This window comes from Streptomyces yongxingensis, assembly GCF_055597465.1.
The window spans coordinates 7816800-7930046 of sequence record NZ_CM145717.1 but is presented as its reverse complement, the minus strand read 5'-3'; the positions used below and the strand labels follow the sequence as shown (position 1 = coordinate 7930046).

Below are 113247 nucleotides of genomic sequence, written 5' to 3'. Positions count from 1 at the left end.
TCCTTACGTGCCCTACTTCGACGCGGCCTCATCCGCTCCCCTGCACCCCGTCGCCCGGCAGGCGCTCCTCGCCGCACTCGACGAGGGGTGGGCCGACCCCTCACGCCTGTACCGGGAGGGGCGGCGGGCCCGGCTGCTGCTGGACGCCGCGCGGGAGGCGGCCGCCGAGGCCGTGGGGTGCCGCCCGGACGAGCTCGTCTTCACCCCTTCGGGGACCCGCGCGGTGCACGACGGCGTCGCGGGGGCACTCTCGGGGCGGCGGCGCGCCGGTCGCCGTGTGATCGTCTCCGCCGTGGAGCACTCCTCGGTGCTGCACGCGGCGGCCGCGCACGAGGCGGGCGGCGGCACGGTCACCGAGGTCCCGGTGGACCGTACGGGACGGGTCGCGCCGGGCGCGTACGCGGCGGCCCTGCGGGAGGCCCCGGACGGGGTCGCGCTGGCCTGTCTGCAGTCCGCCAACCACGAGGTCGGCACCCGGCAGCCGGTGGCCGAGGCCGCCGAGGAGTGCGCGGCGGCGGACGTACCGCTGCTGGTGGACGCGGCGCAGTCGCTCGGCTGGGGCCCCACGGAAGGCAATTGGTCGCTTCTGACCGCAAGTGCCCATAAATGGGGCGGTCCTGCGGGAGTGGGGCTGCTCGCGGTGCGCAAGGGGGTGCGCTTCCGTACCGTTCAGCCCGCCGACGAGCGGGAGTCGGGCCGCTCCCCCGGGTTCGAGAACCTCCCCGCCATCGTCGCCGCGGCGGCCTCGCTGCGGGCCGTCCGGGCGGAGGCCGCCGCCGAGGCGGAGCGGCTGCGGGGGCTGGTGGAGCGGATCCGGGCGCGGGTGCCGGAGCTGGTGCCGGACGTCGAGGTGGTCGGCGATCCGGAGCGGCGGCTGCCGCATCTGGTGACCTTCTCCTGTCTCTATGTCGACGGAGAGGCGCTCCTCCATGAGCTGGACCGCGCGGAGTTCTCGGTCTCGTCCGGCTCCTCCTGCACCTCCTCCACGCTGACCCCGAGCCATGTGCTGCGGGCCATGGGGGTGCTGTCCGAGGGCAATGTCCGGGTCTCGCTCCCGCGCGGTACGGCCGAGGCGGAGGTGGACCGGTTCCTGGAGGCGCTGCCGGGGGTCGTGGCGGGCGTACGGGAGCGCCTGGGCGCCCCGAGAGCGGCCGAAGCCGCGGACCCGACCCCCGAGCCCGAGCCCGAGCTGGTCGTCGACTCGCTCGGCAAGCGATGCCCGATCCCGGTGATCGAGCTGGCCAAGGTGATCGGCGAGGTGCCGGTGGGCGGTGTGGTGACGGTCCTGGCCGACGACGAGGCGGCCCGGCTGGACATTCCGGCCTGGTGCGAGATGCGCGGCCAGACCTACGAGGGCGAGCGCCCGGCCGACCGGGGCGTGGCCTATCGAGTGCGCCGCCGCGCCTAGTGTCCGGCGGTACGCGTACGCCTGCGGCGGGCCACGCGGCGGAGCCGCATATCGATGCTTCCCCCTCCCCGCCCCTTCCCGGCACCTAACGATGTGCGGCTCCGCCGCGTGGGGGGGCTCCGCCCCAGACCCCGCTCCTCAATCTCCCCCAGCTACCGCTGGGAGGTGCCCCCTGGAGGGGCTGGAAGGCGGGGCTGCCGACGGGGCCCAAGGGGCGAGGGCCCCCGGGCCCTCGCCCCTTGGGCGCCTCACGGGTTCAGGGCAGGTGGGCCGCGATCTCGCCCGCCGCGTCATGGCCGTACGCCTTGGCGAAGCGCTCCATGAAGTGGCCGCGGCGCAGCTCGTACTCCTGCGTGCCGACCGTCTCGATGACCAGCGTCGCCAGCATGCAGCCCACCTGGGCGGCCCGCTCCAGCGAGAGGTTCCAGGACAGACCGGAGAGGAAGCCCGCGCGGAAGGCGTCGCCGACGCCGGTCGGGTCGGCCTTCTGCTCCTCCTCCGGGCAGCCGACGACGACGGGCTCCTCGCCCTCGCGGTCGATCCGCACGCCCTGCGCGCCCAGCGTGGTGACGCGGGTGCCGACCTTGGCGAGGATCTGGTCCGCGGTCCAGCCGGTCTTGGTCTCGATCAGCGCGGCCTCGTACTCGTTGGTGAAGAGGTACTCCGCGCCGCCGATCAGCACCCGGATGTCCTCGCCGTCCATGCGGGCGAGCTGCTGGGAGGGGTCGGCGGCGAAGGCGATGCCGCGCGAGCGGCACTCCTCGGTGTGGCGGACCATGGCCTCCGGGTCGTCCGCGCTGATCAGCACCAGGTCGAGGCCGCCGACGCGCTCCGCGACGGGCTGGAGCTCGATCTGGCGGGCCTCGCTCATGGCACCGGTGTAGAAGGACGCGATCTGGTTGTGGTCGGCGTCGGTGGTGCACACGAAGCGCGCGGTGTGCTGGACCTCGGAGATCCGCACGGACGCGGTGTCCACACCGTGCCGGTCCAGCCAGGCGCGGTAGTCGGCGAAGTCCTCGCCGGCCGCGCCGACCAGGATCGGGCGCAGACCCAACACTCCCATGCCGAAACAGATGTTGGGGCCGACTCCGCCACGGCGGACGTCGAGGGTGTCGACCAGGAAGGAGAGGGAGACCGTATGCAGCTGATCGGCGACCAGCTGATCGGCGAAACGGCCGGGGAAGGACATCAGATGGTCGGTGGCGATGGAGCCGGTTACGGCGATACGCACTGAGTCGCTCCTGCGGGGCGGGCGGAGAGATCGGACGCTTCACGCTATCTGCTCGGCCCGGTCCATACGAACGGAAGAAACTACCCAATAGTAGGTCTTTTTTCCCCGACACCCGCTGAATACGGTGCGTGGACACGGGGGACGCGTCGGCGACCCCTATGGACCGGGAGGCATCATGCCCCAGCACCTCACCCCCGCTTTCCCCGCCACCGGGGCCATCGAGCCCGAATATCTGGAGGAGCTGCGCGGCGACGGTGCACGGATGGCGCCGCACTGGGCGGTCACCGTATCGGCCGCTCCCACCAGGCCCGTTTCCCCGGTCGCCGCCTCCCGCATCCGGGGGATCACGGTGCCCGCCGCATCGGCCGATCTGCTGGCCGGCATGTCCGATTACGGCGATTGAAGGAACCGGCCGCGCCCCGGCTCCGTCTCATCGGCATCTCCTCGCGAGGGATGGGACCGTAGAACGTGAGCGGAGCCGAAGGAGCAAAACGGTGAGCACCGAGGACACCGACACCCCGCAGACCCCCGACGACGACACTTCCCGTCCGCGCCGGCGCTCGCCGCTGGCCGTCGTCTCGGTGGCGGCCGCGGTGCTGGTCGCCGGTGGTGGCGGCGCCTACTGGGCCTCCACCGCGGCGGACGGCGGCACCCGGGGTCCGGGCGCGTCGGGCGAGGACGGAGCGCCGAAACCCCTCGCACTGGACGCCTACGCCGCCCCGGGCGGAGAGCGGGGCGGGAACGAGGGCATCGCGCCCGGTGAGCCCGACCCGCACGGCGGCCGCTATGTGGTGACGGGCAAACTGCCGGGCGGCCCCGATGAGGCCCCGGTGTATCTGACCGACCCGAAGGTCACCAAGGCCGATGTGGCGCGGCTGGCGAAGGCCCTGGACGTCTCCGGCAGCCCCCGCGCCGACCACGGGTACTGGAAGGTGGGCGGCGCCCCGGACGCGAGCGGCCCGACGCTGCGGGTGAGCCGGACCGGGCCGGGCAGCTGGTCGTACTCGCGCTACGGGGCGCCGGGCGACACGTCCTGCGTCCACCCGGACGGGAAGAAAGCGCCCCGGACCGACAAGGGCGACGCGGCGGACAAGGCCGACAAGACCTGCCCCACCTACCGCGACGGCGACAAGCGCGGTGACAACGGCGCCGCCGAGGGCCGCGACAAGGCCGTGTCCGAGGAGAAGGCGCAGAGCGCCGCCGAGCCGGTGCTCAAGGCGCTCGGACTGTCGGACGCGAAGCTGGACGCGAGCGGCCTCTACGGCGCCGTGCGGATGGTGAACGCGGATCCCGAGGTGGGCGAGCTGCCCACCTACGGCTGGGGCACCAATCTGCAGGTCGGCGCCGACGGCCAGCTGGTCGGCGGCAGCGGAACGCTGTCGAAGCCCAAGGAGGACGACACCTATCCGGTGCTCAGCGCGGGGCAGGCGCTCCAGCGGCTGAACTCGACGGCGGGCAGGAGCGACGGCCCCTCGGGGAAGGTGAGCGTGCGCAAGGTGACGTTCGGCCTCGCCTCGCACATGGTGGACGGCCGGCGGGCGCTGGTGCCGTCGTGGATCTTCGAGACCAAGCCGACCGGGACCAACCGGGTGGCGGTCACCCTCCCCTACCCCGCGGTGAAGCCGGAGTTCATCAAGAAGGCGAAGGAACCCGGCCACTCCCCCTCGCCGGGCAAGGGGGACAGCACCTCCAAGCCGGATCACCTCACCTCGTACAGCGTGGACGGCAAGACCCTGACGCTGCGCTTCTGGGGCGGGGTCTGCAACACCTACTCGGTCTCAGCGAAGGAGACCTCCGACAAGGTGACGCTGGACCTCAAGAGCAAGCCGAAGCATCCGGGGCGGGCCTGCATCCTCATCGCCAAGCAACTGGAGCGGAAGGTGACGCTGAAGGAGCCGCTGGACGGCCGGAAGGTCGTGGACGGGTCCACCGGTAAGACGGTGCCGCTGCGGAAGTGAGCGGAGCGCCCAGGACATGGCAGGCGGAAGGGGCGGGCCCGATGGGCCCGCCCCTTCCGTCGCGCTGTTTACTCCGCCGCGCCCGGGGGCTCAGCTGAAGGAGTCGCCGCAGGCGCAGGAGCCCGTGGCGTTCGGGTTGTCGATGGTGAAGCCCTGCTTCTCGATGGTGTCGACGAAGTCGATCGAGGCACCGCCCAGGTACGGGGCGCTCATGCGGTCGGTCACGACCTTCACGCCGCCGAAGTCCTTGACGACGTCGCCGTCGAGCGAGCGCTCGTCGAAGAAGAGCTGGTAGCGCAGGCCGGAGCAGCCGCCGGGCTGGACGGCGACGCGCAGCGCGAGGTCGTCGCGGCCCTCCTGCTCCAGCAGGCTCTTGACCTTCGACGCGGCGGCGTCGGACAGGATGATGCCCTCGCTCGCGGTGGTCTCGTCCTGAACGGTCATCTGCTTCTCTCCCGGGTCGTACGGACTGCTTGCCGTTGGCACAAACCAACGGCGTCCCGGATTCATTCCGGGCCCAAGCGCCTATCTCCTGTTGCCCTTCATGCTCGCATACGGGCGGACACACCGGAATGCGTCACATCGACACAATGTCTCTCGTCAACGTGACGTGAAGGAGCTATGATAGATAGCGTCATTCTGACGATTAGGGTCCCCAGTGAAGTCCCATCGAAGAAAGAAGGGTGCGTGACGTGACCACCGCCCAGCCCCTCGACGTGCAGCCGACCCCGCTCGCTCTGCTGCTTCTCGGCCGGGAGGCCGACCCCCGGAGCGAGCGCGGCGTGGAGTGCCCGGGAGACCTCCCGGCGCCCTCCGACCCGGATCTGGTGGCACGCGCCCGCGCGGCCAAGGAGAAGCTCGGGGACAAGGTCTTCGTGCTCGGCCACCACTACCAGCGCGACGAGGTCATCGAGTTCGCCGATGTCACCGGAGACTCCTTCAAGCTCGCCCGGGACGCGGCCGCGCGGCCGGAGGCCGAGTACATCGTCTTCTGCGGTGTGCACTTCATGGCCGAGTCCGCCGACATCCTCACGGGCGACGCCCAGCAGGTCGTCCTCCCCGATCTGGCGGCCGGCTGCTCGATGGCCGACATGGCCACGGCCGAGCAGGTCGCCGAGTGCTGGGAGGTGCTCACCGAGGCCGGTGTGGCGGATGTGACGGTGCCCGTCTCGTACATGAACTCCTCCGCCGACATCAAGGCGTTCACCGGTCGCCACGGCGGCACGATCTGCACCTCCTCCAATGCCCAGCGGGCGCTGGAATGGGCGTTCCAGCAGGGCCAGAAGGTGCTGTTCCTGCCCGATCAGCACCTGGGGCGCAATACGGCGGTCCGCGACATGGGCATGTCGCTGGAGGACTGCGTCGTCTACAACCCGCACAAGCCGAACGGCGGGCTCACCCCCGAGGAACTGCGCGCCGCCACGATGATCCTGTGGCGCGGCCACTGCTCGGTGCACGGCCGCTTCTCACTGGACTCGGTCAACGATGTGCGCGAGCGCATACCGGGTGTGAACGTGCTGGTGCACCCCGAGTGCAAGCACGAGGTCGTGGCGGCGGCCGACTACGTGGGCTCGACCGAGTACATCATCAAGGCCCTGGAGGCCGCCCCCGCCGGTTCGAAGTGGGCGATCGGCACCGAGCTGAACCTCGTACGGCGCCTGGCCAATCGATTCGCCGACCAGGGGAAGGAGATCGTCTTCCTCGACAAGACGGTCTGCTTCTGCTCGACCATGAACCGGATCGACCTGCCGCATCTGGTGTGGGCGCTGGAGTCGCTGGTGGCCGGCAAGGTGGTCAACCGCATCCAGGTCGACAAGGAGACCGAGCACTTCGCCAAGCTGGCGCTGGAGCGGATGCTCACGCTGCCGTAGGCAGCGTCCGGCGATGGGGGGGCGGGGCGCGGTTCGCCTGCGGCGGGCTGCTCCCCTCCCCGCCCCTTCCCACAACTGGGGCTCCGCCCCAGTCCCCGGGGGCCAGGGGCGAGGCCCCTGGCCCTGACCTGCCGTCGATCATCTGCGGCACCATCGTGGCTGGCCGCGCCCACGCGGCGGAGCCGCACATCGACACAGCCCCGCGCCCCTTCGGGGGCTGGGGCGGAGCCCCAGTTTCGGGAAGGGGCGGGGAGGGGAAAGGCCCGGCGGGTAGCGCTACGCGCCCGCGCGGACCAGCCCCGTCTCGTAGGCGATCACCACCAGCTGGGCACGGTCGCGGGCGCTCAGCTTGGCCATCGCGCGGTTGACATGCGTCTTGACCGTGAGCGGGCTCACCTCCAGCCGGGCGGCGATCTCGTCGTTGGACAGCCCGCCGCCCACCTGGACCAAGACCTCGCGCTCGCGCACGGTCAGGGCGTCCAGCCGTGAGGAGTCATAGGCGCCCTCACCGCCGCTCCCGTCGCCCTGGGCCAGGAAGCGGGCGATCAGCCCCTTGGTGGCGGCCGGGGACAGCAGGGCCTCGCCCGCCGCCGCGATGCGGATCGCCGCGAGCAGCTCATCGGGTTCGGCGCCCTTGCCGAGGAAGCCGCTGGCCCCCGCCCGCAGCGAGTCCACCACGTACTCGTCCACCTCGAAGGTCGTCAGCATGACCACCCGTACGTCCTTGAGCCGCGGGTCTTCGGTGATCATGCGGGTGGCGGCCAGCCCGTCCGTACCGGGCATCCGGATGTCCATCAGGACGACGTCGGCGCCCCGGGCGCGGGCGATCTCCACCGCCTCCGCGCCGTCGGACGCCTCGCCCACCACCTCCATGTCCGGTTCGGAGTCCACCAGGACGCGGAACGCGCTGCGCAGCAGCGCCTGATCGTCGGCCAGCAGCACCTTGATCGTCATGAGTCCCCTCCCCTACGCGGCTGCAGAGGAAGTCTCACCCGCACCCGGAAACCACCCTCGGGCAGGGGCCCCGCCTCGCAGCGGCCGCGCAGCGCGGTCACCCGCTCGCGCATCCCCAGCAGGCCGTGTCCGCCGCCGCCGGTCGCCGTACCGTCCGCCCGGGTCTCCCCGGACGCGTCCGCGCCGTCCGGCGCCTCCTCGGGGCCCTCGGTCCGCGTCCCCGCCCCGTCGTCCTCGACCGAGACCTCCAGGGCGTCCGCGACCCGGGCGATGCGGATCTCGGCCGTGGCCCCGGGCCCGGCGTGCTTGTGCACATTGGTCAGCGCCTCCTGGACCACGCGGTAGGCCGTGAGGTCCACCGAGCCCGGCAGCGCACCCAGCTTCTCCGGTGGCTCCGCCCGGACCCGGACCCGCATCCCGGCCCGTACGAAGCCGTCCACGAGCTGGTCCAGGACGGCGATGCCGGGGGCCGGTTCGGTGGGGGCGGCGGGGTCGCCGTACTGCCGCAGCAGGCCGACCGTGGCACGCAGCTCCTCCAGCGCCGAGCGGCTCGCCTGCCGTACGTGTGCGAGCGCCTCCTTGGCCTGGTCCGGGCGGTTGTCCATGACGTGGGAGGCGACCCCGGCCTGGACGTTGACCAGCGCGATGTGATGCGCCACGACATCGTGCAGCTCACGGGCGATCCGCAGCCGCTCCTCGGCGACCCGGCGGCGCGCCTCCTCCTCGCGGGTGCGCTCGGCGCGGACCGCCCGCTCCTCGATGGCGGCGATATAGGCGCGCCGGCTGCGCACCGCGTCACCGGCGGCCGCGGCCAGCCCGGTCCACGCGAACAGACCCCAGTTCTCCTGTGAGTACCAGGGGTTGAGCGCGAAGAGCATCCCGGCGCCGGTGAGCAGTACGGCCGTGGCGGCGCCGAGCCGCCAGGTGGTGGGGCGGTCGGTGCGGGCCGCCACGGTGTAGAGCGCCACCACGACCCCGAACACGATCGAGGTGCGCGGCGGGCCCACGTCATTGGTGACGAGCTCGGTGAGGGTGAGGGCCACGTTGAAGGCGAGCACCCCGCGGGGCAGATCGCGGCGGAGCACCAGCGAGGCGGCGGCGAGCACGGCCAGCAGCACGAAGAGGGCGCCCAGCGACTGGTGGCGCATGCGCGGGCCGGCCACCGCGCCGATCAGGATCAGCGCGAGGACCCCCAGCGCCACCAGGGTGTCCAGGGCACGGGGATGGGCGCACAGCCAGCGGTGCGGACGGGCCAGGCCCGGCCCGACGGCGAGGGGAGTCACGGAATCCAACAGTAAGGGCCGCGGGGGACCACCCGGCTTCGTGGGCGGCCCGTACCCGGCCGGTGCGGGGAGGTACGACCTGTGCTGGAGTGTGGATCCGGGAGCGCGCCGCACTAGCCCGGAATGAGGCCGTCGTCCTTGAGCATCGCCTTGACTTCCTCGAGGGTCGCGTCGGCGGCGGGGAGGATCAGCTCGGACGGCTGGAGCGCGTCATCGGGCAGGGGCTCACCGGCCGAGCGCACCGCGCCCAGCAGCGCGCCCAGGGTCCTCCGGAAGCCCTCGTGATCGCCGCCCTCGATCTCCGCGAGCAGCTCGTCGTCCAGCCTGTTCAGTCCGGGCAGATGGCTCTCGGCCACCCGCACCTGGCCCTCCCCCATGATCCGTACGATCATGACGACCTCCTTGGAGACCTCGCCCAGGCGGGGGCGCGGGCTACTGCTTGTCGAACTTGTGCTGGGTCCGGGACTGCTGGGACTCGTCCGTCGTGCCGCCCTCGATCGCCTGCTGTGGGCTGCCGCCGGCCAGCTCGGCCTTCATCCGCTGAAGCTCGAGCTCCACGTCCGTACCGCCGGAGATCCGGTCCAGCTCGGCCGCGATGTCGTCCTTGGTGGCCATACCGGACTGGTCGTCCAGGGCGCCGGAGGCCAGCAGCTCGTCGATCGCGCCCGCGCGCGCCTGGAGCTGCGCCGTCTTGTCCTCGGCGCGCTGGATCGCCATGCCGACGTCGCCCATCTCCTCGGAGATGCCGGAGAACGCCTCGCCGATGCGGGTCTGGGCCTGGGCCGCGGTGTAGGTGGCCTTGATGGTCTCCTTGCGCGTGCGGAAGGCGTCGACCTTGGCCTGGAGCCGCTGGGCGGCCAGGGTCAGCTTCTCCTCCTCGCCCTGCAGCGTCTGGTGCTGGGTCTCCAGGTCGGTGACCTGCTGCTGCAGCGCGGCGCGGCGGGAGAGCGCCTCACGGGCCAGGTCCTCCCGGCCGAGCGCGAGTGCCTTGCGGCCCTGGTCCTCCAGCTTGGCGGACTGGCCCTGCAACTGGTTGAGCTGAAGCTCCAGGCGCTTGCGCGAGGTCGCCACGTCGGCGACGCCGCGGCGGACCTTCTGGAGCAGCTCCAGCTGTTTCTGGTACGAGTAGTCAAGGGTTTCGCGCGGGTCCTCGGCCCGGTCCAGGGCCTTGTTGGCCTTCGCGCGGAAGATCATCCCCATACGCTTCATGACACCGCTCATGGGCCTCGCGCGCCCCCTTCTGACGGACGTGTGACTCCGGCACTCCAACAGACCCAGCCTACGGGCCCTGCTTCCATTACCGCACTGTTCGAGCCCGCTCGCGCTCCTCCTGCAGGACGATCAGACGGTGGGAGCCTCCGGCGCAAGGAGGAGTGCGCCCCCCTGTGTCCCGATTACGGCGGGACTCCGTTGCCTGATCGTTCCCCCTGAGGCTGGGGCGCACACCCCGCAACCCGTACCCTTGGGCTTTGTGTTCCGAAGCCGTTCCAAGGATGAGCAGGCCGCTACCACCAAGGTGACCGCGGACCAGCCGCAGCAGACCCGTGACCCGCAGGCGCCCAAGGGCCGCCCCACTCCCAAGCGGAGTGAGGCCCAGTCGCAGCGCCGCAGCCTGGCGAAGACGCCGGCCAACCGTAAGGACGCCACGAAGCGTGCGCGCGAGGCCCGCCGCGCCGATCTGGCCAAGCAGCGCCAGGCGCTGGCCGGGGGTGACGAGCGGTATCTGCCGGCCCGCGACAAGGGTCCGGTGCGGCGGTTCGCCCGCGACTTCGTGGACTCGCGGTTCTCCGTCGCCGAGTACTTCCTGCCGCTCGCGGTGGTCATCCTGGTCCTGAGCATGATCCGGGCCGGGGCCATGCAGAGCTATGTGCTGCTGGTGTGGATGGTGGTCATCGTCCTCATCGTGATCAACTCCCTCGTCCTCGGCGTCCAGCTCAAGCGGCAGCTGCGCAAGCGCTTCCCCGACGAGAATCTGCGCGGCGCGGTGGCGTACGCCCTGATGCGCACCCTCCAGATGCGCCGGCTGCGGCTACCCAAGCCGCAGGTCAAGCGCGGAGAGCGGCCCTGAGCGGCCAACCCTCCGGCTTCACCGGCGGGGCGGCCGGCTGGCTGAGCCACCTCGGGGGCCTGCGGAACACCGTCCGGCAGGCACTGGTCGCCCACCAGCTCGATGAGCAGATCACCGCACGCTTCCCGGTGGGACAGCGGCTGCGGGTGCTCGACGTGGGCCTCGGCCAGGGCACCCAGGCCCTGCGGCTGGCCCGCGCGGGCCATGAGGTGACCGGTCTCGAGTCCGACACCACCATGCTGGAGGCGGCCCGCACCGCACTCGCCGACGAGCCCGAGGGCATCCGAAGACGCGTGCGGCTGATCGAGGGCGACGGCCGGGAGACCGGGGCACACTTCCTGCCGGGCACCTTCGACGTGGTGCTGTGCCACGGCGTGCTGATGTACGTGCCCGAACCGGATCCGCTGCTCGCCGGGCTGGCCCGGGTGCTGGCCCCCGGCGGTCTGCTCTCGCTGCTGGTGCGCAACGGTGACGCGCTGGCGATGCGGCCGGGTCTTGCCGGGGACTTCGACACCGCGCTGGCCGCCTTCGACTCCCCCTCGTACACCAACCGGATCGGGCTGCCGGTGCGCGCCGACCGGCGCGAGGAGCTGACCGAGACCCTCACCGCGATCGGCGCGCCGCTGCGCGCCTGGTACGGCGTGCGGGTCTTCACCGACCTCGCCCCGGACGACGCGGAGCCGCCGGGCTCCCCGGAGTGGGAGCGGCTGCTGACGGCCGAGGAGCGGGCCGGCCGCACGGATCCCTACCGGGCGGTGGCGGCGCTGCTGCATCTGTGCGGGGTGCGCGGCTGATCCGGGCCGCGGGGTGGGGTGGCGGTGAGGACCGCCACCCGCCACCCCGCGCTTGTGTTCATTCGGCTTTGTTCATTCGGCTTTGTTCCGCTTTGTTCATTCGGCGCGCAGGCTCATCGGGCCGTAGATCTTCTTACCGTCCTCGAAGAGGGTCACCTGCTCCGCGCCTCCCTCGAGGAGCTCCCGCCACTCCTCGCCGATCCACGACTCCGCGTCCCCCTGGGTCGGGAACTCCTCCGGCTGCACCGCGGGCTTCGTCTCCGCCCCGTCGGACTTCTCGAACCGCCATGTCCACGCCATTCCAGCCTCCTCCATCCCGCCGGCCCACAGGTGATACCCGCCGGCCCACAGCTGATGTCTGCCCGCAGCCTAGGTGACTGATCACTCCGTACGGGGTGGCCCCGCGCGACCCGTGGGAAGGGACGCGAGACGATCGGGGCGTGGAACTCACTCTTCTGGGCACCGGGGCCCCCGACGGGCTGCCGCGCCACGGCTGTCCCTGCGCCGCCTGTGCCGCCGCCGTCGGCGAGGAGGCACGGGCCGCCACCTCGCTGCTGATCGACGGCGCGCTGCTGATCGACCTCACCCCGGGGGCCGCCTTCGCCGCCGCGCGGGCCGGGTACTCGCTGGTGGGCGTCCGCCAGGTGCTGCTCTCCCATCCGCACGCGGGCCCGGCCGTCGAGTTCCCGGCCGGGATGCCGGCGCCGGGGCGGGTGCCGGACGGCCGCACGCTGTCCCTGATCAGCGGCCACCGGGTGCGGGCGGTCGCGCTGGACTCCCCCGGCACCGGCTACGAGGTCACCGGGCCCGACGGCACCCGGCTGCTGTACCTCCCGCCGGGCACGGCCGCCGCCGGGCTCCCGGACCCGGCCGAGCCGTACGACATGGTGCTGCTCGACGTGCTGGGCCGCCCCGACGCGCTGGCCGCCCTCCGCGCCGCGGGCGCCGTGGGCGCCACCACCGACGTGCTGGCCGTCCATCTCGACCACACCACCCCGCCCGGCCGGGAGCTGCACCGCCGCCTCGCCACGGCGGGCGCGCGGGCGGTGCCGGACGGGCGGACGCTGATCGTCGGTGAGTACCACGCGGTGCCGGACCTGCCGCGCCGCACGCTGGTGCTGGGCGGCGCCCGGTCCGGCAAGTCCCTCGAGGCGGAACGGCGGCTGGCCGCGTTCCCCGACGTCCTGTACGTCGCCACGGGCGGCACCCGCGAGGGCGACCCCGAGTGGGCCGCCCGCGTCGCCGCCCACCGCGACCGCCGCCCCGGCTCCTGGCGCACCACCGAGACCTGCGACCTGCCCCCGCTGCTCGCCGAGGACGGCCCGCCGCTGCTCATCGACTGCCTGGCACTGTGGCTCACCGACGCGATGGACTCCGTGAGCGCCTGGGACGACGAGAAGTGGGCACACGGCGGCGAACGCGCCCTCCGCGAACGCGTCTCCGCCCTCGTCGCGGCGGTCCGCGCCACGACCCGTACGGTCGTCGCGGTGAGCAACGAGGTCGGCTCGGGCATCGTCCCCGCGACCGTCTCCGGCCGCCGCTTCCGCGACGAACTGGGCCGCCTCAACGCGGCATTCGCCGAGGAGTGCGAACAGGTGCTGTTGGTCGTGGCCGGTCAGCCCTTGCCGCTGCGCGGCTGATCTTGGATCGGGGGCCGGCTGACCCGAGCCGGAGCCGGGTCGCGCGGGGCTCCTCGGCTCGGTCGGGTGCGGCTTTTCTCGCGCGCCTTCGGCGCGCCTGAGCGGCGCCGAAGCCGCGGGACGGCGGCGCCAGCGACCGGGCGGAGCAAGGCCGACGCGGGTGCCGGCCGGTGCCCGGGTGGAGGCCGCGACGGGCTCAACGGCCGGACGCCGTACCGGTTCCCGGGGCGCCCGGTAGGGTTCGCCAGGTGAGTGCTCTCAATCTCGATGACTTCGTCGACCTGATCGAGCGCCCCGACGGGGGCATCCGGCGTGACGCCGAGGAGCGCCGCGAGCGGCTCGCGTTGCCGCCGGGTGCGCTCGGGCGGCTGGACGAACTGGGCGAGTGGCTGGCCGCCGCGCAGCAGCGGGTGCCGGTCAAGCCCATCGAACAGCCCCGCGTCATCCTCTTCGCGGGCGACCACGGCGTCTCCGACCTCGGCGTCTCCGCCCGCCCCGCCAGGAGCACCCACCGTCTGGTCCGCGCCGTGCTCGACGGCGAGAGCCCGGCCGCCATCCTCGCCGCCCGTCTCGGCACGCCCGTCCGCGTCATCGACATGGCGCTGGACTGCGACCCCGAGGACCTCCCCGAAGAGGTCACCCGCCACCGCGTACGCCGCGCGTCCGGCCGGCTCGACGTCGAGGACGCGCTCACCCTGGACGAGGCCGAGCGGGCCTTCCGCGCCGGGATGGCCATCGCCGACGAGGAGGCGGACTCCGGCACGGACCTCCTCGTCCTCGGCGACCTCAGCGTCGGCGGCACCACCGCCGCGGCCACGCTGATCGCCGCGCTGTGCGGTACGGACGCGTCCGTGGTCACCGGCCGCGGTGGCGCCGCCATCGACGACCTCGCCTGGATGCGCAAGTGCGCCGCCATCCGCGACGGGCTGCGCCGCGCCCGCCCCGTGCTCGGCGATCAGCTCCAGTTGCTGGCCACCGTCGGCGGTGCCGACCTCGCCGCGATCACCGGCTTCCTGCTCCAGAGCGCCGTACGCCGCACCCCCGTGATCCTCGACGGCGTCGTCTCGGCGGCCTGCGCGCTGGTCGCCCAGCGGGTGGCGTTCCGCGCCCCGGACTGGTGGCTGGCCGGTCAGACCAGCGGCGAACCGGGCCAGGAGAAGGCCCTCGACCGCATCGCCCTCACCCCGCTGCTCGACCAGGGCGTCACGGTCGGCGAGGGCACGGGCGCACTGCTCGCCCTGCCGCTGGTGCAGGCGGCCGCGGCCCTGCACGCGGAGCTCCCGGAGCGCGACGGCTAAGCGCTCCGCGGGAAGTGGCGCCATGCGTCGTTGGCCGACTGCGGCGCCGTCGTGGCTGGTCCCACGCGGCGGAGCCGCACATCGACACAGCCCCGCGCCCCTTCGGGGCGCTGCCCGAACCGTAGCGGACTTCCTCCGACCTGCTCAGGGCGTGTCCGGCGGTACGCGTACGCCTGCGGCGGGCTGCTCCCCTCCCCGCCCCTTCCCTCAACTGGGGCTCCGCCCCAGACCCCGGGGACCAAGGGACAGAGCCCCACCCCGGACCCCGGGGACCAAGGGCGCAGCCCCCGCTGCTCCCCTCCCGCACCTCCCTGCGGCATCGCCACGTGACGGGCTCCGCCCCAGACCCCCGGGGTCCAAACCCCCGCCGCTCCCCTCCCGCACCTCCCTGCGGCATCGCCACGTGACAGGCTCCGCCCCAGACCCCCGGGGTCCAAACCCCCGCCGCCCCCCTCCCCGCACCTCCCTACGGCATCGCCACGTGACAGGCTCCGCCCCAGACCCCCGGGGTCCAGGGGCGGAGCCCCTTGTATCGGGAAGGGGCGGGGAGGGGACAGATCCGCCGGACACGCCAAAGGGGCCGGGCCGCAGCCGAAGGGGGCCCTCAGCCGAGGGGGCAGGCAGCCGCGAGGCAGCGGTGGGCCCCAAGCCGAAGCGGGGGCCCGAGCCGAAACCGGAGGCCCGAGCCGAAAGGGCAGCCCTCAGCCGAAGGGTGGGGCTCAGCCGAAGGTCAGGACCACCAGGGCGGTTGTGGCGGCCGTTTCCGCCAGCGCGCCGAAGACGTCGCCGGTCACCCCGCCGAGACGGCGGTGGCAGTGGTGCAGGAGGAGTTCGGCGGCCGCCAGGGCGGCCAAGGCCGCGAAGGCGTTGAGGACGACGGCGTACGGGCCGAACGGGACGGCCACCACCGCGCAGCCCACCACCGTCACCGCCGCCACGACACCGGCGGAACGCCACGGCACGCTGCCCGCGACCGCCGCGCCCAGCCCCTCCGGCCGCGCCGCCGGAACCCCCACGCGAGCCGCGAGCGTCAAGGCGCAGCGCGCGGCGACACCGGCCACGGTCGCCCCGACCGCGCCGTGCGCCCAGTCCTGCCCGTACAGCTCGGCCAGGGCCGCCACCTGCCCGAGCAGGACGAACAGCAGCGTCATCACGCCGAACGGCCCGATGTCCGACCGCTTCATGATGCGCAGCGCGTCCTCGGCGGGCTTGCCGCTGCCGAGCCCGTCCGCGGTGTCGGCGAGCCCGTCGAGGTGGAGGCCGCGGGTCAGTACGGCGGGTATCGCGGCGGTGGCCACGGCCGCGAGCAGCGCCCCACCGCCCAGGAACAGCAACACCCCACCCACCGCGGCCGCGCACAGCCCCACGGCCAGCCCGGCCAGCGGAGCGCACAGCATCCCCGCGTGCGCCGCCTCCCGGTCCCAGCGCGTGCCCCTTACGGGCAACACCGTGAGGGTGCCGAACGCGAAGCGGACCCCGTCGCCCCAGGGGGCACGCGGAGCGTGCGCGGGCGGCGGGTCGTCATCGGGCCGCGGCGGATGCTCCGGCCGGTCAGGCTGCTGCTGCTCCGCACCCTCGGCGGTCTCGGAGGGCGCGGAGGGCGCGGAGGGCGGGGAGCTCTCCGGCCGCTCGGGCTCGGGCTCGGCCTCCGGCGGGCGTGCGGACGGCTGCGGTTGCGGCTGCGGCGGCTCCGGCGTGGTGTCCATCGCGCGGAAGGCTATCCCGGCCACCCGTAGCGGGTAAGCCCCAGGGCGCGGCCCTGTGGAGCCCTGAGTGCCAAGGCACGCCGGGTGCTTGGTTCTTCCGGCGGGAGCGCCTCCCAGCGGTAGCCGGGGGAGAACCGAGCCCCAAATGGGGCCTGGGCATACGATGCGGAGGGGCGCGGCCTACCCATCCATGACGGCCGACGAACTACCGGAAGAGGGACCCGACCACTGTGACTGCTCTGACTCTCAGCACCTCGTCCGCCACGGCACTGCGCGCGGACGCCGTCGTCGTCGGTGTGGCGAAGGGGGCCAAGGGCCCCGTCGTCGCTGCCGGCGCCGAGGCCGTGGACAAGGCGTTCGGCGGGAAGCTGGCCGCCGTTCTGGAGACGCTCGGCGCGACCGGCGCCGAGGGCGAGGTGACCAAGCTGCCCGCCGCGTCCGGCCTCAAGGCCCCGGTCGTGCTGGCGGTCGGGCTGGGCGAGGTCCCGGCCAAGGGCGACGGCTATGACGCCGAGACGCTGCGCCGTGCCGCGGGCGTGGCCGCCCGCGCGCTGTCCGGTTCGAAGAAGGGCGCGTTCGCGCTGCCGATCGAGGACCCGGCCGGCGCCACCGCCGTGGCCGAGGGCGCGCTGCTCGGCGCGTACACGTACGACAAGAGCAACGGCAACGGCAACGGCGGCAACGCCAAGAACAAGGACAAGAAGAACAACGGGCCGCTCGCCGAGGTCGCCCTCGTCGGCGGCAAGCCGCGCGACAAGGCGTACAAGGCGGCCGTCGAGCGCGCCACGGCCCTCGTCGCGGAGGTCAACCGCGCCCGCGACCTGATCAACACCCCGTCCAACCTCCTCAACCCGGCCGCCTTCGCGGCCGAGGCGGTCGCGGCCGCCAAGGAGCACGGCCTCAAGACCGAGGTGCTGGACGAGAAGGCCCTCAAGAAGGGCGGGTACGGCGGCATCCTCGGCGTCGGCCAGGGCTCGGAGGCCCCGCCGCGGCTGGTCCGGATCGCCTACACCCACCCCAAGGCCGAGAAGACGCTCGCCCTGGTGGGCAAGGGGATCACCTACGACTCGGGCGGCATCTCCCTCAAGCCGGCCGGTCACAACGAGACGATGAAGTGCGACATGAGCGGTGCCGCCGCCGTGTTCGCCACGGTGGTCACCGCCGCGAAGCTGGGCCTGCGGGTCAATCTGACGGGCTGGCTGGCGCTCGCCGAGAACATGCCGTCGGGTTCGGCCACCCGCCCCGGCGATGTGCTGTCGATGTACGGCGGCAAGACCGTCGAGGTGCTGAACACCGACGCCGAGGGCCGGCTGGTGCTCGCCGACGCGATCACCCGCGCCGGTGAGGAGAAGCCGGACGCGATCGTGGACGTGGCGACGCTGACCGGTGCGATGGTCCTCGCGCTGGGCAACCGCACGTTCGGGATCATGGCGAACGACGAGGCGTTCCGCACCACGCTCCACGAGGTCGCGGGCGAGGTCGGTGAGCAGTCGTGGCCGATGCCGCTGCCCGACCACCTCCGCAAGGGCATCGACTCGCCGGTCGCCGATCTGGCGAACATGGGCGAGCGCATGGGTGGCGGTCTGGTGGCCGGCATCTTCCTGAAGGAGTTCGTGGCGGACGGGATCACCTGGGGCCACCTGGACATCGCGGGTCCGGCCTTCAACGAGTCCGGTCCGTTCGGCTACACCCCCAAGGGCGGCACGGGTGCCGCGGTCCGCACCCTGGTGCGGCTTGCCGAGCGCACCGCCGACGGCGACCTCGGCTGAGCCGAGGCCCCGTTCCCCGGCGGTATCGATACGCGGCTCCGCCGCGCGGTACGCCGGACACTTCGTGGGCCCCGCGACACAGCGACATGTCACCGCGACGCATCGCGACCGTATGAGACGGCCGCCGCCATAGGCCGAAAGTCCCGTCGATTTCGCCCTCAACGAAATCGACGGGGCTTCGCGTTCCGGATACGCAGCAGTAACCCCTGAACTGGGGTCTGGAGATTTCTCACACAGCGGCCCCGCGTCCCGCCTCCTCCCAACAAGTGCGAAGATGTTGTCCCGGCAGGACAGGGCCCCCGACACCAGGGCCGACGCAAGAAGCGGCCGAACACACGCCGCCGCCCGGCCGACCAACGGCCGGCCCCGGCGCACCATGCATGGAGGACGTGACGTGGCGAACGACGCCAGCACCGTTTTCGACCTAGTGATCCTCGGAGGCGGTAGCGGCGGTTACGCCGCTGCCCTGCGCGCGGCGCAGCTGGGTCTGGACGTCGCCCTGATCGAGAAGGACAAGCTGGGCGGCACCTGTCTGCACCGTGGCTGCATCCCCACCAAGGCGCTGCTGCACGCCGGTGAGCTCGCCGACCAGGCCCGCGAGGGCTCGGAATTCGGTGTGAAGACCACCTTCGAGGGCATCGACATCGAGGGTGTGCACAAGTACAAGGACGGCGTGGTCTCGGGCCTGTACAAGGGTCTCCAGGGCCTCATCGCCTCCCGCAAGGTCACCTATGTGACGGGTGAGGGCCGGCTGTCCTCCCCGACCTCCGTCGATGTGAACGGCCAGCGCTACACCGGCCGCCACATCCTGCTGGCCACCGGTTCGGTGCCGAAGTCCCTGCCGGGCCTGGAGATCGACGGCAACCGCGTCATCTCCTCCGACCACGCGCTGGTGCTCGACCGCGTGCCGAAGTCCGCGGTCGTGCTGGGCGGCGGTGTCATCGGCGTCGAGTTCGCCTCCGCGTGGAAGTCCTTCGGGGCCGACATCACCATCGTCGAGGCGCTTCCCCACCTCGTCCCGGTCGAGGACGAGAGCAGCTCCAAGCTGCTGGAGCGCGCCTTCCGCAAGCGCGGCATCAACTTCTCCCTCGGCTCCCGCTTCTCGGGCGTGGAGTACACCGCCGACGGCGTCAAGGTCTCGCTGGAGAACGGCAAGACCTTCGAGGCCGAGCTGCTGCTGGTGGCCGTCGGCCGCGGCCCGGTCTCGCAGGGGCTCGGCTACGAGGAGGCCGGGGTCGCCATGGACCGCGGCTATGTCCTCGTCGACGAGTACATGCGGACCAACGTGCCGACCATCTCCGCCGTCGGCGACCTGGTCCCCACCCTCCAGCTCGCCCACGTCGGCTTCGCCGAGGGCATGCTGGTGGCGGAGCGGCTGGCCGGTCTGAACCCGGTGCCGGTCGACTACGACGGCGTGCCGCGGGTGACCTACTGCCACCCCGAGGTCGCCTCCGTCGGCATCACCGAGGCCAAGGCCAAGGAGCTGTACGGTGCGGACAAGGTCGTCGCCCTGAAGTACAACCTCGCGGGCAACGGCAAGAGCAAGATCCTCAAGACCGCGGGCGAGATCAAGCTCGTGCAGGTACGGGACGGTGCCGTCGTCGGCGTCCACATGGTCGGTGACCGGATGGGCGAGCAGGTCGGCGAAGCTCAGCTGATCTACAACTGGGAGGCGCTGCCGGCCGAGGTCGCGCAGCTCGTCCACGCCCACCCGACCCAGAACGAGGCGCTCGGCGAGGCCCACCTGGCCCTGGCCGGCAAGCCGCTGCACTCCCACGACTGATCATCCCGAGCGCGAACCATCCAAAGATCGTTAAGGAGCAACCGAACACCATGGCGGTTTCCGTAACCCTGCCGGCGCTCGGCGAGAGCGTGACCGAGGGCACCGTCACCCGCTGGCTCAAGGCCGAAGGTGAGCGCGTCGAGGCCGACGAGCCCCTGCTCGAGGTGTCGACCGACAAGGTCGACACCGAGATCCCGGCCCCCTCGGCCGGTGTGCTGACGTCCATCAAGGTGGCCGAGGACGAGACGGTCGAGGTCGGCGCCGAGCTGGCCGTCATCGACGACGGCGGCGCGGCCCCGGCCGAGGCCCCCGCCCCCGCGGCCGAGCCCGCTCCGGCGGCTCAGCCCGAGCCCGCCCCGGCGCCCGCCGCCGAGGCCCCCGCCCCTGCCCCCGCTGCCGCCGCCGCTCCGGCCGGTGGCGCCGAGGGCACCGATGTGGTCCTTCCCGCGCTCGGCGAGAGCGTGACCGAGGGCACCGTGACCCGCTGGCTCAAGGAGGTCGGCGAGTCCGTCGAGGCCGACGAGCCGCTGCTCGAGGTCTCCACCGACAAGGTCGACACCGAGATCCCGGCCCCGACCGCGGGCACCCTGCTGGAGATCCTGGTCGGCGAGGACGAGACCGCCGAGGTCGGCGCCAAGCTGGCCGTGATCGGCGCCGCCGGTGCCGCTCCGGCCGCCGCGCCCGCCGAGGCCCCGGCCGCCCCGGCCCCGGCTCCCGAGCCGGTTCAGGAGGCCCCGGCGCCCGCCCCGGCCCCGCAGGCCCCGAGCGCCCCGGCGCCGCAGGCCGTCACCCCGGAGCCGGTCGCCCCCGAGCCGGCCCCGGCCGCTCCGGCGCCCGCCCCGGCTCCGGCCGCGGCAGCCCCGTCGATCCCCGCTCCCGCGGCCCCCGAGGCCGAGGGCGCCTACGTCACCCCGCTGGTGCGCAAGCTCGCCGCCGAGAACAACGTGGACCTGTCCACGGTCAAGGGCACCGGCGTCGGCGGCCGCATCCGCAAGCAGGACGTCATCGCCGCCGCGGAGGCCGCCAAGGCCGCCCAGGCCCAGGCGCCGGCCGCCGCCGCGCCGAAGGCCGCCCCGCAGGAGGTGTCCCCGCTGCGCGGCCAGACCATCAAGATGCCGCGGATGCGCAAGGTCATCGGCGACAACATGATGAAGGCCCTGCACACCCAGGCCCAGCTCACCAGCGTGGTCGAGGTGGACGTCACCAAGGTCATGCGGCTGCGCGCCCGGGCCAAGGAGGCGTTCGCCCAGCGCGAGGGCGTCAAGCTCTCGCCGATGCCGTTCTTCGTGAAGGCGGCCGTCCAGGCGCTGAAGGCCCACCCGGCCATCAACGCCCGGATCAACGAGGACGACAACACCATCACGTACTTCGACGTGGAGAACGTCGGTATCGCGGTGGACGCCGAAAAGGGCCTGATGACCCCGGTCATCAAGAACGCGGGCGACCTCAACATCGCGGGCATCGCCAAGAAGACGGCGGAGCTGGCGGGCAAGGTCCGCTCCAACAAGATCACCCCGGACGACATGTCCGGTGCCACCTTCACGATCAGCAACACCGGCTCGCGCGGTGCGCTGTTCGACACGATCATCGTGCCGCCGAACCAGGTCGCCATCCTGGGCATCGGCGCGACCGTCAAGCGCCCGGTGGTCATCAACCACCCGGAGCTGGGCGAGACCATCGCGGTGCGCGACATGACGTACGTGGCGCTCTCCTACGACCACCGCCTGGTGGACGGTGCCGACGCGGCCCGCTACCTGACGGCCGTGAAGGAGATCCTGGAGGCCGGCGAGTTCGAGGTGGACCTCGGGCTCTGATCCTCACCTCGGTTTCCCTGCCGCGCCCCGCACGGGCTTCCCGTGCGGGGCGCGGTTTCATTACCGCACTGCCGGGATAATGGCAGCTGTTCACCGCTGGTTCTAAGGAGCTCCCCATGGTCGCGCCCGTCGTCCACTCGCTGCGCGAGCAGATCCGCGAGCACATCGTGGAGGGCATCGTCAGCGGCCGCTGGAAGCCGGGCGAGCGGATCGTGGAGCGCCGGATCGCCACCGAGCTGGAGGTCAGCCAGACGCCCGTACGGGAGGCGCTGCGGGAGCTGGAGTCGCTGCGGCTGATCGAGTCGGCGCCGAACAAGGGCGTGCGGGTGCGGAATCTGACCGCCGCCGACCTGGAGGAGATCTATCCGGTGCGGGCCGGGCTCGAACAGATGGCGGCGGAGCTGGCCGCGCCCGTGCTGGCCGAGGACACCTCCGCGCTGGAGCCCGAGGTGCGGGCGCTGTACGAGGCGGACCGCGCGGCCGACGGGGAGGCGCAGGTCCGGCACACCGTGGCGTTCCACCGGGAGCTGGTGCGGGCGTCGGGCAACAGCGTGCTGCTGCACACCTGGGAGTCGCTGGGCATCGAGATCTGGACGACGCTGTCGATCCGCTGGCTGGGCACCGTCCAGCAGTCGTACGCGGAGGAGCACCAGGCCGTGGTGGACGCGTTCAAGCGGCGGGATCCGCGGGTCGGTGAACTGGTCAAGGAACACGTCCTGGGCTGTGCACCGCGTGCCTAGTTTCGCGGCACGGAATGCCAATTTCGGCTTACGGAGCACTTTTTCCTTGGCAGAGCTTTGATCGATCATCGATCAGTCTTACGGTTATTTCATGACCGATCTCGCACGCACGCAGCCGAGTGCGCTCGACCAGCTTCCCGACCGTGACCCCGAGGAGACCGCCGAATGGGGCGCCTCCCTGGACGCCGTCACCCGGGCAGCCGGGTCGCACCGCGCCTCGTACCTCATGCGCCGCACCCTGGAGCGCGCCGAGAGCGCCGGGCTCGCGCTGCCGCCCCTGCTGGAGTCGGACTACCTCAACACCATTCCGACCGCCGCCGAGCCCGCGTTCCCGGGCGACGAGGCCATGGAGCGCCGCATCACCGCCTGGAACCGGTGGAACGCGGCCGCGATGGTCACCCGCGGCAGCCGTGACGGCCTCGGCGGTCACATCGCCACCTTCGCCTCCGCCGCCTGGCTCTACGAGACGGGCTTCCAGCACTTCTTCCGCGGCAAGGAGGCGGACGGGTCCGGCGACCAGCTCTACATCCAGGGCCACGCCTCCCCCGGCATCTACGCCCGCGCCTTCCTCGACGGGCGGCTGACCGAGCACCACCTGGACCACTTCCGCCGCGAGGCGGGCGGCGACGGCCTGCCGTCCTATCCGCATCCGCGCCGGCTGCCCTGGCTGTGGGAGTTCCCCACCGTCTCGATGGGGCTCGGCCCGATCTCCGCGATCTACCAGGCCCGCTTCAACCGCTATCTGGCGGCGCGCGGCATCAAGGACACCGCGAACTCCCACGTATGGGCCTTCCTCGGCGACGGCGAGATGGACGAGCCGGAGTCGACGGCCGCGCTCGCCCTGGCCGGGCGCGAGGGCCTGGACAACCTCACCTTCGTCATCAACTGCAACCTCCAGCGCCTCGACGGCCCGGTGCGGGCCAACTTCAAGATCGTGCAGGAGCTGGAGGCCCAGTTCCGTGCGGCGGGCTGGAACGTGATCAAGTCGCTGTGGGGCTCCGCCTGGGACGAGCTGTTCGCGCTGGACACCTCGGGCGCGCTGGTCCGCCGGCTGCGCGAGGTCCCGGACGGCCAGTTCCAGACGTACGCGACCCGCGACGCGGCCTACATCCGCGAGCACTTCTTCGGCGCCGACCCGGCCCTCGCACAGCTGGCGAAGACGCTGACCGACGCCAAGCTCACCGAGTGTTTCCACACCTCGCGCGCGGGCCACGAGCCCCGCAAGGTGTACGCGGCCTACCGCGCGGCCGTGGAGCACAAGGGCGCCCCGACCGTCGTGCTCGCGCAGACCGTCAAGGGCTGGACGCTGGGCCCCGGCTTCGAGTCCCGCAACGCCAACCACCAGATGAAGAAGCTGACGGGCAAGGAGTTCCGCGCCATGCGGGACCTCCTCGAACTCCCCATCCCGGACAGCAAGCTGGACGACGCCCTCGTGCCGTACGTCCACCCCGGCCCCGACTCCCCCGAGGTCCGCTACCTCCAGGAGCGCCGCGCGGCCCTCGGCGGCCCGGCCCCGGCCCGCCGGGTCCACCCGGTCGCCCTGCCCGAGCCGTCCGCGAAGCCGTTCGAGACGCTCGCCAAGGGCTCCGGCAGTCAGGAGATCGCCACCACCATGGCCTTCGTCCGGCTGGTCAAGGACCTGATGCGGGAGAAGGAGACCGGGAAGCGCTGGGTGCCGATCGTGCCGGACGAGGCGCGGACCTTCGGCATGGAGTCCCTCTTCCCCACCGCCGGGATCTACTCCCCGCTCGGCCAGACCTACGACCCGGTCGACCGCGATCAGCTCCTGTACTACAAGGAGGCCGCGAACGGTCAGATCCTCAACGAGGGGATCACCGAGGCCGGTTCGATGGCCGACTTCACCGCCGCCGCGACGTCGTACGCGACGCACGGCGAGCCGATGATCCCCTTCTACATCTTCTACTCCATGTTCGGCTGGCAGCGCACCGCCGACCAGATGTGGGCGCTCGCCGACCAGCTCGGCCGTGGCTTCCTCATCGGCGCCACGGCGGGCCGTACGACGATGACCGGCGAGGGCCTCCAGCACGCCGACGGCCACTCCCCGCTGATCGCCTCCACCAACCCGGCGGCGCTCGCCTACGACCCGGCGTTCGCCTACGAGGTGGGCGCGATCGTGCGGGACGGTCTGCGACGGATGTACGGCCCCGAGGCCGAGGACGTCTTCTACTACCTGACGGTCTACAACGAGCCCAAGGCGCAGCCGGCGATGCCTTCGGGCGAAGGCGTCGAGGAGGGCATCCTCAAGGGCCTGTACCGCTACCAGGAGGCCACGGCCCCGGCCGAGGACTCCCCCCGTATCCAGCTCCTCGCCTCCGGCACCGCCGTCCACTGGGCGCTGGAGGCCCAGAAACTCCTCGCCGACGACTGGGGCGTGGCCGCCGACGTGTGGTCCGCCACCTCCTGGAGCGAGCTGCGCCGCGACGCCCTGTCCTGTGACGCGGCGCAGCTCAAGGGCGAAGACCGGGTCCCGTACGTCACCCGTGCCCTGGCAGGCGCACCGGGCCCGGTCCTCGCCGTCAGCGACTGGATGCGTGCCGTCCCCGACCAGATCAGCCAGTGGGTCGAGCAGGACTGGTACTCGCTGGGCACGGACGGTTTCGGCCTCTCCGACACCCGCGAGGCCGCCCGCCGCCACTTCGGCGTGGACGCCCCGGCCATCGTGGTGGCCGCCCTGTCCCGTCTGGCCCGCCAGGCCGCGGTCCGCGCCACGGCCCCCAAGGAGGCCGCGGAGCGGTACGGCATCTGACGCCGCGGTTGCCGGGGATCGCCTGCGGCGGGCTGTTCCCCTACCCGCCCCTTCCCACAACTGGGGCTCCGCCCCAGACCCCGCTCCTCAAGCGCCGGAGGGGCTGAAATCAGCCCGTCAGGGGGCACCTCCCAGCGGTAGCTGGGGGAGCTTGAGGACACGCCCGAAGGGCGTCCGGGGTCCAGGGGGCGGAGCCCCATGGTTCGGGAAGGGGCGGGTAGGGGAAAGAGCCGCCGGGCCGGGCGTAAGGCCGGGGCCCCGCCCCCTGCGCGGCCGGGCGCGCTACGGCCGCGAACCCGCCACGGTCCGCCGCTCGCCCGAGAGCACGGCATCATGGGCCCGTGCGTGCTGCCCGCCTCATCAAGATGGTGCTTCTGCTCCAGGCTCGCCCCTCGATCACAGGGGCCGAGCTGGCGCGGGAGCTGGAGGTCTCCGAGCGCACCGTAACGCGGGACGCCGCCGCGCTGTCCGAGGCGGGGATCCCGGTCTACGCGGACCGGGGCCGGGCCGGGGGCTACCGGCTCATCGGCGGCTACCGCACCCGGCTGACCGGCCTCGGGCGGACCGAGGCCGAGGCGCTGTTCCTGTCCGGCGTGCCCTCGGCGCTGCGCGAGATGGGCCTCGCCGACGCCGCCTCGGCCGCCCGGCTGAAGGTGTCCGCCGCGCTGCTCCCGGAGCTGCGGGACGCCTCCCACACGGTGGCCCAGCGGTTCCACCTCGACGCCCCGGGCTGGTGGCGCGAGCCGGAGGCGCCGGAGCTGCTGCCGAGCATCGCGGACGCGGTCTGGGACGATCTGCGGATCGCCGTCCGCTACCGGCGCCGGGACGCGGAGGTCCGGCGGGAGCTCGAACCGTACGGGCTCGTACTCAAGGCGGGCGTCTGGTATCTCGCGGCCCGTGCGGAGGGCGGCTTCCGGGTGTACCGGGTGGACCGTTTCGCCGCCGTCGAACCGACCGGCGTCCGCTTCACCCGGGACGAGGAGTTCGACCTGCCCGCCTTCTGGGAGGAGCGGGCCGAGCAGTTCGCCCGCTCGATCCTGCGGGAGCGGGCCGTCGTACGGCTGACCCCGGCCGGGGCCCGGCAACTGCCCCATGTCACGGACCGGGTGGCGGCCGAGGAGGCCGTACGCGAGGCCGGGGAGCCCGACGGGCAGGGCCGGCTCACCGTCACCCTGCCCGTCGAGTCGTACGAGGTCGCCCTGGCCCAGCTGCTCGGGCTCGGCCCGGAGGCGGAGGTGCTGGGTCCGCCGGAGCTGCGGGCGCTCTTCGCGGAGGCGGCGCGCCGTACGGCGGAGCTGTACCGGTAGGCCACCCTGCGACTCAGAGGACCTTGAGCAGGCGTTCCGCCAGGTGGGCTGCCGATGCGGGGTTCTGTCCGGTGTACAGGTTGCGGTCGACCACCGTATAAGGCTTCCACATCTCGCCCTTGGTGAAGTCGACGCCGAGTTCGATGAGCTCGGTCTCCAGCGTCCAGCGGGCCCTCTTGGCGAGGCCGACCGCCTCCTCTTCCTCGTTGGTGAAGCCGGTGACCCGGTAGCCGGCGAAGGGCGATTTCCCGTGGATCCGGGTCGCCAGCATCGCCGCCGGGGCGTGGCAGACGATGGCGAGGGGTTTGCCGGAGGACAGGGCCGCCGTCAGCAGGCGGCCGGCGTCGGCGTCGACGCTCAGGTCTTCCATGGGCCCGTGGCCGCCGGGGAAGTAGACGGCGTCGTAGTCGTCCAGTCGGGCGTCCGCGAGGTGGATCGGGCGCCGCATCACCTCCGCGGAGCGGATGATCGCCTCCAGGTCGAGCGCGATCTGCGCACTGCCCGCCATATCGGGTCGCAGGCTCATCATGTCCACCGTCGGAACGGCCCCGCCGGGGGTGGCGACGGTGATCTCGTGGCCCGCCTCGGTGAGGGCCTTGTAGGGGGCGGCGAACTCTTCGGCCCAGTAGCCGGTCGCGTACCGGGTGCCGTCCTTGAGCGTCCAGTACGGCGTACCGGTCATCACGAAAAGTACCTTGGCCATCGCGCAACCGCCTTCCTGTCGGTATTCAGTACGGTTAGCGCATAATTTCCCTCAAAGCATGGTATGAGCAGATGGACTGCCCCGTCGCGTCAGCCGCGGGTCTGGACGCGTGCGTCAGGTGGCGGCAAAGTGCCGTCGGCCCGGTCGGACGCGGCCAGGTTGCCGATGGCCCGTCGGATATTAGCGTCGGGCCCATGGACTCACCGACGCGATTCGCGCTGACCGAGCACTCGCCCGCTCACTGGCGCGTGACGTTCGACAACCCTCCCGTCAATCTCGTGGACTCGACGATGACGAGTGAGCTGGACGCCGTCTTCACACGCGCCGAGCACAGCGGTGTCGCGGTCATCGTCTTCGACAGTGCCGACCCCGAGTTCTTCATCGCCCACTACGACCTCTCCGCCAAGGACGAGCTGGAGCACGTCCTGGCCCACCCGGAGGAGGTCCACCCCTTCACGGCGCTCCTCACCCGTCTGAGCAAACTCCCCATGGCGACCATCGCCTCCGTCAGGGGCATCGCACGCGGCGCGGGCAGCGAGTTCCTGCTCGCCACCGACATGCGCTTCGGCAGCCGCGAGAAGTCCGTCATCGGCCAGTTCGAGATCGGCATGAGCGCGATCCCCGGTGGCGGACCCGCCACGCGCCTGCCCGCCCTGGTCGGACGGGGCCGGACCTTCGAGATCCTCTTCGGCGGCCTCGACCTCGACGGAGACCTCGCCGAACGGTACGGGTACCTGAACCGTGCCTTCCCCGACGACGAGCTCGACGGCTTCGTCGACGAGCTGGCGTCCCGCATCGCCTCCTTCGACCTGCAGACGATCAAGGACATCAAGCACTTCGTCAACGTCGCGACCCTGCGGCCGGACGGTGAGTTCAAGGACCAGATGGACGCCTTCTGGGCCGCCGTGAACCGTCCGGCGCAGCAGCACGTCGCACGGCACCTCTTCGAGGCGGGACTCCAGCAGCGCGGCGACCTGGAGCGCGACCTCCCGCACTGGGTCACGCGGTTCCAGTACCGCGCCGGCGCCGACGCCTAGACATCCGCCGAGCCCGGGCGGGCACCGGCGGGAGGCCGTCCCCGCGTGCCCAGTCCCCTAGGGAGCCCTGATGGCTGTTGAGATTCCGCCCCTGGTGAGCCCCTCGCGCTTCCGGCGCCGAGGAGGACTGCTCGGGGAGTGCCTCGCGGAGTTCCTGGGGATGTTCGTCCTCATCTCCTTCGGGTGCGGTGTGGCGGCCATGGCGGTCGCGGCGCTGCCCGGTTCGGGCCGCACCGCGGGAGCCACCACGAGCTTCGTCGGCGCCGGCGACTGGGTCATGCCGGTGCTCGGCTGGGGCCTGGCCGTGACCTTCGGCATCTACGTCGCCGGCGGCGTCAGCGGGGCGCATCTGAATCCAGCGGTCACGCTCGCCTTCGCAGTGCGCCGCCGGTTCCGGTGGGCCAAGGTCGTCCCGTACGTGGCCGCGCAGCTGGTGGGCGCGTTCGCCGGGGCCGTGCTGGTGTACGCGGTCTACCACGACGCGATCAGCGCCCTGGACCAGGCGATGAAGGGGCCGAAGACGGACGGCCACACCCTCGCCACCTTCTCGATCTTCGGCACGGTCCCCGCGCAGTACTTCCACGGCAGCGTGTGGGGCCCGCTCGTGGACCAGATCGTCGGTGCCGCGTTCATGCTCATCTTCATCATGGCCGTCATCGACCTGCGCAACCCCGCCGTGCGGGTCTCCCTGGCGCCGGTCGTCATCGGCCTCGCGGTCGCCGCCATCGGCCTGTCCTACGGCGCGAACGCCGGCTACGCCATCAACCCCGCCCGCGACTTCGGCCCGCGTCTGTTCGCCTGGACCATGGGCTGGGGGGAACTCGCCCTGCCGGGCACGACGCCCAGCGGCTTCAGCGCCTACTTCTGGATCCCCGTCGTCGGCCCCCTCGTCGGCGGCGTGATCGGGGTCCTGGTCTACGACCTCTTCATCGGCGACGTCCTGCACCTCCGCACCCGCATGGCCAAGGTCCCGGAAGTCGGCTGCACCCGGCCGGTGACCACCACGCCCGAGGTGAGCACCCTCGCACCACGCGGGTGATGGGGTGGAGGGCGTCCGGGCCCGTTCCGCGTGCGGGGGTGCGCGGGAGGGCCGATCCTGGTCCCGTGATGATGGACGAGACGGAGTTCTGGGGGCTGGTCGACGGCGCTCGGGAGGCCGCGGACGGCGACCCCGAGGACCAGTCCGACCTGCTCGTCGAGCAGCTGTCACAGCTCGACCCCGACGCGGTGCTGGACTTCGCCCGGCACTTCGAGGCCCGCTCCCACCGGGCGTACCGCTGGGATGTGTGGGGCGCCGCCTGGGTGCTGCTCGGCGGGGTCAGCGACGACGCCTTCGAGGCGTTCCGCTACTGGCTGATCGGCCAGGGCCGGGAGATCTTCGAGGGCGCGCTGCACGATCCGGACGCGCTCGCCGATCTGCTCGAGGACTTCGACGAGCGGGTGGACGGCGACTGCGAGGACCTGGGGTACGCGGCGGACGAGGCGTACGAGCGGTTGACCGGTGCGCCCCTGCCGGAGCTGGGGCTCCCGCCCATGCCCCGGGAACCCATCGGGGAGCCCCTCGACTTCGAGAGCGAGGCGGTGCTGGCGGAGCGGTACCCCCGGTTGTGGGAGCGCTTCAGGGCCTGACTGCCTGACGTGCCCGGTTGCCCCGGTTGCCCGGTTGCCCGGCGCTCGGCAGCGCCTCAGCGGTCCAGCGGGCGCCCCATCAGCACATCGTCCACGTACTCCCCTCCAGCAGGAACTCCCCCGGCAGCACGCCTTCCACCGCGAATCCCTCCGGCGCGTACAGCCGCCGTGCGGGCGTGTTGTGGCCCAGCACCCGCAGGGTCATGCGGGTCGCGCCCTGCCGCCGCGCCTCCTGGTACGCGGCGCCGAGCAGCGCCCGTCACCAACGTCCCCGGACAGCACACCTAGGGCTGGGGCATGCGGATCACTGTGCCACGCCCGCCCGTTGTCCGACATCCCTCCCGTGATCGGGGGCAGGATGGGGCCATGCGTATCGCGGTCACCGGTTCCTCCGGGCTCATCGGCACGGCACTCGTCCGCTCGCTGCGCGAGGACGGCCACCAGGTGGTGCGTCTGGTGCGGCGTCCGCCGCGTGCGGAGGACGAGGTGGAGTGGGACCCGCGGCGGCAGTGGGTGGACACCTCCGGGCTGATGGGCTGTGCGGCCGTGGTCCATCTCGCGGGCGCGGGCGTCGGCGACCGGCGCTGGACCGACGCGTACAAGAAGGAGATCCGGGACAGCCGGGTGCTGGGCACCGCCGCCATCGCCGAGGCGGTCGCCTCGCTGGACACCCCGCCGCGGGTGCTGGTGAGCGGGAGCGCGGTCGGGTTCTACGGTGACACCGGGGAGCGCGCGGTCGATGAGAGTGCGCCCCCTGGCCACGGTTTCCTTCCGGACCTCTGCCAGGACTGGGAGGAGGCGGCGACCGCGGCGCAGGAGGCGGGCGTCCGTACGGTCTTCGCCCGGACCGGTCTGGTGGTCTCCGCCGAGGGCGGGGCGTGGGGGAAGCTCTTCCCCTTGTTCAAGCTGGGGCTCGGCGGGCGGATGGGCAGCGGCCGGCAGTACTGGAGCTTCATCGCGCTGCGGGACCACATCGCCGCGCTGCGCCACATCCTCGATACGCCCGAGCTCACCGGGCCGGTCAACCTCACCGCCCCGACGCCGGTGACCAACCGCGAGATCACGGCCGCCATGGGCCGGGTGCTGGGCCGCCCCACGCTCTTCTCGGTGCCCGCGCCCGCGCTCCGGGTCGCCCTGGGCGAGATGTCCGGGGACGTCCTCGGCAGCGTCCGGGCCGTCCCCCGCCGCCTCCTGGACTCCGGCTTCACGTTCACCTGCCCGCATGTGGACGAGGCGATCAAGGCAGCGCTCACGTAGGGGAGTTGGGCGCTTCTCGCCCCCCTTCCGCTCTCCCTTCACCCGGTCGCGGGCCGTTCGATGGCGGTGTGCGACTGGTGTGCGACCGGTGTGCGCCCGTGCCCGGTCGATGCGCGTCTGGCAACGACCGTTTTTGTCCGTACTGTCAAGACCGTCTCGCCGAGCCGACTCGCGGGACCCACGCATCCGGACCGCCGGTCGGGGCAGCAGCCCCCGTGACGGACGCACCGACCTCGGGGAGGACACGTGCTCAAGCGCGCGCACCGCACGGACGTCGTCATCGTCGGCGCCGGGCTCGCGGGGCTGGCCGCGGCCCATCGGCTGACCGGCGCGGGAGTCGCGGTCACGGTGCTCGAGGCCGCGCCCCACGTGGGCGGACGGATGACCACCGAGACCGTGGACGGCTTCCGGCTGGATCGCACCGGCCATCTGATGAACACCTCGTTCCCGGAGTTGCGGCGCACTCCGGGGCTCGGCGCCCTCGCCCTGCGCCCCTTCGCCCAGGGGGTGCTGGTCCACAGCGAGGGCCGTACGCACCGGGTGGACACCCCCCGGAGCATGAGGGGCGCATTCACCACGGCACGCGCCCTCGCGAACGCCGCCCGCGCGCCGCTCGGCAGCGGGCTCGATCAGGCCCGACTCGGTGCCGCGCTCGGCAGGCTCGCCGCCCTGCCCGCGGACCGCCTGCTCGCCCGCCCCGACCGGCCGGTCTCCGAGACCCTGGGGGGGCGGGGCCTACCTGCTCGTACGGTCGAGGGGGTGCTGCGTCCGCTGCTCGTGTCGCTGCTCAGCGACCCGGACCTCACCACTTCCAGCCGCTGCGCCGACCTCGCGCTGCGCGGCTACGCACGCGGCCGCCTCTGCCTCCCGGCGGGCGGCGCGTCCACCGTTCCCGAACTGCTGGCGGCCGCGCTGCCGCCGGGGACGGTCCGTACGGGCGTCCGGGCCGTATCGGCCTCCACCACCGCCGTGGCCACCGCCGAACACGGCGAGTTCGGCTGCCGTGCGGTGCTGGTGGCCACCGGGGCGCACGACGCGGCCGGGCTGCTGCCCGGACTGCGGGTGCCGGCCTTCCACCCGGTCACGGTGGTGCACCACACCGCCGACCGGCCGCCGCTGCGCGAGCCCGCGCTGATACTCGCCGCGGGCGGCGCGGGCCCGGTGGCCCACACCATGGTGGCCAGCGAGGTGGACCCCTCGCGCACCCCGCCCGGCCGGGTGCTGATCACCTCCACGGTGCTGGGCAGCTCCGCCGCGCTGCCGACCGCCGAGCTCGACCGGGCCGTCCGGGCCCAACTGGCGGCGGTGTACGGGACGTCGACGGCGGCCTGGGACCTGCTGGCCGCCCACCACGACCCGTACGCCGTCCCGGCCATGCCCGCACCCCACGACCCACGCCGCCCGGTGCGGCTGCTGTCCGGGCTGTACGTCTGCGGCGACCACCGAGACTCCAGCACGGTCCAGGGCGCCCTGGCCTCCGGACGCCGAGCCGCCCGAGCGGTCCTCAGCGACTTCGGCGCCCCTCCCGGATCGGGGTCCGACACGACCACCGGCACCGGCCCCGGCTCCCTACCCGCCGCGGCGGCCTGAGCCGCCACCCCGTGTTCGCGGCGTCCGGCCGGCGCGCTGCGGGGGCGTGGTGAGCCGGCTCTCCAGCAGATGGGCCGCCTGCAGCAGCGCCTCGAGACGGTCCTCCGGACCGTCCCGGAAGCGCTCCTCCGCCCCGCCGAGGCTGAGGCTTCCGTACGGTTCGCGGCCGGGGAGGAAGGCGTAGTACGACGTGGAGGTGGCGCCGGCGTGCGCCGGATACAGCTCCCCGACCAGCGGGTAGTAGCGCAGCGGCCCCGACCGGCCCTCCACCGCCGCGATGCAGCGCATATGGAAGTTGTCCGGCACGCACAGCAGGGCGTGGTCCCCCGTGCTGCGGCACAGCTCGTCCAGCACCGGCCGGGCCAGCAGTTCCAGCGTCCCGGAGCGGTCCCACAGCCGTCCGAGCCGCAGCGCCGCGGGGCCGATGTGATAGCGACGTCGGAAGCCATCGGTCTTCTCGGAAGCCATCTAGGGAACGTCCCGGGAGTCCATGGAATGTCTCACCATACGGACGTCCGTTGCGGATATCGGGAAACCATTGCGCTGAACGGTACCTGAAGCGGACCCTGCTGGAACTTACGGCGCCGGCCGCTCTGGACTTCCACGACGAGGTGGAGTTCGCCACCCTCATCGCAACCGCTACGGAGTCCCGATGGCATCCGCCTCGTCCCCTCCCCGGAAGAGTTTCGGCAGTGACGACCACTCCCTCTCCCGGGTCCCCCGCGACCAGCGCCTCGGCTTCTGGACCATGCTGCTCCAGTGGCTCGGGCAGTCGGGTTCGCTCTCCCAGTTCACCCTCGGCGCCACCATCGGCGTCGGAATGACGTTCGGCCAGGCGTTCCTCGCCTTCACCCTCGGCGCGGTCATCCTCGAGGTGGTCATCTTCGCGATCGGCCTGGCCGGGATGCGCGAGGGGCTGGCGACCCCGCTGCTCACCCGCTGGATCGGTTTCGGCCGCAATGGCTCCGCGCTGGTCAGCTTTGTGATCGCGCTCAGCCTCGTCGGCTGGTTCGGCGTCCAGAACACGATCTTCGCGACCAATGTCACCGCCCTGGTCGGTGGCTCCCCCGTGCTGTGGTCCGCGGTCGCGGGTCTGGCGATCACCGTTCTGGTGATCTTCGGCTTCCGCTCCATGGCCCTGCTCGCCAAGATCGCCACCCCGCTCTTCTTCGGCCTGGTCGCCTGGTCCATCATCGGCACTCTCAGCGACCATTCGGTGTCCCAGCTGATCAACTCGCCGGCTCCGGGCCCGCACATGCCGCTCGCTGTCGCCGCCACCGCCATCGCGGGCGGCTATATGACCGGCGCGATCGTCGCCCCCGAGATGACCCGCTACAACACCAAGGGCTCGCACGTCTTCATCCAGAGCGCGTCCTCGATGATCCTCTCCGAGTACATCGTCGGCATGACGGGTGTCCTCCTGGGCCACCTGGTCAAGAGCAGCGATGTCTCCCACATCGTGCTCTCCACCTCCGGCGCGGTCGGCGCGGTGGTGGTCATCCTGGCCACCGCGAAGATCAACGACTGGAACCTCTACGGCTCCTCGCTCGGCGTGGTCAACTTCTTCCAGGTCGTCTTCGGCAGGCGGCTGCACCGCGGCGTCGTCACGGTGGCCCTCGGCCTCGCCGGGACGGCCCTGTCCGCGGCCGGCGTCATGGAGCACTTCACCGAGTTCCTGTCGGTACTCGGCATCGCCATCCCACCCATCGGCGGCATCATCGTCGCCGAGTACTGGGTGGTGCGGCGGATGCGCCTCCCGCTGGACGAGACCCGCGCCGCCCAGACACTGCCCGCGACCTCCCCGACCTGGGTGCCGATGTCGCTGGTCATCTGGGTCGCCGCGTTCTGTGTCGGCAAGTACGTGACCGTCGGCATCCCGGCCCTCAACTCGCTGGGCACCGCGTTCGTCCTGTACTGCGGCCTCGGTCTGCTCGGCTGGATCAAGCCGTACGGCACCTCCGCCCGCGAAGACGCGGACCAGGACCTTCCCACCACCCGTCAGGCGACCCCCGCAGGAGCGGCATGACCACCCCAGCCGAAGCCGAGGTCGTGGACCTCTGCGCCGAACTGATCCGCTTCGACACCTCCAACCCGACCAGCGACGAACGGGCCTGTGCCGAATGGGTCCAGGCCAAGCTGGCCGAGGCCGGTATCGACTCGGAGCTGATCGAGAGCGCCCCGGGCCGGGCCAGCGTCATCGCCCGTATCGCCGGTACGGACCCCTCGCGCGGCGCCCTGCTCGTCCACGGCCATCTCGATGTGGTCCCCGCCGATCCGCACGAGTGGCGGGTGCACCCGTTCGCCGGGGAGATCCGCGACGGCTATCTGTGGGGCCGCGGCGCGATCGACATGAAGGACACGGTGGCCGTCATGCTGGCGACCGCCCGCCATTTCGCCCGCACCGGTGTGCGTCCGCCCCGCGACCTGGTCCTGGCGTTCCTCGCCGACGAGGAGGCCGGGGGCCGGTTCGGCGCGCACTGGCTGGTCGAGCACCGGCCCGAGCTGTTCGACGGCGTCACCGAGGCGATCGGCGAGGGCGGCGGCTTCTCCTTCGCACTCGACGACACCCGCCGGCTGTATCCGATCGAGAATGCCCAGCGCGGCATGGCCTGGATGGAGCTGACCGCCACCGGCCGGGCCGGCCACGGCTCCTCGCCGAACGACGAGAACGCGGTCACCGACCTCGCCGAATCCCTCACCCGGATCGGCCGGCACACCTTCCCGGTCCGCCTCATCGAACCGGTCCGCGCGCTGCTCGCCGAGACGGCGCGGCTGTACGGGACCGAGTTCGACGACACGGACCAGGCGAGCATCGAGGCGAGCCTGGACAAGCTGGGCCCGGTCAAGGACTTCATCCAGGTGGTGCTCCGCAACTCGGCCAACCCCACGATGGTCAGTGGCGGCTACCAGACCAATGTGATCCCCGGGCGGGCCACCGCCCGGGTCGACGGCCGGTTCCTGCCCGGCCATGAGCAGGAGTTGCTCGACACGGTCGACGCGCTGCTGCTGCCGTCCGTCACCCGCGCGTGGGTCAACCACGACATCGCCCTGGAGACCCCCTTCGAGGGCCCGCTGGTCGACGCCATGTGCGCGGCGGTGCGCGCCGAGGACCCGGACGGCCACCCCGTGCCGTACTGCAACCCCGGTGGCACCGACGCCAAGGCGTTCACCAAGCTCGGCATCCGCGCCTACGGCTTCAAGGGGCTGCGGCTGCCGCACGACCTCGACTACGGCCGTCTCTTCCACGGCGTCGACGAGCGCGTACCGCTCGAAGGGCTGCGCTTCGGCGTACGCGTCATGACGCGTCTGTGGCGGAGCTGCTGACCGGCGCGGTGCCGGCGGCAGGCCCTGACACCGCCGCCAGCACCGCGCCCCCCACGAAGCATCCGGCCGCGATCACGGCGGACAGCCGCATCCCGGCGTAGAAAGCGGAGTTCGCGGACGCTGCCGCGAGGGTTCCGAACAGGGCCACGCCGATGGCGCTGCCCAGTTGCCGCGCCGCGTTGAACGCGCCCGACGCCGCGCCGCGCACCTCGTGCGGCGCGGCCTCCATCGCGGCGATCGTCGCCGACGGCATGGTGAACGAGGTGCCGAACCCGGTCAGCAGCAGCGGCACGACCAGCAGCGCATACGGCGTGTGCGGCCCCACGGCCGCCCAGCCGAGCAGCCCCACGGCCCCGGTCAGCAGCCCCGCCACGGCCGGGACATGGGTGCCGACACGCGCCGCGACCCGCCCGGACAGCGGCGAGGCGAACGCCACCAGCGCGCCCATCGGCAGCAGTGCCAGACCGGTGGCGAGCGGGTCCCAGCCCCGGTGGCGCTGGAAGTAGAGGGTGGTGAGGAAGAGCAGCCCGTAGAAGCCGAGGTTGAGCAGCCCCCCCACGGCCAGGGCGGCCGGGAACCGGAAACCGGTCAACAGGCGCGGTGGCAGCGCGGGCGCCGCCGCGCGCCGCTCCAGCCACAGGAACAGCGCCCCCGCGAGCGGCGCGGCCGCCAGCGCGCCGAGCACCAGCGGATCGGTCCAGCCGCGCCCTCCCGCCTCGTTCAGCCCGGCCGTCAGGGCGGCCACCGCGAAGACGCCGGTGAGCTGGGCGGCGAGGTCCAGCGGCGGACGCTCCGCGCGCGGGCGCGTGGCGGGCACATGGCGGACGGTGAGCCAGATGGCGAGCGCGCCCAGCGGGATGTTGACGAGGAACACGGTCCGCCAGCCCACGCCCCACACCAGCACCCCGCCGAGTACCGGACCGGCCGCGGCGGCGACCCCCGCGATCCCGCCCCACACCCCGAACGCCCTTGCCCGCGCGCCGGGTTCGGGATGCAGCGCCCCGAGCAGCGCGAGCGAGGCGGGCACCATGGTCGCCGCCCCGGCCCCCTGTGCCAACCGCGCGCCGACCAGAAAGCCCGCGGTCGGCGCGAGCGCGCAGGCGGCGGAGGCCACCGTGAACAGCCCGAGCCCGGCGAGGAACACCCGCCGATGGCCCAGCCGGTCCCCCAGCCCACCGCAGAGCAGCAACAGCCCGGCGAAGACGAGCGTGTACCCGTCCACGATCCACTGCAGCGCCCCCTGCCCGGCCCCCAGCCCGGCCCCGATGCGGGGCACGGCCACGTTGACGACGGTGACGTCGAGGATGACCAGGAAGTAGCCAAGGCATATGGCAAGCAGCGGCCCCTTCCGCACGGCACCCGTCACGGGCGGGTCCGAGGATCGCGGAGGCCGGTGTGTGGAGCTGTACGTCCTCATGCCTCCACCCTCACCCCAGATCCCTTCGGTACCGACCGAACCGTGGTGCGCCCAGGACGCGCGAGAAGAGCGGGCGAGGGCCCGTCGCGCGGCCCTCGTCCCCTGACCCCGGCCCCTGCCCGGCCCGGCCCCGGGCGCGCCAGGGCCCGCAGCCCGCAGCCCGCCCGCGCGCAGCGCAGGGCGCACGGGCCGATGTGCTGTGGCGCGGCCCACGCCGCCGAGATACACGCGGCCGCCCGCCACGCTCCGTGGCGGGCGGCCCGTATGGCGACGCTCCGGCCGAAAGTGCGCATGCCCAGGCACGCAGACAGCGGGGCAGCGGCCCGGCGCCGCACTCGGCCCGCCGAAGCGCGGCGCGCCGGCAGCCCTGAGGCCGCCGCCGGAGACCCGTAGGGCGAGGCCGCCAGGCCCGGAGCGCCCAGCCCGGAGCGCGCAGCTCGGAGTGTGCCGCCCAGGGCACGCAGGCCGGGGCGCGCACGCCGAGGCGCCGCGACCGTGCCGCCGAGAACGCGCGGAGCCCGAGGCGCCCAGCCCGAAGCGTCCAGCCCAAGGCGCGCGCGCCGAGGCGGCGCGGATCGTGCCGTCGAGGATGCGCGGGGCCGCCCGCCACACTTCGTCCGGCGCCGAAGCGACCCCGTCCTACGCTGGAACCATGGCCACCACCACGGATGCCCGTGACGCCGACATCGCTCGCGCGGCCGCGGCGATCGCCGACCCGTCCCGCGCTCGCGTCCTGCGGGCGCTGCTGGAGGGGCGGGCGCTGCCCGCCAGCGTGCTGGCCAGTGAGGCCGGGGTCAGTGCTTCCACGGTGAGTGGGCATCTGGCCAAGTTGCTGGAGGCCGGGGTGGTGCGGGTCGAGCGGCATGGGCGGCATCGGTACTACCGGCTGACCGGTCCCGCCGTCGGCGAGGCGCTCGAGGCGCTGGCCAGGATCGCCCCGCCGCTGCCCATCACCTCGCTGCGGCAGAGCACCCACGCACACGCCCTGCGCCGGGCGCGCACCTGCTACGACCATGTCGCGGGCGCCCTCGGCGTGGCCCTGATGGCGGCGCTGCTGGAGCGCGGGGTCCTGGAGGGCGGCGACGGGCGCTTCCACCCCGAGACGGCGGAGGGCGACCGGCTGTCAGCCCCGGGCAAGGACACCACGTACCGGCTGACGGCCCCGGGGCGCGCGGAGCTGGCGGCGTTCGGCGTGGACGCGGACGGGACCGCCGGGCGCCGCCCGCTGATCCGCTACTGCGTCGACTGGACCGAGCAGCGCCACCACCTCGCCGGGGCCCTGGGAGCCGCCCTGACCGACCGGCTCTTCGCGCTGGACTGGATCCGCCGTGGCAGCCGCCGCCGCGCGATCGACCTGACCGATGCCGGTCGCACCGGCCTGGAGCGCACCTTCGGCGTCGTCCTGGACGCCTGAGCGGCGGCAGCCCCCCTACCCCAGCGCCGCCACCCGCTCCCGGTAGCCCCGTACCGGTGCCGCGTCCCGGTACGGCTCCAGGCGGCGCTCGAAGTCCCGTACGTACTCCGCCGCCCGCACCGACCGCATCTCCGACGCCTGCTGCGCCGCCTCCGCGCCCAGCTGGCACGCCTGCTCCAGCTCGCCGAGGCCCAGCCGCGCCGTCGCCAGCACCACCCGGCAGAACAGCCGGCTGCGCGCGAAACCGGCGCCGTGGAGCTGGAGGGAGCGCTCCGCGTGCTGGGCGGCGGCGCGGTACTGCTGAAGATCGCGGTGGCAGTGGCCGAATTCGTCGGCCAACTGAGCCTCGTCGAACAGCCGCGCCCAGTACGGCACCTCGTCCCCCGGCCGGGCCGCCTCCAGCGACCGCTCGGCGCGGGCGAGCGAGGCGGTGCACGCGCGCACCTCGCCCAGGACGCCGTGGCCGCGCGCCTCGATCGCGTGCAGCAGCGACTGCAGCACCGGCGGGGCGCCGCCGCCGACCCCCTGCTGAGCCACCCGGGCCAGTTGCACGGCCTCCCGCCCATGGCCGAGATAGACGGCCTGGCGGCTCATCGTGACCAGCACATAGCTGCCGTACGTGCGGTCCCCGGCCGCCTGCGCCAGCCGCAGCGCCTGCACGAAGTAGCGCTGCGCCAGGCCGTGGGCGGCGATGTCGAACGAGGTCCATCCGGCCAGCCGGGTCAGATCGGCGATCGCGCCGAACAACCGCCGCCCGGTCGCCTCGTTGTACGAGCCGCGCAGCATCGGCTCGCCCTCGTGCTCGAGGTAGCGCACCAGGGCCTGCCGGGCGTGGCCGCCGCCGTACGTCTGGTCCAGCGCCGCGAACAGCTCGCCGACCGAGCGCAGGGCCGCGATATCGCCGGAGGTCACCCGGTAGCCCGGCCCGCGCCGGTCGCGGTCGTGGCGCCGCTGGCGGGGCAGCGGCGCCCGGCCCTGAGGGCCATGAGCGCCGTGAGTGCCATGAGTGCCATGAGTGCCGTGGGCTCCGTGAGGCCCCTGGGCGCCGTGAGCGCCATGGGCGCCCTGACCGACCGCGCGCCCCGCTGCCGCCCCCGCAGGGCCGCCCACCGGGCCACCTGCCCGGCCGCCCTGCGCGGGCAGCCGCCCGGCCCCGGACCCGGCCGCCCCGGCGACCCCGGCCCCCGGCCCGGTCCCGGCTCCCACCGCCGCCCCCGCCGGAGCGGCCCCCGCCGGTGGCTCACCGCGCGCCACCCGGTCGTCGGGCCGCCCGATCAGCCAGTCACGGCTGGGGACGACGAGACCCGCCGGGGTGAACGCGATCTTCCGCAGCTCCGCATGGCTTCCGGAGTCCTTGCGCCACAGCCCGCTGACGATGTCCACCGCCTCCTGCGGGGTGGCGGCGAACTCCAGCCCCGCGTAGACGGGCGCACACGCGTCCAGGCCCAGGTCCTGGGCGGTCAGCCGGCGTCCCAGCCGCCGGGTGAACACCTCGGCGATCAGCGCCGGGGTGGTCCCGCGCGGCTGCTGTCCGCGCAGCCACCGTGTCACCGATGTCTTGTCGTACCGCAGGTCCAGGCCGTGCTCCAGTCCGAGCTGGTCCACTCGCCGGGCGAGCCCAGCGTTGGAGAAGCCCGCCTCGGCGATGAGCGCGGCGAGCTGACGATTGGGAATGCGCTGTGGGGGTCGTTCCGTCATCAGCCTGCCGGTCTCCCTGATCGCTCTGTGGAACGGCGCGAATGTAACCGCCGCTCGAGGGCTGATCGCGGCCGTCCGGCGGCATTCATCCGATCGTGTGAGAACGAGCCGGGTGCGGACGTAAGGGGACACGGTCGTACAGTGGCGGGGGCGCCGCCGCGAGGCTCCGCCACCCCCATCCGACGCGGGTCGAGAAGGAGCTTGCCGTGACCGCCGTGACCACGTCTTCCCCGGGGTCGGCCCCCGGTTCATCGGCGCTGGCTTACGTCCACCTGGGCTTCGGCGCGGACGCCGTGGACTACGAGGAGGCGTGGCAGGAGCAGCGCCGGGTGCACGCCGCCCGCTTCGCGGACGAGATCCCCGACACCTGCCTGCTGCTGGAGCACCCCCCGGTGTACACGGCGGGGCGGCGCACGGCCGACAGCGAGCGTCCCCTGGACGGCACCCCGGTGGTGGACGTGGACCGCGGCGGCAAGATCACCTGGCATGGCCCGGGCCAGTTGGTCGGCTATCCGATCCTCAAGCTGCCGCGCCCGGTGGACGTCATCGCGCACGTCCGCCGCCTGGAGGAGGCGCTGCTGCGCACCTGTGCGGAGTTCGGTCTGGAGACCACCCGGGTGGAGGGCCGCAGCGGGGTGTGGGTGCTGGGCGACCCGGTGGACCAGCGCCCCGCGCTCGGCGGGCTGAAGTTGGACTTCGACCCGCGGCTGGAGGACGAGGAGTTCGACGCACGGCTGAACGGGCCGGAGTACGCCCCCTCCAACGCCGGGCAGCGCCGCGAGGACCGCAAGCTGGCCGCCATCGGGGTGCGGATCGCCAAGGGCGTGACGATGCACGGCTTCTCGCTCAACTGCAATCCGGACAACACCTGGTTCGACCGGATCGTGCCGTGCGGCATCCGGGACGCGGGGGTGACCTCGCTCTCGGAGGAGCTGGGCCGGGATGTGCCGATCGCCGAGGTGCTGCCGGTGGTCGAGCGGCATCTGCGGGAGGTCCTGGAGTCCTCCGTCCCGCTGCCGCGCGCGGTCTGACCCTCCCGGGTCTTCCCGCCCGTCGCGGGAATGCGTCCTCGCGGCGTTCGGTTGCCCTGGACGTAAATCCGTACGAACCACGGGCGTACCCTGGTGACCGCCGACGATTGACAAGCCCGCCGGCAAACTCGCCACGCCGAGCCGCCAAGCACAGTCAAGCAAAGAGGAGTGCCGGACGTGTCCGCAGTCGCACCCGACGGACGCAAGATGCTGCGCCTGGAGGTCCGGAACAGCCAGACCCCCATCGAGCGCAAGCCCGAGTGGATCAAGACCCGGGCGAAGATGGGGCCCGAGTACACCGAGCTGCACGGCCTGGTGAAGCGGGAGGGCCTGCACACCGTGTGCCAGGAGGCGGGCTGTCCGAACATCTATGAGTGCTGGGAGGACCGCGAGGCGACCTTCCTCATCGGCGGCGACCAGTGCACCCGGCGCTGCGACTTCTGCCAGATCGACACCGGCAAGCCGCAGGCGCTGGACCGCGACGAGCCGCGCCGGGTGGCCGAATCCGTACGCACCATGGAGCTGAAGTACGCGACCATCACCGGCGTGGCCCGTGACGATCTGGAGGACGGCGGCGCCTGGCTCTACGCGGAGACCGTGCGCCAGATCCACTCCCTGATGCCGGACACCGGCGTGGAGCTGCTGATCCCGGACTTCAACGCGGTCCCCGAGCAGCTCGCCGAGGTCTTCTCGGCCCGCCCCGAGGTGCTCGCGCACAACGTTGAGACGGTGCCGCGGATCTTCAAGCGCATCCGCCCCGGCTTCCGTTACGAGCGCTCGCTCGAGGTGATCACCAAGGCGCGCGAGGCGGGTCTGGTCACCAAGTCCAACCTGATCCTGGGCATGGGCGAGGAGCGCGAGGAGATCAGCCAGGCGCTCCAGGACCTCCATGACGCGGGCTGCGAGCTGATCACCATCACCCAGTACCTGCGGCCGTCCCCCCGGCACCACCCCGTGGAGCGCTGGGTCAAGCCCCAGGAGTTCGTGGAGCTCAAGGAGGAGGCGGAGGAGATCGGTTACGCGGGCGTCATGTCCGGCCCGCTGGTCCGCTCCTCGTACCGCGCCGGCCGTCTGTACCAGCAGGCCATCGAGCGGCGCAATGTCGCGGTGGCTTCTCAGGCCGTCTGACTCTCCGTCGTCGCCCCGCCGTCACGTTCCGTCGGCGGTCGGCCGTGTGAGCAACACGCTGTGTGATTGCGAGCACACACAGATTCGAGGGCTTCCAGAACGCCGCAGGTCAAGGTCGGAATACGGGCCGCAGCAGGGTTTCATCGGTGTTTGACCGGCCAGTCACGCACTGGTAACACCATTGGGTAACGATTGAGCCACGCACCGCTTATACGTTGTGCGTAGCGATCATCCGCCGCTTCCGAGGGGTACCCATGCCGGCTGCGCCCGTACGCCCGTCCGTCACCGACGCGCTCCTCGTCCTGGAAGGTCTGCTGCTGCGCGGCGGGCAGCGCACCGCCCGCCGCAACGCCTGGACGGCCGTGCTCGAGGACCGGCGCCGGGCCAAGGACCGGGACGAGGCCGAACACGTGCTGGAGGCCGTGTCCACCGAGGCTTCCCAGGCCACGTAAACTTCGCTGTATGGCGAGGAAGGAAACATCCGAGAACCCCGGGCGGCTGAAGCAGATCGCCCTGACCTACAAGATGACCAAGCGGGTCGACCCGAAGGTCACACTTGTCGTCGCCGGCGTGGGGATTGTCACCTTCGGTGTCCTTCTCGCGATCGGCTTCTGGATCGGCCACCCGATCTTCCTGGGCATCCTGGGCTTCGTCCTGGCCTTCCTCGCGATGGCGATCATTTTCGGCCGCCGTGCCGAGCGGGCCGCCTTCGGACAGATGGAGGGTCAGCCGGGCGCGGCCGCCGCGGTGCTGGAGAACGTGGGCCGCGGCTGGTCGGTGACCCCCGCGGTGGCGATGAACCGCAACCAGGACGTCATCCACCGCGCGGTGGGCAAGGCGGGCGTCGTGCTGGTCGCCGAGGGCAACCCGAACCGGCTCAAGGGCATGCTGGCCGCCGAGAAGAAGAAGATGGCGCGCATCGTCGCGGACGTCCCGGTCCACGATGTGATCGTCGGCTCCGGCGAGGGCCAGGTCGAGATCAAGAAGCTCCGCACCACGCTGCTGAAGCTCCCCCGGGTGCTGCCGGGCGCACAGGTCACGGTGGTGAACGACCGGCTGCGCGCGCTGGGCGACCTGATGAGCAACATGCCGATTCCGAAGGGCCCGATGCCCAAGGGGATGCGGATGCCGAAGGGGCGCTGAGCGCTCCCCTCACCGAAACGGATGAGACGGCGGCCCGGACGGAGAGTCCGGGCCGCCGTTTCGTATGTCGGGCCGCCGTTCGTATGTCGGGCCGCCGTTCCGTGGGTAACGCCGTCGCCTGCGCGTAACGCCGTTGTACACAATCTCCGGGCGATACCAGGGGCTCAGACCCTGATCTGCACCGCGCGGGAGAGCCGGTCGTGCAGCCCGCGGGTGTCGCGGTCCCAGACCACCGCCGGGATGACCAGCACCAGCAGCACACTGCGCAGCACGGCCCGCGGCAGGCTCAGCCGCACCCCGCCCTCGCCGATGACCCGCAGCTTCAGCAGCAGCTTGCCCGGGGTGGCGCCGACGGTGCCCACGGTGACCAGGCTCAGCACCAGGAAGACCAGCAGCGCCCAGTTCCCGGCCACCTGGGCGTTACGGCCGGACAGCAGCGCGTAGGAGACGAGCAGGCACAGGCCCCAGTCGATGAAGAGCGCCCCGAAACGGCGTCCCAGCGGCGCGATGGAGCCCGGTCCGCTCTCGGGAAGACCGAGGCCCTGGCCCCGGTAGCCGAAGTCGACGCCCATCTCCTCGGCGGCCGCGCGGGGCCCGGAAAGCCACGATCCGATTGCTTGCCTCTTGTCCACCCGTCTACGTTACTGCGACCGCATACGTTCCCCCGGCCGGACCCCTTCCCAGCGGTTCCCGCGGCCCCGTACGGCGCCTTTTCCGAGGCCACGAGGCCCCCGCGAGCGCCCCCGAGCCGGTTAACCTGGGTGAAACAAATGGGTCATGCCCGGGAAATCCCGTCTGCCTATGGTCGGCGGGAGCGCGCCACCGCACATGGAATCGCGCCACCGGACAGATCCCCGTCCCACCGCGGCCGGGCTAGGAGGAGTTGGATGTTCCAGAACGCCGACGACGCTCGGAAGTTCATTTCGGACGAGGACGTGAAGTTCGTCGATGTCCGTTTCTGTGACCTTCCCGGCGTCATGCAGCACTTCACCGTACCGGCGGAGGCGTTCGACCCGCACGAGGAGCTGGCCTTCGACGGCTCGTCGATCCGCGGCTTCCAGGCGATCCACGAGTCGGACATGGCCCTGCGTGCCGACCTCTCCACGGCGCGTGTCGACCCGTTCCGCCGGGACAAGACCCTCAACATCAACTTCTTCATCCACGACCCGATCACGGGCGAGCAGTACAGCCGTGACCCGCGGAACATCGCCCGGAAGGCCGAGGCGTACCTCGCCTCCACCGGCATCGCGGACACCGCGTACTTCGGCCCGGAGGCGGAGTTCTACGTCTTCGACAGCGTCCGCTTCGAGACCAAGGCGAACGAGGCGTTCTACCACATCGACTCCGAGGCGGGCGCCTGGAACACCGGTGCGCTGCAGGACAACCGCGGCTACAAGGTCCGCTACAAGGGCGGCTACTTCCCGACCCCGCCGGTCGACCACTTCGCCGACCTGCGCGCCGAGATCACCCTCGAGCTGAACAAGGCCGGTCTCCAGGTCGAGCGCCAGCACCACGAGGTGGGCACCGCCGGCCAGGCCGAGATCAACTACAAGTTCAACACGCTGCTGGCGGCGGCCGACGATCTGCAGCTGTTCAAGTACATCGTCAAGAACGTGGCGTGGAAGAACGGCAAGACCGCGACCTTCATGCCGAAGCCGATCTTCGGCGACAACGGCTCGGGCATGCACGTCCACCAGTCGCTGTGGCAGGGCGGCTCCCCGCTCTTCTACGACGAGCAGGGCTACGCGGGCCTGTCGGACACCGCCCGCTACTACATCGGCGGCATCCTCAAGCACGCCCCGTCGCTGCTGGCCTTCACCAACCCGACGGTGAACTCCTACCACCGCCTGGTCCCGGGCTTCGAGGCGCCGGTCAACCTGGTGTACTCGCAGCGTAACCGCTCCGCCGCGATGCGTATCCCGATCACCGGCTCCAACCCGAAGGCCAAGCGCGTCGAGTTCCGCGCCCCGGACTCCTCCGGCAACCCGTACCTGGCCTTCTCCGCCCTGCTCCTCGCGGGTCTGGACGGCATCAAGAACAAGATCGAGCCGGCCGAGCCGATCGACAAGGACCTCTACGAGCTCGCCCCCGAGGAGCACGCGGGCGTCCCGCAGGTCCCGACCTCCCTCCCGGCCGTCCTCGACTCCCTCGAGTCCGACCACGAGTTCCTCCTCCAGGGCGGGGTCTTCACCTCCGACCTGATCGAGACCTGGATCGACTACAAGCGCACCAACGAGATCGCCCCGCTCCAGCTGCGTCCGCACCCGCACGAGTTCGAGCTCTACTTCGACGTGTAAGCCGTGCGCGCTCTGTGAGCCCTGCCGGCTCCGTCCGAGCCCCCGCCACCGCCCCGATGGGCGAGGGCGGGGGCTCGGTGGTGTGGGGGTGGATCACGCCGTCGGGTTGACGGTCTGGGTGTCGGTGCCGGAGGACGGCAGGAAGCTGGTGTCGCCGTTGTAGAGGGCGATCACGGGGTGGGTGCCGGCGCCCAGGGTGTTGAGGGACAGGGTCGCTACGCCCCCCGACAGCGGCTGGACGAAGGCGCCGCCGCCGGAGCCGCCGATGATGAAGGTGACCGTGCCGGTCGGGACGCCCGCGCCGGGGGCGACCGGGGTGACGGTGGCGGTGAACGTCACCGAGTCGCCCTGCGTGGACGGATCCGGCGACGAGGACACCGATGTGGTGGTGGCCGACTGGACGACGAGGATGACGTTGGCGCCGGTGGACGGGGAGAAGTTGGTATCACCGTTGTAGTTGCCGAGGACGGCGTGGGCGCCGACGCTCAGGTTGGGGACGGTGACCGAGGTCGTGCCGCCCGCAAGCGTGCCGTTCAGGGTGGGGCCGCCGGTGATGACGAAGGTGACGGTGCCGGTGGGGGTTCCGGTGCCGAGCGGGATCACGGTGGCGGTGAGCGTGACCGACTGCCCGAAGGTGGCGGGGTTGGGTGAGACCGTGACCAGGGTGATCGTGGGCGTAGCCATGGGTGGCCCTCCAAGTGGTGTGGGGTGGTGGGCCGTTACTCGCCACGCATGCGGGAAAACGCCGCGGCGGCGCATCGGCGGTCAGGGGGTGCGCGCGTACGGCGATCCACGCGGGGGCATCCCGCGTCGCCGTCCCCCGGCAGATGTGGAACCCACCGGTCTGTAGCACCAGTAGGCGCGCGACTCGCCGTCACCCGCCAGGGAGGTGCCGCCGAATTACCCCGGATAGCGGAGCGCTCGGCGGCCTTCCCCGCGCACACCATCCGCCCCGTGCGGCGCGCGTTCCCCGTGGCCAGGGCACCGCGTACGCATCGCGCACAGGGTGGTGCCGGTTGCCTCCGTGCCGTGTGGCGACGCGGGGATCAGCCGTCGCCGAAGCCGCCCCCGAAGCCGCCACCGTCGCCGAAGCCGCCCCCGAAGCCGTCGTCGAAGCCACCGCCGGAGTCCCCACCGTCCCCACCGTCCCCGCCGTCGCCGAAGCCACCGTCGAACGCACCGCTCCCGTAGTCGGGGCCGAGGGACCCGCCCAGCAGCGTGCCGACCAGCAGCCCGGGCAGCAGCATCGAGCCGTAGCCCCCGAAGTAGCCGCCTGCCCAGGGCCCGTAGGCCGGACCGGCGTCCCAGTACGGGCGGCGCCGGTCGCCGCCGACCGGGACGGTGCGGGCGTCCGGGTAGAGGCCGTCGTCGACGCGGGTGGCGTCCGCGGCGCAGGCGGGGACGGAGCGCTGGGTGCCGCCCGGGGGCGCCCACGCGACGTCCCGGACCGAGGGGCCGTGGCGCGGGTCGAAGAAGCACGGGGGCCGCCGCTGCGGCAGCGGACCGCCCTCGCGGCGGGCTTCGAGCACCGCCAGCGCGAAGCGGCCCTCCTCCAGCGCCTCGGTCACCGGCCGTACGTCCTCGGGCCGCCGGGCGGCGGCCGACCTGGCCTTCGCCTCCTCGTAGGCGTCCAGGGCGCGGCCGTAGTCGTCCGCCATCTCCGGGGTGGACGCGGGGTCGGCGGGGTCGAAGCGGGTCCCGCCGAGCTTCTCGCCGTACGCGGTGATGTCCTCCTCGACCGCGCCGCGCACCTGCTCCAGCTCGACCCGTTCACGCTCGCGGCGCTGCTTCCGGGTGCGCCGCAGCATGTACAGGCCGCTTCCGCCGACGGCGGCCAGGACGATCAGCACCGCCACCGCGTCCCCCACCGACAAGGTGGCGCCCCGCGCGCCCTGGTCGCCGCCGGTCCCCTGGCCGGTCCGGTCGTGGATCGCGGTGGCCGTGTCGGTCACGAAGCCGTTCAGGACCGCGGCGAGGTCGTGCGGGTGCTGCCGCAGGTTCCGCTCCGCCAGCGCCTGCGAGGTGCGTCCCGGCAGCACCGAGGTGTCGGAGGCCGCCCCGAAGGAGGAGCCGAGCGCCACCGCGTACACGCCGGGGCGGTCGACGGCGGCGCGCAGCCGTCCGAAGACGCGCTCACCGCCGTACGCGGGGTTGTCCGGCAGAACGGCCACGTAGACCGGCACATCCGCCGTGCGGATGTGTGCCACCAGGGCACGGGCCTGTCCGGCGCTCAGGACGCCGGTGGCTCCGGGATCGACGTACACGGGGCTGCTGCGCAGCGCCTTGCCGATCTTGTTCACATCCGTTTCGGCATGCGCGCCCCCGGCGGTGAGCAGCACCGCCGTCAGGGCGACGAGGACGGCCAGCAGGAGCGTGCCCCATCGCGGCCTCTTGCCGGACACACTTCGCATTTACCCGCATAGGGGGCAGGTATGCGCCGGTGTGCCCTTCGGCGCCGCGTGGCCGGGCCCCGCCACCGCCCCTCTCGGGCAGTGGCGGGGCCCAGTGCTGTGCGATCAGGTCGTGGTCGTGGTCGTGGCCAGAGCGCCGGTGACGATCTGGGTGTATTCGGAGACGCCCGAGGCCCCGAAATTGGCGTCGCCCGAGTAGACCGCGCTGACGTCCCACTCGCCTTCCGGCAGCTCCACATCGGAGAGGAAGGCGAATCCGAAGGCGTCAACGGGCCGCTGGGCGGTAATGGTGACCGGACCATTGACGAGGGTGCAGGTGACCGCGCCCGTCGGGGTGCCGTCGCCGGGCGCGATGGGTGCCACGAAGGCGACGAAGTCGATGAGCGAGCCCGCCTCGGCCGGGTTGGGGTTGGAGCTGAGCGAGGTGATCGACTGCGCCGGGTTCACCACCTGCGTCTGCGTCGCCGACGACGACGCGGCGAAGTTCGGGTCGCCGCCGTAGTCGGCCGTCACGGTGTGCGAACCCGTACCCAGGCCGCTGGCGGTGAACGTCACCGGCTGCCCGAACACGGACGGGTTCACCGAGGACGTCAGCGTCGTGGTCGTGGCCGCGGGCCCGGGGTCACGGTGTGGGTGTCGGTGCCGGTGGACGACAGGAAGTTGGCGTCGCCGCTGTAGATGGCGACCACGGTGTGGGTGCCGACGCCGAGGGTGCTGAGGGTGAGCGTCGCCGTGCCGCCCGACAGCGGCTGGGTGAACGTACCGCCTCCGCTGCCGCTGATGGCGAAGGTGACCGAGCCGGTCGGGGTCCCGATGGCGGGCGCGTTCGGCGTGACCGTGGCGGTGAACGTCACCGACTGCCCGAACGTCGAGGGGTCCGGCGCCGACGTCACCGATGTCGTCGTCGACGCCAGGATCACGACGACGGCCGTGGTGCCGGTGGACGGGGCGAAGTTGGCGTCGCCGTTGTAGGTGGCGGTGACGATGTGGGTACCGACGCCCAGACCGCTCGCGGTGACCGAGGCGGTCCCGCCGGACAGCGTCCCGTTCAGGGTGGGACCGCCGCCGACCACGAAGGTGACGGTGCCCGTGGGCGTTCCGACGCCGACCGGTATCACGGTGGCGGTGAGCGTGACCGACTGCCCGGACACGGCGAGGTTCGGTGTCGCCGTGACCAGGGTGATCGTGGGTGAAGCCATGATGGCCCTCCAAGCGGGGTGGAGTGGTGGGCCGTTGCTCGCCACGCGGGACTGTGACCGCGACGCGTGGCGGTGCGTCAGGGGCTACGGGGTGCGCGCTTACGGCGTCCGACGCGGGATGCCCGTCTCGCCGTCCCCCGGCGGAGGTGAAAACCCACCGGTCTGTACCACCAGTAGGCGCGCGACACGCCACCAACACCATAGATACACACCCGAATTACCCCATACGGCGCAGCGCCCACCCCTCCCCCAGCGCACCTCCCACTCCAGGCACGGCGCGCATGGCCCGCCGTCACCTGCCCGCGCACGCGTGGCGCGCATGGCGAGGTGTCAGAGGAAGTGGCCGCTGGCCAGGTAGGGCGCCGGGGGCGGCATGGCGCGGAGGGCCAGATAGCCCTCCTGGCCGATGTCGAGGCGGGCGGCCAGGCCGACGTCGACCGCCCATTCGTTGGCGGGGGTGATGCAGTTGACGAGGGTGTCGCCGCTGGAGGCGGCCAGGGCCTCCCAGAGCAGGTCCTGGGCGGTGGCCGGGTGAGCGGCGGCGAGGAGGGCGGCGCGGCCCTGGTCGTCGATGTAGACATAGCCCGGTCTGCCGTAGGCGCGGGAGACGACGAGCCGCAGGGTGCGCCGCATATAAGCGTGGTCGGGACCGTGGCCGGCGCCGCGCAGCCGCCGGTCGAGGTGGTTCATCCAGTCGATGTCGTCGTCCCGTCCCTCGCGGACGCCGGTGATGGCGGGGAGGGTGGCGCGGTCGACGGTGCCGACCATGCGCATCTGGGGGTGGAGCGAGAACCCCGCGAGGCGGTAGCGCCGGGTCGCCCCGGGGTGGACGGTGGAGGAGAACATGCCCCGGCGGCCGTCGGCATGGGCCAGGGCCGCGTCCATGAGGCGTCGGCCGATGCCCTTGGCCTGATGGCCGGGCAGCACACCGTAGGTGGCGAGGAACCAGAACGGGCCCCGGTTCTGGGAGATGGCGAAGCCGATGACACCGTCGTCCGCGTCCACGGCGACCCAGCAGCCGCCGGGGTCCTCGGTGAGGAAGTGGCGCATCCGGTCGATCCACTGCCGTGAGGCGGAGGCCGGGCGGGGCCGGGGCTCGGGTTCGCCGACCCTCCTGCTACGGCGGTCGGCCTCGAGGAAGATGATGGCCGAGGCGCGTTCGGCGGAGGGGAGGTCGTCGGGGCGCAGCGGCCTGACCCGGACGGAGTCCATGCGGGGCTAGTCCGCGCGGCCGGTCGCGGCGACGGTGACACCGAGGCCGATCATGGAGAGTCCGCCGACGCCGCCGACCATGGCGAGGCGCCGCGGGGAGCGGGCGAACCAGGTGCGGGCGGTGGCCGCGGCCAGGCCCCAGACGCTGTCGGAGACCACCGCGATGGCGTTGAAGACCAGCCCGAGCAGCAGCATCTGCAGGACGACATGCCCCTGTTCGCGGTCGACGAACTGGGGCAGTACGGCGGCGAAGAACACGATCGTCTTGGGGTTGGCCACACCGACCGCGAACCCCTCCCACAGCGTCCGCAGGCCCCCGTGGGCGGGGCCGTCGCCGGTGAAGGCGGCCTGCAGCGAGCGGCGCTGCCGCACCGCCTTGACCCCCAGATACACCAGATACGCGGCGCCCACCAGCTTCAGCGCGGTGAAGACGAGGACCGATCGCTCGACCACCGACCCGACGCCCAGCGCCACGGCCACGACCAGCGCATACGCCCCGAGCGTATTGCCGACGACCGTGGTCAGCGCGGCGCGGCGGCCCTGGGCCAGTGCCCGGCCGACCACGAAGAGCACGCTCGGACCGGGGATCACGATCAGCAGGAAGGACATGGCCGCGAAGGCGAGCAGCCGGTCGATGGACACCATGAAGCGCATCGAAGCACGCGAACGGCGCGCGGCTCCAGCGCTTTTCCCGGTCGCGTAACGCACGGGACGCGCTCCACGATCGGTGGACCTCGCCGTAAACCCCGGGCGCCCGGGTCCCGGTCTGCGGCAGTCTGAGGCATACCGAAGGGAAAACACACCCTCAGGGGGGATTTGTGTCGTCTCGAACCACGGAGCAGGCGGAACAGCCACCGGAACCACCACCGAAACCTTCGAAGCAACCATCGGACCAGCCGTCGACCCAGCCATCGGCCCAGCCGTCGGAACCGCCGGCCGAGCGGCCCGGCGAGGAGTTACGGTTCCGGCCGCCCACGCTGATGGCCTTGGAAAGGCATCCCGTCACCACCCGGGCCATGGCCCGCAGACTGCCCCAACTGGTGCGCCGCTCCCTGGCGCTGGCCTGGAAGGTGGACCGTACGGCGGTCGTGGCGCTGCTGGTGTGCCAGGCCCTGTCGGGGTTCTTCGAGGCGTTCGGGCTGCTGGCCACCACCGGCACGATCACGGCGCTCATCTCCTCCGGCCACATCACCGACCGGCTCCGGGACGCGTTGCCCTCGATCGTCGTGCTGGCGGGGGCGGCCGGGCTGCGGGCGCTGCTGGGGATCGCGGTCAACAACATCTCCAGCCGGCTCTCCCCGCGGATCTCCCGGGAGGCCGAGACCCAGATGCTGGACGCGGCGATCAACGCCGAGCTGGCGGCGTACGACAACCCCGGGTTCAACGACAAGTGGGACGCGGCGGACCGGGGCGCCGAGGTGGCGCGGGATCTGATCACCGAGTCGCAGCAGCTCATGGCGTGTCTCTCGTCGCTGATCGCGGCGGCGGGCGTGGTCACCGTGCTGCATCCGGCGCTGCTGCCGCTGTTGCTGCTGGCCGCGCTGCCGCAGGGGATCGCGGGGATGAAGGCGGCCCGGGTGCAGTACGAGACCAGTCGTGCGATCAGCGCGGACCGGCGCACGCTCGGGCTGCTGCGCTGGTACATGGTGGACAAGGACATCGCCGATCAGCTCCGGTCCGGCACCATGGCGGAGTTCCTGCTGAAGCGGTACCGGGCCATCGGGGCGCGGGTGGACGCGGCCACCGACAAGGCGGTCCACCGGGGCGCGCGGTACGCGGTGCTGGGGGCGCTGGCCGGAGGGCTGGCCTCCGGGCTGGTCTGGGCGTCGCTGGCGCTGCTGCTGGGCGCGGGGCAGATGTCGGTGGCGTCGGCGGGGACGGCGGTGTTCGCGCTGCGGACGGTCGGCGCCTCGCTGCAGGGGATGGTCGGCTATGGGACGCGGCTGTTCCGTACGGGGCTGTACCTGGACGACTGGGCGGAGTTCATCGAGGAGGCGGGCGGACACCGGATGCGGCGCGGCGCCCTGGTCCCGGTGGCGCCGCGGGTCATCAGGGCCGAGGGGCTGACGTACGCCTATCCGGAGTCCGACGCCCCGGCCCTGGACGATGTCACGCTCGAGGTGCGGCGGGGCGAGGTGCTCGCGCTGGTCGGGGAGAACGGCTCGGGCAAGACCACCCTGAGCAAGCTGCTGACCGGGCTCTATCTGCCCACCAAGGGCATGGTGACCTGGGACGGCGTGGGCGTGGCGGAGCTGGATCCGCAGGCGATGTGGCGGCATACGGCGGTCGTGCCGCAGGACTACGCCCACTGGCCGCTGTCCGCGCGCGACAACATCACCCTGGGCCAGCCGCACGGCGGGGACGAGCGGGTCCGGGAGGCGGCGGTCCACTCCGGGGCGCATGGGGTGGTGGACGGGCTGCGCAGCGGGCTGGACACCCTGCTCGCCCGGCAGTGGTGGGGCGGGGTGGAGCTGTCCGGCGGGCAGTGGCAGCGCATCGCGCTGGCCCGCGCGTTCCACCGGCCCGCGGGGCTGCTGGTGATGGACGAGCCCACCAGCGCGCTGGACGCCCGCGCCGAGCACCGGATCTTCGCGGGGTTGCGGCGGATGGCCGAGGACCGCGCGGTCGTCCTGGTCACGCACCGGCTGGCGAACGTGGCCGTGGCGGACCGGATCGTGGTGCTGGAGCGGGGGCGGGTGATCCAGCAGGGCACGTTCGCGGAGCTGACGGGGTCCCCCGGGCTGTTCCGGGAGCTGTGGGAGCTGCAGAACGACCGCGGGGTGCCGGAGAACGACCGCGGGGTGCCGGCGCCACGCGGGGCGGCACCCTGAACGTCGGCCCTGCTCGTGGGGCCGGCGCCGCCGGTCCCGCTCAGGGGCTCCGGAACGGGCCGGTTTCGGCCGCGCGGGCGCGGGAGGCGGCTATTTCGGCGTAGGCCCGGTCGCGGCCCTCCCAGTGGGAGCCCTCGACGGACTTGCCGGGCTCGAGGTCCTTGTAGACCTCGAAGAAGTGGGTGATCTCCATCCGGTCGAATTCGGGGACGTCATCGATGTCCTGCACGCCGACATAGCGCGGGTCATGGGCCGGGACGCAGAGGATCTTCTCGTCCGGGCCCTGCTCGTCGCGCATGCAGTACATGCCGATGGCCCGGCAGAGGATCACACAGCCGGGGAAGGTCGGCTCGGCGACGGTGACGAGGGCGTCCAGTGGATCGCCGTCCCGGCCGAGGGTGTGGTCGACATAGCCGTAGTCGGCCGGGTACTTCGTCGAGGTGAACAGCATCCGGTCCAGCCGGATCCGGCCGGTCTCATGGTCCATCTCGTATTTGTTGCGGGATCCCTCAGGGATCTCCACGACCACATCGAACTCACCGTGCTCCATCGCGGCCTCCGGTCCCCGTCGCGCTCCGGTGTCCTTCCAGTGTGCGCCGGGGCCGCCGGGCGGGCAGCTCGGCCCGGGGCACCTCAGCCGCCCCGCACCAGGGCGTCGACCTCGGCCTCGAAGAGGACGGAGGGATCGAAGCCCATGCCCGTGAACTGGCCTTGCACATCAAGGCTGATCACGCCGTGGAGCCGGGTCCAGGTGCGCAGCGCACGGCCCTTCAGCTCGCCGCCGGGCTCCTCCCCCGGCCCCCAGGAGCCCGCGCCCTCGAGATGGCGCGCCAGCTCGGCCTCGAGCTCGGTGAGGGGCTGCTCGCGGCTCGCGGTGGCGCCATCGGCATCGCCGACGGTGGAGCAGGCGTCGAAGATGGTCCGCATCAGCCCGGCCGCGATCTCGGTGGTCTCCGGCGGCGCGTGGTAGCCGGGCACCGGGGTGCCGTAGATGAGCAGATAGCGGTCCGGCTGACGCTTCGCCCAGTCGCGCAGGGCGCGGGCCATGGCGCGGAAGCGGTCGGCCGGGGCGGCGTCGGCGACGGCCTGGGCGAGGGTTTCGGCCAGATCGCGGTAGGTGTCGGTGATCAGCTCGGTCAGCAGCTCGTCCCGGCTCGCGAAGTAGCGGTAGAGCGCGGGGCCGGTCATCCCCATCGCCTTCGCGATCGCGTTCACCGAGATGCCCGACGTGCCCGACTCGGCCAGCTGGGCCAGGGCCACGGCCTTGGCCTCCTCCCGGGTCTGTTTGCGGTAGCGCTCTCGCCGTGCTGTCGCCATGGACGCGCCTCTCGTGCGGGTCTTCGAATCCGGACTTGACACCTCGAGAGTAACAGGTTCATTGTTTGGTTAGAAGTTCTCACAACAACGAGAACTCCTCACACCGAAACGAGGTCAGCCGTGATCACCGAAGTCGTTCTGCCGGGCCAGGTGGAGCCCGAAGGGCTCGAGCTCCGCACCCGCCCGCTGCCCGAGCCCGGTCCCGGGCAGGCGCTGGTGGCCGTCGAGGCGTCGGGGGTCTCCTTCGCGGAGCAGCAGATGCGCCGCGGGAAGTACTACGACCAGCCGCCGTTCCCCTTCGTGCCCGGCTATGACCTGGTGGGCACGGTGGTCTCGACCGGCCCCGGGGTGGATCCGGCCCTGCGCGGACGCCGGTTCGCGGCGCTCACGAAGATCGGCGGCTGGGCCAGCCACACCCTCGTCGACGCGGGCGACCTGGTGGAGGTCCCCGAGGGGGTGGACGCGGCAGAGGCCGAGACGGTGGTGGTCAACGGGATCACGGCCTGGCAGATGCTCCACCGCGTGGCCAAGGTGCGCCCCGGTATGACCGTGCTGGTCCACGGGGCCAACGGCGGGGTGGGCACCACCCTGGTCCAGCTCGCCCGCCACTCGGGCATCAAGGTCATCGGCACCGCCTCGCCCCGCCATCATGACGCGGTGCACGACCTCGGCGCCACCCCGCTCGACTACCGCGATCCGGATCTGCCCGCCCGGGTGCGGGCGTTGGCGCCGGGCGGGGTCGACGCGGTCTTCGACCACATCGGCGGCGAGGGCATCGTGGACTCCTTCCGGCTGCTCGCCCGCGGCGGCACGCTGGTCTCCTACGGCACGGCGGCCACCCGGGACACCCCCGGCTCCTCCCGGGCCCCGGTGCTCAAGCTGCTCGCCCGGGTGATCCTGTGGAACCTGCTGCCGAACGGACGGCGGGCGCACTTCTTCAACCTCTGGGCCGGACGGCGGCGCCGGGCCGCCTTCCAGGGGCGGATCCGCGCCGATCTGGGACAGGTGCTGGCGTTGATGGCGAAGGGCGAGTTCACCGCACAGGTGGCGGCGAGGATTCCGCTCAGCGACGCCGCGAAGGCGATGCGGCTGGCCGAGTCCGGCACCGTCGCCGGAAAGGTGGTCCTGGTCGCGGACGCGGACGAGGACGCCCGCCGGAGCGGCGAGGAGGGCGCGCGATGAGCGACCGGTTCCTCGGCGACCCCGCCGGCCCCGCAAAGCCCGGCGAGCCCGCCAGGCCGCCCTATCTCAGCGGCCATTACGCCCCGGTGGCAGTGGAGTCCACCGTCTGGGGCCTCACCGTGCACGGCTCCCTCCCTCCCGAGCTGACCGGCCGCTATCTGCGCAACGGCCACAACCCCCCGCCCGGAGTGATGCCCTCGCACTGGTTCAAGGGCAGCGGCATGGTCCACGGGCTGCGGCTGCGCGAGGGAAGAGCGGAGTGGTACCGCAACCGCTGGGTGCGCACACCGGCCCTCCACGACGCCGAGGCGGCGGCGAGCGGCAAGGGGGCGGCCGCGGGCGGCGGAGGCCCGGCCGCGGGTGGCGGGGGTGCGGACGCGGGTGACGGGGGTGCGGACGATCTCACCGCCAGCGTCGCCGGCACCCATGTGATCGAGCACGCGGGCCGCATCCTGGCCCTCCAGGAGGCCAGCCTCCCCTACGAGTTGACCCCCGAGCTGGCCACCGTCGGCGCCTATGACTTCGGCGGAAAGCTGAACCGGGCCATGACGGCACACCCCAAGGAGGACCAGGTCACCGGGGAGCTGCACTTCTTCTCGTACTCCCCGTTACCGCCCCACCTCGTCCACTACGTGGCGTCCCGCGACGGCCATATCGTCCGCGAGGAGACCATCGAGGGCGCGGGGCCCTCGCTGATGCACGACTTCGGGCTGACCGAGCGCTATGTGGTGTGGCTGGACCTGCCGGTCGTCTTCGACCCCGCCGAGCGGTCCGGGATCCCCTACCGCTGGTCCGACGGCTACCGGCCGCGCATCGGGATCATGCCGCGCACCGGGCCGCCCCGCGTCACCTGGTGCGAGGTGGAGCCCGGCGCCCTGCTGCACATCGCCAACGCCTATGAGGATCGGGCGGGCCGCGTCGTCATCGAGGGGCCGCGCTATGACCGCACCGCCTGGGAGACCTCCTGGAAGTGGTGGACCGGCGCCCCGGGCCACGCCGCCGTCCCGCTGGTGGGCTCCCTGCACCACCGCTGGGTTCTGGACCCCGCCTCGGGCAGCGCCCGGGAGGAGCCGCTGGACGACCTGGTCACCGAGTTCCCCACGATCAACGACAGCGTGCTGGGGCGGCCCAGCCGCTATGCCTACGCCGTCGCCTTCCCCGGGAGCGGACTGGAGGAGTACGCACTGGTCAAGTACGACGCGGCCACCGGGGCCCGGCAGATGGCGCCGACCGGACCGGGCCGGATGCCCGGGGAGGCGGTGTTCGTGCCCGCGGCCGGGGGCGGTGACGGATACGCGGGCGAGGCCCCCGGGGGCCGTGGCGGAAGCGAGGACGACGGCTATCTGCTGACCATCGTCAGCGATCTCCGCCGCGACGTCTCCGAGCTGATGGTCCTGGACGCCCGGGACATCACGGCCGCTCCCGTGGCCACCGTGGAGCTGCCCCACCGCGTCCCCGCGGGCATCCACGGCTCCTGGATACCCGACCTCCCCGACGCCGCCACCGGTCCGTGGTAATTTTCGTATACGAGTTGTATGCGAAGCAGCATGGGGGCCCAGTGCCAGCGCAGTCCGGACGAGAAAAGGCGTACGCGTTCCTCAAGGAGACCGTGCTGACCGATCCCGACATGCAGGGCAGGTTCCTCACCGAGCAGGAGATCGCCGACCGGATCGGCATCTCCCGGACCCCGATCCGTGAGGCCCTGCTCCTGCTGGCGGCCGAGGATCTGGTCCAGTTGGTCCCCAAGCGGGGTGCGCATATCGCCCCGCTCTCCGGCCGGGAGATCACCGAGCTGATGGAGCTGCGCGGAATCGTCGAGCGCCACGCCGCCGAGCGGACCATCGAGGCGGGCACGGTGCCGGTCGGGAAGCTGACGGAGCTGCTGGAGCGGCAGCGCGAGCTGATGGGGCCGGAGCAGGCCAAGGAGTTCATCGCCGTGGACCACCTCTTCCACGCGACCATGGTCGCCGCGGTGGGCAATGAACTCCTCAACCGGCACTACGACGGGCTGCGCAGCCGGCAGATCCGGGCCGGGGTGGTGGCCCTCTACACCCAGACCGGCCGCCAGGAGGAGGTGCTCGGCGAGCACCGGGCGATCCTGGACGCGGTGGCCTCCGGGGACACGGAAGCGGCCCGCGCGGCGATCAGCGCCCATCTGGGGTCGACGCTGAAGGTGCTGCTCGCCGGGTGAGTCACCGCCCGGGGGTGAATCACCGCCCAGGGATGGGTCACCGCCCGGGGGTGAGTCGCCGCCCAGGGATGGGTCACCGTCCGGCCGCCGCCTCCGGATAGGTGATCACCAGCATGGTGACGCCCTCCTCGGAGACCCAGGGGCCATGCGGCATCCCCGGCGGCCGACAGGCGTAGAAGCCGCGCGAGAAGGTCTCCCCCAGCGTCAGATCGCGCATGCTGCCCTCGAGGAGATAGACCTCCTCCCAGCCGTCGTGGCGGACCACCCCGGACGGGGAGGTGTCCGTCCCCGGCTCCCAGCGCACCAGGGCGGTGGTGTGGGTGCCGCTCCCGTCCGCGGCCAGGATCTGTTCGCTGACCCCCGCGGCCGCGCCCGGCGGCCGCCGCCAGGGCGCGGCGGGCAGATGGAACTCGTACTCCGGTTTGGCCCCGGCGGTGCCGCTCATGGCCGTGCGCCCAGCCTCGCTCATGACTGCCCGCCCAGCCTGCGGTTGGCCAGGACGGACACCGTGCGGCGCACCGCGGTGACCTCCTCGGTGTCCACCTCCCCCACCAGCAGCCCCGGCCCCGCGTCCAGCCGCTCCCGTACGGTGCCGTCGGGGCCGATCAGGGCGCTGTGGCCGATACCGGTGGGGGCGGAGGTCGCGGCGGTCACGCCGGACGCCTCCGGATCGGCCTGGCCCACGGCCGCCAGCCATACGGTGGCGTCCAGCGCCCGCGCCCGGGTCAGCAGCTCCCACTGCTCGCGCTTGCCGGGCCCCGCGCCCCAGGAGGCGGGCAGCAGGGAGAGCACCGCGCCCGCGTCGGCGTGGGCCCGGAAGAGCTCGGGGAACCGTACGTCGTAGCAGGTGGCCAGGCCGATCCGGACGCCGTCGAGGTCGAAGGTCACCACCTCGGAGCCCGGGGCCACGGTCTTGGACTCGGCGAAGCCGAAGGCGTCATAGAGATGGATCTTGTCGTAGGAGGTCTCCACCCCCGGGCCGGTGGCCAGCAGGGTGTTGGTCACCCGGCCGTCGGGCGCCGGGGTGAACATCCCGGCCACGACCACCAGCCCGGCGTCCTTCGCGATCTGCCGGACCTCGGTGGCCCAGGGGCCGTCCAGCGGTTCGGCGATGGGGCCGAGCCGGGTGCCGAAGCAGGCCATGGCCGCCTCCGGGAAGGCGACCAGACGCGCCCCGGCAGCCGCCGCCCGCTGGGCCTCCTCGCGCAGCAGGGCGAGGTTCGACGCCGGGTCGGGGCCCGTGGTGATCTGGCTCAGTGCGATGCGGAGGGGCATGGCGGGTGCTGCCTCACTTCCTGGTCGGGAGGGTCGGGAGGGTCGGAAGGGCCGGAGGGCCGGAACGCGGTCGGGGGTCTCGGCGGGGTACGCGGCCCCCTCCCGCCCCTTCCCCGGTACGGCTCGCTTTACAGCTCCGCGCAGCGGTGCGCAGCGCAGCGGGGTGGGGCGGGACGGGACGGGACGGCGGTCAGGACACGGTCGTGGAGGCGGTGGGGCCGACGGGGAGCGGCTCCGGTTCCTCCTCCTCGGCGGAGGACGGGTCCCGGCCCAGCCAGAGGCCCGCCACCGTGACCGCGGCGGTGATCGCGATGTAGACGGCCAGCGGCACCCAGGCGTGATAGGCCCCGAGCAGCGTGGTGAAGAGCAGTGGCGCGATCGCGCCACCGATGAGCCCGGCGAGGGTGTAGGCGAGCGAGGAGCCGGTGTAGCGCAGCCGCGGGGAGAACTGCTCGGCGATGAAGGCCGCCTGCGGCCCGTACATCAGCGAGTGGATCACCAGCGCGCCGACGACGCCGAGGGTGAGCAGCGCCCAACTGCCGTCCGCGACCAGCGGGAAGAACAGGAACGGCCAGACCCCGGCGGCCACGGCGGCGCCCCCGTACAGCAGCCGACGGTTGACCCGGTCCGAGAGCGCCCCGGCCAGCGGGATGAGCACGATCTGCAGCGAGGAGCCGACCAGCACGGCGGTGAGCGCCGAGCCGCGTGACATGTCGAGTTCCTCGGTGGCGTAGGTGAGCACGAAGACGGTGAACATCGCGTACAGCACATCGGGGGCGACCCGGCTCAGGATCGCGGCGGTCAGCGCCCTCGGCTGGGTGGTGAACACCTCGCGCAGCGGCGCCTCCGGGCGGTCCTGCGCGGCCTCCATCGCCTTGAAGACCGGGGTCTCCTCCAGCTTGGCGCGGATCCACAGGCCGAACACCACCAGGGCGCCGGAGAGCAGGAACGCCACCCGCCAGCCCCAGCTGATGAACTGGTCCTCCGTCAGCGCCGCGCCCAGCGCGGCCAGGACGCCGTTGGCCAGCAGATTGCCCGCCGGCGGGCCGACCTGCGCGGCGGAGGCGTAGAAGCCGCGCCGCTTCGGATCGCCGAACTCGCTGGACAGCAGCACCGCGCCGCCCCACTCACCGCCGACGCCGACGCCCTGCGCGAAGCGCAGCAGCACCAGCGCGGCCGGGGCCGCGACGCCGACCGTGGCGTAGGTGGGCAGCAGCCCGATCAGCAGCGTGGCGCCGCCGATGAGCACGAGCGTCGCGATGAGCACCTTCTTGCGGCCGATGACATCGCCGAGCCGGCCGAAGACGAAGCCGCCCAGCGGCCGGGAGACATAGCCGACGGCGTAGGTGGAGAACGCCAGCAGGGTGCCGGTGGTGGGGTCCTTGGAGGGGAAGAAGAGATCGCCGAAGACCAGGGCCGCGGCGGCGGAGTAGACGGCGAAGTCGTACCACTCCAGGGCGGTGCCGGTGAGGCTGGCGACGAAGGCGCGGCGGACCCCGGACCGGTCGGCCCGGGGTGGCGGTGCGCTCGATGCGGTGGGCTGCATATTCCGTCCTCGAGGTGGTGCATGAGGCTTACGGGATGGTACGTGGCGTTTTCGTAATGGTGCGATGGCTGGGGTTGCGCGGATCGACCTTCCGGCATACTTGTTGTATACCAAGCGTATGCGCAACCCCTCCGGAGGAAGTTAACCGCTTCGAAACCGCGAAGAGCGCGGTCACCCGCGGCAGCGGGTCACCGCGCGGCAAGCACGGAAACCGCAGATCGCCCCCACAAGCCCCACCGCGCCCTGGAGAGCACAGCACCCATGACAACGAAGCCGTCGCAGCCCGCAGCACAGTCCGCCCCGTCCTCGCTCACCTTCGAACTCCCCGACGGCTCCCAGCACCACGTGGAGGTCGTCCAGGTGCTCAACGCCGGCTACGCGGGCCGCAGCCAGGAGGATGTGGCCGCCCATGTCGCCGAGCTCGCCGAGCTGGGCGTGCCCGCACCCTCCGTGACGCCCGCCCTCTACCCGGTCTCCCCCTACCTGGCCCAGCAGACCGGCCGCGTCAGCGTCCAGCACGCCCGCACCTCGGGCGAGGCCGAGTGGGCGCTGGTCGTGGCCGCGGACGGGGAGCTGCTGCTGACCGCGGCCTGCGACCACACCGACCGGGAGCTGGAGGTCCACGGCGTGGCCTGGAGCAAGAACGCGGCCCCCGATGTGCTGGCCACCCGCGCCTGGCGGCTGTCCGATGTGGCACCCCGCCTCGACGATCTGACGCTCCGCGCCTGGGTCACTCACGACGGTGAGGAGGCCGAGGTGCAGAGCGGCACCCTGGCCGAGCTGCTGCCGCCCGCGTACTGGGTCGAGGTGCTGCGCGAACGCGGTGACCTGGTGCCCGGCACCGTGCTGATCTCCGGCACCATCCCGATGGCCGAGGGCGTGGACCAGTTCGCCGGGCGCTGGCGGGTGGAGCTGGGCGACCCGGCCACCGGCCGGACCATCGAATGCGCCTACGACGTGGTCCCGCTGCCCGAGCCGATCGGCTGAGACCCGCACAAGAGCCCGCGCCCGGAGCCCGCACCAGAGCACGGGCAACGCGCGGAGGCCGTCCGCCGCACGACCCCGAAGGGCATGCAGTGGACGGCCTCCGCCACTGTTCAGACGGTTGGGTGATTCAGCGTCCGGTCAGGTTTCCCTGCCCTTCCGCATCACCATGCCGGCTGCGATCAGGCCGAACAGGCAGGTGATGGCACCCACGACGACATTGTTCACGATCATCCCGGCATCGGCGCCCCGGGCGACCACCCAGGGAGAGATGATCATCCATACCCCGATCGCGGACATGGCCCAGCACAGGCTGTACATCCTCCTCGGCGCCGTGGTGAGGCCGAGCCCCAGCAGGGCGATGGTGATACCGAGGATGAGGTTGTTGACCATGAGGTTGGGGCTGGTGCCCGAGAAGTGCACCACCCAGGGAGAGATGGCGAAGTACAGACCGGCGAGAAGCACCGGCCCGTCGAGGAAGACAACGTCCCGCGCGTCCATCATGCGCGCGTAGCGCTCCCGCATCTCCGACACGTCGGGGTGGCCCGTTATATCGCCTCTCGCACGTGAGACGTCGGCCATTCGACTCGCCTCCTTCGATCCATGCAAGTCTGACCGCACAGTGCGGTAAAAACACCGCACCACCATTGTGCGCCACGCCTTGGTATATAGGTAGATGCCGGATTTGCTACCGAAGGTGTATTGTGCGCCCTCGGCCGCCGTAAGCCGAAGCCGCAGCCGTGGCCGAAGCCGCAGCCGCGGAGCCACCGCCGTGAAGCCTCCGTCAGGCGGGATGGACCGCCTCGTGCTTCTCGTAGCAGTCCCGGTCCAGATCCCGCACGTCGACGGTGGTCTGCACGGTCAGCCCCGGCACCGGCGACACATGGGCGCGGGCCACCTCCACCACCGCGGCGGACAGCTCCCGCTTGGTCTCCGCGTCGCGCCCGGACAGGATCGACACCTCGATGTGGATCATGGCGAGGTCCTCGGCACCGTCCGCGAGATACGCCTCCTCTATCCGCCGGAACCGGGTCTTGCAGCCCGCCACCGCCGTGTCGACGGTCTTGGCGACCACCGGGTGCAGGGCGGCACCGAAGCCGGGGCGGTCGAACGCGCCGGTCAGGGTGTCGGAGTATTCGACGACGATGTGCGGCATGGGCTTGCGCTCCTCAAGGGGTACGCGGCGGCCCGCGGCGCCTTCCGCGCGGGGCCTCTTACCGGGGCATCGTCGCACCCCTTCCCGGTCAACGGCCGAGCGCCCCGGGCCCGGTATCTGCTTCAATAGGGCCATGGCCAGCCTCCATGACATCGCGACGGGTCGTTACGACCTCGAGCCGTTCTGGCCGTCCCGGCAGGCGCACCACTTCGACCGCGAGTGTTGCCGCGCATCCGATGCGCGGGCCCGCTCGCTCGGCCGCTGACCTCTCCGCCCGGCCGCCCAGCCCGCGCGCACGACGTCCACTGACGCCCTCTCGCGCGAAAGAGCTGACCTCATGACGAACCTCCGTGGCCTGTCGTCCGCCACCGCCTCCGCCTCCGCTCCCGGGGCCCCGTCCGGCCCGTCCGCCCCGCCCGGCCGCCAGCGGCTGCGAGCCGTCGCACCGGACGAGGTGCCACCGGTCGCCGATCTGCTGCACCCCGGCGCCACCTGGCTGCCCGCTCCCCCGCACACCCTGCCCACGCTCCCCGGCCATCCGCCGATGGTCGGCTACCTGGTGCTGGTCCCGGCCGACCGGCAGGGGCCTGCGGCGGCGGAGCCACCCACGGAAGGGGCTCCGGCGGTGACGGGTGACGAGCTGATCCGGATCGACCCCGACCAGCGCACCGCCGAGATCGCCGGGCGGCCGCTGGACCTCACGTACCTCGAGTTCGAGCTGCTGAGCCATCTCGTCGCCCATCCGCACCGGGTGCACACCCGCGATCAGCTGGTGACCACGGTGTGGGGGTACGGCCATGTCGGCGACGGCCGGACCGTCGATGTCCATGTGGCCCGGCTGCGCCGCAAGATGGGCCCCGAGCACCGGGGGACGATCGTGACGGTGCGGCGGGTGGGGTACAAGTACGTACCCACCGCCTGAAAGCGTCCATGAACCCATAACGCCCGCCGTGCCGGGCAGGCCAGGAGCCTGTCCGCCACGGCGGGCGCGTGCGGTGCGGGCCCGGGACCTCAGCGGCCCGCCCCGACCAGCGGCGGCCGCGGCCGCTCCACCGGCTCCTCGCCGTGGCCGAGGCTCGGCAGCCACCGCAGGGCGCGCGGCAGATACCAGTTGCGCTCCCCGAGCAGCGCCATCACCGAGGGCAGCAGCACCATCCGCACCAGCGTGGCGTCCACCAGCACCGCGACCGCGAGCCCGACGCCCATCTGCTGCATGTCCTGCATCCGCAGCAGGGCGAAGACCGCGAACACGGCGACCATGATGGCGGCCGCCCCGGTGACCGAGCCCGCCGTCGTGCGGATGCCCTCACGGATCGCGTCCCGGGTGGCGAGCCCCCGCTCATGGGCCTCCCGGATCCGCGAGACCACGAACACGTGGTAGTCCATCGAAAGACCGAAGAGGATCACGAGGACGAACAGCGGCATCCACCCCTCGATCGCCCCGGCCGGCTCCATCCCCAGCCACTCCGCGCCCCAGCCGTGCTGGAACACGGCGGTCATGGTGCCGTACGCGGCGCCCACCGACAGCAGGTTGAGCAGGATCGAGACGATCGCGATCGGCAGCGACCGGAAGCAGAGCAGCATCAGCACGAAGGTCACGGCGGCGATGAAGAGGAAGACCGGTGCGATGTCCGTCTTCAACTGGTCGGTGAAGTCGCGGCTGGAGGCGAGCTCACCGGTCACGTACACCTGGTCGGAGACCGGCCCGAGGATCCTCGGCACCAGATCCTCCTCGAGCGTGTCCAGGGCGCGCCGGGAGGTGGCGTCCTGCCCGTCCCCGGCCAGCGGCACCTCGATCCGGGCCACCCCCTTCGTACGGTGCGCCTCGACGTCCACCGTCTTCCCGAACCGCCCGGACGCGGCGAGCTCCTTCTTGAAGTCCGCCACGGCCGCGTCGAAGCGGGCGGAGTCGACCTCGTCGGAGCGGAGCACCACCTCGGCCGGTGCGGGGCCGCCGGGGAAGGAGCCGGTGATCTCCTGGTACGCCACGGTGATGGGGGCGTCGGAGCCGAACTGCTTCTCCAGGCCGAGCTGTTCGGTCTTCATCCCGAGGGCGGGGGCGCACAGCACCAGCAGCAGCGCGCCCGATACGGCGGCGAACAGCTTCGGCTTGGCCAGGACCGGCCGCATCAGCCTGCCGGAGACGCCGCCACTGGCGTGCCCGCCCTTCTTCCGGCGGCGGTTCAGCAGCGGCACCCGCCCGGCGTCGACCCGGTCGCCCAGCCAGGACAGCATCGCGGGCAGCACGGTCACCGAGCCGAGCATCGCCATCAGCACGACCAGGATGGTGGCGACCGCGAAGCCGTGGAACAGCAGCAGCCCGGACAGGAACATCCCGGCCATCGCCAGCATGACCGTGACCCCGGAGATCAGCACCGCCCGGCCGCTGGTGGCGGCCGCGATCCGCAGCGCGGTCCCGGCATCCCGGCCCGCGGCCCGCTCATCGCGCTCCCGCCGCAGGTAGAACAGCGAGTAGTCGACGCCGACGGCCAGCCCCACCAGGAACATCACCGAGTTGGTGGAGTCGAACAGGGGCAGCCGGTGGCTGACGAGGGCGAGCAGTCCGAAGGTGCCGACGCAGGCCGTTACCGCGAGCAGCACCGGCAGCAGCGCGGCCACCAGCGCCCCGAAGACCACCAGCAGAATGCCCAGCGCCAGCGGTACGGCGGTCAGTTCGGCCTTCTTGAAGTCGTCGGTCAGCATGTCGTCGAGCCGATGCTGGGCGGTGGCGTCGCCGAACTCGTAGGCCACGACGCCCCGATGGGCCGATTCGGTCTTCTCCACCGCCTCGACGACCGGCCCGACCCGCTTCCCGGCCGTGTCCGGATCGCCCTTCATCTCAAAGCTGATCAGCGCCTCCCGGCCGTTCTCCGAGCGCACCGGGGGCTGGACGCGCACCGTCTCGCCCGTCCGCTCCAGCCGCGCCGAGAGGTCGCGGGCCGCCTCCCGCCAGCCGTCCGGGCGGTCGCTGCGCAGCATCACCATCTCTCCGGCCGGGGTCTGGAGGCCCGCGTCCTCCAGGATCTTCTCGGCGCGCGCGGAGTCCCCCGTACCGTTCTCGGAGTTGGTCATCTGCCGGGATCCCGACATCCCGCCGACCATGGCGACGACCACGACGAACAGCAGCCATCCGATGATCGCGGTCTTGCGGTGGCGGGTGGACCACCCGCCCAGCCGCACGGCCAGGCCCTTCCTCGTTGCGCTCATGGCGTCTCTCCCCGTGAGGTACGGACGGAACAGGTCATGCCACGACGCTAGAAATCCGCAGGTCCACGCCCCAGCCGGGCAGCCACCCTGTTGCCGAGCCATAGGGCGAGGCGGGGAGGTGGTGCCAGGTACACCCCGGGACGGTGTCCGGCCCCCGTGTCCGGGCGGCAGCCCGCTGCCAGACTGAGGAGGCCCGCCGGTGCGGGCACGACGTTCCGACCAGCGAGGGGGAAGCCGGATGAAGGCACGTAGAGCGCTGACGGCCTGCGCACGGGGGTTCGCCGTCTCCTGGCTCGCGCTGGTGTCGATCACCCTGTCCGTGCTGACGATCGTGTCGATCAGCTTCATCCTCCTGGGCATCGGGGTGTTCACCACCCCTCCCCTGATCCGCGCGGTGCGGGCGCACGCCAATCGGCGCCGGCTGCTGGCCGCCACCTGGGCCGATGTGCGGATCCAGCCGCCGTACCGCCCACTGCCGGCCGATCGGCGCCCCGGGGTCACCGGCCAGGTGGAGCTGTGCACCTTCCTGCTGAAGGACCCGGCCACCTGGCGCGATCTGCTGTGGCTCCAGGTCGACATGACGGCCGGGTACGCCATCGCGCTGCTGGCCTTCGCCTTCATGCCGTACGGGCTCGAGGGGTTCGTACTGGCCGCCGGGGTGTGGCAGCCGATCGTGGACGCGGGCGGCACCTACTGGTACGCGTTCCTGCCCATCGACTCGCTGGGCACCGCCCTGCTGGCCGTCCCGGTCGGCGTCGGCTTCATCGCCCTCGGCTCGGTCCTCTCCCCCGTCCTGCTGCGCGGCCACTTCCTGCTGGCGCGCGCCTTCCTGGACCCGACCCCGCACATGGCGCTCGAGCAGCGGGTGCGGCGGCTCACCGAGACCCGGCACGACGCCGTGGACACCTCCGCCGCCGAACTGCGCCGCATCGAGCGCGATCTGCACGACGGCGCCCAGGCCCGGCTCGTGGCGATGGGCATGAGCCTGGGCACCGTGGAGGCCCTGATCGAGAAGGACCCGGCCAAGGCAAAGGAGCTGCTCGCCGCGGCCCGTACCAACTCCGCCGAGGCCCTGGCCGAGCTGCGCGACCTGGTCCGCGGCATCCATCCGCCGGTCCTGGCCGAGCGGGGCCTCGGGGACGCGGTGCGCGCGCTGGCGCTGCGGATGGCGGTGCCGGTGGAGGTGGACGTGGACCTTACCGGCCGCCCCGGCGAACCGGTCGAGTCGGCGGCGTACTTCGCGGTCAGCGAGGTGCTGACCAACGCGGCCAAGCACGCGGGCGCCTCGCGGATGTGGCTGGACATCCACCACCAGGACGGCATGCTGCGCGTCACCGTGACCGACGACGGCCGCGGCGGCGCGTCGATCACTCCGGACGGCGGGCTGAGCGGCGTCGAGCGGCGGCTGGGCACCTTCGACGGGGTCCTCGCGGTCAGCAGCCCGACCGGCGGGCCCACCATGGTGACGATGGAGATCCCCTGCGCCCTCTCGGCGGCCAACGCCACCGGATGACCCAGGGGTTCCGCTCCCCAGCGGGCTGCTCGTAGTGCGCGCGGCGCCACGCAACGCGCTCAGTCAGTGATGTACCAGTCGTCCTTCATGTACTCCAGGGTGCTGGTCCCGATCTCGTTTTCGGAGAAGGTGACGGGGGCCTTGACCGCATCGGCCGGAATGTCGATCTTGGCGGGGCTTCGTACGACGACCTTCCGCGGATCGACCGTCGCGGTCTGCAGAGCCTTCTTCTGCGTAGGCGAGATCATCTGGAACGTGACGAGGAACGTGGACGTGCACGGACCGAACCCCTGGTCCTCCGCCTGCTTCGCCGCGGGCCCGGCCACCTCGCAGACCGTCTTGATGTCCTCCCGGCCCACGGCGTGCAGGTACTCCTCGTACCGCCGGATCGCCCCTTCCTTCGTCCTGGGCGCGGCCTGGTCCGCGGGCTGTTCTGTGGGCTGGTCCGTGGGCTGGTCCGTGGGCTGGTCCTTGGGCGGATCCGTCCGCGGCTTGTCGGCGGGCCCGCAACTGTCGTCGGTGAAGATGCCCGACAGCAGACGCCCCGGGCGCGGGCCCATCGGCCCGTTGAATCCGCTCACATGCTGCTGCGACCCCCACCACCCGGCATACCCCCACCAGGGCTCGCGGTTGACAGGGCGGGCGTGCTCCCAAGTGCGCCACTCGGCGCCGCCCTTCGAGGGCCGATCGAGCGTGCCGTTCACCCACTGGTTCTTATCGGTCGGATAGGAGCCGTGTGAACCACGCGCCGAGTACACCGTCGGATGCCCGTCCTGCGGGTCCAGTTCCGACCACTTCACGCTGCACGTGTCCTTGCCGTGCTTCGCGAACGTCACCGCCTCCGGCTCGCCGTCGCGCAATTGGACCGCGACGCGCTCCCAGTCGCCCTCGTGCCGGTTGCCCGGGGTCAGGTTGTTGTAGGCATAGAAGAACCAGTAGACGTACGCCGCGCGCTTCGGGTCGGTCTTGTGGTTGTGGTACTCCCAGTAGACCGGCGCGTCAGTGCCCTCACCCTTCCGCACCTCCTTCGGCGGGTCGAGATAGAAACCGCCGTCGGCCTCGGTCGAGGTGTGCCACTTGTCCCCGTGTCCCGGGCAGGACACCGGCTTGGACGACGACTTCCCCGGCTGCACCTCCGCGTGCTTGTAGGAATTGTCCTCATTCCCCAACCGCCGCGGGTCGATCGGATCGGCCACCGGCCCCTCGTCACGGCAGAAGCCCTCGTGGTCGAAGCGCAGCGCGGACCGCCCGATGAACCGCGTCGCGTCCATCGGCAACAGCGACTCCCCCTTGGCCAGCCGCACCAACGGCGCGAACCGCGCGGCCTCGGTCGCGGACCCCTTCGAAGGCTCCGCCCCCGTCCACTCCTTCTCCTTCTCCGGCCCGCACGCCACCAGCGCCACCGAAAGCGACACCGCCACGCCCACCATCACCCGCACCCGACCCAGCACCGGCTCCCCCTTCGTTCGCCCGCCACCAGCCAGCAGCAGGTCAAGAGGACATTACGCGGAATCCGGCAGAACGGTTCCCCGCGCGGGGCGCCCAACCCACGGGGCCGCCCCGCGCGGAAGCCTTCCCCTTACGCTCAGCCGTGCCGCTCCTCGGGCTTCGGCGGTGCGAGGGCGAACCACACCGCCTTGCCGGTGACGCCCGCGTCCTTGTCGGTGTAGTCGACGCCCCCCAGTCGTCCGAGCACGTCTCGACCAGCGCCAGTCCTCGGCCGCCCTCGACCGCCCGGCCCGCTGATAACCCCCCGCTCACCGCACAGCGGTACATTCGTCGGATTCGGTCACGTCCCCCACCCCAGGGGCCCGACGAAGTCCTGGAGCCGCCGTGCGCGTTGTCCTCGCCGAAGACCTCTTCCTCCTTCGGGACGGTCTGGTCCGGATGCTGGAGGCGTACGACTTCGAGGTCGTGGCCGCCGTGGAGAGCGGGCCCGAGCTGAGCAAGGCGCTGGCCGAGCTGGAGCCGGATGTGGCGGTGGTGGACGTACGGCTGCCGCCGTCGTTCAGCGACGAGGGGCTGCAGTGCGCGCTGGCGGCGCGGCGGGCGCGGCCGGGGCTGCCGGTGCTGGTGCTGTCGCAGCACGTGGAGCAGTTGTACGCCCGGGAGCTGCTCGCGGACGGCAGCGGCGGCATCGGCTATCTGCTCAAGGACCGGGTCTTCGACGCCGACCAGTTCATCGACGCGGTGCGGCGGGTCGCCGCCGGGGGCACCGCGATGGATCCGCAGGTGATCTCGCAGCTGCTGGACCGGCGCGCCCAGGACCGACCACTGGGGCGACTGACACCACGGGAGCTGGAGGTGATGGAGCTGATGGCGGAGGGGCGGTCCAACACGGCGATCGCGGCACAGCTGTTCGTCACCGAGCGGGCCGTCGCCAAGCACACCTCCAACATCTTCGGCAAGCTCGGCCTGCCGCCGTCGGACGACAACAACCGGCGGGTGCTGGCGGTGCTGGCCTACCTCGACCGGGGCTGAGCCGCCGGAGCCGATCGGCGATGAGGTCGGCTCGGTCCGGGGCCAGGGGCTCCCGTGCGCCCCATTGCTCCCACCCCACAACGCTGGTTAAGTGCCTTGTCCATATGACCCATTGGCCGTTGTCCGTTGGGGGGCGCATGAGCGACCTGAGCAGACGCACGCTGATCGGAACCGCCGGAGCACTGGGGGCCGGGGCCACGCTGGGGAGCCGGTTACCGGCGATGGCCGACGAGCCGCACGACGCACAGGACACCGCCGTGACCGCATTCGACACCGCTCCCGCACACGCCGCGCTGCGGCGGCTGCTACCGGACCACGCCGATCAGTTCCGGCTGGTGGCGCTGGAGAAGCGGGGGGACGAGGAGCGGTTCGAGGTCGGCGGGTCCGCGGGGCGGCCGACGGTCTCCGGGACCAGCCCGGCGGTGCTGCTCACCGGGGTGCACTGGTACCTCAAGTACACCTGCCACGCCCAGATCACCTGGTCCGGCGATCAGCTGAACCTGCCGAAGAAGCTGCCCGCGCCCTCTCAGCGCGTCACCCGCTCGACCGCGCTCCCGCACCGCTTCGCGTTCAACGACACCCATGACGGCTACACCGCGCCGTTCGCCGGGTGGGACCAATGGGAGCACCTGATCGACATCGCGGCCCTGCACGGCTGCAACGAACTGCTGGTCACCGCCGGCCAGGAGGCCGTCTACCACCGGCTGCTCCAGGACTTCGGCTATACGGACGACGAGGCGCGCGCCTGGCTCCCCGCCCCCTCCCACCAGCCGTGGTGGCTGCTGCAGAACATGAGCGGTTACGGCGGCCCGGTGTCCCCCGCGCTCCTGGCCAAGCGCACCGAGCTGGGGCGGCGGATCGCCGACCGGCTGCGGGAGCTGGGCATGCGGCCGGTGTTCCCCGGCTACTTCGGCACCGTCCCGGACGGCTTCGCGGACCGCAACCCGGGGGGCCGTACGGTCCCGCAGGGCGACTGGAACGGGCTCAGGCGGCCCGACTGGCTCGATCCGCGCACCGAGGTGTTCCGGAAGGTGGCCGCCGCCTTCTACCGCCATCAGGACGAACTGTTCGGCGAGGCCGAGCTGTTCAAGATGGATCTGCTGCACGAGGGCGGCGACCCCGGTGACGTCCCCGTGCCGGAGGCCGCCCGCGCCGTGGAGACGTCGCTCCAGACCGCCCGCCCCGGTGCCACCTGGGTGATCCTCGGCTGGCAGGAGAACCCCCGCCGCGATCTGCTGGACGCCGTCGACCACGACCGGATGCTCATCGTGGACGGTCTTTCGGACCTGGACACGGTCACCGACCGGGAGAAGGACTGGGGTGCGGTGCCGTACGCGTTCGGCACCATCCCCAACTTCGGCGGCCGCACCACGATCGGCGCCAAGACCCATATGTGGACCAAACGGTTCACCGTATGGCGCGACAAACCGGGCAGCAAGCTGGTCGGCACGGCCTATATGGCGGAGGCGGCAGAGCGGGACCCGGCCGCGTTCGAGCTGTTCAGCGAGTTGGCGTGGCGGGATGAGGCAGTGGACCGGACCGAGTGGTTCCGCTCCTACGCCGATGTGCGCTACGGCGGGCGGGACACCAAGGCCCGGGAGGCGTTCGCCGCGCTGCGCGACACCGCGTACGAGATCAGCAGCAAGGACGGCCGCCCGCACGACTCGGTCTTCGCCGCCCGGCCCGCCCTGACCGCGCGTTCGGGCACCAACTACGCCACCCACACCCCCGCCTTCGACCCGGCCGGGTTCGACGTGGCCTTCGCGGCGCTGCTGGGCGTGCGCGCCGGGCTGCGCGACAGCGACGCCTACCGCCACGACCTCACCGACATCGCCCGGCAGGCGCTCGCCAACCGCTCCTGGCAACTGATCCCGCAGCTGAGGGACGCCTACGACCGTAAGGACCGCACGGCCTTCACGACGCTGGCCCGGCTATGGCTCAAGCTGATGCGGCTCAGCGACGACATGACCGGCGCCCACCGGCGGTTCCTGCTGGGCCCGTGGCTCGAGGACGCCAAGCGGATGGCGTCGGACGAGGAGGAGTCGGCCCAGCTCGAGCGGGCCGCGCGCACCCTCATCACCACCTGGGCGGACCGCCCCACGGCCGACGGCGGCAAGCTGGCCAACTACGCCAACCGCGACTGGAGCGGCCTCATCGCCGACTTCCACCTCCCCCAGTGGCAGTCCTATCTGGACGAGCTGGAGGACGCGCTGGCGGAGAACCGGGCGCCGCGCTCCTTCGACTGGTTCGCCGTCGAGGAGCCGTGGACGCGCGAGCGCAAGAGCTACCCGGTGCGGCCGACGGCGGACGCCCACCGCACCGCCCAGCGGGTGTACGAGGCGCTGGCCAAGGCCCCGTACCAGGGCACGCTGACCGTCACCGCCGAGCCCGCCACCCTGCCGCCCGGCGGCACCGCGTCCCTCACCGCCGCCCTGCGCAACGTGAGCGGGCTGCGCCCCACCGGCCGCGTCGACTTCGACCTCACCGTGACCGGTCTTGACCCGTCCCCGGACGGGCCGACCCGGCTGCCGAGCGTCCCGGCGGGCGGCACGGGCGAGGTCCACTGGCGGGCCACCGCGCCCGACGAGCCGCTGGAGCACCCGCTCAAGCCGCTGCCGTACGAGCTGGGCGTCACGTACGGGCCGCGCGGCGAGGAGCGGGTGCGGGCCGTGCGCACCGGGACGCTGTGGATCGCCGGACCGCTGGCGGAGGGGTTGAAGACGGTCACCAACAGCGGTGCGGCGTTCGGCCAGTTGGACGAGCGGTTCGCGATCGACGGCGCGGGCCAGGACCTGTGGAAGGGCACCGCCGAATTCGGCTCCGTCTACCGCGATGGCGTCCTTACGGTGGGCACGGCCATGACCGTGAAGGTCGACGCCCAGGCGGCCACCGGGCCCTGGGCGCGGGCCGGGATCATCGTCCGCGACGACCTCGCCACGGCGGGCTCCCCCGGCTTTGTGAACCTGTCCGTCACCCCGGCCAACGGGGTCGTCCTGTCGTACGACTCGGGCGGCGACGGCACGCTGGACACCTACCAGCGGATCACCGGCGTCAAGGCGCCCGTACTACTGCGACTGACCCGCACCGCCGCCACCTCCTACACCGGCGAGCTGTCCACCGACGACGGCGCGAGCTGGCGGAAGGTGGCCACGGTGACGGCCCCGGGCGGGGCGGCCGCGCAGGACGCCGGGATCTTCATGAGCGCGGCGAACGGTGGGACGGGGGCCCGGGGGACGGTCGAGTTCAGCGGCTGGAGGACGAGTACGCCGTAGCGGGTCGGCGTCGGGGGCGGGGCTTAGGGGCTGGCGGTCGTGCCGCCTGCGGCGGGCTGCTCCCCTCCCCGCCCCTTCCCTCAACTGGGGCTCCGCCCCAGACCCCGGCCGGACGGCCCGGAGGTGCGCGGGCACCCGGCCGGTCTGCTGACACGCCGGCGCGCCGACCGCGATCAGCCCGCCGACGCGGGTGTGGCTCGTCGACGCCCGGGTCCAGGGGCGAAGAGCCGCCCGGCAAGGGGCACCGCCCCTGACCCCCCGGGGTCTGGGACGGAGCCCCACCATCCAGCCCCTCCGGCGATTGAGGAGCGGGGTCTGGGGCGGAGCCCCACCACGCGGCGGAGCCGCATATCGGTGCTGCGGGAAGGGGCGGGGAGGGGATAGCAGCCCGCCGCAGGCGTCAAGGCCCGCCGGACGCCCCGTAGGTGACCAACCCGGCCCGCCACTCGTTCACGACACGTGGACCAGCACCAGGCGACAGTCGCCACCGACGACGAAACCACCGGCCTGATCGACGTCGAGCAGGCCGAGGCCGCCATCGTCGAGCACTACCCGCGGCTGGTGCGGCTCGCGTATCTCATCCTGCCGCCGGGCATCGGGCGCACCCGCCGGGTGCTCGCGGCACACGCCCTCGCCCAGCGCGCGCTGCCCCGCAACCGGGGCTACGGCACGGATCCGGATCCGCACCCCGCTGTCGAACTGCCCTGGCAGCGCGGGACGAAGGGCCCGGGGACCGACACGGGCTACGCCTATGTGCGGCTGCGGGTGCTGCGCCTGGCGCTGCGCGCCGCCCGGCAGCGGCCCTGGTGGCAGCGGCCCCCGGCGCTGCCGCAGGTGTTCGGGCTGCGGCTGTTCCCGCGCTCCGGCGGGGCCGATGAACTCGCCCTGGAGAAGGCGCTGTCGGAGCTGTCCGCCCCCGGCCGCGCCGCCTACGTCCTGCTGGAGCTGGAGCAGCTCGACGAGCACGAGACGCGCGGCCTGCTGCGCGCCGCCGGGGTCGCCGACGCGCGGGACGCGGTGGACGAGGCGGAGTCGGTGCCGGAGCCGGCGGGCAGCCGGGACGAATCGCTGCTGGAGTCCGCCGAGTTCGACCCGTGTTCGCTCCAGGCACGGCCCACCGATCTGATGCGCCGCCGCCAGCATCTGCGGGCGGTGCTGGTGGCGGTGGTGGCGCTGGTGGTGTGCGGGACGCTGCTGGGGATGCCGGGGCGGGGCTGGGGGCCGAGCGGTGCCGCCGCGCCCTCGTACGCCCGCAATCCGGCCTCCGAACGGGCCCTGGACCCGGACAGGTTGACCCGCGCCGCGCCCGACGCCTGGCGCACCGCCTCCCGCGCCGACTTCTCCTCCTGGCCCGCGCGCGGCGACCGGGTCCGGGACACCGCGCTGCTGCGCCGCGCGCTGGCCGTCTGGGCGCGGCCGGGTGGTTCGGTGCGGGTGTCGGCCACCATGGGCACGCAGTCCGGGCCGCCGTCGGGGCCGCCGCAGCTGCTGTTCGCGGGCGAGGTGGACCAGGCCACGGTGGTGCTGCTGTACGACGGGCTGCGGGTGGCGCGGTACGCGGAGGCGGGCGAGGGCGGCGCGGTCGCGCTGGACTTCGCCCGGCTGGACGCCGCCGACGCGGGCACCTCGACCGCGCTGGTCCTCAGCCGCACGGACGGCAACGTCCGCTATCTGACCGCCCCTTGGGTGCGCCACGCCTGGGTGCGGGACCTGCTGCACCCGGCCGGGGCGCCGCGCCCGCTGCGCCGCACCGGGGACGGGGTGACCGACCCGGTGCGCACCGTTCCGCGGCTGCGCCCCTGCCGCGGCTGGCCCGCGCTCCAGTTCGGCTCGCGGCTGGTGGCGGACCTCGGCGAACTGGCCCCGGCCCGGCTCACCTACGGCACCCCGGGCGCCGGGGTGCGCGATGTGGCGGGGCGGGCGGCCCGGGCGAGCTGGGCCAGGACCGGGTGCCGGCTGGCGATGATGCGGGCGCGCGGGGTGCGCTCGGTCAACGCCTGGCGGTTCGCCGCCCAGGCCCTGCCGGAGGCGGGCGGCCACGCGGTCTGGCTGTGCACCCGCGCCGACACCTGGCGGGGCACGGGCAGCAAGGTCCTGGCCCAGTTCCAGCCGTGGGACACCCGCCGGGGCAAGACGGGGGCGGTCGCGGCCGGCGCCGACAACTCCCCCGCCTGCGGCCCGCGCGAGCCGCGGGTGCTGGCGGGGGTGCTGTGGAAGGCGCGGTCCGGCCACTGGTATCTGCTGGCCGCCGGAAGCCGCCAGGTGACCGGGATCGTCGCCACCGGCGGCGTCCGGGGCCGCTCCTCCGGCCGCGGGCTGACGCTGCCCGCCAAGGCGGGCGCCCGCGCCGACCTCAAGGCCCGCCTGGCGAACGGCGACCGGCTGGGCCCCCTGCGGTAGGGGGGCGTCCGGTGGCTTTTCCCCTCCCCGCCCCTTCCCGATACCAAGGGCTCCGCCCCTGGACCCAGGGTCTGGGGCAGAGCCCCGGATACCCCCTGGCGCGCTGGCACGCCAGGACGGCGGGGCCTGGCGGTTGGGGCCAGCGGCTGACGCACGCCGGGCCCGGGGCCGGTGGATCTTCCCCCTCCCCGCGGTATCGATGCGCGGCTCCGCCGCGTGGCAGGGGCTCCGCCCCTGGCCCCCAGCTCCGCGGCGGAGCCCCGGACACCCCCCGACACGCAGGCACACCAGAACGGCGAGACCTGGCGACTGGAGTCGGCGGCTGACGGGCGCTGGGGCGGCGGGGCCGCGGACTCCCGTCACCAGGGGCCTGGGGCGGAGCCCCAGTTTCGGGAAGGGGCGGGGAGGGGGCAGCATCGATATGCGGCTCCGCCGCGTGGCCCGCCGCAGGCGGCACGCTCCGCCGGACACCCCCTCAGCGCCCCGCGGCCCCCGCCCTGAACACGGCGACCGTGCGGCCGGGCACCGTGAAGGTGCCGGTCGCGCGCTCGTAGCCGGACGTCCGCACCGCGGCGTCGGCGCCGTGCGCCTGGACCGGGTGGAGGGCGTACGGCGTCCCGGCCAGGGCGGGGACGGTCTGCGACTGCCGGGACGGGGTCGCGTTGAAGACCACGACGAGCCGGCCGAGCCGCATGGTGATGACACCCGGCGTCTCCCCGGTCCCGGACAGCGGGAAGGACAGCGCCTGCCGCACCCCGTCCGCCGTGGTCTGGCTGAACGCCTTCTCGGTGGTGCGGATCCGCAGCAGATCCCGGTAGGCCGCCGAGGCACCCGTGATCTCGGAGCAGCCGGGGCGTACCGCCGGGTTGGTCAACAGGGGCTTGGCGTACGGCCACTTGGACTCGTTGTCCGCCGCCGGGGGCAGCCCCCGGCCGAAGCCGTTGCCGGACGCGCAGTCCCAGTGGGCGGCGTTGAACCAGTCCCCGCTGTCGAAGGAGTTGCGGTCCAGCGACTTCGAGCGCAGCAGATCGGTGCCCGCCTGGCTGAGCGCCGGACCCTGGGAGAGGGTGGCGGTGGCCAGGGCCACCACCTGCGCCCTGGCCCGGTCGGCCGCCGAGGTGGTGGCGGGGAGCTTGTAGGCGAGCGCGTCGTAGAGGGTCTCGTTGTCATGGGCGTCGGCGTAGGCGAGCGCGTCGCCGGGGGCGGCGGCGTAACCGGCCGGGGAGCCGTTGTAGTCGACCTCGGAGCCCTTGACCCGGCGTCCGCCGGTGTCGGTGAAGGTGTAGTCGGCCAGGTTGCCGGAGAGTCCGACCTTGATCAGGTCCTGGGCGTGCAGCAGCCGGGCCCGCTGCTCGTCCCGGCCGCCGTTGGCCGGTGAGCCGTTGGGGTCGGTGAAGAGCCCGGAGGCGAAGCCCTGGACGCGGGGGTCCTCGTCGAACGGCCCGCCGCCGCGCACCGCGTCCCGCGCCCGGTCGCTGAAGGTGGCGATGCCGGTGCCGGCCATGTTGCGCTGGGTGGCCTGGACGAAGCGGGCGTCGTCGGCCGCCTCGCCGAAGTTCCAGCCCTCGCCGTAGAGGATGATCGACTTGCCGTCCACCCCGTCCTTGGCGGGCGTCAGGGCGTCGAGCGCCTTGCGCACGGCCAGGATGTTGGCCTTGGGGTGGTGGCCCATGAGGTCGAAGCGGAAGCCGTCGACCTTGTACTCACGGGCCCAGGTGACGATCGAGTCCACCACCAGCTTGCCCATCATCGCGTGCTCGGGCGCGGTGCCGGGGCAGCAGGTGGAGGTCGCCACGCTGCCGTCGTCCAGCAGCCGCTGGTAGTAGCCGGGCACGATGCGGTCGAGCACCGACTTGTCGTCCTGCCCGGCGGCCACGGTGTGGTTGTAGACCACGTCCATGACGGTGCGCAGCCCGGCGTGGGCCAGGCCCTGCACCATCCGCCGGAACTCGCGGGTGCGGGCCGGGCCGTCCGGGTCGCTCGCGTAAGACCCCTCCGGCACGGTGTAGTGCAGCGGGTCGTAGCCCCAGTTGTAGCCGTCCCTGTCCGCCGTCCCGGCCACGCACTTCTGCTGCTGGTCGGAGTCGGCGGGCAGGGCGGCCAGGTCACAGCCGGGCCGGGCCTGGTCGGACCGCCGCTCCGGGACGGTGCCGAAGTCGAACGCGGGCAGGAGGTGGACGTACGAGGTGCCGGACCGGGCCAGCCGCGTGAGGTGCCGCATCCCGTCCGAGCCGCGGTCGGTGAAGGCGAGGTACTGGCCGGGGTGGGCGCTGGTGCGGTCCGCGATGGAGAAGTCGCGGATCTGCAGCTCCTGGATGCGGGCGTCGCGCAGCGGAACGGCCTTGGGCTTCTTCAGCGACGCCCAGCCGGCGGGGGCGAGCCGGGGATCGGCCAGATCGGTGACCAGACTGCGGGCGGAGTCGGCGGTCAGGGCGGTGGAGTAGGGGTCGGTGACCTCGTTGGTGACGGTCTTCCCGACGCTCGGCGCCCAGACCCGGACCCGGTAGCGGTAGGGCTTGTCCCGCCAGTCGGGGCTCCCGGTCACGCTCCACACCCCGCTGCCGGGGTCCCGCCGCATGGCGACGGTGCGCCCGTCGAGGTCGAGCGACACGTTTTGGGCGGTCGGCGCCCAGACGGAGAGGGTGGGGCGGCCGCCGTGGAAGACCGGGCCGAGGCGGGCCCGGCGCGCCCGGTCCGCGTAGAGGTCGTCCAGGACGCCGGGGATCTGCACCCCGGTGCGGTGCAGCACGTGGTCGCGGTCGTCGGCCGCGCGCTGGACGGCGGTGAGCGGGCCGCGCAGCGCCGTGGCGGCCTTGTCCCGGTCGCGCGGGTCGAGCCGATAGGCGGGCCGGTCGGCCAGATGGGGGTAGGCGGCCTTCTGGGCGTCGGTCAGGGAGGCCGGGGCCAGCCGTAGCGTGCCGCCGTCCGCGGAGCGCAACTCCTCCGCGGTCGCGGCGGTGTGCCCGACCTTCCAGACGACGGTGGCACGGTCGATCCACTGCGCCTCGGCGGTGGCGGCGGTCGCCGCCGTGGCCCGCGCGGTCTGCGAAACGGCGGGCACGGCCGCCGCGCCCAGCGCCAGGGTGGCGAGCGCGGCGGCCGTACGGAACAGGGGGACTCTCGGGGATTTCACGGGGCTGGTGGCTCCTTGAGAGGGTCAGGGACGGAGTGGGCGTCAGCCACAGCTACGGGCGCCCGTGTGCAGGGCCACCGCCGTGTTCGCGCCCAGCGTGGCCGTGAACTGGCCCGAGGAGTCGACCGTGACGGACTTGCCGCTCTGGACGTCGCAGTAGCCGCCCGCCGGGAGCGAGGTCTGGAAGGTCCGGGTGAGGGAGCCGCTCTCGTGGTTGATGGCCACGTACGCCTTGTCGGCACGGCCGAAGGCGATGGCGTTGTTGCCGTTGTCCCACCAGTTGGTCACCGAGGCGCCCCGGGCCGTGTTGCGGAAGGCGACCATGCTCCTGATCTCGGGCCATTTGTGCTGGCACTTCCAGCCGTCCTGGTAACAGCCGCCCACCGCACCGCCGTTCGGCGGGCCCGCGTCGTTGTCGCTGAACTCGTAGCCGGAGTGGACGTCCGGAGAGCCGTAGGGCCAGGCCAGCATGAAGACGTTGGCCAGGGTGTAGTCGGCGCCATTCTTGTAGGTGAGGGTGGAGCCGTTGCGCTCGGTGTCCCAGTTGTCGACGAAGACACCGGACTGGCCGCCGGCCATATAGCCCCAGCCCTCGCCGAAGTTCTTCAGATACGCGAGCTTCTCGCTCTGGAACACCCGCTTGAGGTCCCGGCCGTAGCGGAACTCCTGCACATCGCCGTTGCGCAGATACTCCGTCGGGGAGACCGCCTCGCCCTCGCCGTGGATGACCTCCTGCTTCCAGTAGACGCCGGGGTCGCTCAACTGGCTCTTGATGGCGGCCAGGTCGTCGGCCGGGATGTGCTTGGCGCCGTCGACACGGAAGCCGTCCACGCCGAGCGAGAGCAGGTCGTTGAGGTACCGCGCGAGCCGGGTCCGGACGTACGGCTCACCGGTGTCCAGGTCGGCGAGACCCACCAGCTCGCAGTGCTGCACATTCCAGCGGTCCTGGTAGTTGCTGATCTGCGCGGTGCAGTCGTCCATGTCCTGGGGCTGGTAGATCCCGGGGTAGTCGTACTTGGTGTACGAGGAGCCGCCGGTACCGGTGCCGGATCCGGCGGACATGTGGTTGATGACGGCGTCGGCCACCACCTTCACGCCCGCGGCGTGGCAGGTGTCGACCATGTTCTTGAAGGCGGTGCGGTCGCCGAGCCGTCCGGCGATCTTGTAGCTGACGGGCTGGTAGGAGGTCCACCACTGGCCGCCCTGGATGTGCTCGGTGGCCGGGGACACCTCGACATAGCCGTATCCGGCGGGGCCGAGGGTGCTGGTGCACTCCTTGGCGACGGAGTCGTACTTCCACTCGAAGAGTTCGGCGGTGACGTCCTTGGTGCCGGGCGGAGTCGCCCGCGCGGTCTGGGGCAGGGCGACGAGCGTCACCGCGCTCGCCGCGAGGGCGAGCGCGGTGGCGAGGGGGATGCGGCTGCTGGCCATCGTTCCTCCGTGGGGGGAGTTCGGGGGTGCCGATTGAGCCTCGTACGGCAACGCGCCATGCCCGTAAGGCCATTGAAGGTTCTTGCTGCAAGACGTCAGTGGTGGGGTGGTGACGGGACCGTACTCGCGAGCTTTTGTTGTTGCAAGACCTTTCGCAAGCGATTGCGGCGGTGTTACGTTCAACCACGTTCTCCGGTCCGGCCGGCCGGGGGCCCGGTCAACGGGCCCCACGCGCCCGGCCGGTCGGATCGGTTTTCCCAGGGGGTGCCCGCCGCGCGGCAGGGTGGCATGGGCTCCGCCCCTGGACCCCGGGGCCGACAGCCGACCACCGCCGCCGTTAACACCAGCACCGGCGGGCTGATCAACGGTTCGGCACGCCGACCCAGCGGACGACCGGCCGGACACCCGCACACAACCGGGCCGCCCGGCCCGGGGCCTGGGGCGGAGCCCCAGTTGCGGGAAGGGGCGGGGAGGGGAACGGCCCGCCGCAGGCGGCACGGGCCGTCGGGCACTCCTAGGGCAGCCTGGCCGTGGAGCCGCGCACCACGAGGTCCGGCTGGAAGACGAACTCCGTGTGCTGGACCGGGTTTCCGGCCATCTCCTCCAGCAGCGCCCCCACCGCCGCCGTCGCCATCGACTGCACCGGCTGGCGGACCGTGGTCAGCGGGGGATCGGTGAAGGCGATCAGCGGGGAGTCGTCGAAGCCGACCACCGACACATCGTGCGGCACCCGCAGCCCGCGCCGGGCCGCCTCCCGGATCGCCCCGAGCGCCATCAGATCGCTGCCGCACACGAGGCCCGTACAGCCCTGGTCCAGCAGCGTGGCCGCCGCCACCTGCCCGCCCTCGACGCTGAAGAGCGTATGCCGCACCAACTCCCGTCCCTCGTCCGCCGATCGGCCCAGCAGCTCCGCGCTCGCCGCGAGGAACCCCTCGACCTTGCGCAGCGCGGGGACGTAGCGGGCCGGGCCCACCGCGAGGCCGATGCGGTGGTGGCCGAGCGCGGCGAGATGGCGGACGGCCATCCGCGCCGCCGCCCGGTCGTCGGGCGAGACGAACGTGGCCTGGATGTGCTCGTTGTAGCCGTTGATCAGCACGAACGGCACCTTGCGCCCGGCCAGCCGGGCATAGCGGGCGGGGTCGGCCGTGGTGTCGGCGTGCAGTCCGGACATGAAGACGATGCCCGCCACATCACGTTCCTCCAACTGCTCCACCAGCTCGTCCTCGGTGGCGCCGCCGGGCATCTGGGTGCACAGGATCGGGGTGTAGCCGTGACCGGCCAGCACCTGCTCGATGATCTGGGCGAAGGCGGGGAAGACCGGGTTGGTCAGCTCCGGGATCACCAGGCCGACCAGCCCGGCGCTGCGCCGCCGCAGCCGTACCGGCCGTTCGTAGCCGAGGACGTCGAGGGCGGCGAGCACCCGCTGCCGGGTGGTGGCCGCCACGCCCGCCTTGCCGTTGAGCACCCGGCTGACGGTGGCCTCGCTGACCTGGGCCTGCGCGGCGATATCGGCGAGCCGCGGCGGCGCTCCCGGTGGGCCCGCCGCGGAGGGACCCGCCACGGACGGGCCTGCCGCGGACGGGCCCGCCACGGACGGGCCTGCCACGGATGGACCTGCCACGGGTGGGCCCACCTCCCGTGCGCTCGCCGCCGGCGGATCCGCCGCCGACGGGCCCGCCGCCAACGGACTCGTCACGACTTGGTCGCCCCGGCCGTGAGCCCCGCCACCAGATGGCGCTGGGCCCAGGAGAACACCAGCGCCGCCGGGATGGCGATCATGACGGCCGCGGCCGTCATGGAGCCCCAGTCGGAGGTGTACTGGTTGACGAAGGTCTGGAGCCCAGCGGCGAGCGTGAGGTTCTCCTCCCCCGTCATGAAGGCGGAGGCGTAGGCCACCTCGGCCCACGCGGTGATGAAGGTGTAGAACGCGGTCACCGCGAGCCCCGGCTTGGCCAGCGGGACGACCAGCCGCCAGAAGGTCCCGAAGGGGTTGAGCCCGTCGACCCGGCCCGATTCGTCGATCTCCACCGGGATGGTGTCGAAGAAGCCCTTCATCATCCAGGCGCAGAACGGCACGGCCACGGTGAGGTAGGTGACGATGAGCGAGATCGGCTGGTTGAGCCAGCCCAGCGTCGACATGATGTTGTACAGCGGCACGATGAGGATGGCCACCGGGAACATCTGGGTGATCAGCAGCAGCCACATCAGCGGGCGCATCCCGGGGAACCGGAAGCGGCTGACGGCGTAGCCGGTGGTGGCGGCGACGAAGACGCCGAGGAGCGTGGTGATGACCACGATGAACAGCGAGTTGCCGAACCAGGTCAGGAACTCGGTGTCGCCCAGGACGTGTTGGTAGTTCCGCAGCGTCGGGTCCTTGACCACATCGGTGCTGAACGCCTCGCTCTTGGGCTTGAACGAGGTCACCACCAGCCACAGCGGCGGGAAGACCGCGACCGCGGAGGCGATGACGAGCGTGGTGTGCAGCCCGACGGAGGCGAGCGGGCCGCGTCGTTGGTCGCGCATGGCTACCACACCTCTCCCTGCTTGCGGAGCGAACGGCGGTAGACCACCGCGAAGAGCATGAGGATGAGCAGGATCAGCACACCCCAGGCCGAGGCGCCGGCGAAGTCGCGCGGGCTGTTGACGAAGGAGAGCCGGTAGGCGTACGTCACCAGGATCTCGGTGGAGTCGCCGGGTCCGCCGCGGGTCAGCAGGAAGATCACCGGGAACATGTTGAACGTCCAGATGGTCGACAGCAGGATCACGGTGGAGCTGACCGAGCGCAGCCCGGGCAGGGTGATGTGGCGGAACCGCTGCCAGGGGCTCGCCCCGTCCATCTCGGCGGCCTCGTAGAGCTCACCGGGGATGGACTGGAGCCCGCCGAGCAGCGCGACCAGCATGAACGGCACCCCGAGCCAGATGTTCACGGCGATCACCGAGACCTTGGCCATGGTGGGGTCGTTCAGCCAGGGCACCGCGTCGATCCCGCCGCCGTGCAGCACCTTGTTGAGGATGCCGTTCTTCTCGTTGTAGAGCAGCCGCCAGGCGAAGACGGACACGAAGGCGGGGACGGCCCAGGGCAGGATCAGCAGCGACCGGTAGAGGGTGCGCCCGGCGAACCGCCGGTTGAGCAGCACGGCCAGGCCCAGGCCGATGGCGAAGGTGAGCGCCACACAGCTGACGGTCCAGGTGACGGTCCAGCTCAGCCGGTCCCAGAAGACCTGGTCGTCGAGGATCGCCCGGAAGTTGTCGAGGCCGACCGTCTGGTAGGTGGCGGGGATGTGGTTGATCCCGATGGTGCGCTCGACATTGGCCTCGTTGGCGTCGGTCAGCGACAGATAGACGCCGCGGACCAGCGGATAGCCGATGATCAGCCCGATGACGAGCACGACGGGCGCGACCATGGCCCAGGCGTACCAGTGGCGGGCGAGCGCGTTGCGGATCCGGCGCGGCGGTGGGGGGCCGGCCTTGTGAACCCGGCCGCCCCGGCCGCGGGCGCCCTTCGCGCCCGCGGCCGGGTCCATCGCCGGGCTGGTGTCGACAGCCATCGTCGTCGGCCCTACTTCCAGTCGCCCTTGAGGAGCTTGCGGTACGCGTCACCGACCGACTTGGCGGCCTTCTCGGGCGAGGTCTTGCCGGTGAGGACGCCCGGGAACTGCACCAGGATCGCCTGGAAGAGGCTGTTGCCCTCGGGGATCCAGGGGCGCTCGACGGCCTTGTCGACGGCGGCCTTGAAGAACTTCACATTGGGGTTCGCCGCGACCGTCTTGTTGGAGTAGACGGAGGTGCGGGTGGGCAGCAGGGAGAGCTTCTCGGTGGTCTTGGCCTGCACCTCGGCCGAGCTCATGTACTGCGCGAAGGCGTAGGAGGCGTCCAGGTTCTTCGACCCGGCGTAGACGGTGAGGTTCTGGCCGCCCTGCGGGGCGCCCTGGCCCTTGCTGCCGGCCGGGACCGGGACCACCCCGAGGTTGGACTTGTCCTTGAACGCCTTGCCCGCCAGGGTGTCCTCGATCGCCCACGGCCCGTTGATCGTCATCGCGACGTCGCCGTTCTTGATGGCGTTCTGCATGTTGTCCCAGCCGTCGGTGGCGTCGGTCTCCGCGGCCTTGGAGGTGACCAGGTCGCGGGCGGCCGCGAACGCCTTGATGCCGGGCTCGTCGTCGACGGTGACCTTCTTGGCGCCGGTGTCGAGGAGGTCGCCGCCCTCGCCGTAGATGAAGGGCAGGTACCAGTAGGCGTCGTCGCCGCGCAGATAGAGGCCGGTCTTGCCGGTCTTCTCCTTGATCTTCTTGGCGGCGGCCTTGAGCTCGGTCCAGTTCTTGGGCGGCTGGACCCCGGCGTCCTTCAGCATCTTCTTGTTGTAGAAGAGGCCGAGGGTGTCGATGACCTGCGGTACGGCGTAGGTCTTGCCCTTGAACTTGGCGCCTGCGAGCGCCTTGGGCAGATAGTCGGACTGGTCGGCGAGGGCGGGGGTGCCGTCCAGCGGGGCGAGATAGCCGATGTTGGCGAGGTCCTGGGTCCAGGCCACCTCGGTGCGCAGCACATCGGGCGCGCCGGAGCCGCCGGAGCCCGCGGCGTTCTTGAACTTGGCCAGGGCGTCACCGAAGGGCACATTGACGTAGTTGACCTTGACGTCGGGGTGCTTCTTCTCGAAGCCCAGGGCGAGCTCCTTGTACGTGCCCTTCTCCGCGTCGTTCGACGTGTCCCAGTACGTCACGGTGCCGGAGAGATGGCCGCCGGACTTCTTGTCGCCGCTGCCGCCGTCGTCACCGCCGCACGCCGTCGCCGCGAGCGCCATGGCCGCGACGAGTGCGGTGGCCGCTATGCCACGTCGCATCTGAACTCCTCCAAAGCCGGCCGCTCCGTCGCGGCCCCGGGTTGCGGAGGAACGTAACAGGGCCGCAAGCCACTCGAAAGACCTTGCGGCAAATTTCTGCAAGCCGCTCGGCATCGTTACGTCCACGTGTCCCCGCGGTAGCCGCTCCGCTCCCGTTCCGGCGCTTGACATACGCTCACAGCACGACCGGGGCACCCCCGAGGGGCACCAGCGCGCTCTGCAAGCTCTTCCGCAAGGCATTGCAGAGCTGTTACGTTCGCGCCATGACCCAGGAGCTCACGACCTCCCTTGCCACCGAGCCGGCGCGACCGTCCGAAGGCCACGGCTGGTGGCGCGACGCCGTCATCTACCAGGTGTACGTACGCTCCTTCGCCGACAGCGACGGCGACGGGATCGGCGATCTGCGCGGGGCCCGGGAACGGCTGCCGCACCTCGCCGGGCTGGGTGTGGACGCCGTCTGGCTGACCCCCTTCTACGCCTCCCCGCAGGCCGACGGCGGCTACGACGTGGCGGACTACCGCGCCGTGGACCCGCTCTTCGGCACCCTCGGCGACGCCGACGACCTGGTGCGCACCGCCCATGAGCTGGGGCTGAAGGTGATCGTTGACGTCGTCCCGAACCACAGCTCGGACCAGCACCCGTGGTTCCGCGAGGCGCTGGCCGACCGGCCCGGCGGCGCGGCCCGCGCCCGCTACCACTTCCGCCCCGGCCGCGGCGCGCACGGCGAACTGCCGCCGAACGACTGGGAGTCGGTCTTCGGCGGCCCCGCCTGGACCCGTACCACCGACCCGGACGGCACCCCCGGCGAGTGGTATCTGCACCTCTTCGCCCCGCAGCAGCCCGACCTCAACTGGGACTCCCCCGAGGTCCGCGCGGAGTTCGACTCGGTGCTGCGCTTCTGGCTGGATCTGGGCGTGGACGGCTTCCGTATCGATGTCGCGCACGGCATGGTCAAGGCCGCCGGGCTGCCCGACATCGGCCACACCGAACAGGCCAAGCTGATCGGCTCCCAGGTGCTGCCGTTCTTCGACCAGGACGGGGTGCACGAGATCCACCGCTCCTGGCGGCGGCTGCTGGACTCCTACCCCGGTGACCGGATCGGCGTCGCCGAGGCATGGGCGCCCACCGCCGAGCGGCTGGCCCTCTACGTGCGCCCCGACGAGCTGCACCAGGCGTTCAACTTCCAGTTCCTGAAGTGCCCGTGGGACGCGGCCGCGATGCGCGAGGTGATCGACGAGTCGCTGGCCGCCACCGGCTCCGTCGGCGCCCCCACCACCTGGGTGCTCTCCAACCACGACGTGGTCCGGCACACCACCCGCTACGCCGACGGAGCCGGTGGCGGCCCGGAGCGGGGGCTGGCCCGCGCCCGTGCCGCGGCCCTGCTCATCCTGGCGCTGCCCGGCTCGGCCTATCTCTACCAGGGCGAGGAGCTGGGCCTTCCCGAGGTGACCGAGCTGCCGGACGAGCTGCGCCAGGACCCGGCCTTCTTCCGCACCTCCCCCGACGGGCAGGAGGGCCAGGACGGTCAGGACGGCTTCCGCGACGGCTGTCGGGTGCCCCTGCCCTGGACCCGCTCCGGCGACTCCTACGGCTTCGGCCCCGGCGGTAGCTGGCTGCCCCAGCCGGAGGACTGGGCCGAGCTGTCCGTCGAGGCACAGACCGGCGACCCCGGCTCCACGCTGGAGCTGTACCGGGGCGCGCTCGCGCTGCGCCGTGAGCTGCCGGGCCTCGGGGACGGCTCGATGAGCTGGCTGGACGCCCCGGCGGGGGTGCTCGCGCTGTCCCGGCCGGGCCTGGTGTGCACGCTCAACACGCTCGGGGAGGAGGTCGAACTGCCGGTTCCGGGGCGCGCGCTGCTGTCGTCGGCGCCGCTGGCGTACAAGGCCGGAACCGTGTGCATTCCGCCTGATTCGTGCGCGTGGTGGGCAATCTGACATGCGACCGGTACAGTCCCACTCCATGACCGCACGGCTTGCTGACATCGCAGCCCAGGCGGGGGTCAGCGAAGCCACCGTCAGCCGCGTCCTCAATGGCAGGCCGGGGGTGGCGGCGGCCACCCGCGAGTCCGTCCTCGCCGCTCTGGACGTCCTCGGCTATGAGCGGCCGGTGCGGCTGCGGCAGCGCAGCGCCGGGCTGGTGGGACTGATCACGCCCGAGCTGGAGAACCCGATCTTCCCCGCGCTCGCCCAGGTCATCGGGCAGGCGCTCACCCGGCAGGGCTACACCCCGGTGCTGGCCACCCAGACCCCCGGCGGCTCGACGGAGGACGAGCTGACCGAGATGCTGGTGGACCGGGGGGTGGCCGGGATCATCTTCGTCTCGGGGCTGCACGCGGACACCTCGGCCGATATGCAGCGCTATGACCAGCTACGCGGCCAGGGTGTGCCGTTCGTGCTGGTGGACGGCTTCTCGCCGAGGGTGCGGGCGCCGTTCATCTCCCCCGACGACCGGGCGGCGATGGGGCTGGCGGTCACCCATCTGGTCTCGCTCGGGCACACCCGGATCGGTCTCGCGCTCGGGCCGAAGCGATTCGTTCCCGTACTGCGCAAGATCGAAGGCTTCCAGCAGGCGATGCGGGACCGGCTGGGGCTCTCCCCGGCCGAGTCCGAGGAGCTGATCCAGCATTCGCTGTACACCCTGGAGGGCGGCCAGGCGGCGGCGACCGCGCTGATCGAGCGGGGCTGTACGGCGGTGGTGTGCGCGAGCGACATGATGGCGCTGGGTGCCATCCGGGCGGCCCGGCAGAAGGGTCTGGCGGTCCCTCAGGACATCTCGGTGGTCGGCTTCGACGACTCCCCGCTGATCGCCTTCACCGACCCGCCGCTGACCACGATCCGCAAGCCGGTGCAGTCGATGGGGCAGGCGGCGGTGCGGGCGCTGCTGGAGGAGATCGGCGGCACCCCGGCCCCGCCCAGCGAGTTCGTCTTCCTGCCCGAACTGGTGGTGCGCGGCTCCACGGCGTCGGCCCACGGTGTGGAGGCGCGGAGCCGGGCGGCGGGGGGCGCGGCCTAGGCGGTGGCCGCCGGGGGATCGTGGCGCCTGCGGCGGGCCACGCGGCGGAGCCGCATATCGATGCTTCCCCCTACCCGCCCCTTCCCGAAACTGGGGCTCCGCCCCAGACCCCGACTTGGGGCTCCGCCCCAGCCCCCGGGGTCCAGGGGCGGAGCCCACCTTCCAGCCCCTCCAGCACTTGAGGACCCGGGCCCGGGGCGAAGCCCCACCTTCCAGCCCCTCCAGCGTTTGAGGAGCGGGGTCTGGGGCAGAGCTCCACCTTCCAGCCCCTCCGGCGTTTGAGGACCCGGGCCTGGGGCGGAGCTCCACCTTCCAGCCCCTCCGGCGTTTGAGGAGCGGGGTCTGGGGCAGAGCTCCACCTTCCAGCCCCTCCGGCGTTTGAGGAGCGGGGTCTGGGGCGGAGCCCCAGTTGTGGGAAGGGGCGGGTAGGGGAAAGCCCCCCGTCCCGGGGCCCCGTCCAGTGGCCCGGCACCCAGCGGACGTATAGGGGCATACGCCCCTTGGAGGACCCCCGGGACCAGGACATAAGCAACGAAGACCCGATGCCGTGGATGATCTGCGGGTGGACGTCGTCTGGCAGACTGTTGCCCTATGGGTGGAGCGACGATCAGGACCACGGCAGGCCGAACAGCCACCCCGGCACCCATCGCGGACACCGACGCGGAGCGGGCGCCGGGCCTCACCCTGATGAACCGGTTGCGTACCCCCAGAAGGCCCCGGCTGTGGTTCGAGATCGTCCTCATCGCCGTCAGTTACTGGACTTATTCGCTGATCCGCAACGCCGTCCCGGAGCAGCGCCGGGAGGCGCTGCGCAACGCGAACTGGGTCTGGGAGTGGGAGCACCGGCTCGGAATGGCCTTCGAGCGGGGCGTCAACCATGCGATCGACTCGGTCAGCTGGCTGATCGTGGGCATGAACTACTACTACGCCACGCTCCACTTCATCGTGACGCTCGGCGTGCTGGTGTGGCTCTACCACTGGCATCCGGGCCGTTACGCCGCCACCCGGCTGGCGCTCTTCGCGACCACGGGTGTGGCCCTGCTCGGCTACTACTTCTTCCCGCTGGCCCCGCCCCGGCTGATGAGCGGTGGCCACTTCATCGACACCGTGGTGGTGCACAACACCTGGGGGTCGATGGCCTCGGGAAACCTCGCCGATATGTCGAACCAGTACGCGGCGATGCCCTCGATGCACATCGGCTGGTCACTGTGGTGCGGTCTGACCATAGCGACGCTGGCCCGCCCGGTGTGGGTGAAGGCGCTGGGGCTGCTCTACCCCTCGGTCACGCTGCTGGTGATCGTCGCCACCGCCAACCACTTCTGGATGGACGCGGTCGGCGGGGTCATCTGTCTCGCCTTCGGCTTCGCGCTGTCGTGCGCGTGGTACGGCTCGCTGCCGTACCGGCTGCCGAAGCAGGTGGCCGTGATCTGCACGGTTTGATCGTCCCCGGCGGAGCCGCCATTCTCTGTTCCGCAAGGTCGACATGAGTTCACATGTCGACATGGTTCAGGGGCTCCCTGTGTCGCGCTGATCGACGCGGAATGAGCACGATGAGCGTGACGAAAGGGACCACCGGCCACCGTGCACACCGCCGACGCCGCTGCCGCTGCCGCTTCTTCCGTATCCACTTCCGGATCCGCCCCCGGATCCGCCTCCGGCTCCCCGGGGGCCCGGCCCGCTCCGGGCGCGCTGCTCCCCCGGCCCCGTACCGCCGGGCGGCCCCGCTTCCCGCTGGTGGCCACCGACCTCGACGGTACCCTGCTGCGCGGGGATCTGACGGTCTCGCCGCGCAACCGTGAGGCGCTGGCCCTGGTCCGGGCCGCCGGGGCGCGGCACCTGGTGGTCACCGGGCGCCCGGCCGCGTCCTGCCGGGAGTTCCTGGTGGCGATCGGCTACCGGGGGCTCGCGGTGTGCGGGCAGGGCGCGCAGCTGTACGACGCCTCCGCGGACCGGCTGCTGGTCTCGGCGTCGCTGGACCGGGAGCTGGCCCGGTCGGTGGTGGAGCGCACCGAGGAGGCGCTGGGCGCCGGGCCGCTGGAGCTCGCCGTGGTGACCGCGGCGCCCGAGAACCGCTTCGTCGTCACCGCCCGCTTCACCGACCGGATGCGCCCGGAGTGGGGGCTGGCCGAGCGGGAGGAGCTGTGGGCCGCGCCGATCGAGAAGGTGCTGATGCGCCACCGGACGGTGGCGGACGGGCTGGTCGCGGCGGCCGCGGAGCGGGTGGGCGCGGGCGAGGTGGCGGTGACCCACTCCGAGAAGGGCATGATCGAGGTGCTCCCGGCCGGGACGGACAAGTCGGTGGGGCTCCAACTGGCCGCCGACCGCATGGGGTTCACCCCCGCCGAGACGATCGCGTTCGGCGACATGCCCAATGACATCCCGCTGCTGGGCTGGGCCGGGTACGGCGTCGCGATGGGCAACGCCCACCCGGATCTGAAGGCGATGGCCGACGAGGTGGCGCCGGCCAACGAGGACGACGGGGTCGCGGTGGTACTGGAACGACTGTTCGCCCACCCTTGAGCGACTCTCGCACCGCACTCGCGGCCGACCGGAGTCGCCCCTTACTCCCTTGACTGGATATACACAACTAAACAAAATATCCAAGGTGCGAGCTGAACCACGATCCGAACCCCATTACGTCGACGAGCGCTCCGGCGCCACGTACCCGATCGACGACCCTCGCTGGTGCGGCGATGACGGGGCTCCCCTCACCGTCTCCGCACTGCCCGGCATCACCCGCGAGCAGGTGGACACCGGGGCCCGGTCACTGTGGCGCTACCGAGCGGCCCTCCCGGTGCGCATCGACGCCCCGGTGTCACTGGGTGAAGGGTGCACCCCGCTGGTCGAGAAGAGCTGGGGGGAGGATCGGATTCTCTTCAAGCTGGAGTGGTTCAGCCCCACCGGCAGCTTCAAGGACCGCGGCACCAGCGTGATGATCTCGCTGCTCGCCCAGCGGGGCGTCCGCGAGGTCATCGAGGACAGCTCCGGCAACGGCGGGGCCTCCGTCTCCGCGTACTGCGCCGCGGCCGGCATCCGGGCCCGGATCCTCACCCCCGCCACCACCTCCCCCGCGAAGGTCCTCCAGAGCCGGGCGTACGGCGCCGAGGTCCAGCTGGTGCCGGGCGACCGGGGCGCCACGGCGGCGGAGGCGCTGCGCCAGTCGGCCCATACGTACTACGCCAGCCACAACTGGCACCCCTTCTTCCTCCAGGGCACCAAGACCCTGGCGTACGAGCTGTGGGAGGACCTGGGCTTCACCGCACCGGACGCCGTGGTGACCGTGGCGGGCGCGGGCAGCACCGTGCTCGGCTGCGACCTCGGCTTCTCCGAGCTGCTCGCCGCGGGCCAGATCGCCCGCCGCCCCCGGCTGCTGGTGGCCCAGCCCGCCCACTGCGCCCCGCTGCACGCCGCGTTCCGCGCGGGCACCGAGACGCCGGTCCCGTCCCTCCACGCCCCGACCATCGCCGAGGGCACGGCCATCCACGAGCCCGTCCGCTTCCCCGAGGTGCTGCGCGCCATCCGCCGCTCGGACGGCGACATGGCGGCCATCCCGGAGGACGCGATCGCCGCGGCGGTCCGCCGACTGGCCGCGATGGGGCTGTACGCGGAGCCGACCAGCGCGACGGCGGCCGCGGCGATCGAGGTCTTCCGCGCCCGGGGCGCGATCCGCCCCGGCGAGACCACGGTGGTGCTGCTGACCGGCTCGGGCCTGAAGGCGACGCCGACGATGGCGGAGCTCTTCACGCCGGAGGGCGATGAGCGATGACCGAGGAGAGGCGTCAGGAGACGCCGGGAACGCCCGAGGACGAGCTGCTGCTCCGCGAGGCCGAGAAGATCGTGGTCGCCCTCGGCCGGATGTTCCCCGGGCTGTGCGAGGTGGTCCTCCACGATCTGCGCAACCCCGACCAGTCCATCCGCGCCATCGAGAGCAATCTCTCCGGCCGCGAGGTGGGCCAGCCCGCCACCGAGCTGGGCCTGGCCCGGATGCGGGACCCCGGCTTCCCCGACATCGTCCAGAACTACGCCAACCGCTTCCCGGACGGCCGCCCGGCGAAGAGCACCTCGATCGGCATCAAGAACAGCGCGGGCCAGTACGTCGCCGCCATCTGCCTCAACCTGGACGTCTCCCTCTTCGCGAGCGCCGCCCGCAGCCTCAACAACCTCGTCCGGACCGAGGAGCAGGAGCAGCCGCTCACCGAAACCCTCCGCGCCCGCACCGCCGCGGAGCTGCGCACCGTCATCGAGGAATTCGCCGCCGCCCGCGGCCAGACCCCGCGCAGCCTGGGCACCCCCGCCAAGAAGGAGCTCGTCCGCACCCTCAAGACCAGCGGCTTCCTCCAGGTGAAGCACTCCGTCCAGGTGGTCACCGAACTCCTGGGAGTCTCCCGCGCCACGGTCTACAACTATCTGCGCTCACCCGACACCGGAGACCACCCCGGATGACCCCACCGATCCGACACATCGACGTCCCCGAAGCCTTCGCCGCGTCGTTCGGCGAGCACGACACCGCCGGACGCGCCTGGCTCGCCGCGCTGCCCCGGCTGGCCGCGGACTTCCTCGACCGCTGGGACCTTCGCCCGGCCGGTCCCGCCGCCCATGGCATGGCCTCGCTCGTCCTCCCGGTGACCGGCGCGGACGGGACTCCCGCGGTCCTGAAGCTCCAGCAGGTCAGGGAGGAGACCGAGGGCGCCCCGCTGGGCCTGCGGACCTGGAACGGCAACGGTGTGGTGCTCCTGCTGGACCACGACCCGGACACGGGCACCATGCTGCTGGAGCGCCTGGACGCCTCCCGTCCGCTGTCCTCGCTGCCCGACGACACCGCCGCGATGCGCGTCCTGGCCGACCTTCTGGCCCGGCTGACCTCGGTACCCGCCCCCGGCGGCCTGCGCCGGCTGTCCGACATCGCCGCCGCCATGCTCGAGCAGACGCCCGACGCCGTACCGGCCCTGCGCGACCCGGCCGAACAGCGGCTGGTCCGCGTCTGCGCCTCCGCCGTGGCCGAACTCCTCGACGAACCCGGAGACCGGCTGCTGCACTGGGACCTCCACTACGACAACATCCTCGCCGGTGAACGCGAGCCCTGGCTGGCCATCGACCCCGAACCGCTCACCGGCGACCCCGGCTTCGAGCTCCTGCCCGCGCTGGACAACCGCTGGGACGAGGTCGTGGCCACCGGCGACCCCACCCGTGCGGTACTCCGCCGCTTCGACCTGCTGACCGAGGCTCTCGGCCTGGACCGGCGGCGGGCCACCGGCTGGACCCTCGGCCGCGTCCTGCAGAACGCCCTCTGGGACATCGAAGACGGCAGGACCGCCCTGGAACCGGCCCAGGTCACCATCGCCACGGCCCTACTGACCCACCGTTAGCGGCTCTGCTCCCGGCAGAGCGCCGAGCGGGCACGCTACGCGCCGCGCGACCATGGCGGGATGGCCAACGACATCTCCGTGCGCCGCCTCGACCTCGGCCACTTCGTCCGCCCCGCCTCCGAAACCGGCGGACCGCGGCCACGGGTCGAACCCGTACTCGCCTGCCTCGTACGCGCTCAAAGAAGCCGGAGGCTCACAGCGAGAGGTGTTCGAGCAGACCGCGACGGGCGGAGTCGACATGCTCCTCGGCGCACCGGGCCAGGGTCTCCCGGTCACCGGAGCGCAGCAGCCGGGCCAGTTCGCGGTGTTCGTCGACCACGCGGGTGCTGTAGTGCTCGTAGCCGAGGGTGATACGGCGCAGCTGGAACAGGTAGGTCTGCGACCGTACCGCGTGCCAGGCACTGCTGAGCCGCTGGTTGCCGGCGATGGCGTAGATCCGGTCGTGGAAGGCGATGTCAAGGGCGAGCAGCCGGGGGCCGTCCGCCGCCCCCGACACCTCTGCCGACATCTCCTGGACCAGGTTGTCCAGCTCGGTCAAGTGGCCGTCGTCCGCGGCCGCGTGCGCACTCGTGGCCGCGAGACGGTCGAGTGCGGCGCGCAGTGTGTAGACCTCTTCGACGTCTTCCCTGGTCACGTCGATCACGGTGGCGCCGCGGTGCCATGCGCTGCGCACGAGCCCTTCGCTTTCGAGCAGGGCGAGTCCTTCGCGCACCGAGCCGCGGCTGACATCGAGTGAGGCCGCGAGCTCGATCTCGCGCAGCGGCGAGCCGGGCGGGAAGTCTCCAGCGAAGATCGCCTCGCGTACGAGGTCGGCGACCTCCTCGGCCAGTCCGCGTCGGTTCGCCTTCGGCAGTGCAGCAGTCATGTCCTAATGTTGACATCCGAACAAGGTGCGGAGCAAGCTCGGGGCCCGACCATCAGTGAGGAGCTGCGGTATGCCCACGTATCCGGCAGTACATCTGGCCATAGCGGTAGACGATCTGAGCAGGGCACGACAGTTCTACGGGGGCGTCCTCGGGCTCGGCGAAGGGCGCTCCACCGAGCAGTGGATCGACTGGGACCTGCACGGCCACCAACTGGTGACACACGTCGTCGCCGGCAGGCCCGCGCCCCCGGGGACGAGTTCGGTCGACGGGCACGCCGTGCCGATCCCGCACTTCGGCCTGCTGCTGTCGACCGAGCAGTTCCACGAGCTCGCCGGCCGGCTCCGCGACGCCGGCACCGACTTCCTCATCGAGCCCTACCTGCGCTTCCCCGGCGAACCGGCCGAGCAGTGGACCATGTTCTTTCGCGACCCTGGCGGCAATGCGCTGGAGTTCAAGGCGTTCCGGGACGAGTCGAAGGTCTTCGCGTCATGAGGCGGGTGCTGGTCACTGGAGCTTCCCGGGGAATCGGCCGCGCGGTGACCCGGGCGTTCGCCGAATGCGGTGACCGCGTGGCGGTGCACTACGCGACGAAGCGCGAGGACGCGGCGCGGACGCTGCGGGAGTTGCCCGGCGACGGCCATGTGCTGGTCGGCGGCGATCTCGCGGACGCCGAGGTGGCCCGGAGCATCGTCGAGGAGGCCGTGCGGGCTCTCGGCGGAGTCGACATCCTGGTGAACAACGCCGCGCTCGCGCCCGGTGCCGACAACCGGCACTCTCTGGCCGACGTCTCCTACCAGGACTGGCAGGAGATCTGGCAGCGGATGATCCAGGTCAACCTCCTGGGTGCGGTGAACGTGACGTACGGGGTCGCGCGGCACCTCATCGACCGTGGCGAGCCGGGCCGCATCATCAACATCGGGTCCCGCGGAGCCTTCCGGGGCGAGCCCGACTTCCCCGCGTACGGAGCCGGCAAGGCCGCACTGCACGCGTTCGGGCAGTCGATGGCCGTCGCGCTGGCACCGCACGGCATCGCGGTGACCTCCGTGGCGCCCGGCTTCATCGCGACCGAGCGACAGGCCGGCAAGCTGGCCGGCCCGGACGGCGAGGCGCTGCGCGGCCAGAGCCCCTTCGGCCGGGTCGGGACCCCCGAGGAAGTGGCCGCCGCCGTGCTCTACCTCGCCTCACCGGAAGCCGCCTGGTCCTCCGGCACGGTCCTCGATCTCAACGGCGCCTCCCACCTGCGCACCTGAAACCGAAGACCACTCAAAGGCCACTCGACTCCGCCCAAGAGGACACCCTGCCGACATGACGAAGACCGCCCTGGCCATCCGACACCTCGCCTTCGAGGACCTCGGCCTGATCCACCCGCTGCTGACCGATCGCGGCTACGCCGTGCGCTATCTGGACGCCGGCATCGACGAGATCGACGCCGACGCTGTCACCAAGGCCGATCTGCTCGTCGTACTCGGCGGACCGATCGGCGCCAACGACGGCGACCGCTACCCTTTCCTGGACGCCGAGATCAACGCCGTCGGGATCCGCCTGCGCAAGCGTCGCCGCACCCTTGGTATCTGCCTCGGCGCCCAGATCGTCGCCCTCGCACTGGGCGCGGAGGTCACGGCATCCGAACGCGCCGAGATTGGCTACGCGCCGTTGGCGCTCACTCCCGAGGGAGTCGACTCGCCACTTCGCCACCTGGAGGACGTGCCCGTACTGCACTGGCACCACGACCGCTTCGGCCTACCGGACGGCGCCACCCTGCTCGCCTCGACACCCCACACCCCGAACCAGGCATTCACGGCCGGGCCTCACGTCCTCGCCCTGCAGTTTCACCTCGAAACCCCCTGCCACGACATCGAGCGATGGCTCATCGGCCACGCCGAAGCCCTCGCATCCACCGGCATCCACCCGGACACCGTCCGCCATGCCGCAGCGGCCGCGGCACCGCCCCTCACCGGCGCAGCACCCCGGGTCATCACAGAATGGCTCGACACCGGGACGGCACCTGCCGCCTGAATGAGCTGAACTCCCGCCCGGCGAGGGTTCGCCAGGCACCAGGAGACCGGCATGCCCTCGGCGGTGGTGAGCAGGTAGAGCAGAAGGGCGTCCAGACCAGACATCACACTCAGGCCGACGGACGCCCTTCGCCATGGTCGCGGCCGGCCCGGACATCGGACTCATTCATCCAGCAGGTAGGCGGAGGCTGGTGGATGTGCTGGAGTCCCAGCGGTGCCGGCGGGGGCAGGGCCTCGGTATGGCCGGACCGGAAGGACTGGAGAAGGTAGGCGGCCAGGCGTCGGGACGCGGCCAGCGAGACCTGCTGGGACTCTCCGACGACGCCGCTGTTGGCCAGGAGCAGGAGAGTGACGTCGGCGGGATGGAAGTCGGCCCGCAGTTGCCCCGTGTCTTTGGCCCGCTGCACCAGTTCGGCGAGGCCCCTCTCCGCGCGGGTGCGGTCGCGCTCGTAGTCGACGGCGTCGGGGAACTGGGAGAGGAAGGCGGCCGTGAAGCCCCGGTCGGTGGCCTGCATGGCGCACACCTTCTCGATCACACTGCAGAACCCGCGCCAGGGGTCGGGGTCGGCCAGCGCGTCGTCGAGGACGGCGACGCAGCCGGCTATCTGTGCGGCGAAGGCTTCGGTGACGAGCGAGGCTCGGGTAGGGAAGTGCCGATAGAAGGTGGCCGCGCCGACCCCTGCGCGGCGGGCGATCGTCGTTATGGGTACGTCGATTCCCTGGATCATGAATGCCTCGCGGGCGGCTTCGAGGATGCGGTCGCGGTTGCGCCGGGCGTCGGCGCGCAGCCTCGTGGCCGCGGTGGGCGGTGGGGCTCCGTCGGTGGAAGCCGACAGCGGTCGGCCTGGTTTCCGAGAGCTCTGAGCAGGCATGTCTCCCGGGGCCTCGCAGAGCACCGTCCTGTGGATCATCAACATCTACACCCTCGCCCTGGCCGCCCTGCTGCTGCCGCTCGGCGCCATCGGTGACCGCCTGGGCCGCAAGCCCATGCTGATCGCCGGGCTGGCCGTCTTCGGCGTCGCGAGCGTCGCTGGGGCCCTGGCCCCGAACGCGGAGGTGATGATGGCGGCGCGGATGGGCGCCGGCGTCGGAGCGGCGATGATCATGCCCGTCACCCTTGCCGTCATCACCTCCACCTTCCCCGAGGAGCAGCGCGGGAAGGCGATCGGGGTGTGGACCGGGGTGGGCGGAGGCGGCGGCGTCGTGGGCCTGTTCCTGGGGGCGTTCCTGGTCGACGCCGCCGACTGGCGCTGGCTGTTCGCCCTGCCGGTGGTCTTGGTCGTCGTGGCCATGGCCATGACGCTGAAGTCGGTTCCCAACTCCTTCGAGCGGTCCCGCCATTCCTTCGACACCATCGGCGCGCTGGTGTCCACCGTCGCGGTGGTCGGCCTCATCTTCGTCCTGCAGGAGGGACCAGAGCGCGGCTGGACCGCTCCGGTGACCCTGATCAGCCTCGCCGTCGGTATCGGTGCCACCGTCGGTTTCGTGGTCTGGGAGCTGCGCCGCCGGGACGCCTCGCTGCTGGACGTGCGGCTGTTCCGTGAGCGCGGCCTGGCCGGCGGTTCGATCGCCCTGCTGGTGACCTTCGGTGTCCAGGCGGGTATCACCGTGGTCCTCCTGCCGTTCTTCCAGGCCGTGCTGGGCTGGTCGGCGCTGCTGTCCTCGGCGGCGATGCTGCCCATGGCCGTGGCGCTGATGGTGGCTTCCGGTGCGGCCCCCAGGTTGGCCGCACAGATCGGCGTCCGCTGGACCCTGGCCATCGGCATCGCGCTGACCGGTGTCGGCCTGGTCCTGATGGCGCTGTGCGTCTCCGTCGACGGCGGCTATCTGTCCGTCCTGGCCGGTCTGCTCGCCCTGGGGTTCGGCTCGGGTCTGGCGATGACGCCGTCCACGGAGGCCATCACCGGCTCACTGCCGCGCGAGAAGCAGGGCGTCGCCTCCGCCCTCAACGACGTCACCCGTGAGTTCGGCACCGCACTGGGCGTCGCGCTGCTGGGCGCGCTGCTGTCGGCCGGCTACCGCAGCTCCATCAACGGCAAGCTTCAGGGCATCCCGCAGGGCACCGCGGACACCGCGCGCGAGGGCATCGCCAACGCCCTGGAGGCCGCACCCGGCGCAGGCCCACGCGCGCGGGACCTGGTCCACGCCGCCCAGCAGTCCTTCGTCGACGGATGGCAGCAGGCCATGTGGGTGGGCACCGCCGTCATGGCCGCCCTGTTCGTCTACATCGCCCTGCGCGGACCGAAGAACCCGGCCCCCGTGGCCGCTGACGAGGCAGAGGTCGCCGAGAACGTCCCTGCCTGGTGATCCCGTAGAGGATCGGAGCCGCTGACGCCTACGGAATTGCCATGACCCCTTCACGTCGTGCGCGGAGCCGCTGAGTAGGATCGGCGGCCACACGGGGGAAGGTCATAAATGAAACAGTTGATGGGCGGCGCACGCCGCCGGGCCGTCCTGATCGGTGGCGCCGTCGCGGTGCTGGTGGCGGCCGGGGTCGGGACGTGGGCCACGGACACCTGGCCGTTCGACGGGAAAGACACCTACTGCTGGGGTGCGTGGAAAGAGGACAGCGGGCCGGACTTCCTGAGCGGCGAGGCGCTGGACGAGGACAACGCCCGCCGTACGTCAAAGGAGACCGCGCCGACACCGGCGCGGCAGCGCGGGCGGTGCACCGTGGCGCTCCACTCCGAGCGCGCGGACAGCAGCGACGGCAGCAAGGTCGTGGAAGAGACCGAGATCACGGTCACCTACGGCCCCGCGCCCGAGGGCGCCGCGAAGCGCATGGAGTGGATCGGCGGCTACCTCGGCGACCGGGCGATGCCGCTGCCCGACGGCCTGCCGGGCGCCACCGACGGCCGGCACGCGCTGCTGGTGCTGCCCAAGGGATGCGACACCGAGGACGGGCGGCCGACCGCGGTGACGCTCGACTCGATGGCGCGGTCGGTCTACAGCGACTCCACCATGCCGGGCGACGCGGGGCTCGGCGGCTCCCAGTCCGTGGCCCGGTTGCTCGTCGCGGCCGCCAACCGCGCGATGGAGAAGGCGGGTTGCGCCCCGGACAAGCCGCTCGAGGCCGTCTCGCCGATGGCCACACTGCCCGAGGACGATGAGGACTTCTTCACCCGGGCCTGCCGGATCAGGGGCCTGGAGTTCGGCAAGGAGGTGGCCCGCGACCTGGAGTACCAGGTCGGCGCGGTCACCCGGGATCTCCAGTCCTGTTCGGTGCGGACGCGGCGCGGTGAGGGCCGGTACTTCGACGCCCTGATGGTGGCCCAGCCGCGGCTCTCCGCCCTGTTCGACGGGGCCACCGGCAGCAAGGCCCCGGCGCGCGGCTGGCGCGGTACGGGGGTCTTCGCCGACGACTACAAGGTCGTACGGGCCGACTGCGCGGGGCACCCGCTCACCGTGCTGATGCTCGCCCCCTCCCTGCACGAGACGACTCCGTACTTCGCCGCCTTCGCCAACGCCGTGGCGCGACGCGTCGGTTGCGCGCCCGTCGCACCTGGGGGTTCCAGCCGATGAATGACTCCGAGAACAACGAGAACAGCGCGATCAGCGAGATCAGCGGGATCAGCGAGAGCGACGAAGCCGACGAGAACGGCGGCACCCGCGTGCCGCTGCACGAACGGCGCCGCCCCTGGTGGCACTGGCAGCGCGTGGCCCGCTCCCGCCCCCGGCTGGGCGTGATCACGGCCGTGGCCGGAGCCGTCCTGGGAGCGCTGCTCGGCGGCGCCGGGGTGGCCTGGCGGGCCGAGGCGGGTCCGTTCGCGGACGACCGCGCCTGCTGGGGAGCGTTCAGCCGGGACGATGTGGCGGCGCTGTTCGACGGCAAGAGGGACATCACGACCTCCGAGGTGCCCATCACCACCGATCGCATTGGCACCGAGGGCCCGTCGGGCGAATGCCGTCTGACGTCCCCGCGCGGGCGGCGGATCACGGTCGAGGCGCACCAGCTGGACGCCGGGTTCGGCGGCGCGGGCGACCGGTGGGCCGATGAGTTCCTGTCCGCGCGGCTCACCCCGCTGGGCGACGGGCTGCTGGGCATGGCCTCGGACACCCGGGCCTGGCTCGCGGTGCCCGACGGCTGCATCGGCAGGCCGAGCCGGCTGGACGTCAACAGCGGCCCCACCGTGATCGACATGGAGACCGGCTGGACCGTCTACGACGACGAGGTGGACATCGAGGCCCGCGATCAACTCGCCCGCGCCGTGGTCAAACTGGTCAACCACTACATGGCCGACCAGGGGTGCACGGGCGAGATCGCCGACCCGGTCGGCCGGATGCCGGAGCCGCCGGGGCCCCTGCTCGAGGAGAACGACGCGATGTGTGGCGTCAAGGGGCTGCGGCTCCCGGCCGCGTTCAGGCACGAGGGCAGGGGCGGCACCGTGGTGACCCGGGGCGACGGGCCGGTGCGCACCTGCGACCGCGGTGTGCTCTTCGGCCACCCCGGGCTGCGGCTGATGACGATCGAGGACCCCCGGCTCGCGGTGCTCTACGACAGGCTGTCCCGGGACGGCGCCAAGGACCGGGTCAGCGCCGGTGAGCAGGACGGATACGGCTTCGTCCGCGACGACATGGGGCTGTTCCAGGCCGAGTGCCAGACCGGCCAGGTCACCTTCCTGGTCCGGGCGGAGAACGGCGACCACCCCGGCGACATCCGTACGCTCCTCCCCCGCTATGTGGCCGCGGAGGCCGACCGGATCGGCTGCGGCCCGCTGCGCGTCACCCTGCCCGCGGACGGCTGACCTGGCCGCGCACCGCGGGTGTTCCCGCGGGCGTTCAGCTCTCGTAGTCGTAGAAGAGGCGTTCCACCACCGCCCGTGCCCGGCGGGTGGTGCGGCGGTAGTCCTCCAGCATCTCGCCGACGTGGCCGGGGCCGTAGCCCAGGTAGCGGGCCACCGCGGCCAGTTCGCGGACGTCGGTGGGAAAGGTGTCGCCGGGGCGGCCGCGGACGAGCATCACGGCGTTGCGGACGCGGCTGGCGAGGATCCACGCCTCGTCGAGGGTCTGGGCGTCCTCGGTGGAGATCAGCCCGGCGGCGTGGGCGGCGGCCAGGGCCTCGCGGGTGCGGGTGGTGCGCAGTCCGGGTTCGGCCCAGCCGTGGCGCATCTGGAGCAGCTGGACGGTCCACTCCACATCGCTGAGACCGCCGCGGCCCAGCTTGGCGTGGGTGGTGGGGTCGGCGCCGCGCGGCAGCCGCTCGGACTCCATCCGGGCCTTCAGCCGCCGGATCTCGCGGATCGCGTCCTCGCCCAGCCCCTCGGCCGGATACCGCAGCGGATCGATCAGTTCGATGAACCGCTCGCCCAACCCGGGGTCGCCCGCCACCGGTTCGGCGCGCAGCAGCGCCTGGCTCTCCCAGACCAGCGACCAGCGGCGGTAGTAGGCGGCGTACGAGGCGAGGGAGCGCACCAGCGGTCCGGACTTGCCCTCGGGGCGCAGGTCGGCGTCGATGAGCAGGGGCGGGTCGACGGTGGGGAGCTGGAGCAGCCGCCGCATCTCGTTGGCCACGGCGAAGGCGGCGCGGGATGCCTCCTGGTCGTCGGCCCCCTCGCGCGGCTCGTGGACGAAGAGCACATCGGCGTCCGAGCCGTAGCTGAGCTCATGGCCGCCGAAGCGGCCGAGACCGATGACGGCGAAACGGGTGGGCAGCTCATCGCCCCAGGTGTCGCGGACGGCGGCGCGCAGCGCGCCCGCGAGGGTCGCGGCGTTCAGATCGGAGAGCGCGTCGCCGACCATGTCGATCAGCGCCGCGTCGTCCACGGGCGGTTCGGCGGCGGGGGCGGCGGGCCGGGCCGGCACATGGGGTTCGGAGTCCCGCAGGGCGCTGGGGACCTCGGGCGCCTTGACCGGTGCGGGGGCGGCCGCCCCGGTGGCCCGGCCCGGCGTCTGATCGCCCGACGGCGGCCAGCTCACGGTCGGGCGCACCTCGCCGTTGGCCAGCCGGGCGCTTTCGATGATGTCCGCGGCCGCCGTACGGAACATCTCGCGCCGCCGCACCCCGCGCGCCGCCGCGACCGCCTGCTCGGCTCCGTCGGCGCGGCCGACCGCGGCCAGCACCTCCTGCTCCAGATGGGCCCGGCCGCGCGGCCGCAGCCCCTCCGGGTCGCCGAGCAGGGCGACCGCCTCGGGGGCGCGCAGCAGCAGGTCGGGGGCGAGCCGCCCGGCGGAGAGCACCCGGGCCAGGTTCTCCGCGGCGGCGCCCTCGTCGCGCAGCAGCCGCAGGTACCAGGGCGTCTTGCCCAGCGCGTCGGAGACCTTGCGGAAGCCCAGCAGCCCGGCGTCCGGGTCGGCGGAGTCGGCGAACCAGCCCAGCAGCACGGGCAGCAACGTCCGCTGGATCGCCGCCTTACGGGTCACCCCGGACGCCAGGGCCTCCAGGTGGCGCAGCGCACCGGCCGGGTCCGCGTACCCCAGGGCGGTGAGCCGCTGACCGGCCGCCTCCGAGCTGAGCCGGATCTCACCGGGCTGGAGCTGGGCGACGGCGTCCAGCAGCGGCCGGTAGAAGAGCTTCTCGTGCAGCCGCCGCACTTCGCGGGCGTGCCGCCGCCAGGCGGTGCCCAGCTCGGTCACCGGCTCGGTGCGGAACCCCAGCGACCGGCCGAGGCGGCGCTGGTCGGCCTCGCCCTCGGGCATCAGATGGGTGCGGCGCAGCCGGTAGAGCTGGAGGCGGTGCTCCATGGTGCGCAGGAAGCGGTACGCGGCGTCCAGCGCGGCGGCGTCGGTGCGCCCCACATAGCCGCCGGCGGCCAGGGCCGCGAGCGCGTCCAGCGTCGTACCGCTGCGCAGCGACTCATCCGACCGCCCGTGCACCAACTGGAGCAGCTGGACGGCGAACTCGACGTCGCGCAGCCCGCCGGGGCCCAGCTTGAGCTCGCGGTCGACCTCGGACACGGGGATGTTCTCGACCACGCGGCGGCGCATCTGCTGCACGTCGGGGATGAAGTTCTCGCGCTCGACGGCCTGCCAGACCATGGGCGCGAGGGCGTCCACATACGCCTGGCCGAGAGCCGCGTCGCCCGCGACCGGACGGGCCTTCAGCAGCGCCTGGAACTCCCAGGTCTTGGCCCAGCGCTGGTAGTACGCCAGATGGCTGGAGAGGGTCCGCACCAGCGGGCCGTTGCGCCCCTCGGGGCGGAGGTTGGCGTCGACGGGCCAGATGGTGCCCTCGACGGTGACGTCGGAGCAGACGCGCATCAGCCGGGAGGCGAGCCGGGTGGCGGCCCGCACCGCCTCGCCCTCCTCGACGCCTTCGACCGCCTCCGCCACGAAGATCACGTCCACGTCGGAGACGTAATTGAGCTCGCGGCCGCCGCATTTGCCCATGCCGATCACGGCCAGCCGGCAGGCGGCGGCGTCCTGCGGCTGCTCCTCGGCCGCGATCTCCAGCGCGGCCCGCAGCGTGGCGGTCGCCAGGTCGGCCAGCTCGGCGGCCGTCTGGGTGATGTCGGTGGTGCCGCACACATCGCGGGCGGCGATGGCCAGCAGCGCCCGGCGGTAGGCGACGCGCAGCGCGTCGGCCCGGGGCATCCCCGCCCCGGGCGCGCCCCAGACGCCCTCGGCCAGGGCCCGCTCGAACTCGGGGGTGGCGGGGTGCAGATCGGCCGACTCGTAGGTCACCAGGGCGTGCCAGTCGCCCGGGTGACGGGCGAGGTGGTCGCCCAGCGCCTCGGAGGCGCCGAGCACGCCGAGCAGCCGGTCGCGCAGCGGTTTGGCGGTGACGAGGGTGTCCAGCAGCGCCTGCCGCGACCCGGCCCGCTGCCCGCCGTCCTCCTTCTCCGCCGCGGCCTCCTCGGGCAGCGCCTCGACGAGCCGTACGAGCCCGAGCAGCGCCAGATCGGGATCGGCGGTCGCGCCGAGCGCCTCCAGCAATACGGAGTCGTCCCGCACCGCGGCCAGCTCGGGCGCGTCCAGCAGCCGCCGCGCGGCCGAGGCGTCGGTGAAACCGTGCCGCAGCAGCCGGGTGATCGTGCTGCTCCTGCGTCCCTGCGGTACGGCCATCCCGCCGCCTCCCGTCCCTGGTCGACTCCGCGCCGCCCGACCACGCGCACACCCGTGATCAAAGGCGCCGCTGACGAGCCTAAGCGACCCCGAGGGCGAAGCGGCAGGTCCGGGCGGGGTCAGGCGCCCACGAAACGGCCCCGCGGCTCGCCGCGAAGACGCCCCGGCGGAAGCCGGCGCCCATAGGCGGCCAGCAGGAGGCCCTGGGCGGCCCCGGCCAGCTCGGCCCCGCCCACCGGCGGCTTCCAGGGGTGCTCGGCGTGCTCCGAGCGCCCCGGAGACTTCAGAGAACGGGGAGGTTCTTCCGCAGCTCGAACGGGGTGACCTCGGAGCGGTACTCCTCCCACTCCTGCTTCTTGTTGCGCAGGAAGTCATGCGGCGAATCCGCCATCTGGGGACACCCTGCCGGAGCCGCTTCCGAGCGGGGGCGGCAGGGTCGTCGTTGGTCGTCGTTGGTCGTCGTTGGGCACCCTCGGACGGCCCCCAGGCGGCCCGAGCCGCCCTGGGCACGCTAACCCGACAACAACCCTGTTCCGCACGGCGGCTGCCAACCGTCCAAGCCCTACTCAGGATCACTACGCTGCGCTACTGTACCGAGACGATCACCGAGAGTATCGACACAGCCGCATCGGATCTGGGGGGATCGATGTCTCAGCGTAGGTCACGCCGCCGAGGTGCAAACTTCAACCTGGGCGCAGAACAAGCAGAAGCTGACAGGCAGTTGTTGCGGTCAGCTTTCTATGAGTCGGATGACTACTTGACGATCTCCGACAGGGATGACAAACGTTGTTTTCTAATCGCGCGAACAGGTAGCGGCAAGTCGGCCGCATTACAACAACTGGAAGAAGAGTTTCCAGGCCATGTAGTGCGGATCATCCCCGAAGACCTATCGCTGCAATACATCACCAATCTTAGCGTCATGCGCTTCCTCGACGACATGAACGTGAGTCTTGACCCCCTCTTCATCGCACTATGGAAGCACGTACTGCTGGTAGAGCTTATTCGCCACCGCTATAAGGTGAACACGCCCGCCGCCAAGGCCAACTTCCTAGTCACACTGCGGGATAAAATTCGCAGAGACCCCGGAAAACGCGCCGCCCTGGACTATCTTGAAGAATTCCAGGATCGCTTTTGGGTGGAAGCCGATCAGCGAGTAAGAGAAATCACCGAGAAGTTCGAAGAAAAGATCAACAAGGAAGCCAAAGGGAAAGTTGCGCTGCCCGGGTCAGTCGACGCATCCCTCGGAGCAACATCCGGCGACACATTCTCATCTGAAGTAAGGACAGAGTTAGCGGATCGCTTCCAAAGGATCGTCGACGAGACCCAGATGGCTCGCCTGAACAAGATGGTGAAGGTCCTAGACGAAGACATCCTAGAAAGCCGACAGAATTTCACGTTCGTTGTCATTGATGACCTGGATAGAGACTGGGTTGACGAAAAACTCGCAAACGGACTCATCAGATGCCTATTCCGCGCCGCACTGGATCTTCAGCGGGTCACGAACCTAAAGGTGATCGTCGCGCTGCGAACCAACATATTCGAGCACCTGGACTTCGGTCATAGATCGGGCGGCCAGGAGGAGAAGTTCAGGTCTCTGGCGTTGCGCATGAGGTGGACTCCCGGGGAACTTCAAGAGCTTGTTTCGGAACGGATTCGCGCCGCATCTGCCGATCTAGACGTAAGACTGAATTCCGTCTACGACATCCTCCCGCGTACAAATCAAACACGGGGAGACGTATTGGAATACATGCTTCAGCGGACCTTGATGAGACCGAGAGATATAATCGCATTCCTCAACGAAGCCTTGGCGACCTCAAGAAGAGGTGGGCGCCTCACGTGGGAGGACATCAAGAACGCAGAGGAATCCTACTCCTACAAACGTCTACTAGCCCTGCGCGATGAGTGGAAGACCTCATACCCAGAGATCGATAGAGTTTTCAACCTCTTCGAGGGCGTCATTCTTCCGATGTCAGCAGACGAGTTCACTCGGAAGCTCGATGACGCAATCACCCTGACAGGTGACCCTAACTTCCAGGGGGTCGACTGGGTAAATTCACTGACTGCGAGAATGTGGACGCATTCGGAAGGGTCGTGGTCTGACTGGTACGGCCCACTCACCACCCTTCTATACAACATCGGATTCATAGGCTTCAAAACTGGCAGTCGCTCGCAGTTCCGCTTTGCTCACGACTTTCCTGACTTCGCCGAAAGAACCCGAAACCTCGAATCCATAACGGAAGTTACCATCCACCCCGCGTTTCAGCTCGGTTTGGATACTCGAATGGATAGTTCGAGGCACTAGACGAGATATGGAGCCTAGGCGCGACGGGCCAAGCCACCGAAGCCCTGACGGACTGTCCGGGTCTTCACGTGCCGATCTGCCCATGCTGGCACCACCCCGAGACGGACAGACGGGAGCGCCTGTCCGTCTCGGGGGCAGCTCGGTACCTTGAGAAGCCTTAGACGCCAGGAGGCAGCACGCAATGCGTGGTCTTGGAGATCACCTCAGCATCGGGGAACGGATCGCCTTCTACCGCAACCGCCGCGGCTACACTCAGGAGGTTCTGGCCGGACTGGTGGGCCACAGCACCGACTGGCTGGCCAAGGTGGAGCGGGGTCGCCGGAAGCCGCCTCGCATCGACAAGCTTGCCGAGCTCGCGCGCGTTCTGCGGGTGCCACTCGGGGACCTGATCGGACAGCCGTCGCTACTGGAGGATGAGAAGCAGCAGGACGACGTCCCAGCCGTGCGCGACGCGCTCATGAGCCCGCGCCGTCTCTCTCGACTGCTGTTCGGCCCGGAGGCCGAGGCGCAGCTACCGGTACCGGGCCCCGTCGTCCCGATCGTGGAGCAGCGCTGGAACGACTACCAGATCGGCCACCTCGGGAAGGTGGTGGCCGCGCTCCCTGGTCTCCTCCAGACCGCCCAGGAGCTGGAGGACCGGGCCGCGCGCTCACCGGAAGAGCGGCGCGACTGCTGGGCGGTCTCCGCCCGCACTCACCACCTCGCCGCGACGACGCTCGCGAAGATCGGCGAATCCGATATCTCGTGGCTCGCGGCCGAGCGGGCCATGCGGGCAGCGGACGAGTCCGGTGATCCCCTCGTGCTGGCGTCGGCGGCCCGCTCGGGGACCCATGCACTGTTGGCCAACGGCCGATACGACGACGCCATGGAGCTCGGCGAGACCACGGCGGTGTGGCTGTCGTCACGCATAGAGGAGGACGACCCGGCCTCGCTGAGTCTGCTGGGGATGATCCACCTGCGGGCAGCCATCGCGGCAGCGCGGCACCAGGACCGAGCGACCGCGACGAACCTGCTCGGCCGGGCCGAGACACTGGCCAACCGGCTGGGCTCGGATGAGAACCACTGGCAGACCAGCTTCGGGCCGACGAACGTCGTGCTGCACAGGCTGTCGGCGGAACTGGACCTTGAGAACATCTCCTACGTCGTCGAGCGCGGAAACATCGACGTGGACCACATGCCGCCGGAACGCGGCGTGTCCCACCGCATCGACTTCGCCCGCGCGCTCACGCTGGCGGGCAAGGGGGACGACGCCTTCACCGAGTTGCGGACCGCCGAAGGCACGTCGCCGCAGCTCGTGCGCAACAATCCTCGTGTGCGGGAGACGCTGCGAGACCTGATCAAACAGGCCCCGGTCACCGGGGGCGCTCGCTCGTCCGAGCTGTTCGCGATGGCCCAGCGATGCAAGGCGGTGCAGTGAGTACGGAAGGACGCGGAGTCCTCGGAGTCGTCGGCACGGGTGCCGGCGGGGTGGAGTCGCTGCGCACGGGGCTGGTCGAGCCTGCCCTGACGCGCGGCTGGCAGGTGGCCGTGACGCTGACGCCGACCGCGGGTGAGTGGCTGCGGGCCATCGGCGAAGTCGAGCGGCTGGAGAAGGTGACCGGGCTACCCGTGCGGGACGCTCCCCGGCTACCGGGTGAGGCGCGGCCACACCCCCAGGTGGACTGTTACGTCGTGGCCCCGGCGAGTGCGAACACCGTCGCCAAGTTGGCGACCGGGGTCGCCGACAATCAGGCACTCACGCAGGTCTGTGAGGCGATCGGCACCGCCGGCCTTTCGGTCGTCGTCTTCCCCCGCGTCAACGCGGCGCACGCCCGGCATCCCGCCTGGCGTGGGCACCTCGCCACGCTCCGCGAGGCAGGCGTACGGCTCGTGTATGGACCGGACGTCTGGCCACTGTACGAGCCGCGTGAGGCGCCGTCCGGCCGTGAGCTGCCCTGGACGGCCGTGCTGGACGCCGTGGACGAGACCGCTACCTGAGAGCTCGTCAACCCGCCTGACCTGCAACGAAAGAGGACCCGGACAGTCTGTCCGGGTCCTCTTTCGTTGGCGCCCGCATGCTCATTGGCATGTCAGGGAGCAACGAGCACCGCACCACTGAACTGGGCCTATCGGCCGCCGAATTCGCCTTGCTCAAGGCGAGTCTGCGCACGGCGCGAGCGACAGCGGAGACCCTGCTGAGCCGCGCCAACACGCTCATTGAGCGGGCGGAGCTTCGTTGCCCTCGACAAGCCGCTCCAGGCGGTCAAGCCGGTCACCAAGCTGTCGGAGGGTCTCGTGAATCGTGCTGAGTTCCGACGCCAGCGCGGTGAACGCGGGGCTGCTGCCGGATTCGGTGCCGAGGGGCACAGCAGGATCACGGACGAACGTTCCGCGCCCCTGCTGGGTGATGACCAGCCCCTCGGACCGGAGCTGTCCATAAGCACTCTGCACGGTCATGAGCTGGACGCCGAGCTGCTTCGCGAGCCCGCGGGCTGCTGGCAGCCGGTCCCCCGGTCCGTAGGTCTCGTTCGCGATGTCCGCTCGGAACCTCGCGGCGATCTCCTTGGCCGTCGGCTTGGGCGCGTCAGGGCTTAGCTCCATGTCACGAGCGTAGCCGTCCTAGGTCAATCCGAGTTCGGTGGACCGGCTTGACTTACAGATTGACCTAGGTCAATCTGTAATCACTTCGCGACGGCCCAAGCGAGAAGGGCCGGAAGTGCTGTTTGACCTGCACAAACGCGCCCAGAGGGCCCCGTGAAACGGGCCTGAGGGCAGCACCCGTTGCTTGAGAACTGAAGACCTGCGCGACTCGCTGGTGACGACCCCGGAGGTGATCCGGGAGGTGACAGCGGCTGAGTTCGCGGGCCCGCTAGGTCGGGCCCGGGGCGAGCGGGGCAGGTCAGAACGGCGGCCGGGGAGGCCGGAACATCCCCGGACGTGCGGCTGGTGGCTGCTTTGGGTGAAACCGGGGCGGCTGCGCTGAGCGAGCGGATCATCCCCGTACCCGATACCGGGCAGACGGGCGCAACTGACCGAGGCAACCGGCCGTACGCACGCGCTTAAGGGCGGCACATGGGCACCTGGAGAGGGCCTGTCGGAATGCCGCACCTGCGAGAGGCAGCCCGGGGGTGATGTCCCCATCACGACTGCCGCTCGTCATGCAGGCAGGACGTCGGACAGGGCTCAGCGCCCGCGGCTTGCCTGTCTGCTTGATGAGAACGAAGAACGGCCCCGTTCCGGTGTTGCAGCACTGGAGCCGGGGCCTGAGACCACATCACCTGATCACGACAGGAGAACGGTCCTGATGGACAAGCGTATCTGGTCCTCCGGCTCCATCACCCAGCTCACGGAGGCGGAGCGGGAGGACCTGGCCCGCAAAAACCGCGAGCAGAACCAGCGCAGCGAGTCCAGCGCTGCCATCAAGCGCGGCTGAAGGGGGGAGCGCCATGGACAACAGCAGCCAGCAGTCCCCCTCGGTCGCGCAGATGCAGGCGGATGCCCGCCGGGACTACCAGCAGCACAACAGCCCCGAGACCCAGGCGGCGGCACGTGAGCAGTCCGGGCAGACCCGGACCGACGGCAACGCCGCGGGCGGCTCCTGGGGCCGCCGCCACTGACCGACCACGCACCCCGCCGACAGGGCGGCCGTACCCCATGAACCAGGGATGCGGCCGCCCTGTCGGCTGTCTGATCGATTCATCCTCAAGGAGAGACGAACAGTGGTTGAGCACGTCTTCAACGCCGACAGCACCGGGCCCGTGGTCTTCAACCTGGTACTGCCGCTGGGTCGGGCCATCGTCGCGGTGGACCCCAAGGTGCGGGCGGCCCGCGTGACTCTGCGGACCGAGGACACCACCGGCCCCGGCGCGGACGCGGTACGCCGGGCGACCTGCCGCCAAAACGGGCGGCAGATGTCCGTCCAGGTCCCCGAGATCCCCGGTGCCGTCATGATGAGCGGAAGCGGAGGCGGTAGCCGCGTCACCCAGACCGTCGGCACCGTCGCCTTCGGCCAGGCCGTCACCGGGCTGACCTTCATCAACGGCCAGCTCGTCAGTGCCGGCACCAGCGTGCCGACGATCCGGCCGATCGAAGCATTCGTCACGCTTCCCGCGCTGTCGAGCCTGGCGGTCGTCACCACGGCCGCCGACACCACCGTCTATGGAGACTTGGCGCGGCTGACGGTCCACTCGGTCTCCGGCGACGTGACCGCGCAGACCGTGCGCGTCCTGGACGCGCACACCACTTCCGGCGACGTCGCGGCCGAGAACGTGACCGGGGAACTGGCCGCGCGCAGCGTCTCGGGGGATGTGCGGGTCTTCTCCTACCGGGGCGACACCGCCAACGTCACGACCACCAGAGGTGACATCCACCTGACCGCTACCCGGGGGGCGACGGGCTTCATCACCGCCCGCTCCGTCTCCGGCGACGTGAAGGTCACCGGCGCCCGGCACCTCACCCCCCGGGTCCACAGCGTCAGCGGCTACGCCCTGGCCCACTGACCCCATCCCCGCACCACGCTGCCGGGGCGGCAGCCTCCGACCAACGACAGCCCGCCGCCCCGGCTTCCCCCCTGCCCATCCGACGACTCGGAGCTTCCCCATGAAGAGCTTCATCGGCCATCACGAGGTGGCCACCGACACCGACTACCTTGAACTCGCCCTCGGCACCCCGCTCGAGCTGTGGCTCGGCGAGGAGGGAGAGAGCGCCGAGGAGCGCGCGGCCCGTCTGGACGCGGCCCGTGACATCCTCGCCGACGACCCCGAGCTGATCGACAGCGTCAGCCGGATCGCCGCCGAGGCCATCGAGGCCCACGCCCCCACGCTGTTCCCCAGCCTCAGCCGCCTTCCGCGTCCGGCTCGCAGCACCGGCCGGACCGCGACCGTGTCCAAGGCGGTGGCCGCGTGAGCATGACCAACACCGCAACCGCACAGTCGCCGCTGGAGATGATTGCCGCTGATGAGCGGGCCCTGCGGCGTACTGGCGCAGTGGCCCGGGAGATCCTGGCACGGCATGCCGACCTGCCGCTGCACGGGGCGCGTTTGAAGTACGGCAACCAGATCCACCTCAACGCCCCTACCGCTGAGGACGTGAGGGCGTGGGCTGCCCGTCTGGACGCCGATGTCACCGAGCACACCGATGACCCCGGATACGGCCCTTTCCGGCACACCGACGTCGTCACGGTGATCGATGGCGTCCAGGTGCATGTCTGGCACTGCCGCATCCTCTCCGAGGCCGAGGCCGCCGCCTGGCGGGAGAACAGGGGCCGGTCATGAGCCACACCCTCGCCGCCCTGTCCGCCGCCGCCCCTCTGGCCGCCGGGTGGACCGTTCACGGGCTGTGGCAGCAGCGCCTGATCGACCGCGCCGAACGCGACGACCTCACCGGCCTGCCGCGCCGTGCCGCGTTCGAGAAGAGCGCCGCCCGGATCCTGCGCAAGACGCGGCGGGATGTCGTGGCGACCTTGGTCATTGACCTGGATGGCTTCAAGCAGGTCAATGACATCCATGGGCACGCGGCCGGTGACACCGCGATCCGCGAGACCGGCCGGCGCCTGGCCCAGTGGGCCGAGCCCCTGGGCACCGTGGCACGGCTGGGCGGGGACGAGTTCGCCGCCGTCATCCGCTGCCCCGACCCTCACACCGTGCGCGGAGAGCTGACCCACCTGCACCAGTGGCTGTGCTCTCCGGTCACCTACGACGGGCTGCCGCTGCCCCTGGGCGCCTCCATCGGCGCCTACCTCCACACCCACCGCCCCGCTGTCGATCTGTCGGCGGCGCTGCGGGTGGCGGACGAGGTCATGTACGGGGTCAAGCAGACCGGCGGCGGCTGGTCCATCACCCACACCCTCAGCCCCTCGTACCGGACCGTCAACGGCCGCCGTGACGGCCGCCGTGGCACCCACCTCGATGCCGAAGGAGGTACGACGTGACCCCGGAGACGATGACGGCCCCGGGGGCCGATCCCGTGCTGGTGGCGGCGCACGCGGAGGTGAAGGCGGAGATCGGCCGCACCGACAGCAAGGTGTCGCTGCTGCTGGCCTTCAACGGCGCCCTGCTGGCAGGGGTGTGG

Annotated in this window: 98 protein-coding genes and 4 pseudogenes (1 of these 102 cut by a window edge); 62 read left to right on the top strand and 40 right to left on the bottom strand. The window is 71.9% G+C overall.

Features of this window, described 5'->3' with window-relative positions; all coding sequences use genetic code 11:
• Positions 1 to 7 precede the first annotated feature (7 nt).
• A complete protein-coding gene (locus ACZ6TD_RS33975; protein WP_471344339.1) occupies positions 8 to 1408 on the top strand; it encodes an aminotransferase class V-fold PLP-dependent enzyme in 1401 nt (466 codons plus the stop codon).
• 256 nt (positions 1409 to 1664) lie between these two features.
• On the opposite strand, the gene ACZ6TD_RS33970 is transcribed toward ACZ6TD_RS33975, so the two are convergent.
• Complete coding sequence (locus ACZ6TD_RS33970) at positions 1665 to 2639, bottom strand: carbohydrate kinase family protein (protein ID WP_471344337.1); 975 nt, start codon at positions 2637 to 2639, stop codon at positions 1665 to 1667.
• A 175-nt stretch (positions 2640 to 2814) separates the two neighbouring features.
• On the opposite strand from ACZ6TD_RS33970, the gene ACZ6TD_RS33965 reads away from it, so the two are divergent.
• On the top strand, positions 2815 to 3042 hold the full coding sequence (locus tag ACZ6TD_RS33965; RefSeq protein WP_471344335.1) for a hypothetical protein: 228 nt from the start codon (positions 2815 to 2817) through the stop codon (positions 3040 to 3042).
• A gap of 91 nt (positions 3043 to 3133) precedes the next feature.
• A complete protein-coding gene (locus ACZ6TD_RS33960; protein ID WP_471344334.1) occupies positions 3134 to 4597 on the top strand; it encodes a hypothetical protein in 1464 nt (487 codons plus the stop codon).
• A 90-nt stretch (positions 4598 to 4687) separates the two neighbouring features.
• On the opposite strand, the gene ACZ6TD_RS33955 is transcribed toward ACZ6TD_RS33960, so the two are convergent.
• Positions 4688 to 5041 (bottom strand): HesB/IscA family protein, encoded by a 354-nt coding sequence (locus ACZ6TD_RS33955; RefSeq protein WP_020871998.1) that lies wholly within the window; start codon positions 5039 to 5041, stop codon positions 4688 to 4690.
• Positions 5042 to 5280: 239 nt separating this feature from the next.
• On the opposite strand from ACZ6TD_RS33955, the gene nadA reads away from it, so the two are divergent.
• Positions 5281 to 6468: a quinolinate synthase NadA gene (nadA, locus tag ACZ6TD_RS33950; protein WP_471344333.1), complete on the top strand. Its 1188-nt coding sequence runs from the start codon at positions 5281 to 5283 to the stop codon at positions 6466 to 6468.
• Between the two features lie 276 nt (positions 6469 to 6744).
• On the opposite strand, the gene ACZ6TD_RS33945 is transcribed toward nadA, so the two are convergent.
• The 4 genes from ACZ6TD_RS33945 to ACZ6TD_RS33930 form a co-directional block, all read right to left on the bottom strand.
• Complete coding sequence (locus ACZ6TD_RS33945) at positions 6745 to 7422, bottom strand: response regulator transcription factor (protein ID WP_470009243.1); 678 nt, start codon at positions 7420 to 7422, stop codon at positions 6745 to 6747.
• The gene (locus ACZ6TD_RS33940) at positions 7419 to 8714 is read right to left on the bottom strand and encodes a sensor histidine kinase (protein WP_471344331.1); all 1296 of its coding nucleotides are present in this window, start codon (positions 8712 to 8714) and stop codon (positions 7419 to 7421) included. Before ACZ6TD_RS33940 ends, ACZ6TD_RS33945 begins: the two co-directional genes overlap by 4 nt.
• 104 nt (positions 8715 to 8818) lie before the next feature.
• Positions 8819 to 9097: a PspA-associated protein PspAA gene (pspAA, locus tag ACZ6TD_RS33935; protein ID WP_191067286.1), complete on the bottom strand. Its 279-nt coding sequence runs from the start codon at positions 9095 to 9097 to the stop codon at positions 8819 to 8821.
• Positions 9098 to 9137: 40 nt separating this feature from the next.
• Complete coding sequence (locus ACZ6TD_RS33930) at positions 9138 to 9914, bottom strand: PspA/IM30 family protein (RefSeq protein ID WP_471344329.1); 777 nt, start codon at positions 9912 to 9914, stop codon at positions 9138 to 9140.
• Between the two features lie 262 nt (positions 9915 to 10176).
• On the opposite strand from ACZ6TD_RS33930, the gene ACZ6TD_RS33925 reads away from it, so the two are divergent.
• The gene (locus ACZ6TD_RS33925; protein WP_471344327.1) at positions 10177 to 10773 is read left to right on the top strand and encodes a DUF3043 domain-containing protein; all 597 of its coding nucleotides are present in this window, start codon (positions 10177 to 10179) and stop codon (positions 10771 to 10773) included.
• A gap of 59 nt (positions 10774 to 10832) precedes the next feature.
• Positions 10833 to 11567, top strand: coding sequence for a class I SAM-dependent methyltransferase (locus tag ACZ6TD_RS33920; RefSeq protein WP_471358266.1), 735 nt, complete (start codon positions 10833 to 10835; stop codon positions 11565 to 11567).
• A gap of 96 nt (positions 11568 to 11663) precedes the next feature.
• Here the strand turns inward: ACZ6TD_RS33920 and ACZ6TD_RS33915 are convergent, their stop codons facing one another.
• Complete coding sequence (locus tag ACZ6TD_RS33915; RefSeq protein WP_020871990.1) at positions 11664 to 11867, bottom strand: hypothetical protein; 204 nt, start codon at positions 11865 to 11867, stop codon at positions 11664 to 11666.
• 140 nt (positions 11868 to 12007) lie between these two features.
• Here ACZ6TD_RS33915 and ACZ6TD_RS33910 point away from each other — a divergent pair, with 140 nt between their 5' ends.
• Together ACZ6TD_RS33910 and cobT are read left to right on the top strand one after the other, a co-directional pair.
• A complete protein-coding gene (locus tag ACZ6TD_RS33910) occupies positions 12008 to 13207 on the top strand; it encodes a bifunctional adenosylcobinamide kinase/adenosylcobinamide-phosphate guanylyltransferase (RefSeq protein ID WP_471344325.1) in 1200 nt (399 codons plus the stop codon).
• 248 nt (positions 13208 to 13455) lie between these two features.
• Complete coding sequence (gene cobT / locus ACZ6TD_RS33905) at positions 13456 to 14505, top strand: nicotinate-nucleotide--dimethylbenzimidazole phosphoribosyltransferase (protein WP_471344323.1); 1050 nt, start codon at positions 13456 to 13458, stop codon at positions 14503 to 14505.
• A 719-nt stretch (positions 14506 to 15224) separates the two neighbouring features.
• Here cobT and ACZ6TD_RS33900 read toward each other — a convergent pair.
• A complete protein-coding gene (locus tag ACZ6TD_RS33900) occupies positions 15225 to 15953 on the bottom strand; it encodes an adenosylcobinamide-GDP ribazoletransferase (protein WP_471358264.1) in 729 nt (242 codons plus the stop codon).
• A gap of 488 nt (positions 15954 to 16441) precedes the next feature.
• On the opposite strand from ACZ6TD_RS33900, the gene ACZ6TD_RS33895 reads away from it, so the two are divergent.
• The 6 genes from ACZ6TD_RS33895 to ACZ6TD_RS33870 all read left to right on the top strand — a co-directional run bounded on the left by ACZ6TD_RS33895 (position 16442) and on the right by ACZ6TD_RS33870 (position 26391).
• Complete coding sequence (locus ACZ6TD_RS33895) at positions 16442 to 17980, top strand: leucyl aminopeptidase (protein ID WP_471344322.1); 1539 nt, start codon at positions 16442 to 16444, stop codon at positions 17978 to 17980.
• A gap of 394 nt (positions 17981 to 18374) precedes the next feature.
• Positions 18375 to 19763, top strand: coding sequence for a dihydrolipoyl dehydrogenase (gene lpdA, locus ACZ6TD_RS33890; protein WP_471344320.1), 1389 nt, complete (start codon positions 18375 to 18377; stop codon positions 19761 to 19763).
• Between the two features lie 50 nt (positions 19764 to 19813).
• Positions 19814 to 21577, top strand: a complete 1764-nt coding sequence (gene sucB / locus ACZ6TD_RS33885; protein ID WP_471344319.1) for a 2-oxoglutarate dehydrogenase, E2 component, dihydrolipoamide succinyltransferase — start codon at positions 19814 to 19816, stop codon at positions 21575 to 21577.
• Between the two features lie 116 nt (positions 21578 to 21693).
• The gene (locus tag ACZ6TD_RS33880; RefSeq protein WP_471344317.1) at positions 21694 to 22317 is read left to right on the top strand and encodes a GntR family transcriptional regulator; all 624 of its coding nucleotides are present in this window, start codon (positions 21694 to 21696) and stop codon (positions 22315 to 22317) included.
• 91 nt (positions 22318 to 22408) lie between these two features.
• Entirely contained in the window at positions 22409 to 25084 is a 2676-nt protein-coding gene (gene aceE / locus ACZ6TD_RS33875) for a pyruvate dehydrogenase (acetyl-transferring), homodimeric type (RefSeq protein ID WP_471344315.1), read from the top strand.
• Positions 25085 to 25425: 341 nt separating this feature from the next.
• Positions 25426 to 26391 carry a helix-turn-helix transcriptional regulator gene (locus ACZ6TD_RS33870; protein WP_471344313.1) on the top strand — a complete coding sequence of 322 codons (966 nt, stop codon included), beginning with the start codon at positions 25426 to 25428 and terminating at the stop codon, positions 26389 to 26391.
• 13 nt (positions 26392 to 26404) lie between these two features.
• On the opposite strand, the gene ACZ6TD_RS33865 is transcribed toward ACZ6TD_RS33870, so the two are convergent.
• The gene (locus tag ACZ6TD_RS33865) at positions 26405 to 27094 is read right to left on the bottom strand and encodes a type 1 glutamine amidotransferase domain-containing protein (protein WP_471344310.1); all 690 of its coding nucleotides are present in this window, start codon (positions 27092 to 27094) and stop codon (positions 26405 to 26407) included.
• 194 nt (positions 27095 to 27288) lie between these two features.
• Here ACZ6TD_RS33865 and ACZ6TD_RS33860 point away from each other — a divergent pair, with 194 nt between their 5' ends.
• The 3 genes from ACZ6TD_RS33860 (at position 27289) to ACZ6TD_RS33850 (ending at position 29760) form a co-directional block, all read left to right on the top strand.
• On the top strand, positions 27289 to 28131 hold the full coding sequence (locus ACZ6TD_RS33860; RefSeq protein ID WP_471344309.1) for an enoyl-CoA hydratase/isomerase family protein: 843 nt from the start codon (positions 27289 to 27291) through the stop codon (positions 28129 to 28131).
• 70 nt (positions 28132 to 28201) lie between these two features.
• Positions 28202 to 29170 (top strand): MIP/aquaporin family protein, encoded by a 969-nt coding sequence (locus tag ACZ6TD_RS33855; RefSeq protein ID WP_471344308.1) that lies wholly within the window; start codon positions 28202 to 28204, stop codon positions 29168 to 29170.
• Positions 29171 to 29241: 71 nt separating this feature from the next.
• Positions 29242 to 29760 (top strand): DUF4240 domain-containing protein, encoded by a 519-nt coding sequence (locus ACZ6TD_RS33850; protein ID WP_471358261.1) that lies wholly within the window; start codon positions 29242 to 29244, stop codon positions 29758 to 29760.
• A 56-nt stretch (positions 29761 to 29816) separates the two neighbouring features.
• On the opposite strand, the pseudogene ACZ6TD_RS33845 reads toward ACZ6TD_RS33850, so the two are convergent.
• Positions 29817 to 30019: pseudogene (locus ACZ6TD_RS33845) on the bottom strand (GNAT family N-acetyltransferase); the annotation flags it as partial.
• Positions 30020 to 30126: 107 nt separating this feature from the next.
• Here ACZ6TD_RS33845 and ACZ6TD_RS33840 point away from each other — a divergent pair.
• Complete coding sequence (locus ACZ6TD_RS33840; protein ID WP_471344306.1) at positions 30127 to 31017, top strand: TIGR01777 family oxidoreductase; 891 nt, start codon at positions 30127 to 30129, stop codon at positions 31015 to 31017.
• A gap of 246 nt (positions 31018 to 31263) precedes the next feature.
• Positions 31264 to 32607 (top strand): NAD(P)/FAD-dependent oxidoreductase, encoded by a 1344-nt coding sequence (locus tag ACZ6TD_RS33835; RefSeq protein WP_471344304.1) that lies wholly within the window; start codon positions 31264 to 31266, stop codon positions 32605 to 32607.
• Here ACZ6TD_RS33835 and ACZ6TD_RS33830 read toward each other — a convergent pair.
• Positions 32587 to 33060 (bottom strand): annotated as a pseudogene (locus tag ACZ6TD_RS33830) (IclR family transcriptional regulator); the annotation flags it as partial. The gene ACZ6TD_RS33835 and the pseudogene ACZ6TD_RS33830 overlap by 21 nt on opposite strands.
• Positions 33061 to 33259: 199 nt before the next feature.
• On the opposite strand from ACZ6TD_RS33830, the gene ACZ6TD_RS33825 reads away from it, so the two are divergent.
• Positions 33260 to 34633, top strand: a complete 1374-nt coding sequence (locus ACZ6TD_RS33825; RefSeq protein ID WP_471344303.1) for a cytosine permease — start codon at positions 33260 to 33262, stop codon at positions 34631 to 34633.
• On the top strand, positions 34630 to 35931 hold the full coding sequence (locus ACZ6TD_RS33820; RefSeq protein ID WP_471344302.1) for a M20/M25/M40 family metallo-hydrolase: 1302 nt from the start codon (positions 34630 to 34632) through the stop codon (positions 35929 to 35931). Before ACZ6TD_RS33825 ends, ACZ6TD_RS33820 begins: the two co-directional genes overlap by 4 nt.
• Here ACZ6TD_RS33820 and ACZ6TD_RS33815 read toward each other — a convergent pair.
• Entirely contained in the window at positions 35903 to 37297 is a 1395-nt protein-coding gene (locus ACZ6TD_RS33815) for an MFS transporter (protein ID WP_471344300.1), read from the bottom strand. The genes ACZ6TD_RS33820 and ACZ6TD_RS33815 overlap by 29 nt on opposite strands.
• A gap of 703 nt (positions 37298 to 38000) precedes the next feature.
• On the opposite strand from ACZ6TD_RS33815, the gene ACZ6TD_RS33810 reads away from it, so the two are divergent.
• On the top strand, positions 38001 to 38762 hold the full coding sequence (locus ACZ6TD_RS33810) for an ArsR/SmtB family transcription factor (protein ID WP_471344299.1): 762 nt from the start codon (positions 38001 to 38003) through the stop codon (positions 38760 to 38762).
• A 15-nt stretch (positions 38763 to 38777) separates the two neighbouring features.
• Here the strand turns inward: ACZ6TD_RS33810 and ACZ6TD_RS33805 are convergent, their stop codons facing one another.
• Positions 38778 to 40460: a regulator gene (locus ACZ6TD_RS33805; protein WP_471344298.1), complete on the bottom strand. Its 1683-nt coding sequence runs from the start codon at positions 40458 to 40460 to the stop codon at positions 38778 to 38780.
• A 206-nt stretch (positions 40461 to 40666) separates the two neighbouring features.
• Here ACZ6TD_RS33805 and lipB point away from each other — a divergent pair, with 206 nt between their 5' ends.
• From lipB to ACZ6TD_RS33785, 4 genes are all read left to right on the top strand, one after another.
• Complete coding sequence (gene lipB, locus ACZ6TD_RS33800) at positions 40667 to 41491, top strand: lipoyl(octanoyl) transferase LipB (protein ID WP_471344296.1); 825 nt, start codon at positions 40667 to 40669, stop codon at positions 41489 to 41491.
• A gap of 177 nt (positions 41492 to 41668) precedes the next feature.
• The gene (gene lipA, locus ACZ6TD_RS33795) at positions 41669 to 42619 is read left to right on the top strand and encodes a lipoyl synthase (protein ID WP_191069571.1); all 951 of its coding nucleotides are present in this window, start codon (positions 41669 to 41671) and stop codon (positions 42617 to 42619) included.
• A 254-nt stretch (positions 42620 to 42873) separates the two neighbouring features.
• Positions 42874 to 43071 carry an SCO2195 family GlnR-regulated protein gene (locus ACZ6TD_RS33790; RefSeq protein ID WP_471344295.1) on the top strand — a complete coding sequence of 66 codons (198 nt, stop codon included), beginning with the start codon at positions 42874 to 42876 and terminating at the stop codon, positions 43069 to 43071.
• Between the two features lie 10 nt (positions 43072 to 43081).
• Positions 43082 to 43762 carry a DUF4191 domain-containing protein gene (locus tag ACZ6TD_RS33785; RefSeq protein WP_210949750.1) on the top strand — a complete coding sequence of 227 codons (681 nt, stop codon included), beginning with the start codon at positions 43082 to 43084 and terminating at the stop codon, positions 43760 to 43762.
• A 164-nt stretch (positions 43763 to 43926) separates the two neighbouring features.
• On the opposite strand, the gene ACZ6TD_RS33780 is transcribed toward ACZ6TD_RS33785, so the two are convergent.
• The gene (locus ACZ6TD_RS33780) at positions 43927 to 44394 is read right to left on the bottom strand and encodes an RDD family protein (RefSeq protein WP_471344293.1); all 468 of its coding nucleotides are present in this window, start codon (positions 44392 to 44394) and stop codon (positions 43927 to 43929) included.
• Between the two features lie 255 nt (positions 44395 to 44649).
• On the opposite strand from ACZ6TD_RS33780, the gene glnA reads away from it, so the two are divergent.
• Positions 44650 to 46059: a type I glutamate--ammonia ligase gene (glnA, locus tag ACZ6TD_RS33775; protein WP_452883771.1), complete on the top strand. Its 1410-nt coding sequence runs from the start codon at positions 44650 to 44652 to the stop codon at positions 46057 to 46059.
• 93 nt (positions 46060 to 46152) lie between these two features.
• Here glnA and ACZ6TD_RS33770 read toward each other — a convergent pair whose 3' ends face one another.
• From ACZ6TD_RS33770 to ACZ6TD_RS33745, 6 genes are all read right to left on the bottom strand, one after another.
• Complete coding sequence (locus ACZ6TD_RS33770; RefSeq protein ID WP_471344292.1) at positions 46153 to 46743, bottom strand: Ig-like domain-containing protein; 591 nt, start codon at positions 46741 to 46743, stop codon at positions 46153 to 46155.
• 362 nt (positions 46744 to 47105) lie between these two features.
• Positions 47106 to 48470, bottom strand: coding sequence for a hypothetical protein (locus ACZ6TD_RS33765; RefSeq protein ID WP_471344290.1), 1365 nt, complete (start codon positions 48468 to 48470; stop codon positions 47106 to 47108).
• Between the two features lie 105 nt (positions 48471 to 48575).
• Positions 48576 to 49052, bottom strand: coding sequence for an Ig-like domain-containing protein (locus tag ACZ6TD_RS33760; RefSeq protein WP_471344289.1), 477 nt, complete (start codon positions 49050 to 49052; stop codon positions 48576 to 48578).
• Positions 49053 to 49060: 8 nt separating this feature from the next.
• Positions 49061 to 49669, bottom strand: a complete 609-nt coding sequence (locus tag ACZ6TD_RS33755) for an Ig-like domain-containing protein (RefSeq protein ID WP_471344288.1) — start codon at positions 49667 to 49669, stop codon at positions 49061 to 49063.
• 330 nt (positions 49670 to 49999) lie between these two features.
• Positions 50000 to 50881: a GNAT family N-acetyltransferase gene (locus ACZ6TD_RS33750; protein WP_471344286.1), complete on the bottom strand. Its 882-nt coding sequence runs from the start codon at positions 50879 to 50881 to the stop codon at positions 50000 to 50002.
• A 6-nt stretch (positions 50882 to 50887) separates the two neighbouring features.
• Complete coding sequence (locus tag ACZ6TD_RS33745; protein WP_471344284.1) at positions 50888 to 51526, bottom strand: LysE family translocator; 639 nt, start codon at positions 51524 to 51526, stop codon at positions 50888 to 50890.
• Between the two features lie 335 nt (positions 51527 to 51861).
• Between ACZ6TD_RS33745 and ACZ6TD_RS33740 the strand changes: the two genes are divergently transcribed.
• Positions 51862 to 53712, top strand: a complete 1851-nt coding sequence (locus ACZ6TD_RS33740) for an ABC transporter ATP-binding protein (RefSeq protein WP_471344282.1) — start codon at positions 51862 to 51864, stop codon at positions 53710 to 53712.
• 40 nt (positions 53713 to 53752) lie between these two features.
• Here the strand turns inward: ACZ6TD_RS33740 and ACZ6TD_RS33735 are convergent, their stop codons facing one another.
• Positions 53753 to 54262, bottom strand: a complete 510-nt coding sequence (locus ACZ6TD_RS33735) for an inorganic diphosphatase (RefSeq protein ID WP_471344280.1) — start codon at positions 54260 to 54262, stop codon at positions 53753 to 53755.
• 83 nt (positions 54263 to 54345) lie between these two features.
• On the bottom strand, positions 54346 to 55029 hold the full coding sequence (locus ACZ6TD_RS33730; RefSeq protein ID WP_471344279.1) for a TetR/AcrR family transcriptional regulator: 684 nt from the start codon (positions 55027 to 55029) through the stop codon (positions 54346 to 54348).
• Between the two features lie 120 nt (positions 55030 to 55149).
• On the opposite strand from ACZ6TD_RS33730, the gene ACZ6TD_RS33725 reads away from it, so the two are divergent.
• From ACZ6TD_RS33725 to ACZ6TD_RS33715, 3 genes are read left to right on the top strand one after another with little or no spacing between them, the layout of a single operon-like run.
• Positions 55150 to 56211, top strand: a complete 1062-nt coding sequence (locus ACZ6TD_RS33725) for a medium chain dehydrogenase/reductase family protein (protein WP_471344277.1) — start codon at positions 55150 to 55152, stop codon at positions 56209 to 56211.
• The gene (locus ACZ6TD_RS33720) at positions 56208 to 57728 is read left to right on the top strand and encodes a carotenoid oxygenase family protein (RefSeq protein ID WP_471344275.1); all 1521 of its coding nucleotides are present in this window, start codon (positions 56208 to 56210) and stop codon (positions 57726 to 57728) included. The genes ACZ6TD_RS33725 and ACZ6TD_RS33720 overlap by 4 nt, the downstream gene beginning before the upstream one ends.
• Positions 57729 to 57769: 41 nt before the next feature.
• Positions 57770 to 58402 carry a GntR family transcriptional regulator gene (locus ACZ6TD_RS33715; protein WP_137977631.1) on the top strand — a complete coding sequence of 211 codons (633 nt, stop codon included), beginning with the start codon at positions 57770 to 57772 and terminating at the stop codon, positions 58400 to 58402.
• Between the two features lie 73 nt (positions 58403 to 58475).
• Here the strand turns inward: ACZ6TD_RS33715 and ACZ6TD_RS33710 are convergent, their stop codons facing one another.
• From ACZ6TD_RS33710 to ACZ6TD_RS33700, 3 genes are all read right to left on the bottom strand, one after another.
• Entirely contained in the window at positions 58476 to 58871 is a 396-nt protein-coding gene (locus tag ACZ6TD_RS33710; protein WP_471344273.1) for a cupin domain-containing protein, read from the bottom strand.
• Positions 58868 to 59677: a carbon-nitrogen hydrolase family protein gene (locus ACZ6TD_RS33705; RefSeq protein ID WP_471344271.1), complete on the bottom strand. Its 810-nt coding sequence runs from the start codon at positions 59675 to 59677 to the stop codon at positions 58868 to 58870. The genes ACZ6TD_RS33710 and ACZ6TD_RS33705 overlap by 4 nt, the downstream gene beginning before the upstream one ends.
• Before the next feature lie 190 nt (positions 59678 to 59867).
• A complete protein-coding gene (locus tag ACZ6TD_RS33700) occupies positions 59868 to 61223 on the bottom strand; it encodes an MFS transporter (protein ID WP_471344269.1) in 1356 nt (451 codons plus the stop codon).
• Between the two features lie 261 nt (positions 61224 to 61484).
• On the opposite strand from ACZ6TD_RS33700, the gene ACZ6TD_RS33695 reads away from it, so the two are divergent.
• Entirely contained in the window at positions 61485 to 62210 is a 726-nt protein-coding gene (locus tag ACZ6TD_RS33695; RefSeq protein WP_471344267.1) for a DUF2848 domain-containing protein, read from the top strand.
• Positions 62211 to 62348: 138 nt separating this feature from the next.
• On the opposite strand, the gene ACZ6TD_RS33690 is transcribed toward ACZ6TD_RS33695, so the two are convergent.
• A complete protein-coding gene (locus tag ACZ6TD_RS33690) occupies positions 62349 to 62789 on the bottom strand; it encodes an SPW repeat protein (protein WP_471344266.1) in 441 nt (146 codons plus the stop codon).
• Positions 62790 to 62991: 202 nt separating this feature from the next.
• A complete protein-coding gene (locus ACZ6TD_RS33685) occupies positions 62992 to 63363 on the bottom strand; it encodes a 5-carboxymethyl-2-hydroxymuconate Delta-isomerase (RefSeq protein WP_471344264.1) in 372 nt (123 codons plus the stop codon).
• 133 nt (positions 63364 to 63496) lie between these two features.
• Between ACZ6TD_RS33685 and ACZ6TD_RS33680 the strand changes: the two genes are divergently transcribed.
• Complete coding sequence (locus ACZ6TD_RS33680; RefSeq protein ID WP_256649896.1) at positions 63497 to 63628, top strand: hypothetical protein; 132 nt, start codon at positions 63497 to 63499, stop codon at positions 63626 to 63628.
• A 72-nt stretch (positions 63629 to 63700) separates the two neighbouring features.
• Entirely contained in the window at positions 63701 to 64285 is a 585-nt protein-coding gene (locus ACZ6TD_RS33675; protein WP_471344262.1) for a winged helix-turn-helix domain-containing protein, read from the top strand.
• 89 nt (positions 64286 to 64374) lie between these two features.
• On the opposite strand, the gene ACZ6TD_RS33670 is transcribed toward ACZ6TD_RS33675, so the two are convergent.
• Complete coding sequence (locus ACZ6TD_RS33670; RefSeq protein ID WP_471344260.1) at positions 64375 to 66570, bottom strand: MMPL family transporter; 2196 nt, start codon at positions 66568 to 66570, stop codon at positions 64375 to 64377.
• A gap of 238 nt (positions 66571 to 66808) precedes the next feature.
• Between ACZ6TD_RS33670 and ACZ6TD_RS33665 the strand changes: the two genes are divergently transcribed.
• The gene (locus ACZ6TD_RS33665) at positions 66809 to 68083 is read left to right on the top strand and encodes a sensor histidine kinase (protein ID WP_471344259.1); all 1275 of its coding nucleotides are present in this window, start codon (positions 66809 to 66811) and stop codon (positions 68081 to 68083) included.
• A 59-nt stretch (positions 68084 to 68142) separates the two neighbouring features.
• Here ACZ6TD_RS33665 and ACZ6TD_RS33660 read toward each other — a convergent pair whose 3' ends face one another.
• On the bottom strand, positions 68143 to 69534 hold the full coding sequence (locus ACZ6TD_RS33660) for a PT domain-containing protein (protein WP_471344257.1): 1392 nt from the start codon (positions 69532 to 69534) through the stop codon (positions 68143 to 68145).
• 382 nt (positions 69535 to 69916) lie between these two features.
• Here ACZ6TD_RS33660 and ACZ6TD_RS33655 point away from each other — a divergent pair, with 382 nt between their 5' ends.
• The 3 genes from ACZ6TD_RS33655 to ACZ6TD_RS33645 all read left to right on the top strand — a co-directional run bounded on the left by ACZ6TD_RS33655 (position 69917) and on the right by ACZ6TD_RS33645 (position 76236).
• Complete coding sequence (locus ACZ6TD_RS33655; RefSeq protein ID WP_210948053.1) at positions 69917 to 70564, top strand: LuxR C-terminal-related transcriptional regulator; 648 nt, start codon at positions 69917 to 69919, stop codon at positions 70562 to 70564.
• A gap of 137 nt (positions 70565 to 70701) precedes the next feature.
• A complete protein-coding gene (locus tag ACZ6TD_RS33650; RefSeq protein ID WP_471344255.1) occupies positions 70702 to 73836 on the top strand; it encodes an alpha-N-acetylglucosaminidase in 3135 nt (1044 codons plus the stop codon).
• A gap of 459 nt (positions 73837 to 74295) precedes the next feature.
• Positions 74296 to 76236: a hypothetical protein gene (locus tag ACZ6TD_RS33645; RefSeq protein WP_471344253.1), complete on the top strand. Its 1941-nt coding sequence runs from the start codon at positions 74296 to 74298 to the stop codon at positions 76234 to 76236.
• A gap of 475 nt (positions 76237 to 76711) precedes the next feature.
• Here the strand turns inward: ACZ6TD_RS33645 and pulA are convergent, their stop codons facing one another.
• The 6 genes from pulA to ACZ6TD_RS33615 all read right to left on the bottom strand — a co-directional run bounded on the left by pulA (position 76712) and on the right by ACZ6TD_RS33615 (position 85637).
• Complete coding sequence (gene pulA, locus ACZ6TD_RS33640) at positions 76712 to 79369, bottom strand: pullulanase-type alpha-1,6-glucosidase (RefSeq protein WP_471344251.1); 2658 nt, start codon at positions 79367 to 79369, stop codon at positions 76712 to 76714.
• Between the two features lie 42 nt (positions 79370 to 79411).
• Entirely contained in the window at positions 79412 to 80800 is a 1389-nt protein-coding gene (locus ACZ6TD_RS33635) for an alpha-amylase (protein ID WP_471344249.1), read from the bottom strand.
• 514 nt (positions 80801 to 81314) lie between these two features.
• A complete protein-coding gene (locus tag ACZ6TD_RS33630; RefSeq protein WP_471358259.1) occupies positions 81315 to 82361 on the bottom strand; it encodes a LacI family DNA-binding transcriptional regulator in 1047 nt (348 codons plus the stop codon).
• Between the two features lie 131 nt (positions 82362 to 82492).
• Entirely contained in the window at positions 82493 to 83323 is an 831-nt protein-coding gene (locus tag ACZ6TD_RS33625; protein ID WP_037959686.1) for a sugar ABC transporter permease, read from the bottom strand.
• A gap of 2 nt (positions 83324 to 83325) precedes the next feature.
• The gene (locus ACZ6TD_RS33620) at positions 83326 to 84348 is read right to left on the bottom strand and encodes a carbohydrate ABC transporter permease (protein WP_471344248.1); all 1023 of its coding nucleotides are present in this window, start codon (positions 84346 to 84348) and stop codon (positions 83326 to 83328) included.
• 11 nt (positions 84349 to 84359) lie between these two features.
• Positions 84360 to 85637 carry an extracellular solute-binding protein gene (locus ACZ6TD_RS33615; RefSeq protein WP_471344247.1) on the bottom strand — a complete coding sequence of 426 codons (1278 nt, stop codon included), beginning with the start codon at positions 85635 to 85637 and terminating at the stop codon, positions 84360 to 84362.
• A gap of 263 nt (positions 85638 to 85900) precedes the next feature.
• Here ACZ6TD_RS33615 and ACZ6TD_RS33610 point away from each other — a divergent pair, with 263 nt between their 5' ends.
• From ACZ6TD_RS33610 to ACZ6TD_RS33575, 8 genes and pseudogenes are all read left to right on the top strand, one after another.
• The gene (locus ACZ6TD_RS33610) at positions 85901 to 87571 is read left to right on the top strand and encodes a glycoside hydrolase family 13 protein (RefSeq protein WP_471344245.1); all 1671 of its coding nucleotides are present in this window, start codon (positions 85901 to 85903) and stop codon (positions 87569 to 87571) included.
• A gap of 25 nt (positions 87572 to 87596) precedes the next feature.
• Positions 87597 to 88649 carry a LacI family DNA-binding transcriptional regulator gene (locus tag ACZ6TD_RS33605; RefSeq protein ID WP_471344243.1) on the top strand — a complete coding sequence of 351 codons (1053 nt, stop codon included), beginning with the start codon at positions 87597 to 87599 and terminating at the stop codon, positions 88647 to 88649.
• Positions 88650 to 89240: 591 nt separating this feature from the next.
• Positions 89241 to 90089, top strand: coding sequence for a phosphatase PAP2 family protein (locus ACZ6TD_RS33600; RefSeq protein WP_471344242.1), 849 nt, complete (start codon positions 89241 to 89243; stop codon positions 90087 to 90089).
• Between the two features lie 141 nt (positions 90090 to 90230).
• Positions 90231 to 91169, top strand: coding sequence for an HAD family hydrolase (locus ACZ6TD_RS33595; protein ID WP_471344240.1), 939 nt, complete (start codon positions 90231 to 90233; stop codon positions 91167 to 91169).
• 85 nt (positions 91170 to 91254) lie between these two features.
• A complete protein-coding gene (locus tag ACZ6TD_RS33590; RefSeq protein WP_471344239.1) occupies positions 91255 to 92415 on the top strand; it encodes a threonine synthase in 1161 nt (386 codons plus the stop codon).
• The gene (locus tag ACZ6TD_RS33585) at positions 92412 to 93092 is read left to right on the top strand and encodes a helix-turn-helix transcriptional regulator (RefSeq protein ID WP_471344237.1); all 681 of its coding nucleotides are present in this window, start codon (positions 92412 to 92414) and stop codon (positions 93090 to 93092) included. Before ACZ6TD_RS33590 ends, ACZ6TD_RS33585 begins: the two co-directional genes overlap by 4 nt.
• On the top strand, positions 93089 to 94015 hold the full coding sequence (locus ACZ6TD_RS33580; RefSeq protein WP_471344235.1) for an aminoglycoside phosphotransferase family protein: 927 nt from the start codon (positions 93089 to 93091) through the stop codon (positions 94013 to 94015). The genes ACZ6TD_RS33585 and ACZ6TD_RS33580 overlap by 4 nt, the downstream gene beginning before the upstream one ends.
• A 60-nt stretch (positions 94016 to 94075) precedes the next feature.
• Positions 94076 to 94187 (top strand): annotated as a pseudogene (locus ACZ6TD_RS33575) (N-acyl homoserine lactonase family protein); the annotation flags it as partial.
• A gap of 21 nt (positions 94188 to 94208) precedes the next feature.
• Here the strand turns inward: ACZ6TD_RS33575 and ACZ6TD_RS33570 are convergent.
• Complete coding sequence (locus ACZ6TD_RS33570) at positions 94209 to 94880, bottom strand: GntR family transcriptional regulator (protein WP_471344234.1); 672 nt, start codon at positions 94878 to 94880, stop codon at positions 94209 to 94211.
• Between the two features lie 70 nt (positions 94881 to 94950).
• Here ACZ6TD_RS33570 and ACZ6TD_RS33565 point away from each other — a divergent pair, with 70 nt between their 5' ends.
• Genes ACZ6TD_RS33565 through ACZ6TD_RS33555 form a run of 3 tightly spaced genes read left to right on the top strand, consistent with a single transcriptional unit; the run spans position 94951 to position 96897 of the window.
• Positions 94951 to 95373 carry a VOC family protein gene (locus tag ACZ6TD_RS33565; RefSeq protein ID WP_471344232.1) on the top strand — a complete coding sequence of 141 codons (423 nt, stop codon included), beginning with the start codon at positions 94951 to 94953 and terminating at the stop codon, positions 95371 to 95373.
• Positions 95370 to 96131 (top strand): SDR family NAD(P)-dependent oxidoreductase, encoded by a 762-nt coding sequence (locus ACZ6TD_RS33560; RefSeq protein WP_471344231.1) that lies wholly within the window; start codon positions 95370 to 95372, stop codon positions 96129 to 96131. The genes ACZ6TD_RS33565 and ACZ6TD_RS33560 overlap by 4 nt, the downstream gene beginning before the upstream one ends.
• A gap of 55 nt (positions 96132 to 96186) precedes the next feature.
• Positions 96187 to 96897, top strand: a complete 711-nt coding sequence (locus ACZ6TD_RS33555; RefSeq protein ID WP_471344229.1) for a glutamine amidotransferase — start codon at positions 96187 to 96189, stop codon at positions 96895 to 96897.
• A 109-nt stretch (positions 96898 to 97006) separates the two neighbouring features.
• On the opposite strand, the gene ACZ6TD_RS33550 is transcribed toward ACZ6TD_RS33555, so the two are convergent.
• The gene (locus ACZ6TD_RS33550) at positions 97007 to 97768 is read right to left on the bottom strand and encodes a TetR/AcrR family transcriptional regulator (RefSeq protein ID WP_471344228.1); all 762 of its coding nucleotides are present in this window, start codon (positions 97766 to 97768) and stop codon (positions 97007 to 97009) included.
• On the opposite strand from ACZ6TD_RS33550, the gene ACZ6TD_RS33545 reads away from it, so the two are divergent.
• The 3 genes from ACZ6TD_RS33545 to ACZ6TD_RS33535 all read left to right on the top strand — a co-directional run bounded on the left by ACZ6TD_RS33545 (position 97767) and on the right by ACZ6TD_RS33535 (position 101641).
• Positions 97767 to 99203: an MFS transporter gene (locus tag ACZ6TD_RS33545; protein ID WP_471344226.1), complete on the top strand. Its 1437-nt coding sequence runs from the start codon at positions 97767 to 97769 to the stop codon at positions 99201 to 99203. The genes ACZ6TD_RS33550 and ACZ6TD_RS33545 overlap by 2 nt on opposite strands.
• A 108-nt stretch (positions 99204 to 99311) precedes the next feature.
• A complete protein-coding gene (locus ACZ6TD_RS33540) occupies positions 99312 to 100418 on the top strand; it encodes a hypothetical protein (protein WP_471344225.1) in 1107 nt (368 codons plus the stop codon).
• Complete coding sequence (locus tag ACZ6TD_RS33535) at positions 100415 to 101641, top strand: hypothetical protein (RefSeq protein ID WP_471344224.1); 1227 nt, start codon at positions 100415 to 100417, stop codon at positions 101639 to 101641. Before ACZ6TD_RS33540 ends, ACZ6TD_RS33535 begins: the two co-directional genes overlap by 4 nt.
• A gap of 34 nt (positions 101642 to 101675) precedes the next feature.
• Here the strand turns inward: ACZ6TD_RS33535 and ACZ6TD_RS33530 are convergent, their stop codons facing one another.
• Positions 101676 to 104897: a bifunctional [glutamine synthetase] adenylyltransferase/[glutamine synthetase]-adenylyl-L-tyrosine phosphorylase gene (locus ACZ6TD_RS33530; RefSeq protein WP_471344223.1), complete on the bottom strand. Its 3222-nt coding sequence runs from the start codon at positions 104895 to 104897 to the stop codon at positions 101676 to 101678.
• 283 nt (positions 104898 to 105180) lie between these two features.
• Positions 105181 to 105267 (bottom strand): annotated as a pseudogene (locus ACZ6TD_RS33525) (glutamine synthetase); the annotation flags it as partial.
• A 3-nt stretch (positions 105268 to 105270) separates the two neighbouring features.
• Here ACZ6TD_RS33525 and ACZ6TD_RS33520 point away from each other — a divergent pair.
• The 3 genes from ACZ6TD_RS33520 to ACZ6TD_RS33510 all read left to right on the top strand — a co-directional run bounded on the left by ACZ6TD_RS33520 (position 105271) and on the right by ACZ6TD_RS33510 (position 109176).
• Positions 105271 to 107199 carry a P-loop ATPase, Sll1717 family gene (locus tag ACZ6TD_RS33520; protein WP_471344222.1) on the top strand — a complete coding sequence of 643 codons (1929 nt, stop codon included), beginning with the start codon at positions 105271 to 105273 and terminating at the stop codon, positions 107197 to 107199.
• Positions 107200 to 107380: 181 nt separating this feature from the next.
• The gene (locus tag ACZ6TD_RS33515) at positions 107381 to 108616 is read left to right on the top strand and encodes a helix-turn-helix domain-containing protein (protein WP_471344221.1); all 1236 of its coding nucleotides are present in this window, start codon (positions 107381 to 107383) and stop codon (positions 108614 to 108616) included.
• A complete protein-coding gene (locus ACZ6TD_RS33510; RefSeq protein ID WP_471344220.1) occupies positions 108613 to 109176 on the top strand; it encodes a flavoprotein in 564 nt (187 codons plus the stop codon). Before ACZ6TD_RS33515 ends, ACZ6TD_RS33510 begins: the two co-directional genes overlap by 4 nt.
• A gap of 216 nt (positions 109177 to 109392) precedes the next feature.
• Here ACZ6TD_RS33510 and ACZ6TD_RS33505 read toward each other — a convergent pair whose 3' ends face one another.
• Positions 109393 to 109779, bottom strand: coding sequence for a GntR family transcriptional regulator (locus ACZ6TD_RS33505; RefSeq protein WP_471344218.1), 387 nt, complete (start codon positions 109777 to 109779; stop codon positions 109393 to 109395).
• A 703-nt stretch (positions 109780 to 110482) separates the two neighbouring features.
• On the opposite strand from ACZ6TD_RS33505, the gene ACZ6TD_RS33500 reads away from it, so the two are divergent.
• The 7 genes from ACZ6TD_RS33500 to ACZ6TD_RS33470 form a co-directional block, all read left to right on the top strand.
• A complete protein-coding gene (locus tag ACZ6TD_RS33500; protein WP_471344217.1) occupies positions 110483 to 110611 on the top strand; it encodes a hypothetical protein in 129 nt (42 codons plus the stop codon).
• A 13-nt stretch (positions 110612 to 110624) separates the two neighbouring features.
• The gene (locus tag ACZ6TD_RS33495; RefSeq protein ID WP_385138448.1) at positions 110625 to 110795 is read left to right on the top strand and encodes a hypothetical protein; all 171 of its coding nucleotides are present in this window, start codon (positions 110625 to 110627) and stop codon (positions 110793 to 110795) included.
• A gap of 102 nt (positions 110796 to 110897) precedes the next feature.
• Positions 110898 to 111677: a DUF4097 family beta strand repeat-containing protein gene (locus tag ACZ6TD_RS33490; protein WP_471344216.1), complete on the top strand. Its 780-nt coding sequence runs from the start codon at positions 110898 to 110900 to the stop codon at positions 111675 to 111677.
• A 100-nt stretch (positions 111678 to 111777) separates the two neighbouring features.
• Positions 111778 to 112083 carry a hypothetical protein gene (locus ACZ6TD_RS33485; protein ID WP_471344214.1) on the top strand — a complete coding sequence of 102 codons (306 nt, stop codon included), beginning with the start codon at positions 111778 to 111780 and terminating at the stop codon, positions 112081 to 112083.
• On the top strand, positions 112080 to 112451 hold the full coding sequence (locus tag ACZ6TD_RS33480; RefSeq protein WP_471344212.1) for a hypothetical protein: 372 nt from the start codon (positions 112080 to 112082) through the stop codon (positions 112449 to 112451). Before ACZ6TD_RS33485 ends, ACZ6TD_RS33480 begins: the two co-directional genes overlap by 4 nt.
• Complete coding sequence (locus ACZ6TD_RS33475) at positions 112448 to 113107, top strand: GGDEF domain-containing protein (RefSeq protein WP_471344211.1); 660 nt, start codon at positions 112448 to 112450, stop codon at positions 113105 to 113107. The genes ACZ6TD_RS33480 and ACZ6TD_RS33475 overlap by 4 nt, the downstream gene beginning before the upstream one ends.
• Positions 113104 to 113247 carry the beginning of a Pycsar system effector family protein gene (locus ACZ6TD_RS33470; RefSeq protein ID WP_471344209.1) on the top strand. The gene runs 348 nt beyond the window's last position, so 144 of the gene's 492 nt are visible here — the first part of the coding sequence; its start codon is at positions 113104 to 113106; its stop codon lies beyond the right edge, outside the window. Before ACZ6TD_RS33475 ends, ACZ6TD_RS33470 begins: the two co-directional genes overlap by 4 nt.

Excerpts from the sequence above, each read along its gene's own strand:
- ACZ6TD_RS33855 (WP_471344308.1), top strand. The coding sequence starts at position 28,202 with ATGGCTGTTGAGATTCCGCCCCTGGTGAGCCCCTCGCGCTTCCGGCGC.
- ACZ6TD_RS33710 (WP_471344273.1), bottom strand. The coding sequence starts at position 58,871 with ATGAGCGAGGCTGGGCGCACGGCCATGAGCGGCACCGCCGGGGCCAAA.
- ACZ6TD_RS33520 (WP_471344222.1), top strand. The coding sequence starts at position 105,271 with ATGCGGCGAATCCGCCATCTGGGGACACCCTGCCGGAGCCGCTTCCGA.
- ACZ6TD_RS33955 (WP_020871998.1), bottom strand. The coding sequence starts at position 5,041 with ATGACCGTTCAGGACGAGACCACCGCGAGCGAGGGCATCATCCTGTCC.
- ACZ6TD_RS33720 (WP_471344275.1), top strand. The coding sequence starts at position 56,208 with ATGAGCGACCGGTTCCTCGGCGACCCCGCCGGCCCCGCAAAGCCCGGC.
- ACZ6TD_RS33475 (WP_471344211.1), top strand. The coding sequence starts at position 112,448 with ATGAGCCACACCCTCGCCGCCCTGTCCGCCGCCGCCCCTCTGGCCGCC.
- ACZ6TD_RS33570 (WP_471344234.1), bottom strand. The coding sequence starts at position 94,880 with ATGACTGCTGCACTGCCGAAGGCGAACCGACGCGGACTGGCCGAGGAG.
- ACZ6TD_RS33550 (WP_471344228.1), bottom strand. The coding sequence starts at position 97,768 with ATGCCTGCTCAGAGCTCTCGGAAACCAGGCCGACCGCTGTCGGCTTCC.
- ACZ6TD_RS33685 (WP_471344264.1), bottom strand. The coding sequence starts at position 63,363 with ATGCCGCACATCGTCGTCGAATACTCCGACACCCTGACCGGCGCGTTC.
- ACZ6TD_RS33865 (WP_471344310.1), bottom strand. The coding sequence starts at position 27,094 with ATGGCCAAGGTACTTTTCGTGATGACCGGTACGCCGTACTGGACGCTC.
- ACZ6TD_RS33665 (WP_471344259.1), top strand. The coding sequence starts at position 66,809 with ATGAAGGCACGTAGAGCGCTGACGGCCTGCGCACGGGGGTTCGCCGTC.
- ACZ6TD_RS33530 (WP_471344223.1), bottom strand. The coding sequence starts at position 104,897 with ATGGCCGTACCGCAGGGACGCAGGAGCAGCACGATCACCCGGCTGCTG.
- ACZ6TD_RS33810 (WP_471344299.1), top strand. The coding sequence starts at position 38,001 with ATGGCCACCACCACGGATGCCCGTGACGCCGACATCGCTCGCGCGGCC.
- ACZ6TD_RS33930 (WP_471344329.1), bottom strand. The coding sequence starts at position 9,914 with ATGAAGCGTATGGGGATGATCTTCCGCGCGAAGGCCAACAAGGCCCTG.
- ACZ6TD_RS33535 (WP_471344224.1), top strand. The coding sequence starts at position 100,415 with ATGAATGACTCCGAGAACAACGAGAACAGCGCGATCAGCGAGATCAGC.
- ACZ6TD_RS33500 (WP_471344217.1), top strand. The coding sequence starts at position 110,483 with ATGGACAAGCGTATCTGGTCCTCCGGCTCCATCACCCAGCTCACGGAG.
- ACZ6TD_RS33880 (WP_471344317.1), top strand. The coding sequence starts at position 21,694 with ATGGTCGCGCCCGTCGTCCACTCGCTGCGCGAGCAGATCCGCGAGCAC.
- ACZ6TD_RS33860 (WP_471344309.1), top strand. The coding sequence starts at position 27,289 with ATGGACTCACCGACGCGATTCGCGCTGACCGAGCACTCGCCCGCTCAC.
- ACZ6TD_RS33705 (WP_471344271.1), bottom strand. The coding sequence starts at position 59,677 with ATGCCCCTCCGCATCGCACTGAGCCAGATCACCACGGGCCCCGACCCG.
- ACZ6TD_RS33825 (WP_471344303.1), top strand. The coding sequence starts at position 33,260 with ATGGCATCCGCCTCGTCCCCTCCCCGGAAGAGTTTCGGCAGTGACGAC.
- ACZ6TD_RS33650 (WP_471344255.1), top strand. The coding sequence starts at position 70,702 with ATGAGCGACCTGAGCAGACGCACGCTGATCGGAACCGCCGGAGCACTG.
- ACZ6TD_RS33790 (WP_471344295.1), top strand. The coding sequence starts at position 42,874 with ATGCCGGCTGCGCCCGTACGCCCGTCCGTCACCGACGCGCTCCTCGTC.
- ACZ6TD_RS33585 (WP_471344237.1), top strand. The coding sequence starts at position 92,412 with ATGACCGAGGAGAGGCGTCAGGAGACGCCGGGAACGCCCGAGGACGAG.
- ACZ6TD_RS33620 (WP_471344248.1), bottom strand. The coding sequence starts at position 84,348 with ATGGCTGTCGACACCAGCCCGGCGATGGACCCGGCCGCGGGCGCGAAG.
- ACZ6TD_RS33505 (WP_471344218.1), bottom strand. The coding sequence starts at position 109,779 with ATGGAGCTAAGCCCTGACGCGCCCAAGCCGACGGCCAAGGAGATCGCC.
- ACZ6TD_RS33555 (WP_471344229.1), top strand. The coding sequence starts at position 96,187 with ATGACGAAGACCGCCCTGGCCATCCGACACCTCGCCTTCGAGGACCTC.
- ACZ6TD_RS33915 (WP_020871990.1), bottom strand. The coding sequence starts at position 11,867 with ATGGCGTGGACATGGCGGTTCGAGAAGTCCGACGGGGCGGAGACGAAG.
- ACZ6TD_RS33805 (WP_471344298.1), bottom strand. The coding sequence starts at position 40,460 with ATGACGGAACGACCCCCACAGCGCATTCCCAATCGTCAGCTCGCCGCG.
- ACZ6TD_RS33625 (WP_037959686.1), bottom strand. The coding sequence starts at position 83,323 with ATGCGCGACCAACGACGCGGCCCGCTCGCCTCCGTCGGGCTGCACACC.
- ACZ6TD_RS33635 (WP_471344249.1), bottom strand. The coding sequence starts at position 80,800 with ATGGCCAGCAGCCGCATCCCCCTCGCCACCGCGCTCGCCCTCGCGGCG.
- ACZ6TD_RS33690 (WP_471344266.1), bottom strand. The coding sequence starts at position 62,789 with ATGGCCGACGTCTCACGTGCGAGAGGCGATATAACGGGCCACCCCGAC.
- ACZ6TD_RS33735 (WP_471344280.1), bottom strand. The coding sequence starts at position 54,262 with ATGGAGCACGGTGAGTTCGATGTGGTCGTGGAGATCCCTGAGGGATCC.
- ACZ6TD_RS33545 (WP_471344226.1), top strand. The coding sequence starts at position 97,767 with ATGTCTCCCGGGGCCTCGCAGAGCACCGTCCTGTGGATCATCAACATC.
- ACZ6TD_RS33745 (WP_471344284.1), bottom strand. The coding sequence starts at position 51,526 with ATGGTGTCCATCGACCGGCTGCTCGCCTTCGCGGCCATGTCCTTCCTG.
- ACZ6TD_RS33820 (WP_471344302.1), top strand. The coding sequence starts at position 34,630 with ATGACCACCCCAGCCGAAGCCGAGGTCGTGGACCTCTGCGCCGAACTG.
- ACZ6TD_RS33740 (WP_471344282.1), top strand. The coding sequence starts at position 51,862 with ATGGCCTTGGAAAGGCATCCCGTCACCACCCGGGCCATGGCCCGCAGA.
- ACZ6TD_RS33680 (WP_256649896.1), top strand. The coding sequence starts at position 63,497 with ATGGCCAGCCTCCATGACATCGCGACGGGTCGTTACGACCTCGAGCCG.
- ACZ6TD_RS33560 (WP_471344231.1), top strand. The coding sequence starts at position 95,370 with ATGAGGCGGGTGCTGGTCACTGGAGCTTCCCGGGGAATCGGCCGCGCG.
- ACZ6TD_RS33755 (WP_471344288.1), bottom strand. The coding sequence starts at position 49,669 with ATGGCTTCACCCACGATCACCCTGGTCACGGCGACACCGAACCTCGCC.
- pspAA (WP_191067286.1), bottom strand. The coding sequence starts at position 9,097 with ATGATCGTACGGATCATGGGGGAGGGCCAGGTGCGGGTGGCCGAGAGC.
- ACZ6TD_RS33540 (WP_471344225.1), top strand. The coding sequence starts at position 99,312 with ATGAAACAGTTGATGGGCGGCGCACGCCGCCGGGCCGTCCTGATCGGT.
- aceE (WP_471344315.1), top strand. The coding sequence starts at position 22,409 with ATGACCGATCTCGCACGCACGCAGCCGAGTGCGCTCGACCAGCTTCCC.
- ACZ6TD_RS33495 (WP_385138448.1), top strand. The coding sequence starts at position 110,625 with ATGGACAACAGCAGCCAGCAGTCCCCCTCGGTCGCGCAGATGCAGGCG.
- ACZ6TD_RS33850 (WP_471358261.1), top strand. The coding sequence starts at position 29,242 with ATGGACGAGACGGAGTTCTGGGGGCTGGTCGACGGCGCTCGGGAGGCC.
- ACZ6TD_RS33730 (WP_471344279.1), bottom strand. The coding sequence starts at position 55,029 with ATGGCGACAGCACGGCGAGAGCGCTACCGCAAACAGACCCGGGAGGAG.
- ACZ6TD_RS33945 (WP_470009243.1), bottom strand. The coding sequence starts at position 7,422 with ATGACGATCAAGGTGCTGCTGGCCGACGATCAGGCGCTGCTGCGCAGC.
- ACZ6TD_RS33765 (WP_471344290.1), bottom strand. The coding sequence starts at position 48,470 with ATGCGAAGTGTGTCCGGCAAGAGGCCGCGATGGGGCACGCTCCTGCTG.
- sucB (WP_471344319.1), top strand. The coding sequence starts at position 19,814 with ATGGCGGTTTCCGTAACCCTGCCGGCGCTCGGCGAGAGCGTGACCGAG.
- ACZ6TD_RS33840 (WP_471344306.1), top strand. The coding sequence starts at position 30,127 with ATGCGTATCGCGGTCACCGGTTCCTCCGGGCTCATCGGCACGGCACTC.
- ACZ6TD_RS33605 (WP_471344243.1), top strand. The coding sequence starts at position 87,597 with ATGACCGCACGGCTTGCTGACATCGCAGCCCAGGCGGGGGTCAGCGAA.
- ACZ6TD_RS33565 (WP_471344232.1), top strand. The coding sequence starts at position 94,951 with ATGCCCACGTATCCGGCAGTACATCTGGCCATAGCGGTAGACGATCTG.
- ACZ6TD_RS33515 (WP_471344221.1), top strand. The coding sequence starts at position 107,381 with ATGCGTGGTCTTGGAGATCACCTCAGCATCGGGGAACGGATCGCCTTC.
- ACZ6TD_RS33770 (WP_471344292.1), bottom strand. The coding sequence starts at position 46,743 with ATGGCTACGCCCACGATCACCCTGGTCACGGTCTCACCCAACCCCGCC.
- ACZ6TD_RS33675 (WP_471344262.1), top strand. The coding sequence starts at position 63,701 with ATGACGAACCTCCGTGGCCTGTCGTCCGCCACCGCCTCCGCCTCCGCT.
- ACZ6TD_RS33485 (WP_471344214.1), top strand. The coding sequence starts at position 111,778 with ATGAAGAGCTTCATCGGCCATCACGAGGTGGCCACCGACACCGACTAC.
- ACZ6TD_RS33610 (WP_471344245.1), top strand. The coding sequence starts at position 85,901 with ATGACCCAGGAGCTCACGACCTCCCTTGCCACCGAGCCGGCGCGACCG.
- glnA (WP_452883771.1), top strand. The coding sequence starts at position 44,650 with ATGTTCCAGAACGCCGACGACGCTCGGAAGTTCATTTCGGACGAGGAC.
- ACZ6TD_RS33615 (WP_471344247.1), bottom strand. The coding sequence starts at position 85,637 with ATGCGACGTGGCATAGCGGCCACCGCACTCGTCGCGGCCATGGCGCTC.
- ACZ6TD_RS33700 (WP_471344269.1), bottom strand. The coding sequence starts at position 61,223 with ATGCAGCCCACCGCATCGAGCGCACCGCCACCCCGGGCCGACCGGTCC.
- ACZ6TD_RS33965 (WP_471344335.1), top strand. The coding sequence starts at position 2,815 with ATGCCCCAGCACCTCACCCCCGCTTTCCCCGCCACCGGGGCCATCGAG.
- ACZ6TD_RS33600 (WP_471344242.1), top strand. The coding sequence starts at position 89,241 with ATGGGTGGAGCGACGATCAGGACCACGGCAGGCCGAACAGCCACCCCG.
- ACZ6TD_RS33670 (WP_471344260.1), bottom strand. The coding sequence starts at position 66,570 with ATGAGCGCAACGAGGAAGGGCCTGGCCGTGCGGCTGGGCGGGTGGTCC.
- ACZ6TD_RS33695 (WP_471344267.1), top strand. The coding sequence starts at position 61,485 with ATGACAACGAAGCCGTCGCAGCCCGCAGCACAGTCCGCCCCGTCCTCG.
- ACZ6TD_RS33785 (WP_210949750.1), top strand. The coding sequence starts at position 43,082 with ATGGCGAGGAAGGAAACATCCGAGAACCCCGGGCGGCTGAAGCAGATC.
- ACZ6TD_RS33580 (WP_471344235.1), top strand. The coding sequence starts at position 93,089 with ATGACCCCACCGATCCGACACATCGACGTCCCCGAAGCCTTCGCCGCG.
- ACZ6TD_RS33750 (WP_471344286.1), bottom strand. The coding sequence starts at position 50,881 with ATGGACTCCGTCCGGGTCAGGCCGCTGCGCCCCGACGACCTCCCCTCC.